This window comes from Calothrix sp. NIES-2098, assembly GCF_963875125.1.
In the GTDB taxonomy this organism is placed as follows: Bacteria; Cyanobacteriota; Cyanobacteriia; order Cyanobacteriales; family Nostocaceae; genus Aulosira.
In genome coordinates this window covers 2,777,819-2,893,161 of sequence record NZ_CAWNKJ010000001.1, presented here as the reverse complement: position 1 = coordinate 2,893,161, position 115,343 = coordinate 2,777,819, and the positions used below count along the sequence as shown (strand labels likewise).

The following is a 115,343-nucleotide window of genomic DNA, read 5'->3' as shown; positions in this document are numbered from 1 at the left end:
CTCAGCCGCCAATTGCGAGGAATGCTGGTGCGCCTGTTTGCTAGCTATCAAGCCAGCATTCGCATAGTTTACCTAGAAGCATCTTGGCCAGAACTGCTGCGAAGAAATTGTGATCGCACTGCCAAAGTTCCAGAGAAAGTACTTTTACGGATGAGACAGCGCCTTGAAGTGCCTGATATTACCGAAGCTCAGACAGTGGATTGGGTAGTGCATTGAAGAAGGCAGAAGGGGAACACTGTACGTATATAAGGAATAAGGGAAGATGTCAAAATCAGAAAAGAAAAAAATGGCAACAAGCAGCGAGGTTTACCATCGCATTATCTGGGATGTGCGTCTTGATAGCAGCGCTTTTGTTGTCGGTTATCAAGAACGTCTTTCATCTACAGGAATGCGAGAAAAACCTTTAGCACAATGGGCGACAGATGGGGATATTCCTTGGCATCGCATCCGCTATATCCGTTGTGGAGACGTGGTTGTTTGGGATCGGGAACAGCATTTAGATTTAATTTCCACTGGAGAGTTACCGACTGCGGCGTGGAAAACCCAAACTACAGAGAATGTTGAGGAGAAAGTTGTCAAGATATTAGATAGCACAGCGATATTCAATCCGCGACCCGTTTATAAATACGATAGCCAAGGTTGGCAACCAGATTTACAACCAATCGCAGCCTTTAACGTAGAAAGTTTGACAATAGTTAGTTTTAACGTACTTTGTGACCTCTACGAACAGGATAAAATCGAAACAGAGAAAAGATTACCAGTAATTGTTGAGCAGCTACGTCAATGTAACGCCGATATTATCGCTATCCAAGAAGCGACACCAGCTTTAGTAGAGTTGCTTTTATCGCAAACTTGGGTACGCAATTATTACATATCCGAATCCAACACAGCCGAAACAGTGCGACCTTACGGTAATTTATTATTGTCTCGCTTGCCTTTTACACTCGTTGAGCATCAGTTTTCTGGACACAAGCGGGTATTGGTAGGGAGTTGTGAAATTAACGCTCAACTATTGCACATTGCAGTCGTGCATTTAACAAGCGATTACGCTCAAAATGCCTTAGAAAAACGCCAGCATCAGCTAGCTACCATAATTGCATATCTCCAACAGCTACCAGGAAATAGCTTGATAGCTGGGGACTTTAATACACGAGGTAACGAACAAGAAGAGATATTAACGGATGCTGAGTTTGTTGATATTTGGCAACAACTACATCCTGATGCAGCAGGTTATACATTTGACCCCCAACATAACTCCTTAGCAGCGTTGATGAGTTTAAAGGGAATACCAGTTAGGCTCGATCGCATTTTACTACGAAGTCCAAACCATGATTGGCAAGCGCAGTCAATTAACTTATTTGCGTGTGAACCCATAGCAGGTACAGAGGGGAAAATTTATCCATCCGATCATTTTGGTCTTCGTGCAGTTCTTAAATTTGCGAGGTCTTTTCAGGCTTCCACATTAAGTACAGTGCGACCAGTTTATCAAAGTGCTGTAGTTGTGATTCCGCCAGACAATGTTTTACCTGCTATCCAAACCATCCGTCAGCGTTATGATGCCAGAGTTGAGCGTTGGATGGCTCACATTAATTTACTCTACGGCTTTCTCCCAGAATCCTATTTTGCTGAAGCAGTGGAAATTATTGCGCCTGCACTTGCTCAACTACAACCATTTCTAATTACCTTAACTGACTTCCAAACATTTACCCACCGCAAAAGTTCTACAGCTTGGTTGCGTCCTGTCGCCCAGCCAGAAAACGCATTGCATGAGTTACAGGCGGTACTGCAAAATCTGTTTCCGCAATGTGACGAACAAAGCAGCAAAACAACAGCAGGTTTTACACCCCACCTCAGCGTCGGACAATTCCCCAGTCCGGAAGCAGCCATTGCTGAGTTACCGCAATGGCATCCAATTAGTTTTACAGTTGACTCTATCGCCTTAATTAGCCGTCGAGGCGATGAGCCGTTTGAAGTGAGACATATTGTGTATTTGGGAGAAAGCGGAGTCACGCATTCTTCCAAATTGGAAAAGTTAATTAACAACTTGGAACCTGCATTAACTCCAGCACAACAATTACAGCGTGAAACTGTGTTAGAAGTTGTGAATCAAGCTTGTGCGGAATGTTTGGGTTTTCAACCATCATTACAGTTATTAGGTTCGGCGCGTCTTGGGGTACAAAGTCCCAACAGCGATTTGGATGTTGTGTGTGTGATTCCAACTTATCTATCAGGGGAAGCGTTTCTGGTTAGCGTCCAACAACGCTTGCAAGGATTGTGCCACACTCAACTAGTATTAGATGCACGAGTACCAATATTGCGCCTGCAACTAGAAGGAATATCCCTAGATCTACTTTACGCAAGGGTAGAAAACGAGCAATTAGCGAGGAAAACTCCGCAAAACCTTGACCCCATTAGCTTAAAAGCTATTGTCGGTTGTTGGGAAGCAGATGTAATTACAGAGGTAGTTGGCGATTATGTATCGCTTGACACCTTTCGGCAGCTATTGCGAGCAGTACGCGCCTGGGCTAAAGCCAGAGATATTTACAGCAATGCTTGGGGTTTCCTTGGAGGTTTCTCTTGGGCGTTACTTTGCGCTTGGAGTTGCAAACATTACAAAAAATCAGACGCGAGGGTAGAGGAATTACTGGCTAATTTTTTCCAGCTTTTGCACCAACATGATTGGCAGCAGGCGATCGCTCTTACAGATGCAGGTAGACAATATAAGGTACGATCGCTACGAGACTGGCTACCTATAGTCACATCAATAGAACCATGTCAGAATACTGCTCGTAATGTCACCCGTTCTACCGCACAGATACTCCGTCATGAATTTGCTAGAGGTGCAAGACTAACTAAGCAAATTTTAGCTGGCGAGGAGAAGTGGACAGCTTTATTTGAGCCAATCGACTTACATCAAGAATCAGAAATTTTCTTGATATTAAAGGTGAGTAACCAAGATAATCGTGAACTAGAAAAATGCTGCGGTATTTTAGAAGGTTACATCATTGGCTTAATTATTCAGCTTGAACAAATCGGTATCTTTGTGCAAGGTCGCACAAAGATTCAAAAGATGGAAAATACGGTGCGTTTGGTACTAGGTTTAAATCTTCCTGTTGATCATAACAGTAATACAGTAGAGGAGTTATCGAGAGATTTTCTATCGCAGTTGAATTGTCAAAATAGCAGTTTTGAGGTGACAATCTCCCATGATGGATTTGGCATTAATTAAACTGGGTGGTTCTTTAATTACTGATAAGGACAAACCTTATACTACTCGACCTGAAATAATGCAACAACTGGTTGAGGAAGTAAGCCAGATTATCAATCAACATCCCCATATAAAATTGATTATTGGTAACGGTGCTGGTTCGTTTGGGCATCAGTCAGCTAAAAAATACAATACCATTGAAGGCATGAGTTCTGATGCCGAAAAGCTAGGATTTTGTTTCGTCCACCAAGATTCTATCGATTTAAATCGGCTGCTGACGAAAATTTTTCTCCAAGCAGGTTTACCAGTAATTAGCTTACCACCTGTAACTATGGCAGTTACTCAAAATAAACAACTCATCAAAGTGGACTTTTCAGTTATCGAAAATAGTCTAGAAGCAGGTTTAATTCCTTTAGTATTTGGTGACGTAGTTTTAGATAAAGCAATTGGTAGCACCATTCTTTCTACCGATAGTTTATTAACAGAATTAGCCAAATATTTTTACACACAAGACAAGTTTAAAATTCAACTCATAAATGCAGGCGACTATCCAGGTGTATACGATTGCCAAGGCAAAGTAATATCTCAGATTACCCCATCTAATTATCATCAAATCAAAGATTTTTTAGGTGAAAGTAAATCTATAGATGTTACTGGCGGTATGTTCAAGAAAGTAGAAGAATTTTTATCTATCTCTCATTTAGGAATTGATTGCTGGATAATTGATGGAACTATCCCAGGTAATTTGACTAATGCTGTTATGGGTAAAACTGTTCAAGGTACGGTGATTCGAGCATTATGAACAGATAAAATTATCTGCCTTTATCTGCGTACCCTGCGGGAAATAGAAATTAGGTCAAAACAATTATGCAGAAAGTGAATTGGTATTACTTACTGTTTCCGGGTTGCTTCCTGATTCTACTATCCCCATAGTAACAAAAGAGGGATGAAAAGCATGTGTAGGTTGGGTTTCACTGCATTCTATCCAACCTACACATCTGTGGCATTCTTTTTTAAAATTGGTCTAACTCTACCAATTTTTTCCGAGCGAACTCCCTAACTTTTTCATCTGCATCATTATCTGCGCGATCGCACAGCAATGCTAAAGTTTGGGGATGACGCGGATATTGCTTGAGTATTATCTCCAGTGCAACACGTCGGGGATTGGTTTGCCAACTGTTCTGGCGCTGAAATGGATCTTTGACAGCACAGTTGGAGAAGAATTCCCACATCCCAGCTTGATTTTTGAAGTTGCGTGCTAATGCTTGCACTGCAATTTGTCGCACTTGCCAACTCTCATCATTAGTAGCACGGCTTTTGAGAAAACCGATAATATCGGTGTCATGTTTAAACTCTGCTAATTCTTCTACAGTCACATATCGCACATTCCAATGAGTGTCGGTAGTCGCACGAATTTTGAGGAAGCTGATAATATCAGCGTTATCTTTAAAGTTACGCGCCAGCGCTTGCACGGCTTTTCGTCGCACATAGTGATTAGTGTCAGTAGTAGCGCAATTTTTCAGGAAATAGATGAGATTGGCATCATCAGGGAAATTGCGCGCTAATTCTTCCACTGCAATATGTCGGACATTCCAACTGCGATCGCTTGTGGCGCACTCTTGGAGAAAGCTGATACTATGGCCATCATCAGGGAAATTGCGTGCTAATTCTGCCACGGCTGCACCGCGCACATCTGCATCTTCATCAACGGTGGCGCGGTATTTGAGAAAATATCTGGTGTCAGAATTATCTTGAAAGTTACGTGCTAATACTTGAACTGCGGCTTGTCTAACATCGGAATCTTCGTCAGCAGTGGCGCTATCTTTAAGAAAGCCGATGATATCAGCATTATTTTGAATGTGTACTAATTCTTCCACTGCTGTACGTCGCACTTGCCAACTTTCATCAGTAGTCGCAAGGTATTTCAAAAAGCGATCTTCTGGGAAGTTGTGCGCTAATACTTGAATTGCAGCTTGTCGCACCTGCCAACTTTCATCAGCTGTAGCGCTGTGTTTGAGTAGTCTGATGGTGTCGGGATGACTTTTAAAAGCTGCTAATTCTTCTATGGCAGTACGGCGCACATCTGTATTATCGTCAGCAGTGGCACGTTCTTTAAGGATGTTGAAGGTGCTAGCATCATCAGGAAAGTTATGCGCTAAAGCTTGGATTGCACTACGCCGGACATCTGCATCTTCATCAACAGTAGCGTGGTCTTGGAGAATGCCGATAGTGTCGCTATCATCTCTAAAGTGATGTGCTAATTCTGCGACAACAGCACAGCGTACAGTTGCATCTTCATCTGCGATCGCTAAATCTTGCAATATGCTGATAGTATCCGCATCATCTCTAAAGTGATGCGCCAATGCTTTGACAGCAGCACACCTGACATCTGCATCTTCATCTGCGATCGCGCAATTTTGTAAAATCCCCACAATAGCAATATTATCTCTGAAATTCTGCGCTAATTCTTCTATAGTCACACGTCGCACATCTGCATCCGCATCAACAGTAGCACGAACTTTCAATAAGCTCGCGATTTCAGCATCATCTTGAAAGTTGCGCGCTAATTCTTGCACAGCCGCAAGTCGTACATTCCAACTTTCATCAAAAGTGGCGCAGTCTTTGAGAAAGCGAATGGTATCAGTGTCATCTGGAAAGTTGCGCGCTAATTCTTGCACAGCAGCACGTCGCAGATACCAATTTTCATCCACAGTAGCGCAATCTTTCAGCCAAGATTTAATTTTGAGGTCATCTTTCCAACTGGTAGCAATGGCTGCAACTGCTTGAGTACGAATTTCCTCAACTAGTTTACTGTCTTGCTCATCAAATAAGCGATCGTAATAGTACCAAAGGTCATATTTGGTTAAAGCTTTTAACTGCTCAAATAATATGTTAGCAGTTGCAGCAATTACTGCACGATTTCTCACTTCTGCAAGACACTTAGCGGCTAAAAATAGATTAGTAAATTTTTCCTCTTCACCCTGTTGAGCAATTAAATACTCAATAACTTTACCGACAAATCTTGGCTCAATCATCCCCGCAATTAATCTTAATACTTCATGCCAAGTTTCATCGTGCCAATATTTACCAAAAACCTCACTCTTGAGTTGCTCAATAGAAAGTGTTTGCGTTTCTTTAAATTGCCAAACAAACTCCCAAGCACAAAAATATTCTAAAAAAGTGCGATGTACAAAAGCATAATAATCTGCACCCAAAAAACATAACATAAAATTACGAGTCCGCAATTGATTAATCAACCGCCTAGCTTTATCTCTAGCATCACTAACTTCAATACTTTTCAAATAGTCAGTAAAAATTTTCTCTAAGTTTCTAGCACTAATCAAATTACCAGCCAAACCTTTTTGACTGGTTTGCATATCATAAGCAACTTGACGCAGTATTGCTTGTTTATCTTGATAATCAATCGTTGTCAGTAAATGCCGTTCAGTTTCTAAAGCACGTTCTACATCCCATTTATACAGTAAAACTTCTGAAGCTTTTTTATATAGTTCTGCTCTTTCTCTAGGTAATTCTTGATTACGATTAAGAATTGCCATCATCGTCAGCAGTAGCGGATTAATTGCCAATTCTGCAATAGCTGTTGATGTATTAATTGCTTTTTGCAATCGTTCTTTTTTTCGCAGTTTATCAACCTCATCCTTAAAAGCCAAATCATACCAACTGTTGATAAAATCTTGCACTTGTTCGTGATTTAAATCTTGTAAAATAAAGTGACGAAATTGCGCATCGCGTAAACGTTGTGGCTTATAGCCAATCGCACGAGAAGTTAAAATTACCTGTACGTTAGGATACTCATTAGTAAAACGATGAATAGCGGTAATTATATCTTCACGTTTACCAGAGTCAAACACCTCATCTAAACCATCAAACATCACTAAAGCATTACCAGTCTTTAGCAGTGCGTGTAAGTGATGTTGATTGAGGTGAGAAATTGCACCTGGACTTTGATGGAAAAACTCTAAAAAATCCTTGCAATGTCCATCATCATAATTTCTGATATAAGCGCGTAACTCAATTAGTAAGGGAATTGGTGGTAAATAAAATTCTGGTTTACCAAGTCGATCGAGAGTTTTTTCTACCCAATCTAATGCGAGATATTGCAATAAGGTAGACTTACCAGAACCAGGATCGCCTAAAATTACGATATATTTATAAGTTTGCGGCTGATTGATAATATCCAATACCGAACGTACTGGTTGTTCTAGATAAATTTGTTTGTATTGTTCTACCTCTTCTAGAGTAATTTCTGCTGCTTCGATTTGGTTACTTTCTTGCAGTCGTCGCAGATGTTCTTTAGGTAATTCATAAACATGGGGTAATACTTGGTGAACTTCCCGTACATTGGGAGTAATAAATATCTTCCATAACCTAAGTTCGTTATAAGCATAACCGCTAGTATCCAAACTATCTAATTTGAGATTCACATAGCGTTCGCGAATTCCTTCTTGGTATTTCTGTAAGTCAAAATCGGGGATGATTCCCGCTAATGCTTGAGTATTTTTCTGAATTGCAATAGAATTACGTGTATTGAGTAGTTCGCGTAAATCTTGTGACTCCGAGAGAATTTGCTGACATTTACGCAAATAGCGATCGCTTACTAATTGCCAATTAAACTTAGCTGGTAAATTAGGTAAATTCAGACTCTTCCAAATACTAACTAAATTTTGGTAATCTAACTCATCACAATCTAAATCGAAAGCCTGAGCCAAGATTTCCTTAACAGATTTATCCTGAATAAATTGCTTCAAGGGTTGATTAAATTGTTTAATTTCCTCATCAGCAAGCTTAAGAAACTTTAACTCATCTTCTACCAGTTGCAGAAATTCTTTAAGCGCTATAGCAACAGCTTGCTGAATTGGTGCTTGCTGAAATATTGTTGCTACATTTTTCAAGCGCCCTTTAAAGAAGTCTTTAGCATAATCCTTGACTATCTCTTTAGCAAAATCTTCATTGAAAATAGCCTTGACAAGAAATCCTACAGCATTTTTTGCTACCAAGCTAACTATCCATTCCACCATAACATTCGCGCCAGCCACAGCTATTGATCGAGAGTATAGATACTAGTATTAGTAGTTTTATCAAATATATAAGTTACTGAATAAAACTTATATACTGAAAAACATATATCTTTAGTAAATACTCTTTTCTATATTCTGAACGATGTTTATTGAAGAATGTAAGTTCCAATTTTTATAATTTTAAGTATATATATTTTTAGCGTTATAAAAAGAACCAAATCTTTTGAGACATTAGTAATTAAATCAAAACTCTCTTATGCTCTTCTTAACGGTTTGGTGTGTATGCCTACCTAAATATGAATATTACTGAAATAAACCACGGTATATCTGAGAAAAGTTTGATATACAAAAGTAGGGTGGGCAATGCCAGCCTTTTCAACGCGAACAGTATCCATCAACCATTTCCCCGCAAGGGGGGTGAAAAATGGGTTCAACCTTGCGCTTTTACCCAGCCTTATACCAATTCACGAAAAATTTGATTCAAATAAAGCATCAAGAATAAAGTCCCAACCTGTAATAGAAGCAATGGTTGATGTGTTTAATTTCTCCAAACGCTTCCAGATAAATTGTCTTAATTCATCCAACGCTCCAAAACTTTCCCACGCCAAATATCTTTTAACTTCCTCCCACAATCGCTCAATTGGATTAACTTGCGGTGTATGTGGGGGTTGAAATAACAAAATTATATTTTCTGGTATCTGAAGATGTTGACTAAAATGAAAAGCACCATTGTCTAACTGAATAATATGTATATCTTGGGCATAATTAGCCGAGAATTTTTCTAGAAAAATCTGAAAACAAGCTGCATTTAAATGAGAGAATTCCCAAATAAAATTCTCACCAGTTAATGGTTCTACCAATCCATATAAATAAAAATTTTCTCGCTTCCATTGCATGATGCCAATAGGCTTAGTACCTTTTGTAGTAATTAATCTTCCTGCTTCTGTTTTCAGTCCTACGCGGCTTTCATCCTCACACCAATACCTAATTTTTCTTTGTCTATCTATTGGTGATATGACATATTTCTGAATTACGTCTAGGTATTGTGGGAGTTTTTTTTAAACTCTTCTTCCGCTTCTGGTTGGTGTTTAATGCCTACTGCACGCGGCACCTTTAGCTTCGCTTTCATTTGATAACGCACTGTATCATGTACTACTTTGTATGAAGCTTCTACACCCTCTACCGCTTTTAACCATGTTCGGATTTCTTCATAACTTTTAAATCCCTGGGGGTCTTCCAGTTCCTTTGAAAGCTGCTCTCGAACATCTGTGTTAATAATTGGTGGTCGCCCTGAACCTTTTTTTCTTGATACGAGACTAGTGATTCCTGACTCTGCATAAACTTTTAACCACCTTTGTACCGTCGCGCTTCCTCTGCCCAATACCACTGCTAAATCTTGTATTGTCTTTACCTGCTTTATCTTCAGTAAATACAACGCTTGAATCCGTTCTTTACCTAATGCTGTTTTTTGTTTTCTTAGCAGCTCATGTAATTCCTCGGCTGACTCCTTTATTTTTACTTTGGTGACTCCTGCCATAAACTTCTGCTCATATTTCTTCCTTAATTATCTTTATCATTTTTTTAGTGAAATGGTATTACCCCAGGAATTTTCCAAAAAGTGCGATCGCATTTTCGCTTTTCTCAAAAATCGAGAAGCGATCGTACTTCCTTGTATCAATATTATTTAACTCCTGTTGGCAATATTCTTAGAGAAATTTTTGACTATAGCAATCCTATTTGATTTGCAAACATCGATAGGCTCCGATCCCCGACTTCTACCCTTCGGGAAGCCATTCTAAGGGTGTTTACAAGAAGTTGGGGGTCTTTTTGTTCTTAACTCATTTATGACTGCTATATCTTGGCCACAATTGGTCTTTGTTTAAAATGATAAATTTATAAAAATTGATAATAGAAAAGGGTGCTTTTGGTTGCACCCTCCGAAGGAGCTAATCTTAAGTGTAAGGATTGTTCTAACTACGGCATTTATTTCTCATGCTTCCATAATATTAATCTAATTAAACTTATTAATACTCACGCTTGAGATAGATATATTAATACTTTGATAAAGTTTGGTTGTAGTTTTTATTACTAAAGATAGTTATATTTAATAATACATACTCATAAATTATTTATATACTTCAAGTGAAAATATATTCCTGTATAGCAATACCTCTGCTAATTTACAAATGAATTGAGCGATCGCCTGCCCACTTTATCATTTAAACACCCTTGTTGAGAATAAACGTAAAAATATGAGTTTCAGATTATTTTCTGCCGAAGGTAACAAAAGCGGGCTAATACCAAAAAGAAGAACTCAGGGTTCGACTTGGCATGAAATTTACCCAAAACATACACTACCTAATTGAGAGGGAAATATATAATTTTTTTGAGAAAAGGTATCTTAAATATAGTGAACATGAAGAAGGCGACATCAGGGGATTTGGTATAGATTTACCAGAACCAATGGAGTTTGGTTGTGAGTTGGACTTTTGTATTTCTGTACTCAACTGTAATTGTTCACCTATAGGGTGGCAGATTTTTGAGTCTCTAACCAACAATAGTTTCTGGCTTTTTCCTTATGACAGGCTAGCAGTAGTATGCGATCGCCCAACCACAATCTCCTTTGACGAACAACAACGCCCCCATGCTGTTATGCAACCTGCCATCCAATTTGCAGATGGATACAGTATTTATGCTCATCATGGTGTAGTAATCCCTGAAAAATACGCCAATCTGCATCCTCAACAGTGGCAAACTCAATGGCTGTTAGAAAATAATACCCAGATGCGAAAACCTTTGATTCAAGAAATTACGGATATTCAAAGAATTGAAAGAGCAGTTGTGACTCAATTAGATTCTGAGCAAGAATATACTTTATTAAAAATTGATGACAATGTGAATGCAAAGACAATTTATTTCTTAAAGATGACTTGTCCCATTACTAGAGAAGTTCATGCTTTAATCCATGTACCTGCTGATATTAAATCTGCACACCAGGCAATCCTGTGGGTAAATTGGGGAATTGAGCCTGAAAAATTTGTCAGCTAAAAGCTCGAAATGCTAAATTATGTGAAAGTTTTGTACCATCTTCTATCTGATTTCCGCCCCTCTCAATCCCGGCTCTGGCATTATTGATCTTAAGGCTTACTATCGTGGTTTTCGATATGTTTGTGAAATGTTAAAAATGCTTCCCGAAATCCCTGAGCCTATTTTATTAACCCAGATTTTTGCCAAACTTACTGCCCGTTGCTATCGGCGTTGAACCCTCGTAAATAGGAATCAGACTTTATTTTTGATAAATTCCCGTACACTGGTGTTGAGACTAACATAAGGAGAAAAACTTATGGGACTTTTCGATCAAATTCTCGGTGCTGTTGCTAATCCCAATCAGCAAGGTAATCTGGGTCAATTGGGAAATATTATTAGCACTGTGGATCAATTGAGTAATAGCACTGGTGCAGACCCTTCTACTATCCAATCGGTGTTATCAGTTGTGGGTAGTCAAGTGCGATCGGCTTTACAACAAAAGCAAGCCACAGAGGGTAATGAAGCAGTACAATCTACAGTCAATGAATTTGCGGGTACGTCTCCTAACTCTCAAGCGGTTTACTCGGTATTTGGTGGTGGTATTCAACAAGTAGCTGAGATTGTTGCTCAACGCACTGGCTTGGATGCTGGGATGATTCAACAATTACTGCCTTATGTAGTACCTGTAGTGCTGAATTTTTTACAGTCTGGTGCGAACGCTCAAAATCCCCAAGCAGGCGGAAATCCGGTGCTGAATTCGTTCCTAGACGCAGATAATGATGGTGATGTTGATATTGCTGATGCTATGCAGTTAGCTAGCCGTCATCTCGGACGCTAATTAATTCAATTTGCTACTTCGTTGGCGAAATAGATTTTTCTTGTCAGGATCGGAAAAAGAGGAATAAGGAAGAACCGTTAAACAAACTTCTTCCTTATCTTCCCGATCTCCTCTCATCGTGAGACGACAGGAATAGCAGACATGACCAGAAATCCGCGATTTACATCTAACGATCGTTTCGCTTCTCATCCTGATGAACAGTTACTTGATGCTTATTCTCAAGCCGTAATTAGTGTAGTAGAAAAAGTTAGTCCGGCGGTTGTCAATATTGATGTGCAAAAAAGTCCCAGAGGACGCAGCCGCTATTTTCAGAGTTTTTCGCCAGAAGTGCGCGGTAATGGTTCTGGCTTTATTTTTACACCCGATGGCTACATTTTAACTAACGCTCATGTTGTGGAAGATGCTAGCAACATTGAGGTGACACTTGCAGATGGTCGCAGCTATGCAGCAGAATTAATTGGTGATGACCCAGATAGAGATTTAGCGGTAATTAGAATTCATGCGGCAAACTTAGTAGCAGCGCGTTTGGGTGATTCGCAAGCTTTAAAAGTCGGTCAATTAGCGATCGCAATTGGTCATCCCTACGGTTTTCAAACCACTGTCACCACTGGTGTAATTAGCGCTTTGGGACGTTCGTTTAGATCTAGTTCTGGTAAATTAATTGAAAATATTATCCAAACAGACGCCGCACTTAACCCAGGTAACTCAGGCGGGCCGCTAGTCACCTCTCACGGTGAAGTTATCGGTATTAATACAGCGATCGCAATCTCTGCGCAAGGTATTTGTTTTGCTGTCCCGATTAACACTGCAAAGATGGTCATCCCAGCATTGATGAAAGGTGGTAAAGTCCGGCGTGGCTATATTGGAATTGGGGGACAGAATGTGCAGATATCCCGACGGATAATGTTATTTCATGAATTATCTGGGGATACGGGTATTTTTGTTATGTACGTTGAGCCGCATAGTCCCGCTAGGAAAGCAGGTTTGCAAGAAGGTGATGTAATTGTTGGTTTTAATGGTCAACAACTAACTAGCATTGAAGACTTGCAAAAACTTTTAACACCCGAACGAGTGGGAGTGCGTAGACGCGTAGCGGCTTGTCGTGAGACATCGCAACTGACAATTCTGCGCCGCAACCAAAAGCTATTCCTCAGCATTGTACCAGAAGAATCACCGTAGTAGAGGATGGACGTTAGGGGGATGAGGCGGCTATAACCCCTTGTTGGGACTATCTCTCAGCCATTAAACATCTCAATTCTTTATAAAATCGCTCCCTTCTGCGTTTAATGAAGCGATATCGCTTGTATCTGTGAATGCAGCTTTGAGCTATCGGCTTAATTAGAACTGCGATCGCACTTATTAGGATGATAAAAGATACCATAATAATAATTATAGGAAAGGCGGTGTTTGTACTCATTTTGCTTGAAAATACGAGAATTCTTGAGGAGTGGCATCCGTATTTATATGTATTTATTACATCAATATAGCAAAATAACCTGAGTATATATACTCGGATAGCTTTACATCGTAAGGGTTACAGGGATTAGGCGGTGAAAAGATTTTTGGCTTGTTTTTAGTTACAAGACTTCTTGCAAAAGTCCCATCCATCTAGGACTTTTGCAAAGCGGGTTTAATGAGCAATAACAATTCAACCATTCTCATCCAAGATTGTGCCTTCCAAATTAGCTTGATCTAAATTTGCGCCGCTTAAATTGGCTTCGTGTAAGTCGGCTTGAGCAAGATTCGCCTGAGTGAGGTCGGCTACAGTTAAATCTGCGCCAGTTAAGTCGGCTTTATCTAAATTTGCAGCTACCAATGTTGCTTCATGCAACTCCGCCTCGCTCAGATTTGCTTCAATTAGTTTGGCAACAGTTAAATCAGCTTGACTCAAATTTGCTCCATCTAAAACAGCGCCATCTAATATGGCTCCATCTAAGATGGCTCCTGTGAGATTACTACCACTGAGATTAGCATCACTTAAATCTGCGCCGTTTAAGTCTGCCTCAATCAAGCTAGTTTGGCTTAAATTAGCATGACTGAGATTAGCACCATCTAAAATGGCTCTATCTAAAATTGCTCCGCTGAGATTGGCTTCTCGCAAATTTGCTTCGCTGAGGTTCACACCAGTAAAGTCTCTTGTGCCTGCGGCATAGTTTTTCAGGAGTTCATCTGCATTCATAGATTATGCTCCGCTAGTCTTTAGTGCTTTTCGAGTCACAGCAATCTATTACCCAGCATTGGCAACAGAGGGTCTCAAAAGTGTATTCAATTTATGTTAGCTATTTTAAATTTTTTCTATAACTAGCTAAAGTTGTTAATTAATTTCATACCTAAGATAGTGGGTGTTGGGTGCATTCCAGTTTTTATAAATGCCAACAGGCTATAAATATATAGCCTGCCTCCGCAGGCTAGGTATTGACTAAAAAATAAACATACTCCTGTGGCTGTTGCGGAAATAAGCAATTAATGTCGACATTATGTAGTATTATTTTTCAAATGGTATTATACTACTAATTCCACAATTATTTGCTCAAAGTTCCTTGTGTATAGTGTTTTGTTATATTCTTGCCATGCTTGGTTTGACGAGTTAGGAAATTGTGTTAATGTTGCCTGTTGAATATATTCCATAAACGGGCGACGAAGTTGCTCATATTTCTTAAAGGCTGAGGCTATAGCTTGCTTGTTATCCCAATGATTTGCTTGAGCAATATTAGTAATTAATGTTGTAATTACCATTGCATCTTCAAATCCTTGATTAGCTCCTTGAGCCATAAAAGGAGGCATACCATGTGCAGCATCACCAACTAATACAACTCGTCCTGCACTCCAGGCTGGTGCAATATTCTCAGATATAGCAGCACAATGAATGTAATACGGACGTTGAAAAATATTTTCTGGCGGAGATAATCGCACTAATTGTTTTAGTTCATCAGGATAACCAGCTTTTTCTAACTCTTGCAAAGTCAAGTCAAGCAAATCGCTACCAGATTTTCCTTGCACAGAATCCAATGGTACAGCTATATGTACTAAATAGCCTATCCCTTGTCTGTTAATTAACATCATTCTCGGAGATTCACTAAAAGTAAGATCGCCCAAATCGTAGTTAGCTACTGTTAAAATTGGCGAGCCTGCAAAAAATTTCTCTTCAAGATGCGATCGCAGTTCGTTGGGTATATGAGGTATTTCTCTACAATATATGGCAGCAAACCCAGAATATTCTGGTTTGGCAAATGCTTGGGTAGCGCTATCAGCATAAAGTATCCTGCGGACTGTAGAGTTAATACCGTCTGCTGCGACAATTAGCTTGGCTCGAAATGATATTGTGATTGATGCTTGAGAGATGTTGTCTAAATTCTGGGATTGTGGATCGCGATCGTTTTGTGCGTCTGACCAATATGCATAAGGATTAGCCTCGACACTAGCACTACTTACACAATCAAGCCGAACACATCCATTTTCAGGTTCATCCACAATATTGATACAACGATGATTAGGTTTAACTCGGTCTTCAGGAAGCAGTTGCCTTAGACTAGTCTGCAAATCATACCAAGAAATTGAAACTCGACCTTCACCATAATTACTCAACCAAACATCAAATAATAGAGAAATTGACCGAACTTTTTCTCCCTGAAAGTTTTTAGATACCCATTCTAGTGAAGCTTTTGGAGGGTTTGATTCGTCAGACTGCTGATAATTAGTGAAAGTCAGACTCGCTGTTTTAACTGCTTGATATGCGTTAGGATCTACACATTTGAGAGCTTTTAACCCGTTCGGCAGAAGATCCACAACCTGACCAACCTGACGAAAAGCACGAGTTTGGTCTATTACCAAAATATTGTCAATACCACGTTTGCGTAAACCAACAGCAGTTGCTAAACCAACAGGCCCAGCACCAACTATAACAACATCGTAGATTTTGTTGATAGGTGTATCTGTTTGGGGGATATTCATAACGCAACAAACTTAAGTTTGGAGTTTTACAGCAGTCGTAAACATCCCTAATGATAGACAAGAAGGTAGAGAAAATTCTCTACCTTCTTTTTATCTCAACTATTGGTTATTAGCTTGTCTGTAACAGGCAAATTCCATTGTGAAAGTCGCCATCCCCGCAGTTTGCGATCGCAAGTCTGTAGAATAACCAAACATCTGCGATAGGGGTACTTCTGCCCGAATTATCGAGTATGTTTGCATTGTTTCCGAACCCAATAGCAAACCGCGACGGGAAGATAAATCGCCCTGCACTCTACCCAAATACTCGTTCGGTGTTTCCACCTCTACCAGCATAATTGGTTCGAGCATATAGGGCTTGGCTTTGGCGATCGCATCCTCAAGTGCTTGATGGGAGGCTGACCGGAATGCCAATTCGGAAGAGTCTACTGGGTGATAGGAACCCCCGTCCAGCACGACTTTTACCCCGGTGACAGGATAACCTTCCAAGGGGCCTGATTGCATCGCCTCGCGGAAACCTTTCTCGCAAGCCGGAATATATTCTTTGGGAATTGCACCTCCAACTACTCGGCTTTCAAAGACAAAGGGCGCGTCTGTCGGTTCAATCCATCCACTGACGTGGGCGTATTGACCAGATCCCCCGGTTTGTTTCTTGAGTCGATAGTCGAAGTTAGTTTTTTGCCCAATTGTTTCTCGGTATGCGACTGCGGGTTTACCAACGTATACCTCAGTGTTATATTCCCGTTGAATGCGCTCCAAGTAGATTTCTAGATGGAGTTCACCCATACCAGAAATCAGAGTTGCTCCTGATTCTGGGTCGATGCTCAATTTGAAGGTGGGATCTTCTTTTTGAAAGCGGTTGAGTGCTTTGGAAAGGCGATCGCTATCTTCTTGTTTTTTGGGTGTGACAGCCAGTGTAATTACTGGGTCGGGTACATACATTTTTTCTAAAGATACCAGTGGTTCCCCACTACAAAAGGTATCGCCAGAGGCACAATCCACACCCAACAGAGCGATAATATCCCCTGCTTCGGCAAATTTTACCTCTTCTCGCTTGTTAGCGTGCATTCTCACCAACCGACCAATTTGCACTCGTTGTCCGGTACGGGAATTGTAGACAGTATCGCCCTGTTTCACTGTCCCTGAATAAATCCGGGTGTAAGTTAACTGTCCAAAGGACTCGACAGTGAGTTTGAACGCCAACGCTACTAAAGGATCGTCAGGATTGGGGTAAAGACTGACAGATTCTACAGTTTTGACCACTTCCCGATCGATAGGCGATGGCAGATAAAGCGCGATCGCATCTAACAAGTTCTGCACTCCTTTGTTTTTGAATGCCGAACCCAGCAATACTGGTGTTAGTTGCAAGCTCAAAGTGGCTTGGCGGATCGTTTGCCAAATCAGTTCTTTTGGAACTTCTTCACCTGCTAGTAGTATCTCAGTCATCGGTTCTGAGAAAAATGACAAAGCATCGAGCAATTTTTCTCTTGCTTGTTGTGCTTCCTCCACAAGTGCGTCAGGAATTGGCTTTTTCATCCAATGTTCGCCGTTCTCACCCTCATAGTAGGAGGCTTCCATTTCAATGAGGTCAATTACCCCTTGAAATTGGTCTTCGCTACCGATGGGATACTGAAGCAACATGGCATTTAACTGCAAGCGATCGCGCATAGCTTGTACAACCCGAAACGGATTTGCACCTAAGCGATCCATTTTGTTGATAAATGCTATACGCGGTACGCGATATCGCTTCATCTGCCGATCCACCGTAATCGACTGGGACTGCACGCCCGCTACAGCACACAGCACCATGACTGCTCCATCCAATACCCGCAAGGCACGCTCAACTTCTATCGTAAAATCCACGTGTCCAGGTGTATCAATTAAGTTAATTTGCGTATCGTGCCACTGACAGGTGGTAGCAGCTGAAGTGATGGTGATACCGTGTAATTTTTCTTCTGGCATAAAGTCCATTGTTGCACCCTTGCCGCCTCCCCGTACTTCTTCAATTGCATGGATTCTGCCTGTGTAGAAGAGAATTCGCTCTGATAGCGTAGTTTTACCAGAGTCAATGTGAGCAGAAATACCAATATTCCGGATGCGTTCTCGGGGAATCATAATGACTTCCTTGATTATTGAAGCAACAAACTGTTACTGCCTGAGCAGTAACATCATTTATATTACAATTGTAATACAAATTAATTCATTATCCAAGAGATATATTTGACCGATCGCTAAAAGATCGGTGACGACAAAGTTACGACTGATGCGATCGCAATATCCCCACGCAAATTTTATGCATAATGAATAAATAGTTCGCAGAAACACGGCATAACAGTGGCTAGAGAGGAAGAGAAAATGAGAAAATAAGGCCAGATGCCAAAATAATATTCATGCCCAGGAAGATTCGAGAGTTAAAAGCTCAGATTGCGCGTGAAGGATTTGTTTACTTACCTAAGCGCGGTAAGGGTAGCCATGAACGTTGGCGGCATCCTCTTCTTAGAAAAACACTGACAATCCCAGGCAAAGATGGAGATGATGTGCCACTCTACCTAGAGAAACAACTAGAAAAGTTACTGGTTGAACTAAAAGAGTTGAAGGAGGAAGACGAAGATTCATGAATCGGTATAGCATGATTATTCAATGGTCTGATGAAGATCGGCTTTTCCTGGTGACAATCCCAGAGTTTGCCGACCTAGTAGTGATGCCTTGTACTCATGGCAAAACTCGTGAGGAAGCAATTCATAACGGTGAAGAAGTTATTGAAATGTATTTAGAAGCTTGGCAAGCAGAAGGTGAACTTATCCCTGAACCCAAGACGCTTCAAGTTGCTTGATAATCTGAGCGATCGCTCACGCATATATACTCAGTCCTGCACAAAGAGTAAACAGAGAAAACTGTCTATTTGCGATCGCTCAAAATCATACTTCTAACTTATCAGCAGAGTAAGAGGCTATTTATAAAGTAAATCAGTTTATGTTACGTCGTCTTGTTGTCTAAAGATTTACTTTATAAATGGTCTCTAACCAAAATACATAATTTAATAAAATAAAGAGATACTAAATTGCTATCGAGTATCTCTTATCGAAGATTTTTATTTACCTGTTACCTTTTGAATAAGTTCTGACGCTTTCTCACCAAAACCTCCTTGAGAATTTTGTGCTCGTTCATCTTTTAAATTTTTTTCATAAGCTTTTTCTAGAGTATTTAGGTTTTTTGAATCTTTTACTGCTTGCTCGTAAGCTTTTTGCCGTTCTTCTTCTTGAATACCAACCCCTGGATCGTACTCATTGGCACGGTTAATTTTTTCCTCAGCATTAGGTTTATACTCTGGAGGTACTAGCTTTAGTTCTTCGAGGGTAGTTGCATAACTAGGCTGCTGAATGCCTATGAATACACCCGATATACTGAGAAAAATTATAGAACAAACAATTAAAACGGTTGTACTAAATATCTGCTTTAAAGATAAGAAAAGCTTTGGCATTTGTTACTCCTTATATTTTCTCGATCTGCATTTTTTATTTGTCAAATAAATGTCTTTATTAAGACTCACAGCATCCTAGATCTTCTAGTATATTTTTTACTTCTATCTATAGGTACATTAATTTTTAGATTTTTACCCATCATGCTTGCATTCGTTAATTAAAATCAGCAGATAGTAGTCGGAAATTCAAAGTAAAAAATATCAGGATAGATCTAGGCGAAGAATTTTACTAGCTCCTATTCTTACTTTAGGGATACGCATCTAAGTAAAAGATTTCATACCCTAAAAGGGGAAAATTTCGGCTAAAACAATGGCAAAGTTTACTGTTAGCGACTATCTATTGCTTCGTCTAGAGCAAATTGGCATCAACCATATTTTCGGTGTCGCTGGAGACTACAATATGGAGTTTCTCGACTATATTGTTCACCACAATAATATTGAGTTGATTCCTGCTTGCAACGAACTTAACGCCTCTTATGCTGCCGATGGCTATGGTCGAATAAATGGTGTAGCGGCATTGGTAACTACATTTGGGGTTGGCGAACTCAGCGCTATTAATGGTATCGCTGGTGCCTATGCTGAACGCGTTCCTGTTGTAGCGATTACTGGTTCTCCAGCCACTACAATTCAAGCACGCGGTTCGCTTGTCCATCATACGCTTGGTACTGGTGATTTCTCGATATTTGCCAGAATGTATGAACAGGTAACGGTGGCTCAAGCATATTTAACAGCAGAAAATGCCACAACCGAAATTGACAGAGTTTTGGGTATCTGTCTTTTGAAAAAGTTACCCGTTTACATTTCCATACCTATGGATGTTGCTCAACATGAAGTAGCAGCACCATCTGATTCTTTAAAACCCCCTGTATTTGAGAGCGAACGCCCTACCTTAGCTGAAGCAGTTGATAATTGTGTAAGCATACTAGAACAAGCTTCCCAACCCGTAATTCTGGCTGATATTGGTGTGGCTCGTTATCAGTTGCACGAGCAATTGCGGAAACTGCTAACAGCTACTGGATATCCTTATGCCACGATGAACATGGGAAAAGGATTGCTAGAAGAAACCCATCCCCAATTCATTGGCATATATAATGGTGCTGCCAGTGAGGAATCTGTGAAAAAACGTATTGAACAGGCAGATTGTGTTTTAAGTATCGGTGCTTTGATGACTGATTTCAACACAGGTAAATTTTCTGCCAAACTCGATCCGAGCCGAACTATTGAGGTGCATGGGGAGTATGTAAAAGTTAAACATGCTGTATACAACAATGTAGCTATGGCAGATATGCTGTCTGCTTTGAGTCAAAGGTTACAGCACCGCGATCCTCAAACACTCAACTTCAAGTCAGCAACAGAGAATTTGGATACTGGTTTTACAACTCCTTTCGATGCGAAATCTTCAGCAGCAATTACACAACAGCGTTTTTGGCATAGATTCGCTCATTTTCTCCAAGAAAATGACATTATCGTTGCCGAGACTGGAACTTGTTTGTTTGGGGCCGCGATCGCTCCTTTACCAAAAGGAGCTACCTTTATTGGTCAAGTACTTTGGGGTTCGATTGGTTACTCTGTTGGCGCATTACTTGGCTGTTGCGTCGCCGCACCACAACGCAGGTCTATCTTACTGGTTGGTGATGGGTCTTTCCAGATGACTGGACAAGAACTTTCAACCATCTTACGCTACAATCTCAAACCAATTATTTTTCTCATCAACAATGATGGATATACCATAGAGCGTGATATCCACGGTGAAAGAATGCCGTATAACGACATTCAACCTTGGAAGTATCATCAGCTCGTTGAAGTTTTCGCTGGTAACGGCTGGGGAATTAAAGTTAGTACCGAATTCGAGTTAGAGACAGCATTACAACGAGCCGAACAAAACCATGACCAACTTGCTTTTATTGAGGTTGTGATGGATAAAATGGACAGTCCAGAGATTCTATTAAAGATGTTGCAGCAATAAAGCAATTTATTCACATTTCTGGCATGAAACTTTGCTTTTACCAGCCATCTTCATGTATCCCAATGACTCTACACCAACAACCTCAAAATAAAGTATGTGTACCCAATTAATCATTTAAAAATCATCAAATCTCACATCCCTCCAAATGTCAGAAACTTGCCATCCTGAGTTTCCAACTCCTTCATTTAGAGAATTATCTTCGACCGAAAATTGATAAGATTTTTTCGTGAGTACAACTAGTTCTGGTTTTTTCTCAACCCCTAGATGTTGATTATTGAAAGCTTGGACTTGAAGAGGCTGCTGTTTTAATTGTCTTTTTGCTCGGGCATTTTTAAGAATGGGCTTTTCAATTTTGTTGATTAGTTGCATATTCATTGAAAGTTTGCGCCTCAGTAGTAAATTCTTCACTAAAATCAAAACCGCATTAACCTACAGCACGCTTAATCAACTCAAATCATTAATGATTGATTGAAATTCTTGGCTGAAACTCGAAATCAAGGGAAAACATAAAATTTTCTGTTTGATTATGCTCTATTACATCCCTTGCCTACTTAATTCCTCAGCCTTTTGTACTGTTCAGGCTTTTCACTTACAAAAGCCTGTCATTGCATCAATGCTGTTGATATACTTATCATGCTTGACTGGCAATAATTAAGACAAGTAGTTAAAACCCGCTTTTAAGAGTTCGGTTTTCGTCACTGAAAAAGCAAATACAACGATTGTGAAGATAGAACTCACGCAACCATTAGCAAATAGGTGATGATCGCTATGTTGCCGCCAAAATTGCTCCGCCAACTTCCAAGTGGCGAAGGAAAAGTAAGAACCTTTCACCCTTTCCCTTTCGCCCTTATCCCAAACCCAATCTCAAATTCCAAATGCTATCCCTTGTAGCATTGTCATCCTATAGATTGAAGGAGTTCTTCGAGACGGTTCAAAGTTTCGCTCAGTCCCTCTTCCATGCCAGATTGGAGATGCCCATCCCGTTGCTCTCTAGATTGGTGTTGAATGTGAATGTTTAGCGTTGTTTTGCCATCAACTTCATTCAGAGTCAGGGTATTGAGATGGTCGCTATTGGGGACTGGTTCATAGATTTCGGTAGTTACCAATCGTTCTGGTGGCACAATTTCACGATACTCTCCTGAAAATGCGTGTTCAGTGCTGTTTTTGGGGTCATGTAAGACATAGCGCCAAGCACCACCCACGCGCAGGTCAATTTCGCAAACTGCCATTGTCATACTGCTACAAACCCCAAACCAGCGTTTCACATGTTCGGGCTGAGTCCATGCCTCAAACAGAAGTCTGCGTGGGGCATTAAAGATGCGAGTAATGAGGATTTCCGTATCTGATGGTAAAGTGACAGCAAAACCATTCTGTTGCTGTTTGGCTTGCTTGGCGAGGAATTCGTCGAGACAATCGAAACTAGACTTCCACCCAGCAACCACACCCATCTCTTCATGCTTGCGGCGATCGCTTTCGGTTGCATGAAGAATTTGGATGGTGAGTTTAGTCTTGCCGTCCAACTCCTCAAACATTGCTGTCAAGATCATTCCCTGCGGTAAATCTGCGTTGATAACTTGTTCAAAGCCTTCATCAAATTCATCGCTGCTCACAATCCGTTCTGGAGGCACGATTTCGTGGAAAACACCTTTAGCAGGGTACTCTGTGCCATCTGGGCCCACCATGACATATCGCCATTGACCGCCTGGACGCAAATCTAATTCAGTTACACGAGTTGTAAAGCCTTTTGGCCCCCACCATTGGACAATGTGTTTTGGGTCTGTCCATGCCTGAAATACAAGTTCTCGCGGTGCGTTGAAGATACGGGTAATGATAATCTCGCGTTCGGACTGAGTGGATGTGGAGTCATTTTGTTTCAACATCTTGTTTCTCCTGAATAAGGGAACGCAGTTTATGATTCGCGATCGCGTTTGTTGTCCTCTGCTTGCAATTGTTGTAAATACTCGTCCAGACGATCCAAATTCTGTTCCCAGAATTGGCGATATTGCTCAATCCAATCTGCTGCTTCCTTGAGCGCTTGTGCTTCTAATCGGCAGGGTCGCCACTGAGCCTCTCGACCCCGTGCGATTAATCCCGCACGCTCCAGCACTTTGAGATGTTTAGAAATGGCAGGTAGGCTCATCTCAAAGGGTTGGGCTAACTCAGTTACCGATGCTTCGCCCAAAGCAAGATGAGCCAGGATTGCTCGCCGAGTCGGATCGGCAAGGGCGGCAAAGGTGACGCTCAATTGATCGGTGGACATTGAGATGGGATGTATTTAACCGCGCAGTTAATTAACTACTAGGTTAAATGTACTAGTCTAGAATGTCAACCCCTCCGAGGAATTTATCCCGATTCTCCAAAATAAGGCTACACATAGGCAGCAGGGGGGCAGGGTGCAGGGTGCAGGGGGAGAATTATCTGTAGTCAGAATTTAGAGAAATGGTATTAAAATTCAAAATACCCTGCGGGTTTACCCGTATAACTACGCTTAAGCAGTTTAGGAGACTTAATTATGGCTCACCAGCGGTAATTTTATCTGGAACGTCGAGCCTTTACCCTCATTGCTCATCGCATAGATTTCACCGCCGTGAGCCTGGACAATTTGTTGCACAATCGCCAATCCTAACCCAAATCCGCCGCTTTCTCTTGCCCGTTCTGTGTCAACTCTGTAGAAGCGATCGAAAATGTAAGGTAAATCTGCCTCTGGAATGCCAATTCCCGTATCGATAACCTGAATGACTGCTCGATCTGGGTAAGGTTCTAAGCGTAACCAGACAGTTCCACCAGACAGGGTGTAATTGCAGGCGTTGTTGAGTAAGTTTTCTACAGCTTGCTTGAGCAAATCGGGATCGGCACACAAGTTAATCGGTTGTTTTGGTAAATCACCGAGCAACTCAATCGAGGTCTTTGCCGCAACAGCAGTATATTGAACGATTAAATCCTCCAGCAATTTATTTAGATTTACTTGTTTGAGAGATTCTGGAGTTAATTTTCCCTGATGGCGAGCCAACAGCAGTAGATTATTCACCAAGGTACTCATCGACTTCGCGCTATCAATAATGTTCTGTAGTGTAGGATGAAGCTGAGGACGGTCTGTTGCCATTAATAGCCCGACTTGAGCATTGGTTAAAATTGCAGACAGAGGCGATCGCAATTCATGAGAAGCATCTGATGTAAAGCGTTGCAGCTGGTTATAGGCTTGCTGAACGGGTTGCATAGCTATACCACCGAGTACCCAACCTGTCAGGCCAATTAATCCCAGCGCTACAGGTACAGCCACCGTCAAAATTAACTGAAGTTGTCTGAGATCGTTTTGAGTTTCTCTCAGTGGAATAGCAACTTGAAGATAGCCGATGACCGAATTTCCGCCTTGAACCGGTAAGGTGACTTGACGCAGCCAAAACGCCTTACCTGTGAATTGGTCAACAGACTTAATGGTGAGAAACCCCGATGATGTTTGTAATTTCTCCAGAGGTGGAGTACCAAAAAAACGCTTGAGTTTGCCATTCGGGTCATACCAGCGAACATATAACAGTTCAATATCAGTCGGGTGAGAACCACTACCCAATAGCGGTATATTGCTCAGATCGACTTGTTTTTGTCCTTGATACAGTCGATACTGCGAACTAGCTGCCATTAGCTGCGCTCTTTTATAAAGTAGCTGATCTAATGCTTTGAGCTTATCTTTTACTTCAAGATAATAAATTACTCCAGCAAATAGAATCAGGATGCAACCCATTGACAGGGTGAACCAAAGAGCTAAGTTACGACGACTGCGGTTAAACACAACATATATTAAGTAAGTTGGTGCAGATTATCATCGCGCTAAAGCGCAACTACGAACCAAGGTAAATCAAATCTTCCGATGCTTCTGAAGGGTTAAGGCGATAGCCCATACCATAGACAGTTTCAATCCAATCGGCTGCTGCTAATGTTTGCAACCTGTGGCGCAGTTTCCGAACTAAAACAGTGATAGCATTGCTTTCTGGCTCGCTACCCCACTCCCATACAGCTTGCTCAATTTGGTTGCGAGTCAGTACTTGCTTGGGATGACGCATAAAATACTCTAGTAACTGAAATTCCTGGCTAGACAGAGATACAATCGCTCCTTGTCGCTCTAAAGTCAGCGAATCGAGATGAAGTTTCAAGTCTGCCAAGCAGAGAGTGTCTCCTTGCCACAGAGGCGATCGCCTCCGCAATGCCCGCACTCGTGCCATGAACTCTATAATATCAATGGGTTTAACTAAGTAGTCATCTGCTCCCGCATCTAATCCTATGACTTTATCGGGTGTGGTGTCTTTTGCTGTAATCATTAATATGGGTGCTGTTTTTCCCGCCGCCCGATATTGTTGACACAAACTCACCCCATTCACCAGGGGTAACATCCAATCTAAAATTAGCAGGTCATATTCTTTTTGGAACAACAGCCATTGAGCAGTTTCACCATCCTTGACACCATCAACATTGTGTCCAGCCTGTGAAAGAACTGTTTGCAGTGGCATTAATTGCTTAGGATCGTCCTCCGCCAATAAGATTTTCATTACTTTAGAGACTTCAAATTATTAAGTAGAATAAGGCATTGACACCATTTCAACTTCTTTCATAAGTCAGAATCAATGGCAAAATCACAGGTAGGTGTAATGTGTGGCGGATTAACAAACGTTGGCTGCAAGGATTGGGATTAGAATTTTTGTTACCTCTACCATTAGTAGCGGTGGTATTTTGGTTTGGTTGTAGTTTTCTGGCAGCACAGCAGTTAAGTCAATCCTACTCTACAGAGAAAAAACTTCAGTCAGATACGCAAATAGAAGCACGGCTATCAGTTAATGTTTTGCTAATTAACGCCACTGTCCGCCGAAATCAGAAAATTACCCAGGTAGAAGTTGAAACCGCAGACCCCATCCTGAAGCGATTGGAATTAGAGTTGCCAACAACAGAATTTAACCAGATAGAAGTGATAATTGCCCAAGAACTAGGGCTACCGCGTCAGGATGTGAGGAAGTTGGTACGCTACGAGATTGTGGATTGACAAGGTTTTTTGCCGCAGTTGAATGAAGCGATATCGATCAACAATTTATGTGGTTACGCAGAATTATTTATGTCATTGCGAGCGAAATGAAATTTAGCGTTCGCTGAAAGCGTTCCCGCAGGGTAGCAATCGCAAGGATTCGGAGATTGCTACCCTGCGGGAAGCCGCTGCGCGTCTACATTCCGCTTCGCTCCATTCGCAATGACAAATGTATATTTAATTTTGCATTAGTACTTATTCACTTTTCGTTCACATTTATCGGTCATCCTAAAAGAGAAGTATCTCAATCAACCAACTAATACCAAATTTAGAAAAGAATAAAACAGATGCGTAGCGACTGCGATCGCGGTGCGACAAAGTTAGAAGTACCTTAACACGATTTGGAAGTACCTTAACACGATTTGGGAGTACCTCAACACGATTTGGAAGTACCTTAACACGATTTGGGAGTACCTCAACACGATTTGGGAGTACCTCAACACGATGTGGAAGTACCTCAACACGACTTGGAAGTACTTCAACACGATGTGGGAGTACCTCAACACGACTTGGAAGTACTTCAACACGATGTGGAAGTACCCCAACACGATTTGGGAGTACCTCAACACGATGTGGAAGTACCCCAACACGACTTGGAAGTATTTGTAAGCATTGCCCACCAAAACCCGCATCTACGTATATTTCTACCTACTTATTTTTATAGGAGAAGTTGTGATGAATGTCTGTCCATTAAAAAATGCAGTGGGCATAATTTCTACCCGTCAGGCTGTAACACAGGTGCTTGATGAACTGAGAGTACTTGACTTCCCTATGGAGAAAATTTCTGTATTTACTTTAGACTCAGAACGCGAAAAATTGCCAGACGATCGTGCGAATCAACAAATCATTACTCCGATCGCAGGTGCTAAAGCAGGCGCAATTACAGGCGGAACATCTGCGGGATTCTTAGCACTCACAGCCGGACTGTTTATATTAGTTATTCCCGGTGTTGGGCCCGTGTTAGCGGTGGAATCTGTGCTGGTTACGCTGCTGGCGGGTGGTGCGAGTGCGATTTTGGGTAGTGTTTATGGTGCATTTCAAGGTTGGTTTACTCCCGAAAGGCAAGTTAAACTTTGCAATCCAACCTCTCAAGCAGAATTTTTGGTGAAGGTAGAGGCAACAGACGATGAGATCCAGCAAGCAGAATCGATTCTGCGTTACTGGGGCGTGCGCGAGTGGCAGGTTTATGAATCTAGCCAAAAATTCTCATGAAAGTGGAGAAAAAAATGACAGCAAATACGATCGCTACAAATAATTTTACCCAGACAACAAAAGATTTACTCAACTATGAATGGCACACGCTATCGACACAAGAAGTTGTACAAACTTTAACCAGCCATTCCCAAGCAGGCTTGAGCGATGAAGAAGCGATCGCTCGCCACGAACGGATGGGTGCAAATCAACTAACTAGTAAAGCTGGAAAAAGTCCTTGGCTGAGATTTATCGAGCAATTTAATCAACCATTATTATATATTTTGCTGGCGGCGGGAGTAGTAACGCTACTGCTGCAAGATTGGATCGATGCAGGCGTAATTTTTGGCGTCACCTTAATTAATGTCATAATTGGCTACATTCAAGAATCGAAAGCAGAAGGTGCGATCGCGGCTCTATCTCAGGCTGTGACTACTGAAGCAACTGTGATTCGCGATGGTCAAAAAACTCGTCTGGCTTCGACTGAGTTAGTTGTCGGTGATTTGGTAGTGCTAGCTTCTGGGGATAAAGTACCTGCGGATCTGCGGTTATTGAGCGTGCGCGGGTTACAAGTTGACGAGTCGGCTTTAACAGGCGAATCTGTTCCGGTCGAGAAAGCAACTGCATCGCTAGCTGGGGACACACCATTAGCCGAACGCAGCAATATGGCTTATGCAGGAAGTTTCATCACCTTTGGACAGGCGCAAGGAATTGTTGTGGCGATTGCAGATGCTACTGAAACTGGCCGCATCTCGGAGTTAATCGCCAGCAGTTCCGATCTCAAAACGCCGCTAACACGAAATATTGACAAGTTTAGCAAAACTTTGTTGTATGTCATCTTAGGTTTGGCTGCCCTGACATTTGCCGTGGGATTAGGACAGGGTGAATCTTGGATTGATGTTTTCAAAGCAACTGTGGCTCTGGTTGTCAGCGCAATTCCCGAAGGATTACCTGTAATTGTGACAGTTACGTTGGCGATCGGGGTTTCCCGAATGGCGCGACGTAACGCGATTATTCGCAAGTTACCTGCTGTGGAAACATTGGGAAGTACTACTGTTATTTGCTCTGACAAGACTGGTACGTTGACTGAAAATCAGATGACGGTGCAGCAGATTTATGCGGGTGGACAACACTACACCGTTAGCGGTATTGGTTATGCCCCAGATGGTGAAATCCTGATAAATCAGCAGCCTGTTGATTTCAATACAGATGAACATATTGCTGTTTGGGAATCCTTGGCAGCTGGATTGCTGTGCAATGATTCTCACATCGAATGGCGCGACGGACAGTGGAATTTAGTCGGAACTCCCACGGAAGGAGCATTAATTACAACTGCTTATAAAGCGGGATTGACACCAGAGAATTTAGAACAAGAATTACCCAGAATAGATACCATTCCCTTTGAGTCTGAATTTCAGTATATGGCGACTTTGCATCAATTAAATGCAAAGCGAAGATTGAATACGATCTATCTCAAAGGTTCTGTGGAGGCGATTCTGCAACGCTGCGACTCTATGCTTGATGCCCAAGGACAACAAATAGCGCTCAATCCTACCGCCATAGAACAGGAAGTTGCTGATATGGCAAAGCAAGGTTTGCGAGTCCTAGCTTTGGCGAAAAAAGAAGTTAGTTCTCACAAACATTCCTTAGACCACGACGATCTCAATCAAGGACTGGTATTTTTAGGACTTCAAGGCATCATCGATCCACCGCGTGCAGAAGCGATCGCCGCAGTCCAAGCCTGCCAATCTGCGGGAATTCAGGTGAAAACGATCACTGGCGATCATGCACTAACCGCAGCTGCGATCGCTCGCCAAATGGGAATTTGCTCGGCTGAAGAAGGAGTCTTCACCGGGAAGCAATTAGCGCAGATGGATGAACAAGAATTTGCCCAAGCGGCTGAACAAGGTACGGTATTTGCGCGAGTTGCACCGGAACAAAAGTTGCGTCTAGTCAAAGCATTGCAACTCAAAGGCGAAATTGTCGCCATGACTGGAGATGGGGTCAACGATGCGCCTGCTCTCAAGCAAGCAGATATTGGTGTAGCGATGGGTCTAGCTGGGGCAGAGGTTGCTAAAGAATCTGCGGATATGCTGCTAACTGACGATAACTTCGCTGCAATTGAAGCGGCTGTGGAGGAAGGACGCGGAGTTTACCGCAACTTACGAAAAGCGATCGCCTTTTTGCTCCCAATCAATGTTGGCGAATCTATGACGATTTTAATTGCCATTTTTCTCGCCACTGCGCTTCCCATCTTACCAATCCAAATTCTCTGGCTAAACATGGTTAGTTCCGTAGGGTTGATTGCTCCCCTCGCTTTTGAGCCAAAATCTGGACAAGTGATGCAGCAACCACCACGCAATCCCAGAGAAAAGCTATTATCTGGTAGTTTACTCCAGCGCATCTTCGCAATTTCTGTCTTCAATTGGCTGGTAATTTTTGGGGTGTTTCAATGGATACTTCAAACTACAGGCAATGAAGCCTTAGCTCGCACGATGGCAATAAATGGGTTGGTAGCAGCAGAAGTGTTTTACCTGTTAAGTATTAGCCAGTTTTTACCATCTTTAGTTGCCAGAATCCAAGGTAAACGCCAATCTATAGCCTATGCACCGGCGATCGGAATTGTAGTAGTAGGTTTCTTACAATGTCTGTTCAGTCAGTGGAGCATTATGAATCAAGTATTTAACACTACACCTTTGACATTGATTCAAGCTTTAATTTGTATTGGTATAGGTTTGCCAGTAGTGTTGGTAGCTCTTATCTTGCAGCGTTTCGATCCGCTTAACTAAGAATAGTGCTTTCATGTAGTTAAAAAAACATTGGTGTTTCTCGGATTAATTTTGTATTATAGATGTAATACAAAATTACATCTATCTAATACATGAATTATGATTTTTCCCTGCGGAGTTGTGACTTAAACAAACTCAACTCGATGACCAAATATCCTAGTATCCCTACCTATCATGCACTGGGGGAAAAAGGAGCCTTACTAGAACAGACAGTTAATTTTGATGGTGAGGTAATCCTTACTGAAAAAGTAGATGGTACTAACTCGCGGATTTTGCTTTTACCCGATGGCAATTTTGTTTTGGGTAGTAGAGAAGAGTTACTATTTGCAAAAGGCGATTTAATTGGTAATCCCGCACTTGGAATTGTGGATGCTTTGAAAAATATTGCCGATTCATTACCCCAGTCGCAAAGCGGGATTATAGTTACATACCTGGAACTGTATGGCGGTAAAATTACATCGGCTAGCAAACAATACACTGCACAAAAAAATGTAGGCTGGCGACTGTTTGATGTTGCAGTCCTTACCGATATTGAAACGCTGTTTTTTAAAAATGTGCAGCAGCTAGCAGCGTGGCGAGATAATGGCGGTCAAAGCTTTCTTGACGAACAGCAACTTACTCAAGCTGCAAAGGATTATGGATTTGCACTGACACCGCGAATCGCCACAGTCGCAGCTTTACCAGTGAAGATTTCCGAAACCCATGAATTTCTCAAAGCAACCCTACCACAAACCAACGTTGCACTAGATCCTGGTGCGGGTGGTCGAGCCGAGGGTATTGTAGCGCGAACTATTTCCCGAAGTGCGATCGCCAAGTTGCGTTTTGAAGATTACGAGCGTCATGCTCATCGACGGGGAAAGTAGCTATAACAATTCAAAATTCAAAATTAAGAATTCAGACAGAACAAAGCTTAAAGTATGTTTATCTGTCGCGTTCTTTTTTCAAATTGGTATTAGGGTGATTCGTTCGGGGAGCATATATTAAAGTTAAGTTAACCATTCATAGCTTGCTTTTGCACCAAATTCTATAGTGGAGTTGATTTTTTCACAAAAATATTATGAATATCAATAGGCTATAAATGCTAAGTAACACGATTGAAAAATATCTAAAATTATTCAAGGATTCTCCTAATTATAGAGAAACTGACAGAATTTTTGATGAAATGAAAAAGGAATTTAAGACATCACCTCCTTCGGTTAGCGAAGTGATTCAGGAGTTGGAAAAATATGCTTCAAATCCAGATTATCCTGGGGCTTGGTTTATCATGATGGCAGCATGGAGTAACCTATCAAATGATTACACACCTATACTTTGTCAAATCCTCAATGATGAGAGCAATAATGGTCTTCATGAATCAGTCATTGAACTTTTGGATGTATTGCGCGATGAAAGAGCAATTCCTGCATTATCCAAGGCATTGACATACCGATGGTCTTATGATGAATGGTTCAATGTGCCGAGAAAGTCTCTCCTAGCATTAGCAGAAATCGGAACTCCTGAAGCAAAGATGATTATAGAGGAGGCCGCGCAATCTCCTGAAGAGCTAATTAGCGAAGATGCAAATTTGATATTAGACAATTGGTAAATTGATGAATCCACCAAGCATAAAATGCAAACAATACATTCATCACAGTTAAGTTAACCATTCACAAATTCGTAATCTTCTAAAGCTGCTTTGGCACCAAATTCTACAATCAAACTTAAGTCGCATCCATATTCTCCACTACAGCTAAAGGAGCCAAGTTCTAGTACGTAAAGCTCACCTGCTGATTCGCAAATGTCTACGGTGTAGAGAGATTCTGGATACCAATTTACTGTTTTTAGTACGTTATTTAAGTAATCTTCTAAATAGCCTCCCTTGATAATTTCATCTCTTCTCTCTTCCCCTACTAAATATAGCGAGCCAGTAATCGCTTGATTTTTATAAACGAAAAATCTCCACTCTCTAGCGATTGGTTGCTTACCACTGACTAAGACTAAAGTTGTCTCATCTCTTTGCAGTTCGCTACCTAAAGATTGCATAGTGTTTAACACATTCAGATTAAACACTCCAGCACGAAACGATTTCATATTACTATCAGGTCTAATAAATAAATTGCCATCAGACTCAAAATAATCAATAATTTCTCTTCTTCTACGGATGAGTTCGCCTAAAGAAAGAATGAAGTATTTATTATTCAGCAAATATTGACCAAAGTAAGTATAGTAAGTAGAACAGCGTAGATTCTTTTCATCCATATAAGCACCCGGAATCCAAGAAGTTCTTAAAATATTTCGACCTAAATTGAGAGTGCCTCGAAATAAAACACACTCATGGTCGGAAAAATATTCGCGTGCATCTTTAGGATGAAATCTGAGATAGTTTGTCTCTTGCCAAAAGTATCCTTGTCTTCTCAATTCCTCTATAAATGCTGCATCAGCATCAAATATATTTCTTTCAATTAGCCAATTTACTTTTTGCATAATTTTTATGTTTTGACCTTTAATTTCTTTAGCTACAAAAATCTATCTAAAAGTCATCTTATTTAAATATTTATTTAATTTAGCAAAAGTTTCATATATTTTTTACAATTCGTTCAAAAATTGTTCATCAAAAATCCAGATAATATTCATACTCTTAAAAATCATCTACGTCTTTAATTATGCTTCAAAGCAAATAGGATTACCTTCATCACTACTTAAACTGAATATGCTGATTTATATCATTGTATGAACTGTCTAAGTGATTGATATTTGAAGAGTAGTTTCCAACTATTGCTTGTCTAAACTATGAATAAGAAATGGGCTGTTAAACGCATCACAATTAATCTCACATCCAACGAAGCCGAGAAACTTGAAACATACTGCTCCATAACGGGTAGACCAGCTACTGATGTGATTCGGGAATTAATTCGCTCTTTAAAAGCCAAAGACACAGAGAATAGTGATTGAGCAATTTAGCAAATACTGCCTAGGCTGTGATAATTTATGTTTTCTTTGTATTGAGGAGGACTAGACCCAACCCGCTTAGTAAATTTGGAATACTTGCCTGCTGAGGCTTTGTCTATTATGTTTGGGAAATAAGTCTGGGCCACCAACTATCTTTTTTGCAGTCGAATGCCTTGAAGATAATTTGATGAAAGACCTAGTCAGAGTAAAAAATTTGGGATTAATTAAGTCTCAAATTTAAGATTAAAAAACGGTAGATAGCTAATTGCTCTACCGTTATATATATTGAGTACGATACTCAAAAGTAAGGTAATTTTGAGAATTTATTTCTCCACAGTTGTTATTTTCAAAGGATATAATGGCTCAGAGCCATTTAATTGCCAAATTCTAAATACCAATACAGCAGCTACAGTTAGCCATACACAAGAAAATGAGAAAATTATTCCTGCTACTGGATTAGTTTGCCAATAAATTGCCGTCACCACGACAGCAGATAGCCAAGGGCCTAAAATAACTACAGGAACAGCAGCACCTAATCTCCGTTCTACAGTAAAAATCGTATTCCAAGTATCCCCTAAAGCCAGATGTACCACAAACAAAATTAAAGGCAGCACTAAAAATTGGTGATTCATTTGCTGCCAAACTAATACAGAAGAAATTACCCGCAAAACCGCAATTATCATCCAAACTATGGGAAATACTAAAGGTGGAGGTGCCCATCTAGGTCTGATTACCCGATCATAGGTCTGACGAGAACGGGTATTGTCTAAAAGAGAAAAAACTCGCGAACGGATACTGAATAGAGCAAAAAATATTCCAGTCAATAAAGTGCTAAACCAACTAGGAAAGGCAGAATTTTTATCAATTAATATTATTGATTTCTCCATGCCTAGCAACACGACAATCATGACTATTATTTGTAGAATAGTCCCTAGTGTATAAACTAAAACTGCTTTAATATCTAGTTCTTGTGTAGTAACTATTGCTGTATCTGGATACTTTGGTTGTTTAGGCGTTTTGATCCCCATAACTGTATTGATAAACTTTTCAAGTATGCCAATATTACTATTTGAATTATTCATCATTGAAAGTTGGGCTGAGTTTGTAATGAGTAATAACCAAATTATTATATGTTCCTCTGATACTAAAAGAATGATGTTATTTATAAATTATTGCTAACAAATAAAATTTTAAATAATGGTAATGGAATCGCTTCAGCTTGTTTCTTCATATCCAGATTAGACACTGAAATTTCTCACAACCCAATACTACGGTTGCCCAAGCCAATCGCATCCAATAATGCTTGTGTAGATTCTGGTGACAAAAGAGTCTTACTGTATGTGATTTGTTGGTAATCAGAGAACTAAATTTTTAGAGTCAGGGTGCATTACTGTGTTTGGTGCTGCTTGTTATCTATTCACAGCATCTACTGAGAGAACTTTTTTACAACCTTACTGGCTCAATGAGTATCAGTAACGCTGCGGACGCTGTGCGCCTGTAAGCTTGAGGCCCATGGTTGAAATATTCCTTAATAAAGTTATGAAACTTTGACATAAGTTCTTGATAAGAAAATATACTCATTGAGTTTTGGAAATTAATGACCTGCTTAATCAGAGATATAGCTGAAAGCCTTACTGGCTAGAAATTTCACAGTTAATAGATGAGATAAATAAAGTCGTGCTATCTCTTAAAGATTTTTTTATATAGAGATGGAGACATCAAGCTCATAAATAGTTGAATTTTTACGATTACAACATCAAACTTATGGCAAATGGAGAATCTGCTATAACCAACTGAAGAGTCATAACTCCGAATTGATAAGGATTTTAGGCAAATTAGATTATTATCAAATATGCAAAATAACTTTAATTCACACACATATAGATGGGCTTACTGTGATTACAATTGCTAAACATCTAGAAACTATTGCTTTCCCAAAAATAAAGTTTTACGTTAATAGTTAAGCCACCTACATCATCAATCAACAAAAACCAGGAGACTATTTCTATGATGACCACTGAATCTATACTCATCGAAATGGAAGCTTGTAAGCAAGTCTGCATCGAATGCCAAACCACTTGCATTGATACTCTTAAGTACAGCAAGAATCAGGGTGGTAGATACCTAGATATGGCGATGATGTCGATGATGCGGGACTGTGCAGAAATGTGCATGATGTGCGTCAACATGATTAATGATGGCTCTGAGTTTATGGGAAACACCTGTAGCTTATGCGCTCAAATTTGCGATCGCACCGCCTTAGCTTGCGAACAAATGAGCAATGATGCCACAATGATGCTGTGTGCTGCTATTTGCCGCAAGTGCGCTCAACATTGCAACGCGATCGGGCTAAATTCTGCTTCTTATTTCCGCAGATCGAGCCAACTGACAGCAGATGCACTACTGTCTAGCTAATTTAAGCCCAAAATTGAGTTGCTTAATTCATCACAGATAAGTCTTTCTAGTTAAATCCATATCTTGCCCTACTATTTTTAGTTGTTCGCCACCCAGAAAGTTTTTTTGGGTGGCGATAAATTTTGAGTATAGTGAAACCAAACTGAGGAAACTTTTGTTGTAACACAGTACTCAAGGCTGTGATAGATTCAAATTCTTTAGCTTGTTTCTGTATTTGGTCGCCAATGCGATCGCTTATTTGTCAACATGCGAGCAATATTTAATAATAAGCAGTTTCTATTAATATTTAACGCCTAAAAATTATATTTTAGGCTTTTTTATCTAAACCATTCGAGAAAATCAACATCTTTTATAATGAATTTGTTCAAATTATTCTCTTAAATTAAGGAATTGTATTTCTGAAACTAGGCTCACTCCCCGTTCGAGATTGCTGAAGTAGCAATCTCTACCACATGACTTTATTATTTTCACTCTTTAGCTAGAGGTTTATTACTATCATTGCCATATTTAATTTTGAGAGGCTATATTAAAGTCTTTTTCCATGACTAATTCTATTTCAATAATTAAATAACAGTAATAATTCAGGAGTCCAAATGCTTAAAAAATGAGGAAAAATATTTGATAAATCAAGTTACTAATCTACTAGATTACCTCTAAATTATGACTTCTGACTCCTGGACACTAAATTATTACAAAAATATTTGCTGGATTTGAATGATTTGATTTAAAAATAAGCGATTTTCAAAAATGGAAAATTCTAGGGATACAGACAATGGATACTCTCGGTTAACTCGTGGCGCACCTTTGGCAGTAATACTGGCAGCGGCACTCTACATCCTATACCAACTTTTACCAGTATTAGAACTAGTAGCGATTGCGGCATTAATTGCGTTAGTTTTGCGAACCCTGCTGCGATTTTTGCATAAGCTGGTTAAATCACAGGATGCTGCGGTTGTACTATTAATTGGATTGATCCTTGGCTTTGGCCTATTGCTGGCTACAGTAGTTATACCTAACGCTATCTTTGAAGTTCAAAATTTACTCAGCACATTGCCAACTTATCTCAATACATTAACGGGAGATGTTGAGCAACTGCGGCACAAATTTACCTTTATTCCTGACATTTCCCAATCATTAATACAATTGCGGAACTTTATCAATCAGTTACTAGTTGGAGTACCAGTTTTTTTGGGTCAAGCCTTCAACTTTACACTGGAGTTGGTAGCAACAGTAATTCTAGCGCTGTACATGGCTTACGATCCTAATTCTTTAGTGAATGGTACTTTAAGGTTAATACCCCGCAGACATCACCAGCAATTTACAAGAGTCCTTAAAGCTTGTCGAACCAGACTACGCGGTTGGATTTTTGGTACAGGAATTGCCATGATATTTCTTGGTGCAGGAGCCGCCCTTGGATTGTGGATTTTGGGAATTCCATCAGCGTTTGCTTTTGGCATTATTGCAGGTTTATTCGAGATAATTCCCTACTTTGGTTCGATTGTCGGAACTTTTTTACCAGCATTAGTCGCACTGAGTATTTCACCGATCAAGTTAGTATTAGTTCTCATATTATTTTTAATTCTAAATCAGGTAGATGCTCATCTTGTTCAACCATTGGTAATGGGACAGCAAGTTAATATACATCCGGTGATGGTAATCGTGACGTTTCTTGTCATGGGTAAACTCTTTGGATTGATTGGGGTGCTGCTTGCAGTTCCAGCGGCGGCTGTTATTGTCACCCTCATTGATGAGTTTGCGCTGAAGGAAGCACAAACAGAATTGCCTTCAGTAGAGGAATAATTAGATAGTAGTTTTTTTCCCTCAAATTCGGGCGTTAACCCGAAACTGACGATTACGGCCAATGCCTTGCGAGTTGGCGATTGTATACCTGAATGATTGAAGTAAAAAGGTATGAGGAGACAGGCTTCACGGGATTCATTGATTAATTTGCTATTGCCTCTAGCGCTGATCTTTGGGCTAGTGATGCTGTTGAGTTTGAATGTAGGAGGTGGGGCAGAGGGCAGAGAAACTACTCCTTTAGAGACATGGCTGAAAGTTATTGTCGGGTATTTGGCAGCTGCCACAGAAATTGCCGCCGCCGTTGTGATTGGCGGAGCAGTGATTCGAGGGATTGTTGCCTATTTGCGATTGTTATTCTCTCGTTCCAAACAACATTTTGATGCTACAGAAGGAGTGCGGCTGCAATTAGGGCGAGTCCTAGCATTGGGCTTGGAATTCACTGTTGCTAGCGATATTTTACGGACGGCAGTAGCACCCACTCGCCAGGATATTTTAAATTTAGGAGCGATCGTTTTGCTGCGAACCTTGCTGAATTATTTCTTGGAACGCGAGATCCAGCAGGGAGAACAACGCCGTTTACCAGAGCCGGAACTGGATAGGAGTGGACGATGAAACCCCATCGTTCCAGCTTAGAGCCTTTGGAAGGTGCGAAGCGATCGCTCCGTAGCCGCCTCAACAGTTATTGTGCAACGCCTGAAATTTTAAAGCTCACGCTGGAATTTCAATAATAAATTCTGTACCTTGTCCCAAAACAGAGTTACAACTCAACTTGCCACTATGAGTTTCTTCTACAATTTGTCGAGCGATCGCCAATCCCAATCCAGTTCCTTTTCCCACAGCTTTAGTAGTAAATAAATGATCGAAGATTTTTTGTTGAATTTCTTCATTCATACCTTTACCATTATCAGCGATCGCAATTCTGACAATTTTATTTGATTGTGAAGTTGTAATTGTGATGCAGTTAGGCTGGGCTTGAATTTCTGTAAAACTCTTACCAATATTTGATTCTTCTAAGGCATCAATCGCATTAGCAATAATATTCATGAATACTTGATTTAATTGTCCGGGAAAACATTCTATCTGGGATAAATCTCCATACTGAGTTATAACTTCAATAGCTGGGCGTTGTTCGTTAGCTTTGAGACGATGTTTGAGAATGAGAATGGTACTGTCGATACCTTGATGAATATTAAATGGCACTTTGTAATCTTTATCTGCACGGGAAAAGGTACGAAGACTGGTACTAATATTTTTCAGTCTGTCGCAGGCCATAACCATTGCATCTATTGTTTTAGGTAAGTCTTCTAAAAGATAATCTAAGTCAATTTCTTCGGCGTGTTCTTGAATTTCATCTGTGGGATTTTCTAGAGTTTGCTGATAGAGTTTTAAGTGTTCAGCGATATCGGCAAAATTTGGTTTAGTCTGTTTGAGAGTAGCAGAAATAAAGCCCAAAGGATTATTCATTTCGTGAGCTACTCCTGCAACTAAGTTGCCCAATGCAGACATTTTTTCACTTTGAACGATTTGTAAATGAGCGTTTCGCAGATCTGTTAGGGCTTGCTCTAAGTCAAGTGATTGTTGTTGTAATGCCAGTTCTGCTTTCTTGCGGTCGCTAATATCAATTACCACCCCATCCCATAAAATTGCGCCATCAGCTTGTCGCTCTGGCCTAGCAGCAGAACGCACCCATTTTACAGTTCCCGAAGGCAGAATAATACGCCATTCTTGCTCAAATTGTGTTAAATTTTGGGCAGAGTCGATGATTGCTTGTCTAATAGTAAGCTCATCATCAGGATGATGCATAGCACTCAGGCTATGTACGCCAGCCATCACCAACTCTGGCTCTAACTCATACAAGTCAAAACAGCCAGAGCTAACATAAGGTGTTGAAGTTGAACCGTCAACCGCCAGACGGAATTGATACACCATACCAGGAATATTATTTGCCAAATTTTGGAAACGGAGTTCGCTAGCCTGCAATTTTGCTAGAGATTGTGCTAACTGTTGGGTATATTGTTGAGAATTTTGATAAAGTTGGGCATTTTCTAAAGAAATTGCGGCTTGAGTGCAAAGTAAGTTCAGGAGTTCAACGCGATCGCTAGTAAAGGCTCCTGTTGTTAATTTATTCTCCAGATACAAAATACCTAGCAACTTTCCTTGATGTAAAATTGGGCTGCACAAGATACTTTTTGGCTGTTGACGCATGATATAGGGGTCATTTGCTAAAGTCAAATCGGCACTGGCATCAAACAGCACCACAGTTTGCCGATTGTGCTTGACTTTGTAGATCGGCTTCAGGGGAATGTCCTGGCTCTCCTCAATCGGAATACGCTGCAACATCACAGGCTCAGTCCCCACAGTAACTAACCCTTTAATTAATAGGCGTTCATCTCGCAACATCATGAACGCACATTTATCAGCCCCCACATTTTCAATAATGATAGAAAGCAGCAATGAAAGCAGTTTTTCCAGTTCAATTTCGCCAGAGATAGCATGAGTAGCTTTCAGAATGGCAGCTAAGTCAAGAGAATTAGATATCCGGTGAGAAGAAGAACTAGTGGAGGTAAGGGTTTCCCTGGCGAACAGGGTTTCCTTGACCGAGAGGTGAGGGCGAGTTGGTTGCAAGATAGCAGTCAAAAGTTGCGGGTAACGTCTTTCCAGGTCGGCAACTTTGGCTTTCGCACCCCAACGAGCATAGTTATAGTAGGCTTTGATCGCGTACTCTTCGGCAATGCGCTGTTTATCCCATTCGAGATAAAACTTGGCTGCTAGTTCGTTGGCGAGGGCTTCTTCGTTAATAAATTGATGTTCTTTAGCCAAATTTATCGCTTGGTCGTAACATTCGCTGGCTGCAAATTTTTCACCCAAAACTCGATAACGTTCAGCCTCCACTAAATACCATTTATGTAGGTGGTTCATCGGCGCATATTGCGCCCACCGGTGCAAAATCTTTTGATGGGTAGCAGCAACAGCCAACAGTTCGGTTTGCTCCGGTTCTGCCTGGGTAGGGACAAGTCCTAGATAAGTTAGCGCCGCATAAAAATGGAAAATGGGCACAAAAATCGACCCTGATACTGCCATTAAACACAGCTGGGCTTGGGCGATATATTCGCGTGCATCTGTATAATTAGCAAAATAGCAAGCAAGCAGCAGTTTGTAGATATAAGCTTGGGCGATCGCAATAAAGTCATTATCCTGCTGGTGCTTAGTTAGCATCAACGTTTCATTGTAGGCATTACCAATTAAGTAATGTGGTTCGCTGACTGGTTCTAGCAAGTTTTCTGCCGCTTGTTTGCCCAGATTCACATATACTTGCGCAGAATATTGTTTCACCTGAGCCAATGCCAGACTATAATCAGCGGTGACTTGAATAAAACTATTCAGTTCTTCACCGCTAAAAAACTTGCCATTACTGTGACCGCCCAGAGCAAAACCAGCGTGTAAAAAATCTCCAGTTTCGATGCCAGATTGGTAGGCTGTTAACAGCAGCGGAATTGTAGCATCCAACCGCTCTTGGTAATGTTGAATAAAGCAACCAAACAAAGAAAGTACAACAGATTTATTCTTTTGGATATGAAATTTTTCTAGTAAATTTAGAGCCAATTTACCAAAAGCATAGCCTGTGGCGGCATCTTCTAAGAAAGCACACAATACCATAGCGTGAATACCATAGGCAGTTGTTGATGCCACAGTATTGCCCGATCGCAAAGATAAATTTACCATCATCGAACTCAACCAAGGCAACAAACCTGGCATTCCTTGGATAATAGGTGAAAACAACATTCCCAACACTTCCATTGCTGCTTCTGTGGTGGGATCGGTCATTAATGGTAGATCGATTAAGTCTGCAATTTGTCTACCTGCAAGTTGTTTGTTCAGGTTTTGTAGCATTTTGCCAATCAAGGCTTGATCGGGTTCTTTTGGCAGTTCAATTCCCAATTGTGCTAATGCTTTTCTGCCAACTGCGATCGCTTCCAGCACATTACTTTGTAAAACTTGCGCGGCAATTTGAGTTTCATAAATTTTCACTTTATCTAAAATTGTTCGCGCCGATAACAATACTATTGTTGCTATCTGTTCCATGCTTTCAAAGTCACTATTTAAATAACTCGCTTCAGCTGCTGCAATATGAATATTTAAAGCCAATTCATACTGATGACTCCAACAATTTTCTTGTAATAGTTCTAGTCCAGTTTGGAAATATATTCTTGCTGCCGCATAGGCGGTAGAATTTCTCGCCTTACCTCCTGCTTTTAAGTTAAGTTGAGCTAATTTTTCTTGTTCGCTCGGTTCAACGATTAACTTAATTCCTTTATTCAAATGCTCGACAATATCAAACAGTTTTTCTTCTTGTTCTATTGCGGATAGATTTTTCTGGAGTAATTGACCTATTTGCAGATGAGTTGCTTGTTTTCTATCTTCAGGAATCAGCGAATAGGCGGCTTGTTGTACTCTGTCATGTAAAAATTTATATTTTGCTAATTGTTTCGTAGTATTTCCTTGTTCTATTGTCAAGCGATCGCGCTCGTTGCCTTGATAAAATTTATAAATTTCACTAATTGGTAAAACTAATCCTTCTTGCAATGCTTTCCACAAATCAGCAGCAGTTTCTATCTCTGACTGCTGAGAAACAATTGCCAAAGTTGTTAAATCAAAAGAGTTCCCAATACAAGCAGCCAATTGTAATAAATTTTGAGTTGATTGTGGCATTTTTTGTAATTGCCATGCCATAAAAGCAACAACATCATCTGTAAGTGCCAGTTGATTTACTTGGGTAATATCGCATTGCCAACAACCTAATGCGAAATCAAATTGAATGAGATTTTCTTGATGTAGTGACTTAAGAAACTGTGTAGCAAAAAACGGATTACCTTGAGTTTTTTGATAAATTGATACAGAAAGATTCCATGCCAGATTTTCTGAGCATTTAAGTGTGTCAGCCACTAACTGATTTACTTCTACTTGATTAAGTGGTGCTAAGGTAATGGTATTAATAGTAGCTGACGTTTTTTCAATTTCACTTAAAGTCAACATTAAAGGATGGGTAGAATTGACTTCGCGATCGCGATATGCACCAATTAACAACAGATGCCCTGTATCAGACATTAAAAGCTGTATTAACTTTAATGATGCTGAATCTGCCCATTGTAAATCATCTAAAAATATAACTAATGGATGTTCGGCAGTAGTAAATACTTGAGTAAATTTTTTAAATAATAAATTAAATCTATTTTGTGCTGCGGTTCCTGATAATTCTATAGCAGGTGGCTGTTTGCCAATAATTATTTCTAATTCGGGAATAAATTCAATAATTACCCCGCCATTTTCTCCAACAGCCTCTAATATTTTATTTTTCCATTGTTGAATTTGTATATCACTTTCAGTTAATATCTGACCTATTAAGTCACGGAATGCTTGTACAAAAGCACCCAATGGAATATTACGTTGAAATTGGTCGTATTTACCTTTGATAAAATAACCGCGTTGTCTCACAATTGGTTTATGAATTTCATTGACAACTGCTGTTTTGCCAATTCCAGATAACCCAGCGACGAGCATCATTTCTGTTGCACCAAGGCTGACTCGCTCAAATGCTTGCAGTAGAGTTGATACTTCGTCTTCTCTACCATAAAGTTTATCGGGAATAATGAAGCGATCGCATAAATCCCGTTGCCCAATTTCAAAATTTTCAATTCTACTAGTTTCTTGTAGCTGAGATAAACATTTATCTAAATCATATTTTAGTCCCAAGGCACTTTGATATCTGTCTTCAGCATTTTTTGCCATCAATTTCATGACAATATCGGAAATTACTTGGGGTATTTCTGAAAAATTATTAAATGCAGGTGGTTTTTTGGCAATATGACAATGTAATAATTCCATTGCATCATTTGCTTGAAATGGTAATTCTCCTGTGAGTAATTCGTAGAAAGTTACGCCTAAAGAATAAAAATCAGTCCGATAATCAATCCCGCGATTCATTCTGCCTGTCTGTTCTGGAGAAATGTAAGAAAGTGTCCCTTCTAACACATTAGGATTAACTATCGCTGGCGTTTCTCGCGGTAATAAAGATGCAATACTAAAATCTATTAATTTAACTTGTTTGGTTTCGGGATTAATTAATATATTGTTGGGTTTAATATCTTTATGAATGATGCGCTCGTGGTATAATATATCTAAAGTTTTGCACAGAGCGATCGCAATTTCTAAAAACTCTTGGAGAAAATTTCCCTTACTCTTAGCTTGCCATTCTGCAAGAGAAATGCCACCAAAGTCTTCCATTATTAGCACATAACCATTTTGGTATGGTTCGAGACTATAAGTTTGAATAATTAGAGGTGAGTTGAGATTTTTCGCAATGTTGTACTGATTGCAAAAAGATAAGAGTTCGCTAAAACTAGGATAAGGATTTTTCAGCAGTTTAATGACTACAGGTAATGAGTCAGTTTCTCGAATAGCTCGATAAACTAATGTTCTAGAGCCATTGTAGAGTTCTTCGCTTATCTTGTAGCCGTGAATATTGAGCATAATGCCAAGCCCTAAGTACCGGGCTTAGTATTCCCATACATACACTTTATTTCACTAAAACAGCAAAAATAGATACACTAATTTTGTAATCTTGCTTTTGATCGAATTCCTGCTAATAGCCCTGTTGGCGAAGTAAACCAGACATCATCGCGATCGCACCTGCATATCGAAGCGAAAACCGAGAAAGATCGACTCAAACCTGGTTTAAAGATCCGAGAAGCGGTAGTCTGGCACTGTTACGGAATCTACATGATTGAGGATTGCTGTTTAGTCTGTATCCGTACATCTTGTCGCCCTAAAGGTGAAAATCCGTAGATTGATCGGTTTTTATGAAGCGATTTTAAAGAATCAGCGATCGCCCTTAGCATTGACGTTCATAGTTGCTACTATGGGGCACATATACAGAACTCCTTATACCGAACCTGAATTATCCTCTTCTATCCTCGGAAGAAATCAAAGCCCCCTTCATATTAAAGGGGGTTATTTTTATGATGGTAGGGAGGGCGATGCAAGTTATTTGTTCTCCCCGTTCTCATCAGAGTAGCCGCCGATGCGTCTGTGTCATATTTCTACTGATACAAATCACTCCCTCTACTTGCCTATGTGTATCACTGTTAAAGCGAAAAACCTCATCTAAAATCAATTAATGTCTGGCGATAGGTATCTGGTAAACCTGTATCAAAACATTTACCTTTGATTACATAACCTGTCATTCCTTCTGCCTGACATAATCGATCCAAACAAGTTGTTAACTGAAATTCACCACGGTAGCGGAAATTTTCCTGAATGCTTTCTGCCAAATAATCAAAAATTTTTGGTGTCAATACATATAAGCCAAATATGCATAAAAATTCATCTTCAGCCATACCTTCTACTCGTAAATTCTGGCGTGCATAATCAATACTGGGCTTTTCTGCTAGTTGTGTTATTGCCAAAACTGAATTGAACTCTTGCCACATTCCTGTGACACATCCCGCTTTGTCAATGATTGCAGCTGGCATTGTAGTTAAGCTAACTACACTTTGATTAACTTGTGCATAAAGTTCAACAATTTGTCGCGCACAAGATTTATCAATATCGGATTTATAAACATGATCGCCCAACATTAACAGAAATGGCTCATTTTGTACCCAGTCTTTAGCACAAAATACTGCATGACCATAGCCTTCTTGTTGTTGCTGGGTTAATAGCACAACTTTCTTACCCAATTCTTGCAGATATTCACTGTATTCTTGATTGGATGGTGAGAGTTTTTGCCAAAGTTCTGGTGTGGGTGGATTTTTAAATAAATCTGCAAAAATTTCTAGATCGTCAGGTTGTACAACAATGCCTACTTCTGTAATGCCCGCGCTAATTGCTTCTTCTACAATTGCTAAAATTACAGGTTTAGCTCTGCCATTTTGGTCAATAATTGGAAAAAGTTCTTTTTTGACAACTTTAGTAGCAGGAAATAATCTAGTACCAAAACCAGCAGCAGGAATTACTGCTTTTCTGACTTGATTTATTTGCATAAATAAATTTTAATTTTGGCAATATTTTATCGAAAAAATATATGCCTCAGACGCCAGAATTCACAATTTATGGGTTCCCTCTGAGGTTGAATATTTTTAAACTACAGGAAGTCGGCAGAAAAGCCCACTTCGGAGTGTGAGATGAACTGTAGTCTGCCGACTTGGGGCATTGACATTCTTTCTCATGCCCAATAAGTATATCTTAAGATATATTGTCAAAAATCTACAAGTAAGGTATATGGGCGATAGTATCGAAAAGAATTCAGAACTCAGGAGCCAGAGTAAGTTCTGAATTCTGCTTTCTGTTTCCTAGATTCTTCTTGAGAGTTTGCATCCTTTACTAATCGATTCTGAATTCTGCATTCTTTGGCAATCAATAACTTCATTTTATCCTTTTAAGAAAAAAGAGTATTTGCTCTTATTTGAACCCAAGCATAATATTAAGTTCATAAGCTACTAAGCTTACAAGTTGAAGAACACAATTACATCTGTAATTAATAGCGATCGCTTCAATCATCTTCTGAAAGAATTTTGCTAAATCCTCGCGGAGAAAGACTATGAGTTGGCTAATTGGTACGCTACTTATTGGAGTATCTGTAGCTTTTGCAACGACATTTGATGACAATTTATATTTGACAGCTTTTTTTGGCAAAGTAAATCATGTCTTTCGCCCCAAACATATTATTATTGGCGAATTTGTGGGATTCACTACATTAGTAATGGCTAGCCTTCCTGGCTTTTTAGGTGGCTTAGTTCTTCCAGAAGCATGGGTTGGATTGTTAGGCATACTCCCCATCATAATTGGTATCAGCCATTTAATGAGTCGAGAAGCAGAAGAAGATACTATACAAGCTGTATCAGTTAACTTTGGCAATTCAGCTAAACCTCAGCGCCGTAAAAAATCATTAATAGCAATCCTCAGAGATCCGCAAACTTATCGTGTTTCTGCGGTAACTATTGCTAATGGTGGAAACAATATTGGCATCTATATACCTTTATTTGCTAGCAGTAACTTTCCCAGCTTGGCAGTAATTGTGTGCGTTTGCTATTTAGCGATTGGACTGTGGTGTTTTGTCTCTTACAACCTGACTCGGAATCCTCTCATGGCTTCTGTGATGACTCGCTATGGACGCAAGGTTTTTCCCTTTGTATTAATATACTTGGGCTTATCTATCATGTTTAAAAGCGGAACTTATCAACTTTTACCAAACGTTGCAATGCTTTTAAAATAGAGTATTTTTCATCTACTAGAAAGCTCCGATCGCATACTCAAATCACACCTATGAAAATTCTCAAAATCGCTTTAATGCTTTTAATACTTTTAATCAATTTAGGAATTGCTTGCCCCTCTTGGGCAGATCAAACACCGCACTTAAGTCCAAATTCTGACTATTTCGTAGGGCAAAAAGTTGTTTGGTTGTATAAAGCTCGTGCTGACTCTGAGAATATCCAGAGAATTCCTGCCGAAGTTGTCAAGTTAGGCTCTAAGCAAGTACAAGTTAAAGTTCAGAACAATAAAAATGAGTTTGTTAATCGTTGGGTCAATCGGGATAGATTAGAGGTTGTCAATAATAATAATTATCGAAAAAAACTCTAAATATATTTTAAACGTAATAGATGAATCACTAGAGAGTTTCGATCTGATATGAATAGCTAATAAACCATTAGTTTTATTTATGGTTAGGCAAAATAATAGTATTTGATTTAGGAGATTGATTGGCATTAAGGTAAAACCAACGTTAATTAAAAGCAAACAATATCAAATTGTAGAGGAATAAACTAATGAACAAACCAAACTCAAAAAAAGTAACATCTTGGCTTTTAACTGCTGTATTTCTGGGATTTCTGGCAATATTTTCTCTTTTCGATCAGCCCTATGCTTTAGCTCTATCAGAGACACAACCCGTACCGACAGAATCTACACCAACTCCAATAGTAAATCCGGCTCCTGTTGTACCTCCAACAGCATGGCCAGTAGATAGCGTAGCTGCAAATGTTCAACGTCTATTAACAACTAATGAATGTGCTGGCTGCAACTTATATGAAGCGCAGCTGGAAAGAGCAAATCTACAAGCAGCTAATTTAGCGGGTGCAAACCTGCAAAAAGCAGAGTTAGAAAAGGCTAATCTACAAGGAACAAACCTAGCATCAGCTAATTTACGAGGAGTAGATTTAAGTAAAGCAAATATAGCCGGAGCAAATCTGCAAGGGGCAAATTTATATGATGCAGATTTAGAAGGCGCAAACCTGCTAGGGGCTGATTTGCAAGGTGCAAACTTACAAAAGGCAGATTTACAAAAAACAAATCTCTTAAATGCCAATATCCAAGGTGCAAACTTGATGGGGGCTGATTTAGAAGGTGCAATGGTACCTCCAGGAATCATGAATCCTTATCAAATGAATCCGTATCAATAATTTCCAGCCTATAGATACGTGAATAGATATCTCAGCTAGGGAGCCATTCCTAGCTTATTTTTATGAAATTTCTTAAGGCTAAAAGTAATATAAATTTGTAATTAAACCGTTAATCGATACAATAAATGCGGTAAATTCGCGCGAACAATATCACGCTCGTATTTAAATCCTAACTTTTCCATAACCCTTTGTGAAGCTCGATTCATTGTCAGAGTAAAACAAACAACCTCCGAAATATTTAATAAATCAAAACCAATTGTTAGGATTTTATCTCCCATCTCAGTTGCTAATCCTTTACCCCAAAATTCAGCCATTAAAGCGTAAGCTAATTCCACCTCTTCTTTACCATCTACATGAGTATTCCGCAAACCAGCACGACCAACAAACTGACGATTAACTCGATCTCGAAATACCCATAAACCGAATCCATACTGTTCCCAATGATGCAAGTTATTGAAAATAAACAGCCTGGTTTCTTCATCAGAACGAATACCGCCTAAAGTTGCCATAACTTTTAAATTCTGGTGCATACGGTAAAGTTCATGCAAATGTTGAAAACGCAATCTTTCAGCAAGCAATCGGCGTGTAGAAAAGGTTTCTATTAATTGCATTTTTTTACTATATCAATTGTTTATATGTTATAAATTCAAATTAAAATCGTGGTTTAACTATCCAGTCTTGCGCAGATAAAACGATAGCCTAAATCAATTTCTGCCAAATTGCGAATATCTCCATACTTTTTTATCCATTCTCCACTACTTAAATCTGCTGCCAATAACTGTAATCCTTGTGCTACTAAATCTTGATTTGCTAATGCAAAAGATGAGATTCCAGCACGTACTTCTGGTTGCAGATATAACTCTGGTTTTCTCCAGGCTGCTGCTGCGAATAAATCAGATAAATCATGTGGTAATAAAAGGGGTATAGCTTCAACACGCCTTTGAGTATTAGTCTGAATTAAATTAATCTGTTCGTGAAGTGGTAAAAATCGCAAAGCATCTTCCCACAAAAAGGGAAAATAATCATAAAGCCATATCTTCTGAGCAAACCTAATATCAAAAGTTAGTAAAACTATTGTCCCATCTCTAATAACTCTGTACATTTCATGAAAAGCTTTTTCGAGATGAGTAAAGTGATGAATTGCCAGGATACTGATAACAGCATCAACAGACTTATCTGGTAGAGGTAAATTTTCTGCATAGCCAGTGAACCACTTCACTTGTGGATGTTCTACTGCTTGTTTTTGCATCACTAAAGAAGGTTCAACAGCACGAACAAAAAATCCTTGGTTAGCTAAAGCTAGGCTGTAACCGCCTGTACCAGCACCAATATCAGCGATAGTGCTACCTTGAGGTAAATTGAGTAAGTCAATTAGTTGATTAACAATGCGGATATCAGGGATGCGAGTTTTTGAATATTGTTGACCAATGGAATTATAAATAGGCATTTTTAGCAACTTCGCTTTTATTTTTTGCCAAAGAGTTCAACGGCAAGCTATCTCAAGGCGATCGCATATACTTGAGTTTGAGCTAGCGTTAGGGTAATTCGTAATTAAGAGGCGTTGGGTTTGATTCGTTGTAGAAAAGCAATATTCAGTTCTAGTTTCTCCCCTAGCCACAAGGCATGGGCTGTATGATCTGTGACATCATCGCCTGTTTCCGGGTGGACGAGAATATCCAACCCTTCACGGTTGAGCATTAACCAGGGGACGACTTGCGTAAATTGGTTTGGTGAGAATGCAACTTGATACATCGATTTGGGATGGGGGCCAATAGGCTGATCGTGCCAGCGTCCCAACCGTACTTCAAATCTAGCTCCTAATCCATCTCGGATACGGGCAGCAATGTCACGAGTTTCTGTATCGTAGTAGACATGAGCATGAAAACCAGTGATGATGCTATTTTCTTTCATTACCTTTATTGCTGAGTTTTTAATATGGGATGACTGAGTTCTCTGGGAATATCTTCAGTTTGCAGTAGTGCGATCGCTTTTCTTCATTCTTCAACATTTTTGGCTACAGGATTGCTGACACGATGCGATCCTTGTCAAGTCTGCTCGCGTAATTTTACACAATTATTACCAACTAAATTGGTGTTGTTTGGGTTGGTAATCATATTACTAAGAATTCAAAGCTGTGGTGTTGTAGCGATCGCCTATCGTTTAGAGATTGAGATTCAGCCACTAGGATAGCATAAAGGTTTGGTAAAGTCATGATTTAACTACGTAGTTCGATTGATCTTATCCAACAATGTTGGTAGTATGACTTTATCCGAGAAAGCAAGCATATATCAGCGTACGTCTATAAAGCTGATGGGGAAGTGAAGATCTTTTTTTCACTACCCAGATTTTTCTGACTCAAGTAATACTTTCTGAAAATCCGCCGAGTCGTCATAGCAACAATATTAGATCAAAACTATGAAAAAGCATTTTTTTGCCTTTTCATTGATAGCTCGTGCTGTCAGTGTCACATTTTCCGATCGGTTTTTTACTTAAAAAAACAAGCATTTGTTGAAAAGTAAATTAGTTAATTTAGCTGATGAATAGCAAATTTTATATCTCCAAATCTGCTTTCATGAGTAATCTAATTACAATTTCAGCAAAACATCCAAAAAACCATGATTCAACAAACTATGTTATCTGCATTTTCACAAAAAATTGCCAAGTTAAGTTTAAGCTTAATAGCAGGATTTAGCGCTACTCTTCTACTTTCCAACCCAATTTATGCAGCTACTCTAGGCACTAACTTAATTGTTAATGGAGATGCAGAACAGGGACTAGGAGATGGCATTAGTAATGCCGTGGGTACTGACATACCTGCTATCCCTGGTTGGACTAAAACTGGTGATTTTAGTGTGTTGAAATATGGTGCCACAGGATTTGATTTTGTTAACCCTTTTGGTAATACAGTGAGTGTTAGTGGATTAGCTGATGCAAGTAGTCCAGGGCCAACTAATCGCGGACTCAATTTATTTTATGGTGGAGGTAGTAGAGCTTCATCTAGTGCTTCGCAATTAATTGATGTGAGTAATTTAGCCTCTATTATTGATGCAGGTAAAGGTACGTATGATTTGAGTGCTTGGTTAGGTGGTTATCAAAAATAGAATTCAGGAGTCAGAATTCAGTATGAATTTTTTCCGAGTGACGAATAAATAAATAGTGTTTTTGCAACCCCACCAAATCATAGGTTTGGGGTTTTTCGCTTGTTTTTCTTACCTAAAAAAAGAGCGATCGCACTTTAGTTTCATTCCTATCTAAAACCAGCTATCTATAATTGTTTGCAGATATTCCATAGAAGAATTCTCTGCTGAAGAATGCAAAACCAAATCGGGTTTATTTAATGCTGAGCGAAACTGACGATATAGGTAAATACTATGTTGCAAAGCTTTGGCAATCTCAAGGCGATCGTGTTTTATGGGAATAGTCTGACGAAAATCAGCTAATAAATGAGGCAGTTCTTTTTCTAAATTTCTCACACCGCGAGGGAGTAATCCTGCTTGCATTTTGGCTAATGGAGCCAGAACTTGTCCGCGAATAAAAGAAATAAAATCAATAGCTTCAAAAAGTTCGCCTCTACCTAATTTGGTTGCACCGTAGTGTACCCAAACCCAAAAGCGGTCTTCAATCCACTGTAAATCTAAAGGTGGATAAGTTCGTGGATTATCTTGTATAGCTAAGGTTAATAAATTGTCTTGCTCCCATAAAACAATAGGATTTTCTATTCGATGTATTTTAAAATCTTCTAAGACCAAAAATTTAAAGTCAACGTGTAAAAGCGGATTTTCATATAAACAAATTAACAGTCTGGGTTCTCCGACGTGTTCGCCTGTGAAAGCCGCTAGTAATGAACCCAACCTATTAGCGAAAAGCTTGCGCTCATGCAATATATCTTGATAATGAACATCAGCCACAACAATAATTAAGTCGAGGTCGGAATATTCATCCATTTCCCCACTCAAATATGAACCACCAATGGCTACACCTAACAAGCGATCATCTCTTTTTAATTGAGAAATAATCTGCTCTAAAAAGCGTTTTTGTGGTTCAGGAATGGGCATAGTAATTCCATCAAATGCTTGCTGAATTTTGTTAACATAGCCTGTGCTGAGTTAAGCTAGAACTACTTACCTTCTGTAGATAAGCTTTTACCTCAGCACTCTTCATAATAATTGAAGACGGCTCAAATTACAGCAATCTTTTGATTAAGAAACTATATATCAAACTGCGATTGCGGGATTTTTGAAATAGACAGGTTCATTTCCTGGCTTCCATTTAATGTTACAACCAATGCTAGGTTTTTGTTGCCAAGTCACAGGCTGGCCTATCAAAACAGTATTAATTGCAGCGCGCAAATCTTTCCCGGTTACAGGTATTCCGCTTTGAGGACGGCTATCATCTAATTGTCCGCGATAAACAAGTCTTCGGCTAGCATCAAATAGAAAAAAGTCAGGAGTACAAGCAGCAAAAAAGTTCTTTGCAGTTGCTTGAGTTTCGTCAAACAGAAGTGGATAAGCTAAATCTAACTCTTGTGCAAATTCTTTTAAAGATTCCGGTGCATCATCAGGATGAGTATTGGCATCATTAGCACTAATTGCCACAATTCCTAAACTACTATCTGCACTTTGTATATAGTCCTGTCCCAGTTTTGCTAATTCAAATTTAATGTGCTGCACGTAGGGACAATGACGACTCAAAAATATCACCAACAATGCTTTTTTGTTAGCAAAGTCTGAGAGCAAAATGATTTTACCTGAAACCACATCTGGTAAATCAAAATTAGGCGCTAAAGTACCAAGAGGCAGCATTGTTGAAGAAGTTTTTACCATGAAATAAAAATCCTGAATTTTTGCAAAAAATGTCCAAGTTCAAAGTCTCTAGTTTTAATTTTAAAAACTATTGACATAACTCCTGTTATTTTTGACTAATTGTAGTAGGAGTAATAGCTGCATATTGCTCAGGTGTCAGTACAGCTTCTTTAATATTTACCTGTTTCGGAATCACACCATTTTTATAGAAATAATCGGCAATTCTTTGTTGTTCGGCGATCAACTCAGGAGAAATTGCTCTTAATCCATAGCTACGGCGGCTAAGTACCAAATCCATCACTTTTGGATCTAGTTTCTGATGAGGTAATATTAATTTTGCCGTTTCTTTAGGATGAGCCTCAGCCCAGCGCTGAATGTTATCAATTTCTTCAATGACAATCCGTAGCAATTCTGGGTTGTCAATTGCAAACTGTTTTCTACCGACATAATAACCACCAGGAGTATCAAGTCCTTCAGCTGTTTTAATAATTCTTGCTTTACCTAAAAGTTCAGCCCTTGCTAAGTGCGGATCGCCACTTACCCAAACAGGAATTTTACCTTCTAAAAATGCGCTACTAGCTTCTACATTAGGTATACTCAAAACTTGAATATCTCCTGGTTTCAAACCTACCTTTTCTAACTCTCTGAGAATGAAATAGTGAGAAGCAGAAGCTTTTTGGAAAACAACTTTTTGTCCTTTAATGTCTTTAACGCTTTTAATTGGAGAATTTGGCGGAACTGCGATCGCACTACCTCTACCCGTTTTCTCTGTACGTTTTGAACCTACTACATAAACAATATCAGCACCAGCCGCTTGAGCAAAGATAGGGGGAGTTTCGCCAACAGAACCCAAGTCAATTTTACCCACATTCATGGCTTCCATTAGCTGCGGGCCTTGAGCAAATTGCGCCCACTCTACCTTGACTCCCAAGGGTTCTAGACGCTTTTCTAATACTTGCGTCACCCTCACCAAATCGCCAGCTTGTTGATATCCCATGCGGAGTGTTTTAGTTTTAACTCCAGAGGGTTTAGTATCAGATACATTGCTAGCAGAAGATTGATTTTGGGTGTTTTGATTTCCTTGCGTACAACTAACCAAACTTAAGGAAGTCGCTAAGGTTAATAATCCCGGAACTATGAGTAATGTAAATCTCCGAAAGATTGACAAACGCTGAGGTTGACTGGATAGCATATTTAACGTTCTGAAGTGCGTAATGGGTGAAAAAATTCTATATCTTCAACTGAGCATTTAATTAGTATTTTCAAAATACTCACTAATTTAGATTTCAGATATATTAGTCCTTCTTTATTTAAATTCAAGGCTCATGAAATTTTAATTAGCTCTTAGGTTGAATTCTAAAGGTGAAAAGTGCAAAACAAATGTGTTTTAGATAAGAAGGTGGACATTGCCCACCTTCAGCTTGATCGCATCAAAACACAAATTTGTTATTAGTTAGGTCGGCATACAAACCAAAATATTTACTAACCCTAACTAGTTCTTTTTAATTACGCCGACCTACTTAATTAAGCGCGAGTATTGGTTGCTAAATACTCTTCTGCTTCTTTTTCAATGGCGGTACCTTTAAAGAAGTCACGATTCAGACTTGTATACAATTCCAAAGGATGAATTGAGAGGAAATATCGCAAGTCTTCTTCGCTGAGGATACCGCGTTCTACCATGCTGTAAGCGTTGGAGGTAACAGCTGTAATGTCAGGTACATCCCAATGACCGGAATCAGAACCCAAGAAGGCTTTTACTCTGTCTCCATAAGGATTGGCTTTTTGATGGAAAGCGTAAGCCACACGGATATCGTCTGATTCTGTACCAAAGTAGAAATGGTTCAGGAAGCGATCGCGCACATCTTCCGCTTTGGTAATTCCCGCCGCAGCAAATTCATTCAATTCGCCAGGATCTTCCGGTGCAAAGTATTTGCCGTGGAAACCTAAACCACTACCAATTTCATCAAAGCGATCGCGGAATTCTTTGCCACCGTAACGTACAAACAATTCCCGCAATTCTTCCCGATTCACATTATTAGGATGATTGTTTTGTAAAATCTCTGGGTTGCGAGTTTCCCAATGCCAAATCAGATCTGTATAGAGGCTAGCACCCCAAGCCGAACCACCCTCTAGAAAAGCAAATCTCAGAGTCGGGAAACGATAAGTAACACCACCAAAGAACAGTGCTTTACAAAAAGCTTCCGCAGCCGATGCAAAGTGTCCGATGTGATTGTATTGGTAGTTGGAAATCGAACGCCGCGATGTCCAACCCATACCAGAAGCGTGGGTGGTGGGGACAACTTTGAGTTCTACGCACTTCGCCCAGAAAGGATCGTAATCGTAGGCACTATCTAAAGCAAAGTTATCAATCCAAGTTGCTTCTCGTTGGACTTCTTCGGGATATTTCTCGAAGCCAGGAATCACGCGAGTCACATAACCGGGAATCTGAATTGCTTTCAATCCTAATTCTTTGACCGCATATTCCAATTCTTCTATCCCTTCCTCTGGCGTGTGCAGAGGAATGGTAGCAATCGGAGTTAGGCGATCGGAGTAGGGGCGGAAGATATCTGCATGGTAGAGGTTGGCTGCACGACACACCGCCCGACGCATTTCTGCGTTTTTAATTTGCGGTGCTAGGGTTGCTAAGTTGGGATACAGTACAGCAAAATCTGTCCCAGCTTCTTGCAAACGTTCGTGCAGTAGCTTTGGTAAGCTAACAGTTGCCAGGTTTAACGTATCCTTTGTAGGACGACCCCAAAACGGAGGACGGGCTGTGCGGTAAGTATGACGTTCTTCTGGTGTTTGCTGGAACCAACGATAGCGGCCAGCGCCAGGTAAATGATCTCGGAAACTATCCGCAAGTTTAGCGCCACCTACTTGGGCTAAATAGTCCAGAAAAGCTGGTTCAAATTCCTGGGTATGCACATCGGTATCAATGATGGGATAACCTAGTTGCTCCCGAATCTGTGCAGAACGAGACTTTTTCGTAGGACGTTCAATTGCAATTGTCATGATTACGTCTCCATAGCTAATATGACTCGTTGATTTTCACAAGTCGTCAACCACGACCAAGCAAAAATCAAGACTCAAAACCCGACATCAACCAGAGTTGTATTACTGTATTGGCATTGAATATCTAAACTGTTTGCTCTATTTGTGCAGTACTTGAGAATAAAATACGTTTTGTCTACCAAGTTATCGTAGATTAATTTAATATTATTACACAGCCCTAGTTACAGCACAAGTACTTAGCAAACAAAATATATGTATTTGCAAGTTTAAGTTTTTCTAAAACTTAGACCAGCTAATTATGTATAACTAAGTGTCTTGCCTAGAGATGGAATACTTCATAGGGCACGGCATCCACAATCTTTTGGTGTATACAGTAATCCGATCGATGCCGTGCCCCTACTCGCCCCTACTTTCTTCTTGCCCCAAGACGATCGAAAGCTCTTGGCTCCTAGCTTCTTGCCAGCGACTCTAAAAAATTATGGCATGAGGAAGCTAAGGTGCGCTCCATCCTGGGCGCGTAACTCATTCACTGTTCCCTGAAGTTTGAGTTCTCCTTTGTCTAGCAAAATCACCCAATCTGCTCGTTCAATAACTCTAGGACGATGGCTGATCGTAATCGTCATTTTGCCCCGACGGTAAAATAGCAATTTATCTAACACTTCTGCCTCAGTTTGAGGGTCTAGGGCACTGGTAGACTCATCCAGAATTAAAATTGGCGGCTGAGTAACAATACCTCTAGCTAGGGCTAATCTTTGCCGTTGTCCTCCAGACAAATTTGCTCCAAATTCGCCGAGTACGGTTTGATATTTGTCAGGTAATTCACTAATAAACTCATCAGCACCTGCAATCTGGCAAGCTTGAACAATTTGTTCAAAGGTCGCCTGAGGATAACTGAAAGAGAAATTTTCCAGAATCGATCGCTTCCAAAAATGCGCTTCTTGAGGCACTAATACTATTTGTTGTCGTAGGCTATCTAGCGACAGGTCAGAGTGATTATACATACCGATGCGAATATTACCCGATTGCAAGCTGTACAATCCAGCAAGCAGTTTCACCAGCGTACTTTTACCACAACCAGACTTGCCAATCAGTGCGATCGCTTTTCCGCCGGGAAGGGTGACAGAAAAATCTTTGAGTAAGTCGGTGCGTCCGGGATGGTGAAAGTTGAGTTGGGTACAAACAATATCGGCATCATCAGAGATTGAAGCCCAAGGTTTCTTCTCATCATTAGGGCTTTCTGGCGTAGCATCCAAAACTTCTGTCAAGCGTTGGATGACCAGTTGCGCAGTAATCAAATCGTCCCCCAATCCGACCGTAAAATTGAGAAAGCCGATAAAATTGCTGCTCATGGCGCTGAATGCCAGCAACTGTCCGATCGTCATGGTGCGATCGATTACTAAATAGCTTCCCATCCACAACAAGGTAACGCTGGTTAATTTCGAGAGAAAATTGGTCAATGTCTTGCTGTAGACCGACAGTTTCATTGTGCTCCAGTTAAGATGCGCTAACCGCCCAAAATTCTGCTGATATTCCTCCTGTGCCTGCGGAGTTGCTTGCGTCGTTTTTAATACCTGAATACCACGAAATGTTTCTACTAAAAAACCCTGACTTTCACTTCTGAGTGCGATCGCCTCACGAGTTCTGCGCCGTTGGCTTGGCATAAACGAAACATCAATAATGGTAATTACCAAAAAGCTAAGAAAAGACACACCAGTTAGCCACCAACTGTAGGAAAGCATAAAGCTGAGTGAAATCAGGGAGGTAAAAAACTGGCTGGGGAGTTGCAAAATTACCGTCTGTACCAACGTATTCACCGTTCTGACATCGGCAAGGCGACTAGTTACTTCTCCACTGCGATGAGATTCAAAATAACTGAGGGGTAAGTGTAATAACTTATAGCCATACTCCATCAGCAGTCCGAGTTGCATTCGTTGCCCGAAGTAGCCCAACAAAAAAGACTGCACAACGCCTATGAGATTACTAAACAGATTTAGAGCAATTACCCCAATAGCAACAACTGTTAATAGTTGGGTATCACCTCGCACCAACACATCATCAGTCAAGATTTGTGTGAGCAAGGGGGCTGTTAAAGATAGCAAACCGATCGTGACATTCAGGGCGATCGCTTGTAGCAAAATCCAGCGATAAGGAAACGCCCTTCTGAGAAATCGCCCAAATCCCCTAACCTTATCAGATTCCTGAGCATAAAACCGGAGTTCATCAGGTTGTAGCAGCAGAATGACTCTATTACGCCAACCTTCAAGCAATTCTTCTTGAGTCAGATAACGTAAGCCAATTGCGGGATCGCCGACAATATATTTTTTACCCCGCTTGCCATACAGCACTACCCAGTGATAGCCCTTCCAATGAATGATGGCGGGCAAAGGAAATTGCTGCATCTGCTGCAAAAAATCATTGCTAACCTTCACACCTCTTGCATGAAATCCTAACGCTTCTGAGCCACGCTTCAGTCCCAATAACGTTGTGCCTGTCTGTATGGTGCCAACAGTTTCACGGATGCGGTTAATTGTAAAGATACGTCCGTAAAACCGACAGATCATTGCAAGGCAGGCAGCACCGCAGTCTTCCTGCCCATGCTGGCGCACATGGGGATATTTCATCGGGAGAGTAAGGAATAAGTTCCAATCTCAGGATTCCCAAGAATCTTTGATGTGAATCGCGAACCTGTATGGTATGCCTTACCTCATACAGCAAGATATACTTGCAGTTTTAGTTATTATCCCCAGCGATCCACTGGATTAACAGTAAGCAGTAGGTTTTGACCTTAATTTGGGAATTCTACTAAAGAGGATTAACTAGCTGCTTATGTGGAGTAACACCAGCCCAGACAATGCTTTACACTCTAAACCTAAAGATAAAGGTGAGGAACTGCAAACCGCTACAATCGATGAATTCTTACCCCCGCTAGGAATCTGGACAAAATTAAGCGGATTGTTCATGCTAGCTGGATTTGGGTCTGCTGTGGCATTGGCATCGATCGCTCAGTATAAAGTTGTTGTCAAAGCACCTGCCATTGTGCGTCCGGCTGGAGAACTGCGTTTAGTACAGGCAGCAATGGAAGGAACAGTCAAGCAGATTGCCGTACAGGAGAATCAGTTTGTCCGCCAAGGCGATGCGATCGCAATACTCGAAGATTCTCAATTGCAAACCAAAGCAAGTCAACTGCGAGGTAACATTCAACACAACCAGTTACAACTATCTCAAATTGCTGCCGGGTTAGGGGCATTGGATGCCAAAATTAATGCTGAAACAACGGCAATGCAGCGCTCGATTACCTCTGCGCAAGCAGAATTAAGCCGCAATCAGCGGGACTATCAAGATCTTCAAATCGGCACAGAAACGGAAGTGAAAGAAGCAAAAGCTGCTTTATCTCTAGCCCAAGATGAGTTAAACCGCTATTTGAGCTTAGGTCAAACTGGTGCTGTCACCAAGTTGCAAATTAAAGAAAAAGAATCGGCAGCACAGACGGCTCAAGCTCGGTTAGAACGAGCTATGTCTAAACTCAATCCCAGCCATGCTACGGTTACACTTGCCCAAGAAAGAATTGCTTTGGCAAAGGCACAAGGTAAGTCGATACTGGCTAGCTTAAGCAAAGAACGCGAAGCCTCGATCCAGGAACAATTAAATATTAAAAGCCAAATCGATCGAGACCAAAAAGACCTGAAACAGGTGGAGATTGAGCAACAAAAGGCGATCGTGCGATCGCCAAAAACCGGAACTATCCTCAAGCTAGAACTGAGAAACCCCGGTCAAGTTGTCCGTCCAGGAGATACTATCGCCCAAATTGCTCCTAACGAGAACTCGTTGCTGATCAAGGCACGGGTTGCGGCTAGTGATGTTGCCAATGTCAAAGTCTGCACGGCTAGCCAAATCCAGAACTGTCGAGAAGGTAAGGTTTTTTTGCGTGTCTCTGCTTATCCTTACACAGACTATGGCACATTAACCGGAGCCGTTCGTGCTATTGCTCCGGATGCTACTACTTCCCAAGGAACTAATGCTGCTCCCTATTATGAAGTCACGATCTCTCCTGAAAAACTATATTTAGAGCGCAATCACCAACAATACCCCATCCAAGCTGGAATGGAGGTTTCAGCAGAGATCGTTGCTCATGAGGAAACGATACTGAGATTCATTTTAAGAAAAGCTAGATTGCTGACTAACTTTTAAATGGGGTGGCATTGCCCACCCTTGTATATTGAAGGCGCTGAATGATTGAAGGCAGCATACTTAAATCATCAATAATTGCATCAACCTCTACTGGTTCAGGCCAATAGCGATCGCATTTCCAGATTGCTTTCATACCAATATTCTTGGCTCCTAACACATCAGCTGTAGGATGATCGCCAATAAATACACTCTCCTGTGCTTGGACTCCTAGCTTTTGCAGCGCCCTTAAGAAAATTTCTGCTTCTGGTTTCCTGACTCCCTCTGTTTCAGAAATCAAGATAGCGTCAAAATAATTTTCAATATGTAACCCTTGAATTGTGCGCTGCTGAAAGGTTTCACGACCATTGGTAACGATCCCTAACAAATAGCCTGCGGCCTTCAGGGCTTCCAGAGTGCTTTGCAGGTGAGGAAAGGGAACACAGGAATGTATAAATTGATTTTCATAATCTTGGAGTAAATCTTGCCAACTCAGCTTGTCGCAGGAAAATTCAGACAGCAAGCTTTGGTAGACTTTATCCTTCCAGACATAACCTCGACAATCCAATTCAATGAATCGGGAAATATAGTCTTGTTTAGGGATGCTTTCTAGTGCTGGAGTAAAGCGATCGTATTGAGCCGCAATAAATTGTTGGAGTGAAGTCTCTCGATCGAGGAGAGTACCATCTAAATCAAACAGAACTGCTTCGATCGTCATAATTATTCGTGAACTCTTGGAGTGCGATCGCATTTTCCCAAACTCTCATTTGTAGGGTGCGTTAGTATCCTTGTCAGATCATGTTAAGTATGCTAACTTTATGATTACCTAAATTTAAGTACTTCTAATACTGTCTCAATAATTTGCTGGGAAAGTAGCATAATCAGCGAACTTTTCATCCAAAAGTTAGCTTAGGCATCATGTAAAAATATTTATGCAACCAAGTCATAAAAAAAGCTCTGAAGCAAGCAACCTTTTATTTGCTTCTTTGCAGATTCCACCTGCTCTAAAATCTCCAAATGTTTGTTGTTTTGTGATTGGAGAGAGCGTATCTTTTTTTGGTTCTTGGATGACTCAAATCGCCCTAGTATGGATGGTTTATCAAATCACTAATTCGGCCATGTTAGTTGGCGTAGTCGGATTTACCAATCAATTTATGGGGTTGATAATCACACCAATAGTAGGTGTATTGCTCGATCGTTGGAATATACGTTATGTATTACTAACTACTCAGTTAGTATCTATTTTATTATCTGGTACTCTTACCTTTCTCACTATTAAAGGTGACATCACCGTTACTTGGATTATTATCATCGGTATCATGCAAGGAACTGTCAAAGCTTTCGATTTACCAGCACGTCTAGTAAGCATTCCTAGACTTGTGGAGAATAAAGCAGATACTTATAGTGCCATTGCAATTCATTCTTTCTTAATTAATACAGCTAAGTTTGTCAGTCCCATGATTGGCGGCTTACTGCTTGCTAGATTCGGAGCAGCTTCATGCTTTTTGGTAGATAGCATCAGTTATATACCCTTTATTTCAGCTATCTTAACGACTCAAATTAGAACGGCTCCAAATAAGGCTTCAGCACAAAAAACAAAGATTTTGCAAAATTTAAAAGAGGGTTTTATTTTTGCATATGATTTTATCCCAATTAGATATGTTTTATATTTACAAATTATGATTTGTTTTATGGTCATGACCCATGTTAACCTCATACCTATTTTTGTAGGAGAAATCCTAAATGGTAATGCAGAAACTCTGGGATTGTTAATGACAGCTTCCGCCCTGGGTTCTATAATTGCCGGGTTTTATCTGATGTTGAGGAAGCAAGTTACAGGATTAGTAAAAATCATAGCGAATTCTACGATAATTCTCGGTTTAGGTTTAATACTTTTTTCTCGCTCTCATAATCTAGAGATTTGCTTACTATTAATTTGTATTGTCGGTATGACCAATACTCTCACTTTGGCTGCTATTAGTAACTTTGTCCAATTAATTCTTGCCGATGAAAACAAACGTGGTAGAGTTACTAGTATATTTACAACAGGATTTTTAGGAATCTTACCATTTGGGAATTTATTTTTTGGCGGATTAGCTAATCAAATAGGCGTAAATAATGCTTTATTGTTTGGTGGTATCTTTTGCTTGATTGGAGCATTCATTTTTATTAAGAAATTGCCAGAAATGAGAAAAATAGTGTCTCCAATTTATGTAGAAATGGGTTTGATTCCTCAAGCAAATAATAACTAAAGATATGATTTTTGACCAAGCAGAATTTAATCTACGCTGTGAGTGGGGCATAAAAGGTGTTTCTCAACTTGCACCGATTAGTGATGTTGTTGTGATAGTTGATGTTTTATCTTTCTCGACTGCAACAGAAATTGCGACAAACAACGGAGCAATTATTTACCCATATCAATGGCGAGATGATTCTGCACTTAATTATGCCAAGTCTGTACAAGCAGAATTATGTAAAAGTCGTTTTTCTCAAGATGGTTATTCCCTTTCCCCTGTATCTCTGGCTAAAATTCCTGCGGGAACTAAGCTAGTTGTACCATCTCCAAATGGTTCTTCACTAACATTGTTGACAGGTAAAACCCCTACCATAGCCGGGTGCTTGCGAAACTGTGAAGCAGTTGCAAAATTCGCCCAAAAATATGGATCTAGAATTGCAGTAATTCCTGCTGGTGAAAAGTGGGAAGATGGCACACTACGACCAGCTTTTGAAGATTTAATTGGTGCTGGAGCCATCTTGAGTTACTTGAATGGTAATTTATCTCCAGAAGCAGAAATTGCTGTAGCAGCGTTTCAAACTTGTCAGAAAAGTTTGTTAAGAAATTTAAAAAAATGCAGTTCCGGCAAAGAATTGATTGCCAAAGGTTTTGAATCTGACGTTGAATTAGCAGCTGATTTTAATATTAGTAATTGTGTACCTTTATTAATTGACAATGCTTACATTAAGCAGATTGCAACTGAGGGCAAAAACCCCAACCATCACCTTTAGTAGTTGGGGTTTGCGTAGAGAATTAATGGCTGAGTTGAAATAATTCATGACTGGAGTGAGCCGCTTCTCGATGCATAACGCGCTCAAGAACAGTTTCACGTATATTAACAAAAACTTCAGTACTGCGATCGCGTGGTCGAGGAAGGTCTACGCGTATATCTAGAGTAATCCTACCCTCTTCAATCAAAATGACTCTGTCTGCTAACGCTACAGCCTCTTCCACATCATGAGTTACCAACAGAGAAGTAAAACCCTGTTCTTGCCATAATCTTTCAATTAACCCCTGCATATCAATGCGAGTTAGAGCATCCAAAGCACCCAAAGGTTCATCTAGCAATAATAAACGCGGTTGGCTGACTAATGCTCTGGCTAGAGATACTCGTTGTCTTTGTCCGCCAGACAGTATAGATGGCCACTCATCGGCTCTATCCTTCAATCCCACTTGTTCCAGCGCCCACTGCGCTCTTTCACGCCAATTATTTTGTAAGCCCAAGCCCACATTCTGAATCACTCGCTTCCATGCAAGCAGTCGGGGATCTTGAAACATCACTCTCACAGAACGGCTTAGTTTACGTAGTGGTTCTCCATTTAGTAATATTCCTCCCGCAGTTGGTTTATCCAACCCAGAAATCAGACGCAGCAAAGTACTTTTACCGCAACCACTACGTCCGACAATAGCGATAAATTCGCCTGGAGCCACTTCTAAATTGACTGACTTCAAAACATTGTTACCATTAAAAGCTTTAGTCAGATCCAAAATATTGAGATGTGTACCTTTTTCTGTAGCAATCATTAAGATGTTCTCCTAGTTTCAAAAGATTCTTGTTTTGGCATTTATGCACTTTGATAATTAGGATGCCAAGCCAGACATTTGGCTTCTAAAGTTCTAGCTATAGCATCTGCTAATTTACCCAACAAAGCATAGATAAAAATGCTCAAAACTACCACATCAGTTTGCATAAACTCACGGGCATTCATAGCCATGTAACCTATTCCTGAATCCGCAGCAATTGTTTCTGCCACAATTAAGGTTAACCACATGATTCCCAAAGAAAAACGTACCCCAACTAAAATTGAAGATAATGCGCCAGGGAAAATGATTTGCCACAAAAGCTCTCTAGTTTTCAATCCATAAACTCTGCCCATTTCAATTAAGCCAGGATCTACGCTGCGAATTCCATGAAATGTATTGAGATATATGGGAAAAAATACCCCCATTGATACTAGAAATAATCTAGCTTGATCGCCAATCCCAAACCACAAAATTACTAGAGGAATCAATGCCAAATTGGGAATGGTACGGAGCATTTGTAAGGAACTATCTAATAATTTTTCGGCAACCGGGAAAAAACCATTCAGTAATCCCAAGGTAAAACCAATACTACCACCAACTATAAAACCGGATATTGCACGTCCAGCGCTAATACCTATATGTTTAAACAGTTCTCCTGTAGAGGCCAATTTAAACGCCGTCAAAACCACACTACTCGGTGCAGGTAAAATTCTGGTTGAAAGTAAACCTGTTCTAGAAGCGATTTCCCATAGGATCACCACTGTAAAAGGTACAATCCAAGGAACTATCTTCTGGAATAGTTGGCTTTGCAGTAACGCTTTTGGAAAGATGTTGCTGTTGATTTTATTGAGGGTAATAGTCATGAGCTACTCGTTAGTTGATTTATAAAGTTCTCATTGACGGTAATTTCGCCAATACAACTCAATATGTGGTGTTTATTTATCTTGGTTCTACGCAGGTATACATAGGAATAATGCAAATAAGTTACAGTATTTTTGGAATATTCTTCTCAAAAATACTGTAAATCGACCAAATTACCGTAGTTTACGATCAAAATTTTACACGAAATTAGGTAAAAATCAACCCCAAGATATAGGGACTTATACCATTTCAAAATTCAGAATTCGTCTTGGAAAGTTTGCTCAAGTCGGGAGACCCCTTCGGGTTCGGCAGTCCACTCGGCGGCATAGCCGCACGTGTGGCTGCACTCACCGCCCACGCAACGCCAGTTGCTTTAAGCCGGGAAACCCTTTCGGCAGTTGCTTCAAGTCGGCGAACCCGCCCAACGCACTGCCTCACCAACGCACTGGCTCAACTTTCCGCAAAATTCAAAATTAAGAAATTCAGACTGTATCTGGGTTTCGGGCTTTGAATGAATATGTTGCTGGATTTTAGAGAATTGGTATTAGTGGGTGAATGTTGCGAACCGTGAAGCAGCACTATTTAGTCCACCTACTGTAGGGTTTAAGGTTGGTGTGAAAATGGCTGGTTGCAGTGCCCGTAGCGCTCCCGAGTTGATATCTACCAGTAAAGCTCGTTTGAAAGTGGTAGGCAAGAAAAGTATTAGGATCGCTATACCAACTTGCTAGTTGTAAAAAACTGAGTGGCTTTTACTTTAGCTATCAGCTATTAACTCCCAAAAGTTTATCGTTTTTTAGGTGTATAACTCTTATTTCTGGATATTTGCATAATTTAGTCAAAAAAACAAGCCTCTTAAAATAGAGTTATAGAAAAAATTCCTAGACAAACTTGTGTTAAGCAGTACTTGCATTTTTTTTATAAGTGTGAAAAGCTTTGGGTAGAATAAAATACGGTAAATCAATCAAGTTATAGTATTTGAGAATAAATACACTTACACTACAGCATTGAACTTGCTCGCTGACCAGAGAGGACGCAAAGAGAAACCTGTGTCAAGAAATTTTTTCTGATATTCTGCGATATTACTAACTGGGTTGTTAATAATCAGCGATCGCTAGTGATTTGTAGAGACTAGACAATATCAACTCATGACCCAACTAAAAACACTCCCAACCTACGACCCAACATTATTTGAGGGTGCAGCTGAAGTCTACGCTCAATATAGAACTAAATATCCACCTGCCGTATTTGACAAACTCACTGAAATATTTCATCTCAATGGTCAGGGACGACTGCTGGATTTGGGTACTGGGCCAGGTTTAATTGCGATTCCCCTCAGCACTAAATTTCAGGAAGTAGTGGCGCTCGATCCCGATCCCCAGATGCTCAAAGAAGCACAACGCCAAGCCGCCGCCATAGGCGCAAATAATATTACTTGGCTAGAACAAGGAGCAGAACTGATTAACCCTAGTTTAGGGGTATTTAAACTAGCTACCATTGGCAGAGCTTTCCATTGGATGGAACGCGAACTCGTACTCGAACGCCTTTACGAATTGCTGACAGATGATGGATCTGTAGCACTACTTAACACAGGCGACAACCCTTGGGAAAGTTCTCTACCTTGGAAACAAGCTGCTGTTGGAGTAGTGAAAAAATGGTTAGGTGAAGAACGACGGACTGGACAACGAGGACAAGGGATTCGTAAACCAGTCGATCCTCCTCATGAAGTCGTAATTGCCAATTCAAAATTTGCTCGCCAAGAAGTATATGAAGTGCCATTTGAAAAATCTTGGACAGTCTCTAGCTATCTTGGCTACTTATACACTACAGCCTTCTCTCTGAAAATTTTCTATGGCGACAAAGCCGAAGAATTTGAAGCAGATATCAAGCAAGCATTACTAGCAGTTGAGCCTTCTGGAGAGTTTAAAGAAGAACTCAAAGCCACAATTTTAGTAGCTTGGAAGCATTAAATTGAATGAAATTTTAACGCAGAGGGGAGCAGCACGTTGCGGAGGACAGTTGCGTGATGAGGCAGTGCGGTCTTGGGTTTCCCCCGTTGTAGCGACTGCCGTCGCGCAAAGTTCACGCAGAGGGTAAAAGAGAGTTATTTAGTTGTTCTTTCTCTGGTGTGATATTTCCACAGTCAACTAATTGAGCTAAAGAAAAGAGAAAAAATTAGATGAGCAAAAAACGCCAGTTTCGTTTAGGTGCATTTATTCAAGCCACTGGACATCACGTTTCTGCTTGGCGACATCCCGACGCACAAATAGATGCTGGGTTCAATTTTGAGCATTACAAAGAAATTACCCAAACTGCCGAACGTGGTTTATTTGATGCAGTATTTCTAGCTGACAGCCCAGGGGTTTGGGGTGGCGCACCAGAGACACAAAAACGCAATGGAAAAATTGTTCATTTTGAGCCAGTTACTCTCTTCTCGGCTTTGTCTTCTGTTACCAAAAACATAGGCTTTATTGCTACTGCCTCGACCACATACGAAGAACCCTATACCTTAGCTCGTAAGTTTGCCTCTTTGGATCACTTAAGTAAAGGCCGCGCAGGGTGGAATGTAGTCACCACAGGTAATGAAAACGCCGCAGCTAATTTTGGTCTGGAATATCATCCAGAACACAGTCAGCGTTATGAACGTGCGGAAGAATTTGTGGAAGTCGTAAAAGGACTGTGGGATAGTTGGGAAGACGATGCCTTCATCCGTGACAGAGAATCTGGTGTCTATTTCGATCCGGAAAAACTGCATATACTCAACCACAAAGGCAAGCATTTTTCTGTCAAAGGCCCCTTAAACGTTGGTCGTCCGCCTCAAGGCTACCCGGTGATTGTGCAAGCGGGAGCATCCGAAGCTGGACGGGACTTAGCCGCGCGTACTGCTGAGGTAATCTTTACCGCCAATCAAACCCTAGCCGACGCTCAGGAATTTTATGCTGACGTCAAAGGGAGACTGGCAAAATATGGACGCTCTCCAGACGACCTAAAAATCATGCCTGGGGCTTTCCCAGTCATTGGCCGTACTGAAGAAGAAGCGCGAGAAAAGTACGAATTCATCCAATCGTTGATCCATCCCGATGTCGCTTGGGGTATTTTGCGAAACTATTACAAAGATTTGGATCTGTCGAATTATTCTCTAGACGATCTGGCTCCCGAATTACCTAGCGATACCAACACCAACAAGAGTCGTCTGAAATTAGTTAAAGATTTGGCTACTCGTGGGACTTTGACGCTACGCCAGTTATATCTGGCTCTGGCTACTGCACGCGGTCATCGCACCATCATTGGTACTCCCAAAAGTATTGCCGACCAACTAGAGGAATGGTTCAACAATGGCGCAGCAGATGGTTTCAATATCATGCCACCCATCTTGCCTACAGGATTGGATGACTTCGTAAATCTAGTCGTTCCCATCCTCCAGAAACGCGGACTGTTCCGTACTGAATACGAAGGCAGTACTTTGCGGGAAAACCTGGGGCTGCGTCGTCCGGGTAATCAATTCGCTGTCAAACAAGTGGATGAGACATTGGTGTTGGCTTAAGGGGGCAGAGGAGTGTGGGGAGACAAGGAGGCAGCCCTGCGTTGTGGTGAGTCCAGCACTGCGGGAGGGTTTCCCTCCGCAGGTGACTGGCGAACCCGAAGGGAGGTTCCTTCCTTTGTAGCAAGTGGCATTGACAAGGAAGCAGAGGAAGAAATGACAAATGCCCCATACTCCATACCCATTTCCATGACAGTGAAACTAGGTTGTAACTTTTTTGAAGGAGAAAAACATGACTGAATATAGCAGATTGAAAACTTCTCGTTCGGCTGCAATCAAAGCAACTCTGGATTATCCAATCATTGATACTGATGTTCATACCAATGATTTCACTCCAGCGATTGAGGATTACATCGCTAATTACGGCGGCTCGAAACTTGTAGATGAATTGCGCAAGGCGGAATCTTCTCGTCTTAACTCCAAGAGTAACGGTAAAGACTGGTATCAACAAACCCCAGAGGAGCGCCAATACAACCGGACAATTCGCTCTCCTTGGTGGGCTAGAGTTACCCGTAATACATTGGATCTCGCTACTTATACGTTGCCGGAATTGTTCTATGAACGTCAGGCGGAGCAAGGTTCAGATTATTCGGTGCTGTTTCCTAACAATGTCCTCGCACCGGCGGGAGCAGGCCCAGAACATCGCCAAGCACTACAACGGGCGGTAAATCACTATCATGCTGACTTGTATCGCAAATATAGCGATCGCCTAACGGTAGTAGCTGGTATCCCGATGGGTAATCCGCAAGAAGCGATTGAGGAGCTAGAGTTTGCCGTAAATACACTAGGGCTGAAAGTTGCAAATATTCCTGGTGGTGTGAAACGGCCAATTAAGGCGATCGCAGATAAATATCCAGCAGACCAATTCCCCGAAGTTGCCAAGTATGCTTCCTACATTGACTTTTACGGATTGGATAGTGAATACGACTACGATCCATTCTGGGCGAAAGCCGTTGAATTAGGCGTACCCATTACTACCCATTACGGTAGCCAAGGTTGGACTGGACGCTCCTCGATCAGTAACTACATGAACAACCACATCGGTCACTTTGCCGATGGTTCCCAAGCATTTGCTAAAGCACTATTCTTTGGTGGTGTTACCAAGCGTTTCCCACAATTGCGCGTAGCCATGCTTGAAGGTGGTGCAGATTGGGGCGCTCACGTCTACATTCATTTGGTAGACAGATTCTCCAAGCGCAATCTCAAGGGGCTGCAAAACTACAACCCAGATCTGACAAATGCTGATGAGTTGTTTGTGTTGTTTGAGCGCTTCGGTAGTGAATTCCTCAAAGCGCATCCACTGACTAAAGAAGAACTCACAAAGTCTGTACTCGGTTCTTCCTTTAACCGTCATAGTCGCTCGCCTGTTGGTAGCGAACTGGAAGACTTTGCTGCTGCTGGGATTGAAACCATTGAAGACATCCGCGATCGCTGGGTGAATAGTTTCTTCTTTGGTTCTGAGTCTGACGATCGCACCATCGGCACAGCATTCAACGACAAAGCCAATCCCTTGGGTGTGAAAATCAACGCCATCTATTCCTCAGATGTGGGTCACTGGGATGTACCCGACCTCACAGATCCGCTAGCAGAAAGCTGGGATCTGGTGCAAGAAGGTGTGATTTCCGAAGCTGACTTTAAAGCTTACGTCTTTGGTAATCCCTACAAGTTCTACACCCAAGCTCACCCCGACTTCTTCAAGGGTACGGCGATTGAATCTAAAGTACCTACTCCACAAGTAGATAAGAACCTCGTAGTGGCTTAAATCACCAAAGAGGGTTGAAGGAATCGGGTCAAAATCTAGGGACGTTTGCCATACAAGGGGATTAGATAATTTCTAGTCCCCAATTCCTAAATCAAATACACACTTCAGTAATTACAGGAATTAAAACTATGCCTATCGAAAAGCGCTCCGGTTTATTGCCTTATCTGTTCTCGGCTGTTTGGGAAGATGCTAACAAACCTGCACCGCTGGTGTTGTTTTTGCATGGAGCACGCGATCGCGGAAATGATTTAAATGTGCTGCTAAAATGGGGTCTACCACGTTTTGTGAATGAATCAAGCGCTTTACCTTACTTCTTTTTAGCGCCTCAACTTCCGGAAGGGCAAACTTGGGTAGAGCGAGAATCAGATGTAATTGCTTTGTTGGATAACTTTATCGCCTCCCGGTCTATCGATCCGTCCCGTGTCATTATATCTGGGTTCAGCTTAGGTACGGCAGGGGCTTGGCACATCGCAGCTTCTCATCGCGATCGCTTTGCTGGTTTGGTAGCAGTTTCAGGTCGCGTTCCCAAAACGTTAGAAGAAAGCCAACTAGCTGCACTCAAGGAAATTCCCATTCAAATATTCCAAGGTGCTAAGGACGAAAAGCTTTCTGTTGAAGATACACAGCAGATTGTTGATACCTTGCGCGGATTGGGAGGAACAGTAGATTTTACTGTATTGCCCGAAGGCGATCATTTTATTGCTGATGAAGTATACAGCGACCTGAAATTGCAACAATGGCTGATTTCACAAAGTCGTCGTGAAACTTCTGTCGTTGCCTCGGTCTGATTCAGTAATAACTGATGCTTTTGCTGGTATTATGCAGATGGCTTGTGATTTGCTAACTTAAAAGCCGATAAAAATAAAATCACACCCAAGATTACATACAACGAAGAACTTGCTACATACCTCAAAAGATTGCTGCCAATAAATGCTCCTAGTATCGAACCAGATGCCATTGAAACCACAAACTTTTGCTCTGATTTCACTTCTTGGAGTCGTTGCTGACTTCTATATTTGAATAAACCCATCATGATTGTGGGAATGCTGATTGCAAGACTCAAACTTCCTGCTAATTTGATATCAATTGCAAACACCAAAATGATTGTAGGGATAATCAACTCACCACCTGCGACACCAAGCATACTGCTAAATATCCCAATCACAATTCCTGCAACAAAACCGATGGCAATTCTTAGTAAATCTGGAAGTTGCCAACTCTGAAAACTGAAAATGAAATTATGTCCAATCAATACAAAACTTAGGAAAAATAGAAAAACAACAACAACCCGATTTAATGTTCGTTCGTTGATTCGGGTTGCATAGTTAACTCCAATATAAGAGCCAATCAGAGAGCCCGCGAGAATGTTAATAACAACTGTCAGGTTTGCCAAAACATTCTCAAGACCAATAATGCCGCTGCGAAAAATGAATGAAAAAATTACACTAACGAGGCTCACAATGAGATTGATAATAATTGCCTGTAGAGTTCGATAGTTAAAAATACTAACTAAAACTGGTAAGCGAAACTCAGCACCACCTAAACCGATTAGTCCACCAAGAATTGCGACCAAAGCACCCCAAACAAAAGCCCAAAGATTTCGCATTTAAATCTCACACGTACAATCAGGACATTAAGAACAATTCTATGAGCTTACCAACCACTAAACTCGGTCAAACCGGATTGACTGTTTCGCGCCTTGCTCTTGGTACAATGACTTTCGGATTGCAGACAGACGAAGAAATTTCTAGGCAAATTCTCGATACTGCTGCCGATGCTGGTATCAATTTTCTCGATACAGCCGATGTTTATCCCCTCGGCGGTGGATTGCCAACAGTTGGACGTACTGAGGAAATTGTAGGACGCTGGCTCAAAGGTAAACGCGAACATTTTATTTTAGCTACCAAGGCTGTAGGCAAGGTTGGCCCTGCACCTTGGGATCAAGGCGCTTCACGCAAACATATTCTTGATGCGATCGATGCTTCCCTCAGACGACTGGGAACTGATTACGTTGACCTATACCAATTGCATTCTGACGATGCCTCTACTCCTCTGGATGAAACTTTAGAAGCATTAGATACAGTAGTGCGTACAGGTAAAGCACGTTATATCGGGGTTTCTAACTTTTTAGCATACCGACTCGCACGGGCTTTGGGTCGTGCAGATGTGCGAAATTTGACTCGCTTTGTTTCGATTCAACCACGGTATAATTTGTTGTTCCGCGAAATTGAACGAGAACTTTTACCCCTGGCGCAAGAAGAAGGATTGGGTGTAATTCCTTACAATCCCTTGGCGGGTGGTTTACTTACTGGCAAACACAATCTAGCTCAAGGGCCCACCGCAGGCACTCGTTTTACCTTGGGTACGGCGGCGGAACGCTATCAAGAAAGATATTGGCGCGATCGCGAGTTCAATACTGTTGAAGAATTACGCACAGTGGCAGATTTAGCTGGAGTATCCTTGACTACCTTAGCGCTGGCTTGGGTGTTGGCTAATCCGGTGATTACTGCCCCGATTATTGGTGCTAGCCGTCCAGAACAATTGGCAGACACCCTTAAGGCTGTAGAACTAAAACTTGATGAGAGTTTGAAACAAAAACTAGACGACATTACTGTTGAATATCGTCGGGGAGATGCTGTGCGCTAAGAGCGATATGCTAAAAATTAGCCAAGCAGAATTGCATGATTCTGAAAATATTAAAGCTTTTTACAAACAGTGTGGTTACGGAGGCGATCTGAGTGAGGAAGCCTTAACATTCATTGCTCAATTCGAGGAGAGAATTATTGGTGCAGTACGTTTGTGTCCCAACACTGAATTCTTTGTACTGCGGGGAATGCAGGTTTTAGCTCCGTTTCAGCATCAAGGTTTTGGTACGCAGCTACTTCAAGCTAGTATCGCACAACTTGCCGATCTCGTTTGTTACTGCATTCCGTGGCAGCATTTGAAATTGTTCTATCAACAAGTAGGGTTTCAAGAAGTTTCATCGATCGAGGCTCCAGACTTATTGCGCGAGCGATTTAATAACTACATTTCTAGAGGAATGAAAGTGATTCTCATGCGTCGGTTGCCAACTGTAATAATGTTAGGGAGAAGCTGAAGTGATACGCCGCAATCGCCGTTCTTCAATCAAAATTCCTCGTTCATCTCAATCTTTTCAACGTGCTGCTGATGCACCATCCTTGCCAAATACGACCTTTAGGTTCATTTGCTATTTCGTTAACCAGTTTCGCTGGTGGTATATAGCAATAGTAATTCTGGAAGCGATCAACGCAACTTGTGGCATTATGTTACCCTATGCCATTGGCGAAATCATCCGGAGTGTGACGCAATCAACGGGTAACAGCAAGCTCACTCTTGATGCCATGAGCCAACCTCTGATGCTGTTTATCGCCTTGAGTGTGGGTGAAGTGGTATGTGGGCGATCTTCGGGACTGTTGCTAACTATCCTCCATCCCATTCACCGACAGCACATCATTCGCTCGCTATATGCCTACTTACAGCAACATTCTCATCGCTACCTGAGCAGTAGTTTTGCTGGGGCTTTAGCACAGCGCATCAGCGAAACTGCTTTGGGTGTCACCCAGACGATGCAAATGCTGATTTCTGAATTTTTATCACTAATCATTGCCTATATTGTCGCTGTAGTTTTACTCTATCGCGCCTATCCACCTCTGGCTTTACTTGTGGGAGTGTGGGCAGTTCTGTTCATCAGTATTTCGTTTTGGCTGGCTACTCGTTGCCGAATTTATTCCCGCAGAGCCGCAGCTGCCAGAAGTGAAACCGCGGGTATTATTGTAGATGCTGTAGCAAATCTCACCAGTAGCCGACTGTTTGCGCGTCTGGGTTTTGAACGACGTTATTTGAATGAGCGCTTAAAAAAAGAACTCATCTTCGTGAGAGAGTCGAACTGGTACTCGGAGCGCATTCGCTGGTTTCAATTTATTGCCGCAGCTATCTTGAAGATTGGCACTTTGTTTTACTCACTTCTACTTTGGAATCAGGGAAAAATTGCACCTGCCGATTTTGTAGTAGCAACTAGTTTATCGCTATTGATTATCAGTGACGCTCGCAATTTAAGTAGACGCTTTCTAGATATATTTGAACATATCGGTAATATTGCCAATGGAGTCTACACCATTATTCAGCCTCACGAGCTGATTGATAAAGATAATGCGATCGCTCACTCCATCACTCAAGGAAAAATTGAGTTTCGGCAAATCAATTTCAGTTACTCGGCTGAGAAAAAAGTATTCGATAACCTCTCCATTACCATCGAACCAGGTCAGCGTGTCGGATTGGTTGGCTTTTCCGGCTCTGGAAAATCTACTTTCGTCAATCTAATTTTGCGTCTATTCGACCCTCAATCAGGACAGATTCTCATTGATGGGGTAGATATTCAAGACATCACGCAAGATGCTTTACACGCTCAAATCAGCTTGATTCCGCAAGATCCGTCTCTGTTCCATCGAACATTGATAGAAAATATTCGTTATGGGCGAATAGATGCCAGCGATGAGGAAGTGATTAAAGCAGCGCGTCAAGCTTATGCTCATGATTTTATTACCCAGATCAAAGAGGGTTACGATTCTTTGGTGGGTGAACGTGGTGTCAAACTTTCTGGAGGACAAAGACAGCGGATTGCGATCGCGCGCGTGATTCTCAAAGATGCGCCAATTTTGATCCTCGATGAAGCCACATCCAGCCTCGATTCCATTACCGAAAAAGCGATCCAAGAAACTCTAGATTTAACGATGAATGGGAAAACTGCGATCGTAGTGGCGCATCGACTATCTACTATTGCCCATCTAGACCGCATATTAGTATTCGATCGAGGTCGCATAGTTGAAGATGGCTCCCACGCCACATTACTAGCACGCCGTGGTGCTTACTACAGATTATGGAAAATGCAAGCAGGTGGATTCTTACCTGTAGAAGCCAACGATCGAGATGTATCCGAACTCCACACAGGTTAACAATTTAAAATTCCAGAGATTTCCATCCCGTGACTATTAACCCGACTATCTATAAGTAACCACGCAAAATTAATTACAGTCATTGCGAGCAAAGTGTTCGCTACATTCGCTGCGGACATTATGTAATTAATTATGTTTAACTACTTAACTTGCTTCCTACAGGTTAATCAGCTTGGCTCTTCAACCAAATACAGAGCAAAATCGCCTTTTTGCTTGGAATCAACCTATAAAACTTCTAATTTTTGAAAACAACACTTTTTCTTGCCATCTCATTATTAAAAATAATGTTTGAGCTAGTAATATAAAAGAAAAATTTATCTTTCAGCTTTGCTTGAGTAATTAATTGTTCTGGCTTTTGATCGCTTTTTCAGTAAGCCCCAATTAGCGATCGACTGGCAAAATTTATGATTGAATTGCTGACTGAATGCCTGAAAAATTATGAAGCTGAATGGTTAAGTTTACTTAAAAATGGCATCAATTCCTCTTCCTGACTAGAACGATTGTAAAATTTAAGTTTTAATAAGCGATGTATTTCCTCACAACTTCCTCAAATTCTTGTTTTAACTTCAACATAGAGATGCTCAAATATTGCCTTTAGCCGTGTATAACGGTGTATACTCGGTAATTTCTGTTCGCTTATATATTGGGAATGGAAATTTCTCTAGCGTGGCTGGAGACATCTTTTAGTGTAAACAGATGCTTTCACTTTGATAAATGGCAGCTTCATTTTCTTATAAATAACGTAATTTTTGAGAAGTAAAAGATCGGCATCTGCCAAAAGTATTATAAGAATTTTGAACTGGGAATTGCTTAGGAGCTACAAACCATGAGTACCATTATTCCACGTCAAATAACATTTAATTTTGTTGATTTATGGGATAGTTTCAGTTTTACTAGTTTATCCCATTGGTTAAAGTAGTTTTTCTTAATCAATACTAGTAATTTGATTGATCGACAAAGCTAACCAGGGATGACTCCCTAGGCTTGTATAAACTTAGGGAGAGAAATCCCGGCTTAGTTGCACGTCAAAGTTAAGTATTTAATTAGTCTTGCAGGACTCATTAAATATGCAATTGTGAAACCTTGGATATGGTGATTCAATCACAATTGCAGCGGACTGTTTTGCCCACATTTCTAACAGTTGAATGCAACTGAAGAATGATTATGTCATACTATTCCAGTCAAGACAAGAGTTGTGATAGTGTTTCTACACAAGAAAACAAGTTTTTGACTCCTTTTCAACGAAAGCTTTTACTTAATAATTTGCAAACAGATTTACAGCCAGAATATCGCCGTCGCATTGAAATTATGTTGCTTGCAGATAGAGGTATATCTCAAAGCCATATCTGCGAAATAGTCAGTTGTTCTCAAGAAATGGCACGATACTGGACTGCTGTAGCAGAAGCAGGTCTAGCGCACAAATGGAATGAGCGATCGATTGGGAGACCAAAGACTGTTAATCATCAATATCTTGAAAGATTAAAAGAGTTAGTAAGTCGTAGTCCGCGTGATTATGGTTATGCATTTAGTAGCTGGACAGCGCAATGGTTGAGCAAACATTTGGCTGAAGAATTTAGGATTGAAATTAGCGATCGCCATATTAATCGGCTTCTAAAAAAAATGGGGCTGTCTACCAAGAAAAAATCCTCAAATCAACAATCAACTGACTGTTTAAAGAACGCTGGTATTAGAATTTGCGATCTGCAATCTAACAAGACCCAGCCTAATTTTCCTTGGTCATTCAATTTGCAACAGACCGATCGCTAATTCAGTCTTGGAGATGAGGAAATGACATCAGTATTTTCACAAGCGCAGCTTGGCGAACAGCTCGGCGTTGTCTTGGGTGAGAATCTAGAAGAGAGAGAACTGCAAAGCTGCTTGGCGGCGATGGAAATTGTGGAACCGCCGATCGCAAAACAGTTTTGGCAAGCAGTACAAGCAAAGCCAGGAATTTATTTAGTCTTAGCAGGTAAAGTCCGACTGCTGGATAGTGGGGAGAACTTAATTACTACCCTTTCCCCTGGCGCATCATTTGGTGAAATAACTTTATTTCCCGAAGCAAGTTTGCAACCTTATTCAGCCAGATCTTCTTTGAACTTAAAACTTGGTTATCTTCAACAACAAACATTACAAGCTTTGATGGGCAAATATCCCAGCATCCGCGATCGCCTCTTCGATCGTGCAGAACTTTGGGATTTACTGATGTTTTGTCGGCAGCATTCAATCGCTAAAGGCTCCATATCTGTTGAAGATATGTTCAAAGCTTTAGTTTATTTCTCGCGACAAAATCTAGAGATTGGTTCAGTACCAGCCAAACTAGTTGCAGAAACTCAGCTATTGATAGTGCGTCGGGGAGAATTACAGCATTCTGACGGTAGCAGATTAATACCTGGCAATATCTCTGCAATGAAACCGGGGAGTTGGCAAGCTATACAACCAACGCTCGCTTATAGTCTGAAAAATGCTGATTGGCAAAAAGCATTGCAACATTGGGGACAATTAGCGGAATTGATTAATTTACAAGCACCCCCAACCGCCATTGCAGAACAGCCTAGCAGCAACGTGATTTCTTTTCCCTCTCAGACTCAGGATCAAAAACAGCAAAAGCAGCGCCGCGCTTACTTTCCCAGCCCTAAAGTCAGATTACGGCATTGGTGGGGACACCTCAGCAAGCGTTATCCTTTTTACCAACAACAAAGTGCGTCTGACTGTGGAGCTGCTTGTTTAGTAATGATTAGTCGCTTTTGGGGTAAGCGATTAAGTCTCAATCGCCTGCGAGAGTTAGCTAACGTCACCCGCGACGGTTCATCACTACGAGGTTTAACAGCAGCAGCAGAAAGCATTGGTTTTACTAGCCGTCCGGTGAGAGCCAGTCTCGATAAATTAGCACAACAACCCTTACCTGCGATCGCTCACTGGGAAGGAAATCATTACATCGTCATCTACGAAATTACAAAAAAACACGTGATTGTAGGCGATCCCGCCATCGGTCAACGCCACCTTAGCATTGCTGCATTTAAAGCTGGGTGGACTGGTTATGCCTTATTGTTGCAGCCTACAACCTTACTTAGAGAAACCGAGGAAGCTAGTTCAGAATTCTGGCAGTTTTTTGATTTAGTTAAACCTCATTGGCAAGTGCTGCTAGAAGTCTTTATTGCTTCCGTGTTAATACAGCTGTTGGGATTGGTAACGCCGTTATTTACTCAACTTCTTTTAGACCGAGTTATTGTTCAAGGTAGTACCCTCACTTTAAATACAGTGGGTTTGGGGTTGCTGATTTTTGGGTTGTTTCGCATTATCATCAACGGTGCCAGACAATATTGGTTAGATCACACTGCTAATCGCGTCGGAGTAGCACTTTTAGTAGGGTTTATTCAACATACCTTCCGCTTACCCTTGGCATTTTTTGAATCGCGTTATGTGGGTGACATTGTTTCTCGCGTTCAAGAAAATCAGAAAATACAGAGATTTCTCACGGGAGAGGCATTATCAATCTGTTTGGATTTGCTAACAGTAGTCATCTATATAGGGTTAATGTTTTGGTATAACTGGCAGTTGGCGCTGCTGACTTTAGCAATTGTGCCACCATTTTTTTTACTGGCACTGATAGCAACTCCCTTATTTCGTCGCATTTCCCAAGAGATTTTTACTGCCTTAGCGAAAGAAAACAGTTATTTAATTCAAGCTTTAACAGGTATTCGCTCAATTCGTTCAATGGCAATTGAGCAGACAGTGCGCTGGCATTGGGAAGAATTGTTAAATCAATTAATTAAAAAAGCCTTTGCCGGACAAGTAGTTAGCAACCAACTACAAATTTGTAGCGCCACTATTGAAACATTCGCCACTACAGGTTTATTGTGGTTTGGTGCGTGGCAAGTAATTAATAGCCAACTGACTATCGGACAATTAGTTGCTTTTAATATGTTATTAGGCAACGTCATTCGTCCCTTTCAAAGACTTTCGGTGTTATGGAACCAATTGCAAGAAGTTATCATTTCTGCTGAACGGATTAATGATGTTTTAGGGGCAGAACCAGAAGAAGATTTAATTTTATCACCTCGTCAATCTTTACCTAGATTACGCGCTCATATTCGCTTTGAAAATGTGACTTTCCGCTATCATCAAGACAGCGAAATTAATGTCCTAGAAAATCTCAGTTTTGAAATTCAACCAGAACAAAATGTAGCTGTCGTGGGGCGTAGTGGTTCTGGCAAAACTACCCTGTCAAAATTGATTTTAGGTTTATACCCGCCAACGAATGGCAAAATCTTGATAGATGGTCAAGATGTGACTAATATATCCTTGCGATCGCTTCGTTCGCAAATCGGGATTGTAGATCAAGATACATTTTTATTTGGCGGTACAATTAGGGAAAATCTCAGTATTGCTCACCCAGAAGCTAGTCTAGAAGAGATTAGAGAGGCTGCACATTTGGCGGGAGCAGATGAATTTATTCAACAATTACCAATGGGGTATGAAACCCAAATTGGTGAAGGCGGCGGATTGTTATCTGGGGGACAACGCCAACGTTTAGCGATCGCGCGTGCGTTGTTAGGAAATCCCCATTTATTGTTATTAGATGAAGCCACCAGTCACCTTGATGCTGAATCTGAGCGAATTATTCAGAATAATCTCAACACAATTCTCAAAGGACGTACCAGTTTAATCATTGCACATCGCCTTTCGACAGTGCGAAATGCTGACTTAATTTTGGTTTTAGATCGTGGTGTATTGATCGAAAGCGGTACTCACGACGAATTAATTGCCAAAAAGGGGCATTACTTTTATCTCAACCAACAACAACTAGGTCAAAGAGAGTTAGGAGTTAGAAGTTAAGTTGCTCCGCTAAGAAGTTTGTAGTTAAAAGTCAAATATTCAAGAATTAAGGGTGATTTGCTGAGAGATTTATGAAATTTTAAGTTTGAATTATTTGTCCCTATCTTCCCTAAACAACTATGCCAAACCTATCTCATAATTCATCATCTATGCTTGCTCAAACAATGCAGGATGGCAGCGTTAGTAACGAAGCAGCAGATGAGGTAAATAATTGGTATTACGGTACTGAAGAGTTACTAGAGACTTTACCACAGCTTTGGACACGCTCAATATTGTATTTGATTTTAGGATTTCTTGCGATCGCTTTACCTTGGGCTATGCTCTCAAAAGTTGATGAGACAGGAAGCGCCAGAGGACGGCTAGAACCCAAAGGTGCAACCCAAAGATTAGACAGTTCAGTTAACGCTAGCGTCACCGCCGTCAAAGTTAAAGAAGGAGACAAAGTTAGAGCAGGACAGTTGCTAGTTCAGCTAGAGTCTGATGTTTTGCAAACTGAACTTCAGCAGATAAATACCAAACTCGAAGGGCTAAAAAATCGGTTGGCGCAATTAGAACTAGTAAAAAATCAATTGATGCTATCGATTAGCGTCCAAGAACAGCAAAACAAATCTCAAGAATTAGAAAAAGCTGCCCAAGTTAACCAGGCGCAGGAGAACCTGGAAACAAAACAGAATACTTATAACCTACAAAAGCTAGAAAAGCAGGCATTAGTAGAGGAGGCACAACAAGAAATTGCCACCACTCAAAATGACCAAAAATCAACTCATGAACTTGTGGCTATAGATGCTAGACAAGTTGAACGGTTTAACAAACTTGTGACTGATGGTGCAGTTTCTGCGACCCAAATCGATCAACTCAGAAAGGAAGCACAACAAAGCAAACGATTATATGAAAAAGCACAATCTGATGTTAAACAAGCAAAATTACACTTGACTGGAGAGATGAGCCGTTATCAGTCAACAATGAATCAGTTGACTTCAGAGATTAAGCAAGCAACATTGCATTTACAAGAGCAGAAAAGTAGCTATCAAAGCCTTTTGCAAACAGGTAAACTAGCTGTACTAAAAAATCAACAGCAACTTAAAGATTTGCAAATCCAAATCACAGCTTTGCAATCAGAAATCGCTCAAACCGTCAGTCAGATAGTATCACTAAAGCTTCAATTACAGCAACGCATTGTGCGATCGCCTATTAACGGCACAATTTTTGCTTTGCCCATCTCTAAGCCTGGAAGTGTCGTACAACCCGGCCAAATGATTGCTCAAATTGCACCTCAAAATACTTCCTTCGTACTCAAAGCCCAAATGTCTAGTCAACAAAGCGGCTTCTTGCAAGTGGGAATGCCAGTAAAAATTAAATTTGATGCTTATCCCTTCCAAGATTATGGAGTGCTACAAGGAAAATTAAATTGGATTTCACCAGACTCAAAAATTCAGCCAACAAACTCAGGAAACTTAGAAACCTATGAATTGGAAATTGCGTTAGCAAATCCCTATATACAAACTGCTAACAAACGCATACTGCTAACTCCTGGTCAGACCGCAACTGCCGAAGTAATTATCCGGCAGCGTCGGGTTATTGACTTTATTTTAGATCCATTTAAAAAGTTGCAAAGTAGCGGTTTAAAACTTTAACGACTGCATTAACTGTCAATAATTAATTTTTCCAATTCACTACTTAATGCCAGGAAATCAATATGCCTCATACTTTGACTGCTAATAGTACCAACCTTTTACCTATTTCTAGCGAAGAAATTATTCGACACCTGAAATTATCCTGCCAGATGCCCAGTATATTACAGGCGATCGCTACTGAGAAAATAATTAGCACAGCCGCTGCACAAGCAGGCATTAAAGTAGAATTTGACGAGATACAACAAGCAGCAGATGGTTTGCGTTTAGCTAACCACCTGCACAAAGCCACTGAAACCTGGGAATGGCTAAAAAAACATCATCTGACTCTAGATGAGTTTGAAGAATTAGCGCACAGCAATATACTTTCAGCAAAGTTGGCACATTATTTATTTGCCGATCGAGTAGAGTCTTTCTTTTATGCAAACCAAATCGATTATATTGCTGCCGCTACCTATGAGGTAATATTGGATGATGAAGATTTAGCTTTAGAACTATTTTTTACGCTGCAAGAAGGCGAAATTAGTTTTCCAGAAATTGCACGTCAATATATCCAAGATCCCGATCTGCGTCGCGCTGGAGGTTATCAAGGAACTCGATACAAAGCAAATTTTCGACCAGAAATTGCCGCAGCAGTATTTGCAGCGACTCCACCGCAAATTATCAAACCAATTACAGCTTCAAAAGGAGTTTATTTAATTTGGGTTGAAGAAATCATTCAACCACAATTAAACGAGCGACTACGTACTAAAATTTTGGGAGATTTATTTAGTAATTGGTTAAAACAAGAAATGGCTAAATTAGAAATAGCGATATCCAAATAAATTAGACAAGCTATTGATTAGAACCAATAAATAATTAAGGTTCTGCTCAATAGCTGTAAATACAACTCAATTAAGCTGTAGCTGTGGCATAAGCTGAGGAATATTTAGTACCATCACCCAAAGCGCCAGATATTGCGCCAGCTACAGCCCCGTTCACTCCAGCTGCAATTTGAACGCTGTAATCACCAGTATTTTTGTCAAAAAAGTAGTTTACATTATAACCAGCAGAATGATCGGAGGCAGCGTAGGTAGACCAGCTACCTACAGGTGAAGATACACTAATTCCACCTCGCACAAGATTGGTGGCAACTTCAATTTCACAAAATGTAAGGTCAAAAATTTTCAATCTGCTCATAATTCACCCTTGGGAATGCTGTATCGCTGAAAGCTTTTCCAGGGCTTTCAGCGATGAGTGTATATTGCTGACATTTAAGAATTAAATAAAGTTTTTGAACTTTATAAATCAATCATGCCAGCATATTTGAAAATTTTCCTAATACGCTGCTGAGTGAGAAGAGGCACCAGAAGAAGCACTGCTATAGGGGTACCAGTAAGAGTAAGAGGAATAAGCATTGGTGTAAGTGCTAGTATAGGTACTAGCAAAGTTGTTTCCCGATGCATATGCATCAGCATATGAATCTGCAAATGCATAACCACCTATAATTTTGTTGTCATCAGCAATAACTTCGATATATTCAACAGCAGAAAGTTCGGAAATTTTGATGGAAGCCATGTTTTTAATCCTTGTAAAATCAGTTGAAATATTTTAATTAGGATTAAACTGTTTGTTTAATCCTGCTTTTATTTTTGATTAAATACTTGAATATATCAATACTTTTTCTAGAAGAATAAAGACATAATTATAGGTATTCAGTCTCTGATTTTTAGATAAAACAAGGCATGAATATCGTATAACTGTGTTCTCTAATATATGTAAATCATGTCTGTTCAAATAACCGTCATTGCGACCAAAGGGAAGCAATCCCAAAAATCATGCGATTGCGTTGTTTCACTCGCAATGACATATTCAGGGTGATTTGCTGGACTTCATAACCTGTTTGAAATTTAGCGATCGCCAAATCATCTTAGTGTATAGCTTGAGGTTGATAATTTTTCTAGAAATTGCGAAGACATAACTACAGTAGTTATGTGTTTTCAATTTTAGAATTTAACTAAATATAGCTATTTGACTCTTACCGAAAAATCAGAATTTAGTAGGCTGAACTCGCCAATCAAATTAGCGATTATTCAGTCTACTGTAAAAGCCGATCGCACCACCGTATTATTGGCAAAACTACAGATTGAAAAGCTGATTATTTCTTGATAGTCGAGATATCAAGTAGTTCTTTCAACCTTTCAAGATATAGATATCGGCTTTACTCCTGTGCGTGCTGCATCATCAATAAATAATTCTAGAAAACGCTGTTAAAATGCCTTTATCTTCTTACATCAAGGAACACGAGTGAGTTCTTTTGAGAGTTAGACTTACTTACCCTCATACTCCTGTAATGCTCCCAGTTTGGCAATACCCGGCCAGATTGCGGCTACAGCAATCACCACTGCAATTGTGCCAATCCCACCACCAACTACGGAGACAACAGGGCCAAATAAAGCCGCTGTCAAGCCTGATTCAAAGCCTCCTAACTCGTTGGAGGCACTAATAAATACACTATTAATAGCTGCAACACGACCGCGTAAATTATCTGGCGTTCTAATCTGCACCAAGGTATGGCGAATCACCACGCTAATTGTATCTAGTGCGCCACTTAGCACCAGCATCAATAATGACAGCCAAAACCAACGCGATAACCCAAAGATAATTGTGACAACGCCAAAGCCAACTACTGACCACAGTAAGGCTGGCCCAGCTTTGCGTAAAGGTGGTAAATATGCCAGTACAACCGCCATAAATAAAGCACCAATGGAGGGTGCTGCTTGCAAGTAGCCTAACTCTAACGGCCCTACTTTTAAAATATCTCTGGCGAAAATAGGTAGTAGCGCGATCGCACCTCCTAACAACACTGCAAACATATCTAAGGTAATGGCTGCTAAAATCAGCTGATTTTCCCAGACAAACTTAGCGCCTGCGGAGAGTGCTTTGAGTGAGATTGGTTCTTTGGAATAAGTAGTTTTTGGTCTTGAAATCGCCGCCGTTAAGATAAAACACAGCAATCCCGCGATCGCAGCTAATACGTATACCCCTGTTGCACCTCCCAACAAGGCGATGCCAAATCCTCCCAAAGCCGGGCCGATAACTGAGGCTAGCTGAAAGCTACTACTATTCCAAGTGGCTGCATTGGTAAAAGCACTAACGGGTATTAATTGCCACATCAAGGCATCGCTGGCAGGTTTCAAGAACGCTCTCGCAATTCCTGTAAAAACTAAGCAGGCATAAAATAAAATTACTGCGCCTTTAGTCCAAGAAAGTACAGCCAAAGCTAGGGAACATAAGACTAATAAAAATACTGATAGCAACATCGTGAGTTTGCGATCGCGCCTATCAGCCACATCCCCAGCAATCAAGGTGAGGGCAATCATCGGTAAGACTTGAGCTAACCCAACACCACCTAATGCTAAAGCTGAATTTGTGCGATCGTAGAGTTCCCAGCCAATGGCCACAGTCTGCATTTGTGAGCCAGTGAACAAGAGTACACGCCCAGTAGTAAATAGTTGATAATCTCGAAACCTCAATGCTGCAAAAGGATCGTGTTTTGCAGACTTAGCGTTGGGGAGGTTTGCTTTCTGTTTGCTCGAAGACATTTTTTAGTAGCGCTAACCCTTCTTCAATATTGGAAACTTGCTCTGGTGTAAGGCCTGCCAAAAGGTCGGCAATATGTGCGCGAGTTTGGTCTTGGGATTGTTTTAAATGGTGCTTTCCCTCTTCAGTAAGATTCAGGATAACTCGCCGTCTTTCTTGCGGATCGTTGATGCGTTGCACCAAGTGGCGTTTTACTAGCCGTTCTGTGGTTGCTGATGCTGTCGCACAGGTGACACCTAAATGCTCTGCTAAATCAGATAGTGAAGTACCTGGACTGCGGTTGAGAAATGCTAGCGATCGCAACTGCGGTATAGATAAAGAAGTGGCACTGTAAGCTCGCATATCCGCCCGGATAAATCGCATCACTAACGGAATTGTATCCATTACTCTGGCAGCACATTCTTGGGAAGTTGCGCCTTGCAAAGGTTTACCGAGGGCCATATGCTATGCTCCTAACTACATTGCTACTCGTGGATAAAGTCTTCCACACATTAAGGTCAAGGCGATTAATATTAACAAGAGAATTGCACAGTCTAAACCAAAGCCATAAATACTCGTTCCATTTGCTAACATTGTGCCGCGTAGAGCATCCACTGCATAAGTTAAAGGATTAACGTGAGAGATAAACTTTAGCCAGTCGGGCATTAGGGAAATAGGATAGATGGCATTACTAGCAAAAAATAACGGCATCGTTAACAACTGTCCAATTCCCGTCATCCGTTCTCTGGTTTTTACCAAACAACCAATTATCAGAGAAAATGTGCAAAAACAACCTGCTCCCAGCATGACAATCAATAGCACTTGTAAAAAAGCTACAGGATGAAAATTAAGTTTCACCCCTAATAGTAGTGCTATTACGTAAATAACAAATACTTGTGATAAACAACGAACTCCACAAGCCAGCGATTTACCTAACACCATCGCCACTCTAGGCGTTGGACTGGCAAGGAATTTGTGGACAACTCCTAAATCTCGCTCCCAGATCAGCGTCATACCGCCTGTAAAAATTGCGACAAATAACACGCTCTGCGCCAATATACCCGCCGCCATGAAGTCTAGATAAGGTAAGTCGCCTGTGGGAATTGCTCGAATCCGGGTAAATACTTGCCCAAAAATCAACAGCCATAGTGATGGTTGCACGGCTCGGACTACTAAATCGGTAGGATCGTGCCGGAGTTTCCGCACTTCCATCTCGGCAATCACCAGGGTTTTTGTAAATATCTGAATAATTGTAGAAATCAAATTGGCGCGGCGAGTAGCTTTTGGCTTAACCCAACCGTTGAGCTGTACGTCTGGTTCTGGCTGTATCACGGTAGTTGACTCCTGATGTTAATTGATCCCCTGTGTAATGAATAAAGACATCGTCTAAGGTTGCATTCGGCTTACCCAAAGCAGCTTTTAAATCGCTAGGTGCGCCTGTAATCACAGCTTCGCCTTGCTGCATAATCGTCACGCGGTTACACAGGTTATCGGCTTCTTCTAAAAAGTGAGTAGTTAAAAATATGGTTGTGCCGTAATCTACACGCAGTTGTTGTACGAGTTGCCATACTTGAGTCCGGGCGATCGGATCTAGTCCTACAGTCGGTTCATCTAGAAACAAAATCTTGGGTTGGTGCATGATCGATTGAGCAATTTCTAACTTGCGAATCATGCCACCAGAATAGTTACGTACTAAGCGATGGGCTGCGTCTTGTAAACCCATGAAATCTAGTACTTCCCGAATACGCCTTTGCCTATGCTTCACAGGAATATCGTATAGCTTGGCAAAGATTAACAGGTTTTCGTAACCTGTCAGACTACCATCAGCAGACAACGCTTGCGGTACATAGCCAAATAGCCGCCTCACAGCAGCCGCCTGATGAGTCACATCATAGCCAGCTATGGTTGCGCTCCCTGCACTTAGGGGCAATAGGGTAGTCAACATCTTAATTGCTGTACTTTTACCCGCGCCATTGGGGCCGAGTAAGCCAAATACCTCACCTTGTTTTACCGTGATACTCAAATCATTGACAGCAACAGCTTTACCAAAGTAACGCGTCAGTCCTTGCGTTTCTAAAATCACCGCTTGAGGGCTACTAGCAGAAGATTCCGATAAACCAGTGTTTCCCGTAAGTCTAGTCACGAGTTTGATGCACTCTCAATATTTAGACAAGCTAAATATTAGCTTCGCATATTTTATGTAAAAGTCAAGAGTCAACTTCAGCACCATGTATGAAAATGGGTATAGGGTATTTGTCTTCGATCGCTGGTATCGCAATGTCTTGCTTTTTCACCTGCCTCGACCTGGAGATAGTTTAAAGAAAATACCGTTTAAGCGAATTTTAGCGGCAATAGATCGCGCTGTTGCGGCTCAAAATTTATTTAATCTAGCGATCGCACAGATAAAGCAAAACTGCAAGCAATTTGATGCTTACCCATTGCCTCAGCCTCAAGACTTTCGAGCAAATGGGTACACTTATTGATGCTGGGTTTGGGCGATCTACACATCCCTAGTGCATAGATATTATCAACAGTATTAAATGTAATCAATAATTAAGGTTAACCCTCTGTATTAAAGACCCTAATTTGATTTGCTAGCGTTCGTCTTCTGTGAGATAGCTATCTTGTTGCTAACTGAAATTAGAACTATGCGGAAGATTTTTTATATATCTAATGGTAGTGTTACTGTTGTGTCAGCTAACCTATTATTAGGATTGATAAAGATAAGTCATAAACAAATAAATGCGGCACTTATCATAATTTCTCTGGTCATTAACTTGACATTGCTAACAGATGAAAGTTAAAATTGCTAAAAATTAAATCAGTCTGCCTAATCCATTGTTTTTTCCATAGACATTTATTTATGGAAGTAAACAAGGAACGGAGGAACCAAGTTTGGGGCGTATCTCTGAGACAGTTCAAAGCTAAAGTGTGAAGCATAAACTTCAAACACAAAGCCAGAATTATCTAGAGAAGAACATCTCTCAGTTCTAGCCCGTCAGCTAACTTCGTCGGCATTGAGAGGAGATTGAACGAGCAGCATAATTAAAATCAATGCTTTGTCTCGTCAGTATCCTTGGCTGGTAACTTTGCGCTTCGTTGTACCTGCCCTCGATCCTGAGGCAAGGAAAATATAACCTATGTTTCTGGCATCTGAGGCAGACTAGTTGCCTTGAGGTAAAAGTTTACTATGTTCACAAATAAAGACCGTCGTATCGCCTTAATATCTGTTGATGGCGACCCTGCTGCTGAAATTGGTCAAGAAGAAGCTGGTGGACAAAACGTATATGTGCGTCAAGTAGGTCTTGCCCTAGCAAAGCTTGGCTGGCAAGTAGATATGTTCGCACGTCGTAGCGATCCTGAACAAGCAGGAATCGTGCAACATAGCAGCAACTGTCGGACTATTAGGTTAAAAACTGGGCCAGCCCAGTTTATTGGGCGAGACGATTTGTTTGAGTATTTACCTGAATTTATTGACCAGTTTCAACAATTTCAGCAGCGCCAAGGATACAACTACTCTCTAATTCATACCAACTATTGGTTGTCTTCGTGGGTAGGTATGGAATTGAAAAAGCAGCAACCATTGATCCAGGTGCATACATACCATTCTTTAGGAGCAGTAAAATATAGAAGTATTAGAAATGTGCCTCTGATTGCTACTCAAAGATTAGCTGTAGAACAAGCTTGTTTAGAAACAGTAGATTGCGTAGTTGCTACCAGTCCTCAAGAGAAGAAACATATGCAGCTACTTGTTTCTAGAAACGGACGGATTGAAATCATTCCTTGTGGAACGGATATCGATCAATTTGGAGGAATTCAACGGTCTGTTGCACGTCAACATTTAGGAATTGCTCCTGATGTCAAGATGGTTCTTTATGTTGGTCGTTTCGATCGGCGTAAAGGAATTGAAACTTTAGTCAGAGCAATTGCAGAATCAAGTTTAAGGGGTAAAGCTAACCTGCAATTAGTAATTGGTGGTGGTAGCCGTCCTGGTCAAAGTGATGGCATCGAACGCGATCGCATTGCGAACATCGTAGCTCAACTGGGGCTAAAAGATTGCACAACCTTTCCTGGTCGCCTAGATGAAACTATTCTGCCTTACTATTATGCTGCTGCTGATGTTTGCGTAGTACCCAGCCATTATGAACCCTTCGGTTTAGTAGCAATTGAGGCAATGGCGAGTAGAACTCCAGTAGTAGCCAGTAATGTTGGTGGATTAAAGTTCACAGTCATACCAGAAGTTACAGGGCTATTAGCGCCACCCGAACATGAATCTAGTTTTGCCTCTGCGATAGACCGGATTCTGACAAACCCGGCTTGGCGAGACAGATTAGGTGAAGCTGGTCGAAAAAGGGTTGAAGTTGCCTTTAGCTGGAATAGTGTCGCCTCTGGATTAAATCGGTTGTACACTCATTTGCTGACTCAAACATCAGCTAAATCTTCAATAAAATCTCAAATTGCAGCATAACTTTGATTGCTTAAGACTAAATTGTTGCATTCACAAATAGTCAAGTATTCAACACTTAACCAGATAATTCAGGAATTACAGCCATGTTACAGATTGGAGATAATGCCTTGCATCAAACAACAGGGCAAATTGGTCAAGTTTGTGGTTACGGACATCAACTCATAAATGGTGCTTATCTTACTACTTTGAAAGTAATGCTGAAAAAATCTCAGGAAGATGGTAGTTACAGCAGATTTATTGAAGATTTGTACTCCAGTTGGATAAAAGTAAAAAATTCATAAGTTTTTGATAGGTGGTGTTTCATTTCATCTATAACAAAAACTTGAATGGTAAGACGTCTTGAAGTCAGTAGGAGTAGAAATGCCCGTTCAAAACCGGAGTTTTTTAACTGATGTAAGTTTTTTTCCTGAAAGTGATTTCAAGTTAATTGGAGAGTACGCAGGTCAAAAGCTTTTACTCATTGGGAAAACCAATGGTTATGGCGATCCAATAGTAGCAACAAGCTTAAGTAGTGAGCCAAATCATGAAGAATTATATGCCTACGATCTCTATGAATTGATGAAGTGTAGTCAAGAGCAAATCAAAATTACTCAGGAGATAGGAGATACACTCAATTAAATTTTCGGTGTTGCTGAATCAGAGTATACAATTTCAAATGCATACGGCTAATTCATACATTCATTCAGCAACGCCAAATTTTTTACTCTTTAATTGAGTAATTAATGTCTATCGCAATCCGATTTGATTTTTGAACCTACTTGCACTAATTCTTCAAAATTTGTGCTTGATGTAGGTTGATTGACAGTTATAAAGCTTTTTTTTCTCCTATTTTTAGTGGAACTTAAACAAATTTCAGTCCTACTAGGTAATACCAATTAAAAAAAAGAATGCGACAGATTGTAGGGTCACGGCACTGCCGTGCCCTCTAGAATATTATTGATGTGTCACAAATGTTATTTGATTTGGTATAACAGCTGGATGGAAAGTTCAGTTGCAGGCTTTAGGATTACTAACATCCACTACCAGCTGGCTATGCAAAGTGATGCGATCGCCTTTCTTGCTACCTGCGGTACTATAGGAATCAGTAATTGGAGGTAAAGCTATCTGTTTCGATTGAGGATAAAAATGACAGGGGCTGACTCATATTAGCAGCAAAGCCCAGAATTCCCGGATCTCGATGTGAGTAAAGTAACTGGCCTTTGCTATCAAACAGAAAAGTTCCACCACGCTGAGTTAAGTAGGCAGAATTAGGTACATAAGTCTGCCAATTACTCAGAACTTCCACCATATTCCGTAGCCGGAGAGTAGCTAATTCAAAGGGACGTTGAAACCCACTACCGCCAGCTAATTTGAAAAACGAGCCTTTAAAAGTAGGTAGAGGAGTACCTTGAATAATTTCATCATCTTCAATTAGTTGAGGTGTTTGACGATCTCCTTTGTATCCCCGAAAAACTTCTCTTAGCGTTCCCGGACTTCCAAACCCTGCACACATTAACAATAGATTTAGCCAAGCTTTCACAGAAACAGAAATTCCAGGTACAGAAAGATTCAGCCCTGAATAAAGTTGGAGTTGCTGATGTAGTTCTGCATTCGGTTCAATAAATAAATTTTGGGGTGGAAATCCTGTATATTGACAGAATCTTGTTCCAGAAGTGCGATCGCCAATTCCCACTGCACGAATAGCGAGTTTTTCAGGAGGGAATTTTTTAGCTTCGCGCTGTAACCACCACGCATATTCCAAACTATCAAAATCCCCAAGTTGTGGCCAGACTAAAACAAGAATGTGTGAGGCTGTCTCGCAATTTTCTAGCAGAGGTCGGGTCATACCATCACTAACACGCTGAAGTTCGCTCTGACTTAGGATAGTGTAGGGATTCATTACAATAGATTAACTACTATTTAGCTATGTAAATTTTAGTCCAGTTTGGGAGAATTAACGCCGATTTTCAAATTGGTATTAGTTAGCTCTCGCTCTCAATGCTGCTGTTCTGATGTTTATACAGCTTATGCCTGAGAGCTTTTTTACTCAAATTGGAACTTTTCAAACATCTTCTTAAGTTGATGAATTGTAGCTTTAAATACGTTAAGTCGATAAATTTAGCGTATTTTTTATAGCAGATCTATGTATATTAATTTACTTATTTTTAATCTTTTGTTAAACTTGCGTTAATATCAATTAAACCTATTGACTTACAGTAGTTAAATTTTTACTGATAAATTTTTATATCTCAAAGAAGGAATCTAATAATGGGAGATATGCTTCTTACCCCCGACGATTGGCCGCACATAGCATTCAGATTAGTTCTAGCCCTTGTGGTTGGTTGCATGATTGGATTCAATCGTCAGCAGGGGGGTAGACCAGCAGGAATGAGAACATTCATGTTGGTAAGTATGGGAGCAGCATTATTTGTGATGATTCCTTTGCAGGCTGAGGGTGATAGTCCTTATGCAGCTACCAACGCCTTGAGCCGGACAATTCAGGGTGTAGCTACTGGGGTGGGATTTCTCGGAGCCGGATTGATTTTACAAGAGTCTCCCAGAAAGTCTGAGAGGCCAAAAGTGCGGGGATTAACGACAGCCGCCTGTGTATGGACTGCGGCTGGGTTAGGAGCAGCAATCGGCTGTGGTTTGTGGCAAATGGGTTTAATTGGGGGATTACTGACTTTAATTATTCTCAGTGGGGTAAAACGGCTGAATCATTTATTTGAGCTTCTAATGGGACAAGGCAAAGAAGGAAGTAGTGAGGATTTCATCGATACCTCGGATGATGATTGAGAGATAATTTTTGCCTTAGGCAGAGGAAGACATTTACTGCTGTCAAACTGTCCGTAGTTCAGAGCGTAGCAGTTTTAATTACTTGACTGCTTGGGATTTTGGTTAAAGTACTTGCCTTTCTGATGGGGTTGTGAAATGATGCTGTTATAAAATACGGTAAATCGATAGATTTACAGCAGTATTAGTATAATAGCAATCCACCTTCAACGAGATTGTAGGCTAAATTCTCAAATGACAAGCACAGGAATTCGCACAACTCAAGTTAAAGTCCCAAACGGCGATTTGCAAATTGATGCTTACCTAGCTGAACCTGCAAAAGAGGGAAAATTCCCCGCCGCGATCGTGATTCAGGAAATCTTTGGAGTAAATATTCATATTCGGGAAGTTGCAGAGAAGTTGGCTCAAGAAGGATATGTAGCGATCGCTCCCGCACTTTATCAACGCACTGCTCCTGGTTTCGAGGCTCAATATACCCCAGAAGATATCCAACGTGGTAGAGGCTATAAAGAACAAACCACAGCAGAAGAAATCTTGAGTGATATTCAAGCTGCAATTACTTACTTGAGAACTCTGCCAAATGTCCAAAAAGATGCAATTGGATCTATTGGTTTCTGCTTTGGTGGTCATGTTGTGTACTTAGCAGCTACTCTGCCAGATATTAAAGTTACAGCTTCCTTCTACGGTGGCGGAATTACCAACTCTATACCTGGTGGTGGTGAACCTACTATCACTCATACTTCAGAGATTAAAGGCCCCATTTACGCCTTCTTTGGTACTGAAGATCGAGGAATCCCTCTAGAACACACAGAACAAATTGAAGCCGAACTCAAGAAACATCAAATTCCTCATAAAATCTTCCGCTATGAAGGTGCAGAGCATGGCTTTTTCTGCAACCATCGCGCCAGCTACAATCCCGAAGCCGCCGCCGACGCTTGGCAAAAGGTTTTAGAACTATTCCAAAAAACCCTGCAACTGCAAACAGTCTAAATCTCAAACACTCTCTGCGCTGTAGCAATTGGCGTGGGAAACCCGCATTCCGCAAGTGTCCTCCTCTAATTAATAGAGATTGGGTGCTGGGTACTGATTCTCTGGTTCAGTACCCAGCATTTGTTCATCGCAACTCAAACCCCAAATTATTCAAAACTTCCCGCAACTTATCGCGTCCTGATAAAGATTCAATAAACGCTATCCGTTTAGCTGAGTGTTCTGACCAATCCCCAGGAACATTCATCTGTTGGGAATTATAGAATGCTTTCATGATTTGGTTGTAATCTGCGATCGCTTCATCTTGTTTCTCTAATTGATAAGTCTCTTGATGCAATACCGCTACTTGGGGTAAACGCGGTTTAATTTCCACATTTACAGATGAATCTGCATAGCCAACACATAACCCAAATACAGCAACAACATGAGGCGGTAAGTTTAAAACCTCAGCCACTGCTTCTGGACGATTGCGCAACGCGCCAATATAAACTGTTCCCAAACCTAGAGATTCCGCGGCGACAACCGCATTTTGTGCGGCTAATGCTGCATCTATAGCCGCTACCAAAAACATTTCCAGATAATTTAAGCCTTCATGAGGTAATCCTTGACTTTCGGCGATGTATGCCAATCTTGCCAAATCTGCTAACCACACCAAAAATAAAGGACATTGGCGAATATGTGCTTGATTATTCGCTAACTGCGATAACTTCTCCTTACGTTGGGGATCTTGGACAGCAACTACACTCCACGTCTGGAGATTTGAGGAAGTTGATGCAGATTGTGCCGCTGCTATCAATGTTTCTAAGGTGTTTGCTGGGAGGGGATCGTTCAGGTAAGCACGAATCGAACGGTGAGACAGCAAATTAGATATTGTCTCATTCCAAGGAATATCTGCATTAAATGCATCTACACCATAACGACGATGGAATAACTCAGTTGGATTGGTCATAATTACGAATTATTAGCTTTTGAGTGACGAAGCTGCATATTGCTCAGGTGGCAGAATAGCTTCTTTAACATTAATTTGTTTGTGAATCAATTTTAGTTCGGAGAATTTATGAGCAACTTCTTACTGGAGAGTCATTAATTCTTCAGCGATCGGTGTGATGCTAATTATTTTATAAATCGTAAGAAGTTACTTGAGTTGTGATTTACTATTAATCTACTATAAGTCGGTCGATTTAAAGCAATTTATATTTTACAAAATAGTAGCATCCAATAAAAGCTTGAGCAAATATGTATTGATGGATACAAAAACATTAAGATTAAGTTTATATTTTGCAGATTTTTAGATTGAAGAAAGAGAAGTTACTAAAAATAGCTGTATTGATATACAACTATTTGCTGACCTGTAAGTTCTTGTTAGTAATTACAACCCTGTTTGATAATTTTTAACTTTTATTAAGACAGCCCTTGATTTTAGGAGAAAAGTGTGCAAAGCTTTTTTATGTAACAAACTACGGTAAATTGACCAACAAACAGTAGTAAATTATTAAATGCGATCGCCTTCGGTGGGTGAAGCCGATCGTATATAGTCAGTTATCATTGCAAATCAAGGCCTTGCTTGCTGGTTGCAATGTGTTAGGTGGGGATGGATACCTACTTTATGGCAGTAAAAGCGAGTGCGAGAATGTCGGAGATAGAATTTTCTAAGCTTAGGCGATCGCACTTGCTTTTTTACTCATCAACAAAACCCTGATTTGGATGTTAATTTGCTCCTCGATAATTTTACCCGCTATCACCAAGGTTAAAGCTCTGCGTCAAGTTCTAGATCGAACAGTAGGTTATGAATTCAGATGAGTAATTAGCCCGCAAACGATACAAATAAAATTCTATGGCTTATACAACTACTCTCAAACCTCTAGAAGCAGATCAATGGTTTGTTGATAGTCCGGAACTATCTAAGTTTGTGGCTACTGCTAAAGAAATTATTGCTAGTACAACAGGCGATCGCGCACAAACTCTCAATATTTTAGAACCTTATTTTGCTGCATTTTTAAAAAAACGGCAATGGCTACCACAGCATTTTGCTCAACCCAATTATAGTAGTAGTTTCGGTGGTGGTATTGGACAATGGTTGCTGTATCGCTCTCAAGAGCGTTCTTTAACTATTTTTAGTTTAGTAATTCCTCCTAATTCCATCACTCCTATTCACGACCATTTATCTTGGGGATTGGTTGGATTATATCAAGGCAAACAAGAAGAAACAGTCTACCGTCGCTTAGATAACGGCGAATTAGAAGGATTTGCTCAGTTAGAAATTCTTGGTAATTATCAAGTAAAAACTGGTGATATTTATCGTTTATTACCTCCTCACGGAGATATTCATTCAGTGAAAGCTACTACAGTATTTACTCCATCTATCTCAATTCATGTGATGGGGAATGACACTGGTAGCATTTTGAGAAATCAGTATTATCCAGAACAAAAAAGTGTTCGGTCTTTTCGCTCTGGATATTCCAATGCACCTTATGGAGATTGACAAAAAATAGACCCCAACATTAGCCTTTGAAGGAGTCGAAGCTTATGTTTAATGGAAAAGTTGAAAACGAGATACTAGATGGTGAGCCTGGATTTTTTGGACACAAATCTCAACTACCAGTTCACCTTCAATTATTACTCGATAGCCAACAGCAAATACGAGATATTTGGGAGTTACCAAAAGAAAATAGTCCGAAAAAGAAGCTAATAAAACTAGTTTTTCATAATTCAAAATCTTCTTAATCATTCATTCCCAGCAACAAAATTCAGGCGATCGCTGCCAAAGGTATCAGCTTTGCACAAAACCCCGCAAGGGGACTGAAACATTTTAGCTTTGCACGGGCTTTTGGGATTAAAAAACTTATATTAGCTAACATTTTCCTGTTGCAACTGACCAACAACTCGTTCTAGTTCCTCTGTCATCCAATCAGAGCCTGTCTGACGATACACTTGCACTAATGATTGATAAAACCATAAAGTACCCTCTCTACCAGTTTTAAAATGAGTCCAAATGCTGTCACCATATTGTCGCCAGTCTGCTAGTAGCGATCTGGCATTATGTAGTTTATCTGCCAAAGATACTCTGCGGACTGAGACAGAAGAATGACGCAGGTTTTCTAAATATCGATTCTTACGTTCTTGCCAAGGTGGTTTAGGTAGAGTATCCGACTCTGTGCAACCATCGATAATTGCGACAACTGCATCACCAAAAGATTGGCGGATTTCTTCACGAATAGCTTTGCCGCCTTGGTCTTCTATGCTATCGTGCAACAAAGCTGCGATCGCTTCTTCTTCAGTCCCGCCAGCTTCTAATACCAATGCGGCTACACTCAACAAGTGAGCAATATAAGGAATATCGCTAATCTTACGTGTTTGATTGGCATGAAGACGAGTTGCGTAGACTAATGCTTGTTCAAATTTGCCTGTCAACTTTAATGTATTCATATGGGCATTGCTTCTAGTAATGCCAGACTAACTCAATTTGATATTTTACCTGTTGGGATTTTAGAGCGATCGCTATTTGTGTTGTTAGAGAAAGAGCGATCGCTCAAAATCATAGTTATAGTTCCACAGCAAAATTGCGGAATGCTTGTTTAAATTTGGGGATTAAAAGCAGCGGACTCATGCTTCTGCTTCGTGCAAAGACTCGCGCAATGCTGCAATAACATCCTCGGCTGACTGCTGTTGAAATTTGCCTGCACGGAAATCAGCTAAGGTTTGCTGGGCATCTGCGGCTATTTGTGTACGGCGACTTTCATGGTGGCGGTTTTGCAGAATTTTAATCAGCATTTCCTGCTGTTCATAGGGTAATTGCAAAGCAGTTTCTAGCACTTGGTCGAGGGTACTCATGAAATTAGGCTATCAACTCTGAAAGTTGATTAAATTTTAACGTTCCCAACTTTTGAAACAACAGCTGCCTCTGCGTTTGTCGAAGACATTACCTAAGGCATCGCTTAACCTTTTCGTTTCTCTTCCAACTTCTTAACTTGTTCCTGAATCGCTGCTTCCATGATGGCAATGTTTTCAGGTGTGTCTGGAATTGGGTATACATCAGTATCGTCAGAATTCGCTTCCAGGCGATCGGCAAGTTTGTAAAATGCCTCGTCGTCATTTCTATGTAATAGCAGGTAAGCTCGCAGTTCAGCAATACTCATAGTGTCAAAGTCTGGTTTCATCTAAACCTCCACTTGCCATCACGATAAATTAACTTGCAAATCTTCACCCGCGAAGATGTACACAATACCTGTACGCTTATCACAACTTACAAGCTCTATCGGACGATAGAAGTTCGTCAGATATTGACAAACTTTTATGCAAGATTTTCCTTGTTCACCTGTTGGTAAAATTACCTCCTCACAACATCACAATTCAATTTTAGGGAAATTAAGGTTATGGGGCGATCGCACTCCAAAATAGGCTTAATCTTACTCTAACAACCAAGCAAACAAATCCTTGACTGTAAGCTGTAGTTCACTCACAAACGATGGCATAGGTAAGAGTGCATCTAGTCGATCAAACACTTCAGTTTCTTGCTTAGGGCGATAAACAAAAACCGTTTGCTCATCTGGATCGATTAACCAACCCATTTGAGTTCCATGCTTGAGACAATGGAGAATATTTTTGGTTACTTTTGTCTGGCTTTGATCGGGAGACAAGATTTCAATTGTCCAATCGGGAGCAAGGGGAAATATATTTGCAACTTCCCCATTCTCATCACGGGGAATCCTGCTCCAAACAAAAACTGCGATGTCAGGTACAATTGAACGTCCGCCAAATGTACAACGCAACTCAGGAAATGCACGAGCCAGACGCTTAGGCTTGACTACAAAATTGATCGCAGGTACAAGTTCTCCTTGCAGCGTACTGTGTTTTCCTTGTGGCATCGGTTTTTGGATAATTCGACCATCAATGTACTCACTGGCGGGTTTGGTTTCTGGTAGTTGCAAAAACTCCTCAAGTGTCAGAGTTTTGGATGCTGCTTGTAGCATTTGGGCATTGCCTCTAGAACCACCGGGCTAACTCTATCTCTATTTATTTTACGTAGAAAGGTTGATATGAGCGTTACTGGCATCAAATTGTTTTACTCAAAAATCTTAAACTGAACTTCCTACATGCCAATCTTCTAGAAAGGTTAGCCTTAACTACAGCAAAGTAATAGCATTTTAGATTATGGTATTTGTGGCTTTTGCAACCGTGGATAAAGATTTGTCTATAGCGATAACAATGTTTTGATAGTAACATTAATAAACATTGTAAATCTTAGGACAATTAGCAATGAAACAGCACTCTGATTATTTAACTTCACTAATTTTTTCAACAAACACTCCTAAAAGTCTGTCTGTTGCTATTATAGTAGGCATTTTCTCTCTCATGCTTCCTTGTTCATCATGGGCAGAAACCCCTAAACAACTGATACTAGAAACTAATGATTTAGCTATGAGAGTGTACACGCAAGATAACAATGATCAGCTTTACATAAATATTTGGGATAAAAAATCTCAATCTTTCTTAGCAAATATTAATCAAATTCCTGTCACTGTTAAAACGGATAAAATCATATCAACTGAAATTATTAACTGGAACATAATAATTAGCTCACTATTTGGAACAGCGACTATTGTTGCCGCAATAACTTGGCTGGTTAAAAGTATTTTTACTCATCTTCTATCTAAAGACTTAGATAAATTCAAAGCTGATAAAAATGCTGAGGTCGAAATTTTAAAAAATGTCTTAGCTAAAGAGAGTAATACCCAGATAGAAATTTTAAAAAACAATCTAAATGTTCAGAATAACAATGCACTTGAAACTCTTAAAAAAGAGTATGTAAAGGAGATAGAAGAGTATCGACAAAATATTGCTAAACAATTATCTACTGAAGAGCGAATTAAAAATGAAATTATCCGATGGTCAAATCCTATTTTAGGATCTGTTCAAGATTTAGAACAAAGATTAAAAAATATTTTGGAAGATCAAGGATTTCTTACTTTAAGTAAAAATACTCAGTCTAATTCTACTTATCAGTTAGATCCTAATTGGTCTATAACTTATGATTATTTTATGCCTAGTACACTGTACCTGTTTGCACAGTATTTTTGTTGGGTTCGTTTATTGTTGGAAGAACTCAACTTTGAGATGTTTAAATCTCAAAAGGAAAAAAATGAATTGTTTAACTTAATTTTTGAATTTGCGCAATCTCTATCAAAATTCCCTTCTGGTTATTCTGGTACTGGTGAAGATAGGCAAGTTTTTTCTCTTCAACAGCGTGGTATCGGTGAGTTACTTATCATTAGTAACGAGAAGGGAATAGGATGTATGCAATATTCACATTTTGTTGAAAAATATGAGCAAGAACCATTTTCATTGATGCTTTTACCATTAAGAGCGCTTCTAGAAGATGTCCAACCAAATGAACGTCGTTGGCAAAGATTAAAAGCAGCAAAACAAGCAATCACAAAATTGAAACAATATTGTGAGCAGTTACTTGAAGTTCATCAAATTCCATCAAATTAGACTTTAGCCTCTCATTTCTTGATTACCTCGTTGTCTGAGAAATGAATTTGCAACTTGTAGTGAAATACTGGCGAGTGGTGGAATTTCTTGTTGAATTGTATAAGATAATTCTTCCCAAAGAGCTGGGCTTAAAGCTCCAGCAAAAATTGTTACAAGACCTACGGAATCGAAGTCAATAATTTCTACAGGTGACTGCATTTGTTGCCAAAGATAGCGGTTTCTCATAGCCATCTCAATAGATTCTTGATATCTAAATCCTAGATCGAGCAATGGGCTAATTTCTTGGCGAACCCGCCCATAAAAAATGTTCTCTGGACTGCTATGTAAAGACCAGACCAGGTGAGCAATTTTCATATAACGAGCCAGTGGGACACTGTGAGGTCCCATAGGTAGAGCACCATGAACATTGAGAGACTCTAGCGCACTTTCGATTAGGTAACGAAACTCATTAGCTATTTCTCTATGACTAAGAAATGCTAAGAGAAGATAGACTTGCTGGTTGGGATAGTGTAAAGAGTTCAATTCATACTCTCCCAAATGTTCTCGAACTGGGTGTTCATTGCTGACAATTGCCTCTAGCATGGATACTGCTGGTCCATCTAAAAGTGCAGCCATCGTGTCCCTAAAATTACTAATGAGAGAGAACAGGAAATAGCCGTAGGGTAAGCCAGCACCATGCTTGTAATGTGAAGCAGCACGTTCAATAATGTCCACAGATCGATTTTCGTCAAGTAGCCAAGCAGATTGCGCAGCTTGAGTTAAGGCTGTTGCGGCAGCTACTTCAGCCATCCAAGGTTCTGTAAATAATTCTAATTCTTCAAGTACTTCATCAGCATAGGACTCCAGAAATCTCGTCCGTGACTCGATAAGTTCAATGTTTTGAAGTCTCAGTATTTCGATGGCGCGCTCTTGCATGACTAAAAAAGCTCCCGCATATTTAAAATAGCCGCTGGTCTGATAAAGCTACGATTTTGATGTGTCCAGACTCTTGGGCATTGACCTTTGCCGTTAGGCTCATACTTCTCGCATTTCAGGATTTGATTTGAGGGAATGTGAATTTTTGCTGTAATCTCGCCTTCAAGTTGATAGTGTGAGTAACTAGTATAAGTATTCAATTCTCGAATTTCCTCTGCAATCTGCGAAATTTCTACTGCTGGCTTGAGTCCGACAATTACCCAACAGTAGAAGAGATAACCTGGGCTTGTGCCCCAGCGCGTTGCAAATCTGCGTGCTACTTTGGAAGCAGGGTGAATTTGGTTAGTTTGAATTGCTGCGTCTCGCTCAACGCAACCTGCTGTCAGGGAGATGAATGGTGTCCGATCCTTGACAATATCATATTGATTAACGTGCAATCCTAGATTAGCTTTGGTTAGTTTGTCCCGCACTTCTGGTGGCGAAATTTGGATCTGGTTTCGCCACCAGTTACACAATATTCCGCGTCCATCATCTATTATGCTTTTGGCAGTGTTATCATCAATGCCACTTAAGTCACCATTGATACCCTTAATTGCCCATTGTATCAACATATGTAAACTATTTATTTTAAAGATTCTGAGCCGTTCTCATAATTGTAATGCTCCCAATTACTTAAACCATAGCGGCTTCAGGAATCGCCCCCTGCATTCGCCCTAAAGCATCAATTAAACTTTGCAATTGTTGATCTGCTTTAAGAACAGCTAAACCTCGCACCGTCACCTTACCAGGAGAGTAGACAAATCGCGTTTTCAGATGATCTGGTAAGTTCGCCGCCAGTAAATTCCAAGCTGGTTCTTCCATTGGGGTTTCTAAAATGATGTGCTGTTTGTTTTCTGGTTTAATGCGGCTAAATCCTAATTTCTTTGCTAGTTGTTTGAGTTCCATAACGCGCAATAATTGATTAGCGCTTACGGGAATTCCACCATAGCGATCGCTCCATTCTCCTGCAATCTGTGTCAATTCTTCTTTGGATTTCGCCGCCGCTACTGCACGGTAAGCGCTCATCTTTTGATCTAAGTCGGGGATGTAATCGGCGGGAATAAAGGCTGTGAGGTTGAGGTCGATTTGGGTATCGTCAACTTTGGGAATTTCCTGGCCGCGGATTTCGCGAATCGATTCTTCCAACATTTCCATATACAAATCAAAGCCGATCGCATCCATTTGACCGGATTGTTCTGCACCTAGTAAGTTACCTACACCGCGAATTTCCATATCGCGCATTGCTAGCTGATATCCCGAACCTAGTTGGGTAAATTCCTGAATTGCCCGCAATCTCTGCCTTGCAGCATCAGATAATGCTCGTTGCTGGGGATAAAATAACCAGGCATGAGCTTGAATTCCCGCACGTCCGACACGACCGCGTAATTGGTACAGCTGTGATAAACCAAAGCGGTGAGCATCTTCAATTAAGATGGTGTTAACTCTGGGAATATCTAAACCAGATTCAATAATTGTCGTACAAACTAAAATTTCTGCTTCACCATTGTTGAAGGTGAGCATGGTTGATTCTAACTGCCCTTCATCCATTTGACCGTGAGCCACAGCAAATCTCGCTGAGGGGATGATTTCTCGCAATTTGGCTGTTGTCTCTTCAATTCCCTCGACCCGCGGCACTACGTAAAATACCTGACCGCCTCTGTCTAGTTCTTGACGGATGGCTGTACGGATAGTTTCGTAATTCATCTGGGCGAGATGAGTTTTAATCGGTCGCCGGGATGGGGGTGGTGTGGTAATTAAACTCATTTCCCGAATACCGGACAAAGACATATACAAAGTACGGGGAATGGGAGTAGCGGAGAGTGTCAGCACATCCACTTGAGTTTTTAGGCTTTTAATTTTCTCTTTTTGGTTAACGCCAAAGCGTTGTTCTTCATCGACTACCAACAGCCCTAAATCGCGGAAGCTGACACCTTTGCCTAAAAGTTGGTGTGTACCAACGACTACATCTAACTCTCCCGTTGATAACCGCTTTTGAATTTCTCGCCGTTCTTCAGCAGTGCGGAAGCGGTTGAGTAAGCCAACATTCACCGGGTAGGGGGCAAAGCGTTCTTTGAGGGTATGGTAATGTTGCTGGGTGAGAATGGTAGTAGGTGCAAGTAAGGCGACTTGTTTACCTGCGGTGACAGCTTTAAAAATGGCGCGAATTGCTACTTCTGTTTTCCCGAAACCGACATCGCCACAAACTAAGCGATCCATTGGGCGATCGCTTTCCATATCTCTTTTGACATCTTGTACAGCTTTTAACTGATCGGTTGTCGGTTGGTAAGGGAAAGAATCTTCCATTTCCTCTTGCCAAGGCATATCCGCTGGGTAGTTAAAGCCTTGTTGTTGCGATCGCGCTGCATACAATTTCAGCAAGTCCACTGCCAATTTCTTGATGGCTTTGCGGACTTTGTTCTTGGTATTCTCCCAAGCTTTACCCGTCATTTTGTGCAGTTCGGGTGCTTTATCGGCGGTAGTGCGGAAGCGCGATAAAGAACCTACTTGATCGGCTGCAACTCTCAGCAAGCCGTCAGCATACTGCACCACGATATAATCACGGGTTTCGTCATTAATTGTCAGACTTTCTAGCTTGACAAATTTACCAATCCCGTGACTGCGGTGAACTACATAATCCCCCTGACGCAGTTTGTTCGGATCGACTTGCTTAGACGCAGCTTGGCGACGCTTGCGGATATAGCTAGGTGTAGCTAGGGAATGCTGTCCATAAAATTCCCTGTCAGTGACTACTACTAAGCGGAATGTCGGCAAAATAAAACCTTCGAGTTCCGCCAAGCCAGAATATTTCAGGGCTACAGGTATATGGTTGATTTGTAGCTTTTCAATTGCTTGGTAGTCGCGGGGATTAGGGATAAACTGCGCCGGACAATCGTGTTCTTGCAGAAGGGATACAGAACGGGAAGGTTGAGCCGAAATTAGCCAAGTCGAAAAATTGCGATCGCGTTCTTGGCGCAATGTATCGGCAAGTTTAGCAAACTGGTGTGGTGTAACCGGAACAGGTCTACTAGCTAGATTAATTCCAGTGTTTTCTTCTGCCAGTTCCGATAAATATACTTGTTTAAAATTCGCCGCTGCTGCTAAACAGTCTTCAAAAGACCGATGGATTTTCGGTAATTGTACAGAACCTAGGTCGATTTCCCCAGTTCCCAGCGACCATTGTTCCTCAGCATTTTCTACCCAGCGATCGCTATGAGCATGACACTGTTCTGGCTCATCAATGGCAACTAGAGTATTTTCGCTTAAATAGTCTAAAAGTGATGCAGGTTGCTCAAAAGCTAACCCCAAAAAGCGACGGCTACCTTCAAATTCTTCTGTATCAAGTTCTGAGCCAGAATTCATCTTCGCACTCAGCCCTTGGTACTCCGCACTGTTTTGCAGTGCTTCTAAAATAATTGGCGCAAAACTAGTAGGCGTAAGAATGATTTGGTCAATTTTGTCAAGAGCAGAACGTTGAGTTGCGGGATCGAATTCTCGGATTTGCTCGATTTCATCACCAAACCATTCCAACCTTACAGGTAACTCAGAAGCTACAGGAAAGATATCAACAATATCACCACGCCGACTCCATTGCCCTTCCGTTTCCACTAAAGGTACTCGCTCATAGCCTAAAGTAGCGAGTTTAGTACTAAAGGTATTTAAGTCAAATTCCATACCCTTTTTTAAAGTCAGAGAAAAAGGGATGAAAGCATTTGGTGGTGGTAAGTGAGGTTGTAACGCCCCCGTAGTAGCCACAATCGCGATTTTTGAATGACTCCCGTTGACCTTTGACTCTTGAATCTTGACCAAATCAGCCAACACCTGCATTTGTCCCCAGGTCATTTCCGTTTCGGGGTCAAATGGCTCGTAAGGTGACGCTTCAGAAGTGGGATAAAAATACACATTCTTCCATCCCATCGCTTCTAATTGTGCATAAGCGCGTCCAGCTTCCTCTAAAGTGGCACATACTACAAATAAATTCTTTTCAGAATTTTGTGCTAATGCGGAAGCGACTAAACCCTTAGGAAAGCGGGGAACACCATTTAGCCGCAAATCCTGTTGACGATTGAGTTTGGAAACTAGCTCTGTGGTTAGAGGCGATCGCGCCAAAGCACGCACAATAGAAGAAAAAGCCATAGATTTTAGTATAAATGCAAGTCGTTGTGAGGCAGCTTATGTCAACTATTTTAAAGATAGTTAACAGCCCCCTGATTCTCTTGTCCGAAGAATTTCCGGAATGGGGATGAGGTAGAGGTGCAGGGAGAGTAAGAAAAAATGACCAATGACCAATGACAAATACCCCATGTCCCTATATAGAATGAAGAACGATCTCTAGGAGTTTATGTACAATTAAAGCGTTTATGGATGCACCTTTAATACTAGATACTAAGAATTAAGCTAAGTTCGCTCTTGACAGCGGCAATACTAAAACATGTCCTCCATGACTTTTGAAATTTTTATCATTCTGGTGCTAATTATTGCCAATGGTGTGTTTGCTATGTCCGAGATGGCGATTGTCTCGGCGCGGAAAGTAAGATTACAACAGATGGCTAATCAAGGAGACGTTAAAGCACGGGCAGCATTGAAACTTGCCGAGTCTCCCAATCAATTTTTCTCTACTATTCAGATTGGCATTACCCTGATTGGGATTTTAACTGGTGCTTTTGGTGGAGCGACTATTGCTGAAAAATTCGCAGTGTACGTCAGGTTAATCCCATTTTTAGCACCTTACAGTCAACCGCTTTCCTTTGGGTTAGTGGTTTTGATTATCACTTATTTTTCGCTGGTTGTGGGTGAATTAGTACCAAAGCGGTTAGCATTAAACAATCCAGAAGCCATTGCGGCATTTGTTGCGATCCCGATGCGAGCTTTAGCTGCGATCGCTTCTCCAGCAGTTTATCTTTTAAGTGCTTCTACAGAATTAGTATTGCGGGTATTGGGGATTAGAGCCTCTACCGAGCCGCAAGTCACAGAAGAAGAAATTAAAATTTTAATTGAGCAAGGCACTGAGGCGGGAACCTTTGAGGAAGCCGAACAGGATATGGTAGAGCGAGTATTTCGCCTAGGCGATCGCCCTGTCAGCGCTTTTATGACACCGCGCCCCGATATTGTCTGGCTGGACTTGGACGATACCCCAGAAGAAAATCGCCAGAAAATGGTTGAAAGTGCCTATTCCCGGTATCCAGTTTGTCAAGAAGGACTAGATAATGTGCTGGGTGTGATCCCGGTGACAGACTTATTAGCTAGAAGTTTTAAATGTGAACCCTTAGATTTAACCGTGGGCTTGCGACAACCTGTATTTGTCCCAGAAAGTACCCGTGGCTTAAAAGTTTTAGAGTTATTTAAGCAAACCGTTACCCACATGGCGTTGGTGGTTGATGAATACGGTGTAATTCAAGGATTAGTAACTCTCAACGATATTATGAGTGAAATTGTTGGTGATGTTCCGGCTGGCCCCGGACAAGACGAACCGCAAGCCGTGCAACGAGAAGATGGTTCTTGGCTGCTAGATGGAATGTTACCTGTAGACGAATTTTTAGAAATCTTTGGTATGGAAGAGTGGGAATCTGAAGAGCGAGGTAGCTATCAAACCTTAGGCGGGTTTGTCATCACTCATTTAGGCCGCATCCCCGCCGCAGCCGATCACTTTGAATGGCAGGGTATGCGTTTTGAGGTGATGGATATGGATGGCAACCGGGTTGATAAAGTACTAGTAGTACCGAAAGGCAATAAATCTACAGATACCGAGGAGTCTTAGGTATTGGACATTGGGCATGGGGCATGGGGCATTGGTTATTTCTCCCTTGTCTCCCCACACTCCCCACCCTCCCCACACTCCCTTGTCTCCCCACCCTCTCTTCCATCTAACTCTGAGATAACCGTTTAACCTCCTCACCCCCCAACAGCTGATGTGCTTGTGTCAGAATTTGGGGGATTTTATTTGCATGAGGACTGTGCGCAAGACAGGGGCGCAAGTCTAGTTCGTTGATACGGTCGGCTTTGTTGCCAGGAAACCAATGATCGGCATTACCTAGGAGGTTGTAGCGCATTTTGGCGTAGTCTATCATGTCGTAGGCGATCGCTAAATTCCACAGCCACAAAATCACCCGCATATTCACTTCGCCTGGTGTTTGTTCAAAGCTAGGTAAATTAACTTGCCAGGTTTTCACCCAGTCTTCTCCCAAAGTAGCGATCGCTTCTGCTTCTAACCGTGCCAAAATTGGCGGTAAAATCTCGTCTGCGCGATCTAGCAAGTCTAAAGTTTTGATGTGTTCGTCAAAATCTTGCGGTTTAGCTGCTCCCAAACTTAAGGTATGCACCTGGGGATGACTGAGGCAAAATAAATCGTTAAACACCATTGGACTCAATGGCGCACACAAATCGACTAATTTTTGTGGTGGTTCGTACAGCATCCCGCCTTTATTCGATGGGCTAATGATAAATACTCCCATATCGTGGCGTGTGGCGGCTTCAATCGCAGCCCAATTCCATTGATTAATGTAGTACCAATGCAAGTTAACATAATCAAATTGGTTGGTATTAATTGCTTGCACAATTAGATCGGTAGCTCCGTGGGTGGAGAAACCGATAAATCTGACTTTACCCTCAGCTTGTAACTGCTGTGCTACTTCTAAACAGCCACCAGGACGGATACTGTAATCTAAAGACTCAGTATGGTTGATACCATGCAACCCCAGTAAATCAACATAATCTAGCTGGAGATATTTGAGCGATCGCTCAAATGTCTGGCGAAATTCTTTAGCATCTGCTACCGGGCCAACTTTAGTCTGAACAATCAACTTTTCACGGGGAAATTTGGGTAAGATTTGGCCCAATTGCATTTCCGATGTTCCGTAACCACGAGCCGTCTCAATATGATTAATACCTAATTCAATTGCTCGTCGAATAGTTGCTTCAAGATTTTTCTGGTTATCTTTGGGAATCTCCCCCAGAGAAACATCCTGCCATTTGAACTGGTATCTCATACCGCCGCAGGAAAACACCGGCATTTGTAATTCTGTACGTCCAAATCTTCTGTATAGCATTAATAGATTTTAGATTAGTTGCCAAGTTCAAATCTCAATTTTTTAATGTACCGCATTCCACTCAGAAAGGCAGAACACAGTAGAGACACAATCAGATTGTGGACTTACGAATAATTTATGTATAGCAAACAATAATTTGCGTCAACCTTCAAAGAAGTAAAAAAGGGTTGCAAGCCAACAGGAGCAAGGTTTTGGGGTGCAAAAATTGACTCTTGTTTTTAAACACCTACCGGTTGACGCTAGACTCAGGCAAAAAACATGATGGTAGCGATCGCCCTGGCTATACTATATATGGATATTATTCCGAAAAGATAGAATTAGCATAAATTGCCAGTTGCGATCGGTTTTTCAGATTCAACCGATTAAATAGGTGGGTGACGTGGGTTTTAACTGTACCTTCAGAAATATAAAGTTTCTCAGCAATTTCCCGATTAGTTGCACCCATACCAATTAAGCGCAAAACATCTTGTTCTCGATTAGTCAGACTACTCAAATTCTGCTGTGGTGTTTTCTCTTTGTTAGCTGATGTTGGAGTTGGTACGTTCGCAAGTATCTTTTCTAATAGTCCGGGCCCCATGTGGGTATAACCTTTATATACAAACCGAATCGCCTGTGCCAATTCCTCAGATGGCATATCTTTTAGTAGATAACCCTTAGCTCCTGCTTTCATTGCTTCGGCAATATTTTGGTCGTCATCAAACGTCGTTAAGACTAATACCTTAATATTGGGAAACTGTTCACAGATAATGCGTGTAGCAGCTTTGCCATCCATTACAGGCATCTGAATATCCATTAAAATCAGATCGGGTTGCAAAACAGTAGCTTGCTCAATAGCTGTAGCACCATTATCAGCAGTACCGACTACTTGCAAGTCTGACTCCAAATTGAGCATTACTTTAATTCCGTCTCGGATGAGAGCCTGGTCTTCTACGAGTAATACGCGAATCATCATTGACACCTCAGAAACACTAAAGAGTTAGATAAAAGAGCGTTTTAAAGGCAGTTGTCACCCTTTGCGGTTTTTAATGCACCTTAAAGTATTATCTTCAACGGCAACATCAATAATTTCTGAAGTGGCACTCATTTGCTTCTATGCCTCTACTGTGGATGATTTCAGCGTCTAAGCAGCAGGCGCACTGTCAGAGTCTGGATGACGAAAGTCTTAGAGAGATATACCTAGAGTATCAACGAAAGTCTGAGATCGGTTAGCTAGATTGCAGAGGTAAGAGTCAAGACGTTTTTCAGATGTTTATTCCTGGGAGTCATCCTACTATGAATACAGTTGAAACAAACAAAACAGCGGCGACCAACAATCAATCAGGTAAAAAACCTCTGCTGTTATTCAACTAGTAAATCACACAAAAAATCATACATAAAAGAGGTAAAAATCATGTCTGCTGAAATCAACAAAGCTATTGAACTTTCTGAAGATGAATTGGATGTAGTCGCTGGTGGTAACGGTTTAGTGATTGATGGCGTGAATACAATTTTCCAAACCAACGCCAACAGTTTTGACCAAGACCAAAAGGTACTTCAGCAAGTGAGTTCTGCTGGTCCTGGTGGTGCTAATAGTGCTTCAAATGTTGCCACTCTTCACACCAGTTCTTTTTCTTTTCAACAAACATTCATCGGCTAAATTAATTAATTGCAGAGGCGACCAAAAATCAATCAGGTAAAAAACCTCTGCTGTTATTCAACTAGTAAAACACAAAGAAAATCATACAAAAAGAGGTAAAAATCATGTCTGCTGAAATCAACAAAGCTATTGAACTTTCTGAAGATGAATTAGATGTAGTCGCTGGGGGTTTAGTTGTGGATGGTGTAAATTCAATTTTCCAAACCAACTTAAACACTTTCGACCAAAATCAAAAGGTACTTCAACAAGCGAGTTCTGCGGGTCCTGGTGGTGCTAATAGTGCTTCTAATATTGCCCTTTCCAACAAACATTCATCGGCTAAATAAATTAATTGCAGAGGCGACCAAAAATCAATCAGGTAAAAAACCTCTGCTGTTATTCAACTAGTAAAACACAAAGAAAATCATACAAAAAGAGGTAAAAATCATGTCTGCTGAAATCAACAAAGCTATTGAACTTTCTGAAGATGAATTAGATGTAGTCGCTGGGGGTTTAGTTGTGGATGGTGTAAATTCAATTTTCCAAACCAACTTAAACACTTTCGACCAAAATCAAAAGGTACTTCAACAAGTGAGTTCTGCGGGTCCTGGTGGTGCTAATAGTGCTTCCAATATTGCCTTTCCAACAAACATTCATCGGCTAAATAAATTAATTGCAGAGGCGACCAAAAATCAATCAGGTAAAAAACCTCTGCTGTTATTCAACTAGTAAATCACAAAGAAAAATCATACATAAAAGAGGTAAAAATCATGTCTGCTGAAATCAAAAAAGCTATTGAACTGTCCGAAGATGAATTAGATGTAGTCGCTGGGGGTTTAGTTGTGGATGGTGTAAATTCAATTTTCCAAACCAACTTAAACACTTTCGACCAAAACCAAAAGGTGCTTCAGCAAGTGAGTTCCGCTGGTCCTGGTGGTGCTAACAGCGCTTCCAATATTGCCACTCTCGATACCAAATCTCTTTCTTTCCAACAAACATTCATTGGCTAAATAAATTAATTGCAGAGGTGAGCATCAATTCAATTACATGAGCGACCAACCTCTGCTGTTATTCAACTAGTAAACCACACAAAAAATCATACATAAAGAGGTAAAAATCATGTCTCCTGAAATCAACAAAGCTATTGAACTTTCCGAAGATGAATTGGATGTAGTCGCTGGGGGTTTAGTTGTGGATGGTGTAAATTCAATTTTCCAAACCAACGCCAACAGTTTCGACCAAGACCAAAAGGTGCTTCAGCAAGTGAGTTCTGCGGGTCCTGGTGGTGCTAATAGTGCTTCCAATGTTGCCACTCTCCACACCAGTTCTTTTTCTTTCCAACAAACATTCATCGGCTAAATTAATTGCAGAGGTCATTCTTAAAAATTTAAGTAATGGATCATAATTAATTACACAAAGTCATTGCGGAAGTTGGATTCGCAATGACTTTAATATTTTTGTGCATCTAGTTATATGATGTCCGGTAAATTACCCTTAATATGTCATTGCGAGTGCAACGAAGTGGAACGAAGCAATCACAAAGATTCTGCGATTGCTTCACTTCGTACCCTACTCTACGAGAACGCCTGACGGCGAACGGGAACGCCAAGGGCGATTTCTCCGGTCTGGTCTGCTGGTGTACTTATGATTTCACTGCACAAAGCAGATGAGCTAATTCAGTCAAAATCTAAGTTAATCATAATATTGCTAATTGACTATAGCACCAGCCTAGAGGATTGCTATGTGATGCCAGTAATTCCTGGTCAAGCAGAAATGGGATCTACAATTGGCGATCGCCACTTGAAGCCAATCATCAAAATGCAATGAGTTGGCGTTATTCAAGTGTTTGCTAGCTGCATCTGTAATACGGGAATGCTTGTGCAGACTAACCTTGGAGTCTGGTATTTGGTCGATAATCAGCGAGCCGACTGTCAGAGTCTGGATGACGAAAGTCTTAGAGAGATATACCTAGAGTATCAACGAAAGTCTGAGAGCAGTTAGCTAGATTGCAGAGGTAAGAGTCAAGACGTTTTTCAGATGTTTATTCCTGGGAGTCATCCTACTATGAATACAGTTGAAACAAACAAAACAGCGGCGACCAACAATCAATCAGGTAAAAAACCTCTGCTGTTATTCAACTAGTAAATCACACAAAAAATCATACATAAAAGAGGTAAAAATCATGTCTGCTGAAATCAACAAAGCTATTGAACTTTCCGAAGATGAATTGGATGTAGTCGCTGGTGGTTTAGTTGTGGATGGCGTGAATAAAATTTTCCAAACCAACGCCAACAGTTTCGACCAAGACCAAAAGGTACTTCAGCAAGTGAGTTCTGCTGGTCCTGGTGGTGCTAATAGTGCTTCCAATGCTGCAACTCTCCACACCAGTTCTTTTTCTTTCCAACAAACATTCATCGGCTAAATAAATTAATTGCAGAGGCGACCAAAAATCAATCAGGTAAAAAACCTCTGCTGTTATTCAACTAGCAAATCACACAAAAAATCATACATAAAAGAGGTAAAAATCATGTCTGACGAAATCAACAAAGCTATTGAACTTTCCGAAGATGAATTAGATGTAGTCGCTGGGGGTTTAGTTGTGGATGGTGTAAATTCAATTTTCCAAACCAACTTAAACACTTTCGACCAAAACCAAAAGGTGCTTCAGCAAGTGAGTTCTGCGGGTCCTGGTGGTGCGAATAGCGCTTCTAATATTGCCGACTCTCGACACCAAATCTCTTTCTTTCCAACAAACATTCATCGGCTAAATAAATTAATTGCAGAGGCGACCAAAAATCAATCAGGTAAAAAACCTCTGCTGTTATTCAACTAGCAAATCACACAAAAAATCATACATAAAAGAGGTAAAAATCATGTCTGACGAAATCAACAAAGCTATTGAACTTTCCGAAGATGAATTAGATGTAGTCGCTGGGGGTTTAGTTGTGGATGGTGTAAATTCAATTTTCCAAACCAACTTAAACACTTTCGACCAAAACCAAAAGGTGCTTCAGCAAGTGAGTTCTGCGGGTCCTGGTGGTGCGAATAGCGCTTCTAATATTGCCACTCTCGACACCAAATCTCTTTCTTTCCAACAAACATTCATCGGCTAAATAAATTAATTGCAGAGGTGAGCATCAATTCAATTACACTAAGTGACTAACCTCTGCTGTTATTCAACTAGTAAACCACACATAAAAGAGGTAAAAATCATGTCTGCTGAAATCAACAAAGCTATTGAACTTTCCGAAGATGAATTGGATGTAGTCGCTGGTGGTTTAGTTGTGGATGGTGTAAATTCAATTTTCCAAACCAACTTAAACACTTTTGACCAAAACCAAAAGGTGCTTCAGCAAGTGAGTTCTGCGGGTCCCGGTGGTGCTAATAGTGCTTCCAATATTGCGACTCTCGACACCAAATCTCTTTCTTTCCAACAAACATTCATCGGCTAAATAAATTAATTGCAGAGGTGAGCATTAATTCAATTACACTAAGTGACTAACCTCTGCTGTTATTCAACTAGTAAATCACACAAAAAATCATACATAAAGAGGTAAAAATCATGTCTGCTGAAATCAACAAAGCTATTGAACTTTCCGAAGATGAATTGGATGTAGTCGCTGGTGGTAACGGTTTAGTGATTGATGGCGTGAATACAATTTTCCAAACCAACGCCAACAGTTTCGACCAAGACCAAAAGGTGCTTCAGCAAGTGAGTTCTGCGGGTCCTGGTGGTGCTAATAGTGCTTCCAATGTTGCCACTCTTCACACCAGTTCTTTTTCTTTCCAACAAACATTCATCGGCTAAATTAATTGCAGAGGTTATTCTTGCAACTAAATTTGATGGATTTATAGATACCTACTGTTATCTCATAGATAATCTTACATATACTGGAGAAAATGATGTCAGAAGAAACGAAGAAAATTAATCAGCCTCTAGAGTTAGCTGAGAATGAATTAGATGCGATCGCAGGTGGTCAAGATTTTAGTACGCTACTTCTTCAAGAACTAGAGAAACCTTTTAATCTACCTAACACGTCGGACGGGCCGCAAAACTTGTTAGTTCAACGGACAGGTCTCAAAGTAACATTTGATGATTCTCCTGGAAGTGACAATTCTGTGAAATATACACTGAAATAAACGGCTAAATAATGCCAGGTCGCTTCAAGTTTTTGGCAGGGGCCATTCTTAAAAATTTAAGTAATGGATCGTAATTAATTACACAAAGTCATTGTGGAAGTTTGATTCGCAATGACTTTATTTGTGTGCGTCTAGTACAGCACGTATTCTAAACCAATGAAACGCTCACCTTACACTGTATTTATTTTTACTTTTGACTTCCGTGCAGCGGTACTAAGTTAATCATAATATTGCTAATTGATATCATGTCCGTTCAAACGGCCGTCATTGCGACCGGAGGGTAGACGCGGAGCGGCTTCTCGCAGAGTAGCAATCTCAAAAACCCTGCGATTGCGTCGTTCCACTGCGTTTCACTCGCAATGACGTATCATAAGTAATTTGCCGGACATCATATGACTAGAGCACCAGCCTAGAGGATTGCTATGTGATGCAAGTAATTCCTGGTCAAGCAGAAATGGGATCTACAATTTGCGATCGCCACTTGAAGTCAATCATCAAAATGCACTGAGTTGGTGTGATTCAACTGTTTGCTAGCTGCATCTGTAATACGGGAATGCTTGTGCAGACTAACCTTGGAGTCTGGTATTTGGTCGATAATCAGCGAGCCGACTGTCAGCGTCTGAATGACGAAAGTATTAGAGAGATATACCTAGAGTATCAACGAAAGTCTGAGATCGGTTAGCTAGATTGCAGAGGTAAGAGTCAAGACGTTTTTCAGATGTTTATTCCTGGGAGTCATCCTACTATGAATACAGTTGAAGCAAACAAAACAGAGGCGACCAACAATCAATCAGGTAAAAAACCTCTGCTGTTATTCAACTAGTAAATCACACAAAGAAAATCATACATAAAAGAGGTAAAAATCATGTCTGCTGAAATCAACAAAGCTATTGAACTTTCCGAAGATGAATTGGATGTAGTTGCTGGTGGTTTAGTTGTGGATGGTGTAAATTCAATTTTCCAAACCAACTTAAACACGTTCGACCAAAACCAAAAGGTGCTACAGCAAGCGAGTTCTGCTGGTCCTGGTGGTGCTAATAGCGCTTCTAATATTGCGACTCTCGACACCAAATCTCTTTCTTTCCAACAAACATTCATCGGCTAAATTAATTGCAGAGGTGAGCATCAATTCAATTACATGAGCGACCAACCTCTGCTGTTATTCAACTAGTAAATCACAAAGAAAATCATACATAAAGAGGTAAAAATCATGTCTGCTGAAATCAACAAAGCTATTGAACTTTCCGAAGATGAATTGGATGTAGTCGCTGGGGGTTTAGTTGTGGATGGTGTAAATTCAATTTTCCAAACCAACTTAAACACTTTCGACCAAAACCAAAAGGTGCTTCAGCAAGTGAGTTCCGCTGGTCCTGGTGGTGCTAATAGTGCTTCCAATATTGCCACTCTCGACACCAAATCTCTTTCTTTCCAACAAACATTCATCGGCTAAATAAATTAATTGCAGAGGTGAGCATCAATTCAATTACATGAGCGACCAACCTCTGCTGTTATTCAACTAGTAAACCACAAAGAAAATCATACATAAAAGAGGTAAAAATCATGTCTAACGAAATCAATAAATCTATTGAACTTTCCGAAGATGAATTGGATGTAATTGCTGGGGGTTTAAGCGTAATAGCTCAAGACAATTTGAACCAATTTACTCAAAAACAAAATCTTTTTCAGCAAGTAAGCCATGCTGGACCTGATGGTGCCTTTAGTGCTTCAAATATTGCAATTCTGAATATCAGCAGTCTTTCCAATCAAAAAACAGTTACTGC

General features: G+C 40.7%; 111 protein-coding genes, 1 pseudogene and 1 riboswitch (2 of these 113 running past the window's edge). Of the genes and pseudogenes, 66 read left to right on the top strand and 46 right to left on the bottom strand.

Translation table 11 applies throughout. The features are described 5' to 3' along the window. From AACU33_RS12170 to AACU33_RS12160, 3 genes are all read left to right on the top strand, one after another. Positions 1-216 carry the 3' end of an AAA family ATPase gene (locus AACU33_RS12170; RefSeq protein WP_096588750.1) on the top strand. 921 nt of this gene lie to the left of the window's left edge, so only the last 216 of its 1,137 coding nucleotides appear in the window; its start codon lies off the left edge, out of view; the stop codon is at positions 214-216. 70 nt (positions 217-286) lie between these two features. After that, entirely contained in the window at positions 287-3,229 is a 2,943-nt protein-coding gene (locus tag AACU33_RS12165) for a poly(A) polymerase (protein ID WP_339375947.1), read from the top strand. Next, entirely contained in the window at positions 3,207-4,010 is an 804-nt protein-coding gene (locus AACU33_RS12160) for an isopentenyl phosphate kinase (protein WP_339375946.1), read from the top strand. Before AACU33_RS12165 ends, AACU33_RS12160 begins: the two co-directional genes overlap by 23 nt. A gap of 211 nt (positions 4,011-4,221) precedes the next feature. Here AACU33_RS12160 and AACU33_RS12155 read toward each other — a convergent pair whose 3' ends face one another. From AACU33_RS12155 to AACU33_RS12145, 3 genes are all read right to left on the bottom strand, one after another. Beyond that, complete coding sequence (locus tag AACU33_RS12155) at positions 4,222-8,265, bottom strand: HEAT repeat domain-containing protein (RefSeq protein ID WP_339375945.1); 4,044 nt, start codon at positions 8,263-8,265, stop codon at positions 4,222-4,224. A 446-nt stretch (positions 8,266-8,711) separates the two neighbouring features. Further along, a complete protein-coding gene (locus AACU33_RS12150; protein ID WP_339376496.1) occupies positions 8,712-9,236 on the bottom strand; it encodes an IS630 family transposase in 525 nt (174 codons plus the stop codon). A gap of 47 nt (positions 9,237-9,283) precedes the next feature. Continuing rightward, the gene (locus AACU33_RS12145; RefSeq protein WP_096588144.1) at positions 9,284-9,784 is read right to left on the bottom strand and encodes a helix-turn-helix domain-containing protein; all 501 of its coding nucleotides are present in this window, start codon (positions 9,782-9,784) and stop codon (positions 9,284-9,286) included. Between the two features lie 794 nt (positions 9,785-10,578). Between AACU33_RS12145 and AACU33_RS12140 the strand changes: the two genes are divergently transcribed. From AACU33_RS12140 to AACU33_RS12125, 4 genes and pseudogenes are all read left to right on the top strand, one after another. Beyond that, on the top strand, positions 10,579-11,295 hold the full coding sequence (locus AACU33_RS12140; protein WP_096588747.1) for a DUF6745 domain-containing protein: 717 nt from the start codon (positions 10,579-10,581) through the stop codon (positions 11,293-11,295). A gap of 39 nt (positions 11,296-11,334) precedes the next feature. Next, positions 11,335-11,509, top strand: a pseudogene (locus AACU33_RS12135) (IS4 family transposase); the annotation flags it as partial. Positions 11,510-11,590: 81 nt separating this feature from the next. Continuing rightward, a complete protein-coding gene (locus tag AACU33_RS12130; RefSeq protein WP_096588746.1) occupies positions 11,591-12,112 on the top strand; it encodes a DUF937 domain-containing protein in 522 nt (173 codons plus the stop codon). Positions 12,113-12,253: 141 nt separating this feature from the next. After that, the gene (locus AACU33_RS12125) at positions 12,254-13,291 is read left to right on the top strand and encodes a S1C family serine protease (RefSeq protein WP_096588745.1); all 1,038 of its coding nucleotides are present in this window, start codon (positions 12,254-12,256) and stop codon (positions 13,289-13,291) included. A 469-nt stretch (positions 13,292-13,760) separates the two neighbouring features. Here the strand turns inward: AACU33_RS12125 and AACU33_RS12120 are convergent, their stop codons facing one another. The 3 genes from AACU33_RS12120 to fusA all read right to left on the bottom strand — a co-directional run bounded on the left by AACU33_RS12120 (position 13,761) and on the right by fusA (position 18,175). Then, positions 13,761-14,291 (bottom strand): pentapeptide repeat-containing protein, encoded by a 531-nt coding sequence (locus AACU33_RS12120; RefSeq protein ID WP_096588744.1) that lies wholly within the window; start codon positions 14,289-14,291, stop codon positions 13,761-13,763. Between the two features lie 323 nt (positions 14,292-14,614). Then, positions 14,615-16,063, bottom strand: coding sequence for an FAD-dependent oxidoreductase (locus AACU33_RS12115; protein WP_096588743.1), 1,449 nt, complete (start codon positions 16,061-16,063; stop codon positions 14,615-14,617). Positions 16,064-16,162: 99 nt separating this feature from the next. After that, positions 16,163-18,175 (bottom strand): elongation factor G, encoded by a 2,013-nt coding sequence (gene fusA / locus AACU33_RS12110; RefSeq protein ID WP_096588742.1) that lies wholly within the window; start codon positions 18,173-18,175, stop codon positions 16,163-16,165. A gap of 275 nt (positions 18,176-18,450) precedes the next feature. On the opposite strand from fusA, the gene AACU33_RS12105 reads away from it, so the two are divergent. Together AACU33_RS12105 and AACU33_RS12100 are read left to right on the top strand one after the other, a co-directional pair. After that, positions 18,451-18,678 carry a type II toxin-antitoxin system HicA family toxin gene (locus AACU33_RS12105; protein WP_096588741.1) on the top strand — a complete coding sequence of 76 codons (228 nt, stop codon included), beginning with the start codon at positions 18,451-18,453 and terminating at the stop codon, positions 18,676-18,678. After that, positions 18,675-18,893, top strand: coding sequence for a type II toxin-antitoxin system HicB family antitoxin (locus tag AACU33_RS12100; RefSeq protein ID WP_096588740.1), 219 nt, complete (start codon positions 18,675-18,677; stop codon positions 18,891-18,893). The genes AACU33_RS12105 and AACU33_RS12100 overlap by 4 nt, the downstream gene beginning before the upstream one ends. A gap of 258 nt (positions 18,894-19,151) precedes the next feature. Here the strand turns inward: AACU33_RS12100 and AACU33_RS12095 are convergent, their stop codons facing one another. Beyond that, a complete protein-coding gene (locus AACU33_RS12095) occupies positions 19,152-19,541 on the bottom strand; it encodes a hypothetical protein (RefSeq protein WP_096588739.1) in 390 nt (129 codons plus the stop codon). A 310-nt stretch (positions 19,542-19,851) separates the two neighbouring features. On the opposite strand from AACU33_RS12095, the gene AACU33_RS12090 reads away from it, so the two are divergent. Next, a complete protein-coding gene (locus AACU33_RS12090) occupies positions 19,852-21,507 on the top strand; it encodes an alpha-keto acid decarboxylase family protein (protein WP_096588738.1) in 1,656 nt (551 codons plus the stop codon). 114 nt (positions 21,508-21,621) lie between these two features. Here the strand turns inward: AACU33_RS12090 and AACU33_RS12085 are convergent, their stop codons facing one another. From AACU33_RS12085 to AACU33_RS12065, 5 genes are all read right to left on the bottom strand, one after another. Then, positions 21,622-21,882 carry a hypothetical protein gene (locus AACU33_RS12085; RefSeq protein ID WP_096588737.1) on the bottom strand — a complete coding sequence of 87 codons (261 nt, stop codon included), beginning with the start codon at positions 21,880-21,882 and terminating at the stop codon, positions 21,622-21,624. Between the two features lie 521 nt (positions 21,883-22,403). Beyond that, positions 22,404-23,387: an SRPBCC family protein gene (locus tag AACU33_RS12080; protein ID WP_096588736.1), complete on the bottom strand. Its 984-nt coding sequence runs from the start codon at positions 23,385-23,387 to the stop codon at positions 22,404-22,406. A gap of 29 nt (positions 23,388-23,416) precedes the next feature. Further along, positions 23,417-23,767, bottom strand: a complete 351-nt coding sequence (locus AACU33_RS12075) for an ArsR/SmtB family transcription factor (protein ID WP_096578135.1) — start codon at positions 23,765-23,767, stop codon at positions 23,417-23,419. Between the two features lie 246 nt (positions 23,768-24,013). Further along, on the bottom strand, positions 24,014-25,294 hold the full coding sequence (locus AACU33_RS12070; RefSeq protein ID WP_096588735.1) for an ATP-binding protein: 1,281 nt from the start codon (positions 25,292-25,294) through the stop codon (positions 24,014-24,016). Positions 25,295-25,343: 49 nt separating this feature from the next. Continuing rightward, the gene (locus tag AACU33_RS12065; RefSeq protein ID WP_096588734.1) at positions 25,344-26,048 is read right to left on the bottom strand and encodes a response regulator transcription factor; all 705 of its coding nucleotides are present in this window, start codon (positions 26,046-26,048) and stop codon (positions 25,344-25,346) included. Positions 26,049-26,149: 101 nt separating this feature from the next. Here AACU33_RS12065 and AACU33_RS12060 point away from each other — a divergent pair, with 101 nt between their 5' ends. The 6 genes from AACU33_RS12060 to AACU33_RS12035 all read left to right on the top strand — a co-directional run bounded on the left by AACU33_RS12060 (position 26,150) and on the right by AACU33_RS12035 (position 32,140). Further along, positions 26,150-26,536 (top strand): hypothetical protein, encoded by a 387-nt coding sequence (locus AACU33_RS12060; protein ID WP_096588733.1) that lies wholly within the window; start codon positions 26,150-26,152, stop codon positions 26,534-26,536. Positions 26,537-26,979: 443 nt separating this feature from the next. After that, positions 26,980-27,321 (top strand): hypothetical protein, encoded by a 342-nt coding sequence (locus tag AACU33_RS12055; protein ID WP_339375944.1) that lies wholly within the window; start codon positions 26,980-26,982, stop codon positions 27,319-27,321. Next, complete coding sequence (locus tag AACU33_RS12050) at positions 27,251-27,787, top strand: hypothetical protein (RefSeq protein ID WP_096588732.1); 537 nt, start codon at positions 27,251-27,253, stop codon at positions 27,785-27,787. Before AACU33_RS12055 ends, AACU33_RS12050 begins: the two co-directional genes overlap by 71 nt. Further along, positions 27,784-30,555: a cation-translocating P-type ATPase gene (locus AACU33_RS12045; RefSeq protein WP_339375943.1), complete on the top strand. Its 2,772-nt coding sequence runs from the start codon at positions 27,784-27,786 to the stop codon at positions 30,553-30,555. Before AACU33_RS12050 ends, AACU33_RS12045 begins: the two co-directional genes overlap by 4 nt. Positions 30,556-30,698: 143 nt before the next feature. Continuing rightward, a complete protein-coding gene (locus AACU33_RS12040; RefSeq protein ID WP_339375942.1) occupies positions 30,699-31,418 on the top strand; it encodes an RNA ligase family protein in 720 nt (239 codons plus the stop codon). Positions 31,419-31,633: 215 nt separating this feature from the next. Further along, positions 31,634-32,140 carry a HEAT repeat domain-containing protein gene (locus AACU33_RS12035; protein WP_096588730.1) on the top strand — a complete coding sequence of 169 codons (507 nt, stop codon included), beginning with the start codon at positions 31,634-31,636 and terminating at the stop codon, positions 32,138-32,140. A 53-nt stretch (positions 32,141-32,193) separates the two neighbouring features. Here the strand turns inward: AACU33_RS12035 and AACU33_RS12030 are convergent, their stop codons facing one another. Beyond that, positions 32,194-33,018, bottom strand: coding sequence for an ATP-grasp domain-containing protein (locus tag AACU33_RS12030; RefSeq protein ID WP_096588729.1), 825 nt, complete (start codon positions 33,016-33,018; stop codon positions 32,194-32,196). A gap of 306 nt (positions 33,019-33,324) precedes the next feature. Here AACU33_RS12030 and AACU33_RS12025 point away from each other — a divergent pair, with 306 nt between their 5' ends. Beyond that, positions 33,325-33,486, top strand: coding sequence for a CopG family transcriptional regulator (locus AACU33_RS12025; RefSeq protein ID WP_096588728.1), 162 nt, complete (start codon positions 33,325-33,327; stop codon positions 33,484-33,486). 320 nt (positions 33,487-33,806) lie between these two features. Here AACU33_RS12025 and AACU33_RS12020 read toward each other — a convergent pair whose 3' ends face one another. Further along, on the bottom strand, positions 33,807-34,565 hold the full coding sequence (locus tag AACU33_RS12020; RefSeq protein ID WP_096588727.1) for a tryptophan-rich sensory protein: 759 nt from the start codon (positions 34,563-34,565) through the stop codon (positions 33,807-33,809). A gap of 928 nt (positions 34,566-35,493) precedes the next feature. Here AACU33_RS12020 and AACU33_RS12015 point away from each other — a divergent pair. The 3 genes from AACU33_RS12015 (at position 35,494) to AACU33_RS12005 (ending at position 38,310) form a co-directional block, all read left to right on the top strand. Continuing rightward, positions 35,494-35,898: a four-helix bundle copper-binding protein gene (locus tag AACU33_RS12015; protein WP_339376495.1), complete on the top strand. Its 405-nt coding sequence runs from the start codon at positions 35,494-35,496 to the stop codon at positions 35,896-35,898. A gap of 747 nt (positions 35,899-36,645) precedes the next feature. After that, positions 36,646-37,698, top strand: a complete 1,053-nt coding sequence (locus AACU33_RS12010; protein ID WP_096588725.1) for an AI-2E family transporter — start codon at positions 36,646-36,648, stop codon at positions 37,696-37,698. A gap of 111 nt (positions 37,699-37,809) precedes the next feature. Further along, entirely contained in the window at positions 37,810-38,310 is a 501-nt protein-coding gene (locus tag AACU33_RS12005; RefSeq protein WP_096588724.1) for a DUF1622 domain-containing protein, read from the top strand. A gap of 96 nt (positions 38,311-38,406) precedes the next feature. Here the strand turns inward: AACU33_RS12005 and AACU33_RS12000 are convergent, their stop codons facing one another. Together AACU33_RS12000 and AACU33_RS11995 are read right to left on the bottom strand one after the other, a co-directional pair. Beyond that, entirely contained in the window at positions 38,407-44,226 is a 5,820-nt protein-coding gene (locus AACU33_RS12000; protein WP_096588723.1) for a trifunctional serine/threonine-protein kinase/ATP-binding protein/sensor histidine kinase, read from the bottom strand. A gap of 629 nt (positions 44,227-44,855) precedes the next feature. Then, positions 44,856-45,737, bottom strand: a complete 882-nt coding sequence (locus AACU33_RS11995) for a sugar phosphate nucleotidyltransferase (protein WP_096588722.1) — start codon at positions 45,735-45,737, stop codon at positions 44,856-44,858. Positions 45,738-46,294: 557 nt separating this feature from the next. Here AACU33_RS11995 and AACU33_RS11990 point away from each other — a divergent pair. From AACU33_RS11990 to AACU33_RS11980, 3 genes are all read left to right on the top strand, one after another. Further along, complete coding sequence (locus AACU33_RS11990) at positions 46,295-46,969, top strand: cadmium resistance transporter (protein WP_096588721.1); 675 nt, start codon at positions 46,295-46,297, stop codon at positions 46,967-46,969. Between the two features lie 50 nt (positions 46,970-47,019). After that, entirely contained in the window at positions 47,020-47,334 is a 315-nt protein-coding gene (locus AACU33_RS11985; RefSeq protein ID WP_096588720.1) for a hypothetical protein, read from the top strand. Between the two features lie 185 nt (positions 47,335-47,519). Then, positions 47,520-48,152 (top strand): pentapeptide repeat-containing protein, encoded by a 633-nt coding sequence (locus AACU33_RS11980; RefSeq protein ID WP_096588719.1) that lies wholly within the window; start codon positions 47,520-47,522, stop codon positions 48,150-48,152. 101 nt (positions 48,153-48,253) lie between these two features. Here AACU33_RS11980 and AACU33_RS11975 read toward each other — a convergent pair whose 3' ends face one another. The 3 genes from AACU33_RS11975 to AACU33_RS11965 all read right to left on the bottom strand — a co-directional run bounded on the left by AACU33_RS11975 (position 48,254) and on the right by AACU33_RS11965 (position 50,063). After that, on the bottom strand, positions 48,254-48,763 hold the full coding sequence (locus tag AACU33_RS11975) for a GNAT family N-acetyltransferase (RefSeq protein ID WP_096588718.1): 510 nt from the start codon (positions 48,761-48,763) through the stop codon (positions 48,254-48,256). A gap of 53 nt (positions 48,764-48,816) precedes the next feature. Further along, positions 48,817-49,599: a class I SAM-dependent methyltransferase gene (locus tag AACU33_RS11970; RefSeq protein WP_096588717.1), complete on the bottom strand. Its 783-nt coding sequence runs from the start codon at positions 49,597-49,599 to the stop codon at positions 48,817-48,819. A 104-nt stretch (positions 49,600-49,703) separates the two neighbouring features. Beyond that, a complete protein-coding gene (locus AACU33_RS11965; RefSeq protein WP_096588716.1) occupies positions 49,704-50,063 on the bottom strand; it encodes a DOPA 4,5-dioxygenase family protein in 360 nt (119 codons plus the stop codon). A gap of 99 nt (positions 50,064-50,162) precedes the next feature. Between AACU33_RS11965 and AACU33_RS11960 the strand changes: the two genes are divergently transcribed. Continuing rightward, complete coding sequence (locus AACU33_RS11960; RefSeq protein WP_339375941.1) at positions 50,163-50,342, top strand: hypothetical protein; 180 nt, start codon at positions 50,163-50,165, stop codon at positions 50,340-50,342. A gap of 425 nt (positions 50,343-50,767) precedes the next feature. Continuing rightward, positions 50,768-51,253: a hypothetical protein gene (locus tag AACU33_RS11955; RefSeq protein WP_339375940.1), complete on the top strand. Its 486-nt coding sequence runs from the start codon at positions 50,768-50,770 to the stop codon at positions 51,251-51,253. 150 nt (positions 51,254-51,403) lie between these two features. On the opposite strand, the gene AACU33_RS11950 is transcribed toward AACU33_RS11955, so the two are convergent. The 5 genes from AACU33_RS11950 to AACU33_RS11930 form a co-directional block, all read right to left on the bottom strand. Beyond that, a complete protein-coding gene (locus tag AACU33_RS11950; RefSeq protein ID WP_339375939.1) occupies positions 51,404-52,207 on the bottom strand; it encodes a nucleotidyltransferase domain-containing protein in 804 nt (267 codons plus the stop codon). Positions 52,208-52,366: 159 nt separating this feature from the next. Next, the gene (locus AACU33_RS11945) at positions 52,367-52,975 is read right to left on the bottom strand and encodes a thioredoxin family protein (protein WP_096588714.1); all 609 of its coding nucleotides are present in this window, start codon (positions 52,973-52,975) and stop codon (positions 52,367-52,369) included. Positions 52,976-53,060: 85 nt separating this feature from the next. Next, positions 53,061-54,146, bottom strand: coding sequence for an aliphatic sulfonate ABC transporter substrate-binding protein (locus tag AACU33_RS11940; RefSeq protein ID WP_096588713.1), 1,086 nt, complete (start codon positions 54,144-54,146; stop codon positions 53,061-53,063). Between the two features lie 332 nt (positions 54,147-54,478). After that, entirely contained in the window at positions 54,479-55,966 is a 1,488-nt protein-coding gene (locus AACU33_RS11935) for an amidohydrolase family protein (protein ID WP_096588712.1), read from the bottom strand. Between the two features lie 476 nt (positions 55,967-56,442). Continuing rightward, entirely contained in the window at positions 56,443-58,587 is a 2,145-nt protein-coding gene (locus tag AACU33_RS11930) for a peptidase domain-containing ABC transporter (protein WP_096588711.1), read from the bottom strand. 205 nt (positions 58,588-58,792) lie between these two features. Here AACU33_RS11930 and AACU33_RS11925 point away from each other — a divergent pair, with 205 nt between their 5' ends. After that, a complete protein-coding gene (locus AACU33_RS11925) occupies positions 58,793-60,154 on the top strand; it encodes an HlyD family secretion protein (protein ID WP_096588710.1) in 1,362 nt (453 codons plus the stop codon). On the opposite strand, the gene AACU33_RS11920 is transcribed toward AACU33_RS11925, so the two are convergent. Beyond that, positions 60,144-60,848 (bottom strand): HAD family hydrolase, encoded by a 705-nt coding sequence (locus AACU33_RS11920; RefSeq protein ID WP_096588709.1) that lies wholly within the window; start codon positions 60,846-60,848, stop codon positions 60,144-60,146. The two genes, AACU33_RS11925 and AACU33_RS11920, sit on opposite strands and share 11 nt — an antisense overlap. Before the next feature lie 214 nt (positions 60,849-61,062). Between AACU33_RS11920 and AACU33_RS11915 the strand changes: the two genes are divergently transcribed. Continuing rightward, positions 61,063-62,382: an MFS transporter gene (locus AACU33_RS11915; protein ID WP_096588708.1), complete on the top strand. Its 1,320-nt coding sequence runs from the start codon at positions 61,063-61,065 to the stop codon at positions 62,380-62,382. 4 nt (positions 62,383-62,386) lie between these two features. Next, positions 62,387-63,136: a 2-phosphosulfolactate phosphatase gene (locus AACU33_RS11910; RefSeq protein ID WP_096588707.1), complete on the top strand. Its 750-nt coding sequence runs from the start codon at positions 62,387-62,389 to the stop codon at positions 63,134-63,136. 22 nt (positions 63,137-63,158) lie between these two features. Here AACU33_RS11910 and AACU33_RS11905 read toward each other — a convergent pair whose 3' ends face one another. Together AACU33_RS11905 and ssuC are read right to left on the bottom strand one after the other, a co-directional pair. Further along, entirely contained in the window at positions 63,159-63,929 is a 771-nt protein-coding gene (locus AACU33_RS11905; RefSeq protein WP_096588706.1) for an ATP-binding cassette domain-containing protein, read from the bottom strand. A gap of 41 nt (positions 63,930-63,970) precedes the next feature. Further along, positions 63,971-64,792 (bottom strand): aliphatic sulfonate ABC transporter permease SsuC, encoded by an 822-nt coding sequence (ssuC, locus tag AACU33_RS11900; RefSeq protein ID WP_096588705.1) that lies wholly within the window; start codon positions 64,790-64,792, stop codon positions 63,971-63,973. Between the two features lie 1,143 nt (positions 64,793-65,935). On the opposite strand from ssuC, the gene AACU33_RS11895 reads away from it, so the two are divergent. The 5 genes from AACU33_RS11895 to AACU33_RS11875 all read left to right on the top strand — a co-directional run bounded on the left by AACU33_RS11895 (position 65,936) and on the right by AACU33_RS11875 (position 70,878). Beyond that, positions 65,936-66,757 (top strand): class I SAM-dependent methyltransferase, encoded by an 822-nt coding sequence (locus AACU33_RS11895; protein ID WP_096588704.1) that lies wholly within the window; start codon positions 65,936-65,938, stop codon positions 66,755-66,757. 209 nt (positions 66,758-66,966) lie between these two features. Further along, entirely contained in the window at positions 66,967-68,331 is a 1,365-nt protein-coding gene (locus AACU33_RS11890) for an LLM class flavin-dependent oxidoreductase (protein ID WP_096588703.1), read from the top strand. Between the two features lie 12 nt (positions 68,332-68,343). Beyond that, positions 68,344-68,568 carry a hypothetical protein gene (locus tag AACU33_RS11885; RefSeq protein ID WP_096588702.1) on the top strand — a complete coding sequence of 75 codons (225 nt, stop codon included), beginning with the start codon at positions 68,344-68,346 and terminating at the stop codon, positions 68,566-68,568. After that, positions 68,561-70,090, top strand: coding sequence for an amidohydrolase family protein (locus tag AACU33_RS11880; protein ID WP_096588701.1), 1,530 nt, complete (start codon positions 68,561-68,563; stop codon positions 70,088-70,090). Before AACU33_RS11885 ends, AACU33_RS11880 begins: the two co-directional genes overlap by 8 nt. 128 nt (positions 70,091-70,218) lie before the next feature. Further along, positions 70,219-70,878: a carboxylesterase family protein gene (locus AACU33_RS11875; protein WP_096588700.1), complete on the top strand. Its 660-nt coding sequence runs from the start codon at positions 70,219-70,221 to the stop codon at positions 70,876-70,878. Positions 70,879-70,907: 29 nt separating this feature from the next. Here the strand turns inward: AACU33_RS11875 and AACU33_RS11870 are convergent, their stop codons facing one another. Next, entirely contained in the window at positions 70,908-71,696 is a 789-nt protein-coding gene (locus AACU33_RS11870; protein WP_096588699.1) for a sulfite exporter TauE/SafE family protein, read from the bottom strand. Between the two features lie 41 nt (positions 71,697-71,737). Between AACU33_RS11870 and AACU33_RS11865 the strand changes: the two genes are divergently transcribed. From AACU33_RS11865 to AACU33_RS11835, 7 genes are all read left to right on the top strand, one after another. After that, a complete protein-coding gene (locus tag AACU33_RS11865) occupies positions 71,738-72,736 on the top strand; it encodes an aldo/keto reductase (RefSeq protein ID WP_096588698.1) in 999 nt (332 codons plus the stop codon). Beyond that, positions 72,723-73,187 carry a GNAT family N-acetyltransferase gene (locus tag AACU33_RS11860; RefSeq protein ID WP_339375938.1) on the top strand — a complete coding sequence of 155 codons (465 nt, stop codon included), beginning with the start codon at positions 72,723-72,725 and terminating at the stop codon, positions 73,185-73,187. Before AACU33_RS11865 ends, AACU33_RS11860 begins: the two co-directional genes overlap by 14 nt. A gap of 1 nt (position 73,188) precedes the next feature. Then, the gene (locus AACU33_RS11855; protein ID WP_339375937.1) at positions 73,189-75,063 is read left to right on the top strand and encodes an ABC transporter ATP-binding protein; all 1,875 of its coding nucleotides are present in this window, start codon (positions 73,189-73,191) and stop codon (positions 75,061-75,063) included. Positions 75,064-76,227: 1,164 nt separating this feature from the next. Then, positions 76,228-76,830, top strand: a complete 603-nt coding sequence (locus tag AACU33_RS11850) for a helix-turn-helix domain-containing protein (RefSeq protein ID WP_096588696.1) — start codon at positions 76,228-76,230, stop codon at positions 76,828-76,830. Between the two features lie 21 nt (positions 76,831-76,851). Then, the gene (locus tag AACU33_RS11845; RefSeq protein ID WP_096588695.1) at positions 76,852-79,899 is read left to right on the top strand and encodes a peptidase domain-containing ABC transporter; all 3,048 of its coding nucleotides are present in this window, start codon (positions 76,852-76,854) and stop codon (positions 79,897-79,899) included. A gap of 119 nt (positions 79,900-80,018) precedes the next feature. Beyond that, positions 80,019-81,533: an HlyD family efflux transporter periplasmic adaptor subunit gene (locus AACU33_RS11840; protein ID WP_096588694.1), complete on the top strand. Its 1,515-nt coding sequence runs from the start codon at positions 80,019-80,021 to the stop codon at positions 81,531-81,533. 62 nt (positions 81,534-81,595) lie between these two features. Next, entirely contained in the window at positions 81,596-82,354 is a 759-nt protein-coding gene (locus AACU33_RS11835; RefSeq protein WP_096588693.1) for a peptidylprolyl isomerase, read from the top strand. 70 nt (positions 82,355-82,424) lie between these two features. Here the strand turns inward: AACU33_RS11835 and AACU33_RS11830 are convergent, their stop codons facing one another. The 6 genes from AACU33_RS11830 to AACU33_RS11805 all read right to left on the bottom strand — a co-directional run bounded on the left by AACU33_RS11830 (position 82,425) and on the right by AACU33_RS11805 (position 87,234). Next, positions 82,425-82,709, bottom strand: coding sequence for a hypothetical protein (locus tag AACU33_RS11830; protein WP_096588692.1), 285 nt, complete (start codon positions 82,707-82,709; stop codon positions 82,425-82,427). Between the two features lie 138 nt (positions 82,710-82,847). Beyond that, positions 82,848-83,087 carry a hypothetical protein gene (locus AACU33_RS11825; protein ID WP_096588691.1) on the bottom strand — a complete coding sequence of 80 codons (240 nt, stop codon included), beginning with the start codon at positions 83,085-83,087 and terminating at the stop codon, positions 82,848-82,850. 752 nt (positions 83,088-83,839) lie between these two features. Beyond that, positions 83,840-85,114, bottom strand: coding sequence for an MFS transporter (locus AACU33_RS11820; protein WP_096588690.1), 1,275 nt, complete (start codon positions 85,112-85,114; stop codon positions 83,840-83,842). Beyond that, positions 85,074-85,553 carry a MarR family winged helix-turn-helix transcriptional regulator gene (locus AACU33_RS11815; RefSeq protein WP_096588689.1) on the bottom strand — a complete coding sequence of 160 codons (480 nt, stop codon included), beginning with the start codon at positions 85,551-85,553 and terminating at the stop codon, positions 85,074-85,076. Before AACU33_RS11815 ends, AACU33_RS11820 begins: the two co-directional genes overlap by 41 nt. 15 nt (positions 85,554-85,568) lie before the next feature. Next, positions 85,569-86,423, bottom strand: a complete 855-nt coding sequence (locus AACU33_RS11810; RefSeq protein WP_096588688.1) for an ABC transporter permease — start codon at positions 86,421-86,423, stop codon at positions 85,569-85,571. Beyond that, positions 86,380-87,234: an ABC transporter ATP-binding protein gene (locus tag AACU33_RS11805; protein ID WP_096588687.1), complete on the bottom strand. Its 855-nt coding sequence runs from the start codon at positions 87,232-87,234 to the stop codon at positions 86,380-86,382. Before AACU33_RS11805 ends, AACU33_RS11810 begins: the two co-directional genes overlap by 44 nt. 85 nt (positions 87,235-87,319) lie before the next feature. Here AACU33_RS11805 and AACU33_RS11800 point away from each other — a divergent pair, with 85 nt between their 5' ends. The 4 genes from AACU33_RS11800 to AACU33_RS11785 all read left to right on the top strand — a co-directional run bounded on the left by AACU33_RS11800 (position 87,320) and on the right by AACU33_RS11785 (position 90,177). Continuing rightward, on the top strand, positions 87,320-87,574 hold the full coding sequence (locus tag AACU33_RS11800) for a hypothetical protein (protein ID WP_096588686.1): 255 nt from the start codon (positions 87,320-87,322) through the stop codon (positions 87,572-87,574). A gap of 371 nt (positions 87,575-87,945) precedes the next feature. Continuing rightward, a riboswitch (cyclic di-AMP (ydaO/yuaA leader) is annotated at positions 87,946-88,123 on the top strand. 158 nt (positions 88,124-88,281) lie between these two features. Then, positions 88,282-89,559, top strand: coding sequence for a glycosyltransferase (locus AACU33_RS11795; protein ID WP_096588685.1), 1,278 nt, complete (start codon positions 88,282-88,284; stop codon positions 89,557-89,559). 83 nt (positions 89,560-89,642) lie between these two features. Next, positions 89,643-89,840, top strand: a complete 198-nt coding sequence (locus AACU33_RS11790) for a hypothetical protein (protein WP_096588684.1) — start codon at positions 89,643-89,645, stop codon at positions 89,838-89,840. 79 nt (positions 89,841-89,919) lie between these two features. Further along, a complete protein-coding gene (locus AACU33_RS11785; RefSeq protein WP_096588683.1) occupies positions 89,920-90,177 on the top strand; it encodes a hypothetical protein in 258 nt (85 codons plus the stop codon). Between the two features lie 463 nt (positions 90,178-90,640). Here the strand turns inward: AACU33_RS11785 and AACU33_RS11780 are convergent, their stop codons facing one another. Next, a complete protein-coding gene (locus AACU33_RS11780) occupies positions 90,641-91,438 on the bottom strand; it encodes a peroxiredoxin-like family protein (protein ID WP_096588682.1) in 798 nt (265 codons plus the stop codon). A gap of 368 nt (positions 91,439-91,806) precedes the next feature. On the opposite strand from AACU33_RS11780, the gene AACU33_RS11775 reads away from it, so the two are divergent. Both AACU33_RS11775 and AACU33_RS11770 read left to right on the top strand, forming a co-directional pair. Then, positions 91,807-92,334 carry an MgtC/SapB family protein gene (locus tag AACU33_RS11775; RefSeq protein ID WP_339375936.1) on the top strand — a complete coding sequence of 176 codons (528 nt, stop codon included), beginning with the start codon at positions 91,807-91,809 and terminating at the stop codon, positions 92,332-92,334. 231 nt (positions 92,335-92,565) lie between these two features. Then, positions 92,566-93,321, top strand: coding sequence for a dienelactone hydrolase family protein (locus AACU33_RS11770; protein WP_096588680.1), 756 nt, complete (start codon positions 92,566-92,568; stop codon positions 93,319-93,321). 124 nt (positions 93,322-93,445) lie between these two features. On the opposite strand, the gene AACU33_RS11765 is transcribed toward AACU33_RS11770, so the two are convergent. Continuing rightward, positions 93,446-94,267, bottom strand: coding sequence for an NADPH-dependent oxidoreductase (locus tag AACU33_RS11765; protein WP_096588679.1), 822 nt, complete (start codon positions 94,265-94,267; stop codon positions 93,446-93,448). A gap of 885 nt (positions 94,268-95,152) precedes the next feature. On the opposite strand from AACU33_RS11765, the gene AACU33_RS11760 reads away from it, so the two are divergent. Beyond that, positions 95,153-95,800: a cysteine dioxygenase family protein gene (locus AACU33_RS11760; RefSeq protein WP_096588678.1), complete on the top strand. Its 648-nt coding sequence runs from the start codon at positions 95,153-95,155 to the stop codon at positions 95,798-95,800. A gap of 44 nt (positions 95,801-95,844) precedes the next feature. Next, positions 95,845-96,042 carry a hypothetical protein gene (locus AACU33_RS11755; protein WP_096588677.1) on the top strand — a complete coding sequence of 66 codons (198 nt, stop codon included), beginning with the start codon at positions 95,845-95,847 and terminating at the stop codon, positions 96,040-96,042. Between the two features lie 123 nt (positions 96,043-96,165). Here the strand turns inward: AACU33_RS11755 and AACU33_RS11750 are convergent, their stop codons facing one another. Beyond that, positions 96,166-96,744: an HD domain-containing protein gene (locus AACU33_RS11750; protein WP_096588676.1), complete on the bottom strand. Its 579-nt coding sequence runs from the start codon at positions 96,742-96,744 to the stop codon at positions 96,166-96,168. Here AACU33_RS11750 and AACU33_RS11745 point away from each other — a divergent pair, their 5' ends adjacent. Beyond that, entirely contained in the window at positions 96,745-96,897 is a 153-nt protein-coding gene (locus AACU33_RS11745; protein ID WP_339375935.1) for a hypothetical protein, read from the top strand. Between the two features lie 24 nt (positions 96,898-96,921). Here the strand turns inward: AACU33_RS11745 and AACU33_RS11740 are convergent, their stop codons facing one another. From AACU33_RS11740 to AACU33_RS11730, 4 genes are all read right to left on the bottom strand, one after another. After that, a complete protein-coding gene (locus AACU33_RS11740; RefSeq protein WP_096588675.1) occupies positions 96,922-97,149 on the bottom strand; it encodes a hypothetical protein in 228 nt (75 codons plus the stop codon). Between the two features lie 104 nt (positions 97,150-97,253). Next, positions 97,254-97,475 (bottom strand): DUF6887 family protein, encoded by a 222-nt coding sequence (locus AACU33_RS11735; protein ID WP_096588674.1) that lies wholly within the window; start codon positions 97,473-97,475, stop codon positions 97,254-97,256. 18 nt (positions 97,476-97,493) lie between these two features. Then, complete coding sequence (locus AACU33_RS37575) at positions 97,494-97,595, bottom strand: DUF6888 family protein (RefSeq protein WP_445291786.1); 102 nt, start codon at positions 97,593-97,595, stop codon at positions 97,494-97,496. Between the two features lie 129 nt (positions 97,596-97,724). Continuing rightward, positions 97,725-98,288, bottom strand: coding sequence for a Uma2 family endonuclease (locus tag AACU33_RS11730; RefSeq protein WP_096588673.1), 564 nt, complete (start codon positions 98,286-98,288; stop codon positions 97,725-97,727). A gap of 286 nt (positions 98,289-98,574) precedes the next feature. Between AACU33_RS11730 and AACU33_RS11725 the strand changes: the two genes are divergently transcribed. Continuing rightward, positions 98,575-99,810, top strand: a complete 1,236-nt coding sequence (locus tag AACU33_RS11725; RefSeq protein ID WP_096588672.1) for a hypothetical protein — start codon at positions 98,575-98,577, stop codon at positions 99,808-99,810. Positions 99,811-99,813: 3 nt separating this feature from the next. Here the strand turns inward: AACU33_RS11725 and AACU33_RS11720 are convergent, their stop codons facing one another. The 3 genes from AACU33_RS11720 to mfd form a co-directional block, all read right to left on the bottom strand. Next, positions 99,814-100,725, bottom strand: coding sequence for a hypothetical protein (locus AACU33_RS11720; RefSeq protein WP_096588671.1), 912 nt, complete (start codon positions 100,723-100,725; stop codon positions 99,814-99,816). Between the two features lie 2 nt (positions 100,726-100,727). Beyond that, a complete protein-coding gene (locus tag AACU33_RS11715; protein WP_096588670.1) occupies positions 100,728-101,336 on the bottom strand; it encodes a hypothetical protein in 609 nt (202 codons plus the stop codon). 61 nt (positions 101,337-101,397) lie between these two features. Beyond that, positions 101,398-104,898: a transcription-repair coupling factor gene (mfd, locus tag AACU33_RS11710; RefSeq protein WP_096588669.1), complete on the bottom strand. Its 3,501-nt coding sequence runs from the start codon at positions 104,896-104,898 to the stop codon at positions 101,398-101,400. Positions 104,899-105,193: 295 nt separating this feature from the next. Between mfd and AACU33_RS11705 the strand changes: the two genes are divergently transcribed. Next, positions 105,194-106,519: a CNNM domain-containing protein gene (locus AACU33_RS11705; protein ID WP_096588668.1), complete on the top strand. Its 1,326-nt coding sequence runs from the start codon at positions 105,194-105,196 to the stop codon at positions 106,517-106,519. A 106-nt stretch (positions 106,520-106,625) separates the two neighbouring features. On the opposite strand, the gene AACU33_RS11700 is transcribed toward AACU33_RS11705, so the two are convergent. Together AACU33_RS11700 and AACU33_RS11695 are read right to left on the bottom strand one after the other, a co-directional pair. Next, complete coding sequence (locus AACU33_RS11700) at positions 106,626-107,807, bottom strand: aldo/keto reductase (RefSeq protein ID WP_096588667.1); 1,182 nt, start codon at positions 107,805-107,807, stop codon at positions 106,626-106,628. Positions 107,808-108,105: 298 nt separating this feature from the next. Next, on the bottom strand, positions 108,106-108,756 hold the full coding sequence (locus tag AACU33_RS11695) for a response regulator (protein ID WP_096588666.1): 651 nt from the start codon (positions 108,754-108,756) through the stop codon (positions 108,106-108,108). A gap of 441 nt (positions 108,757-109,197) precedes the next feature. Here AACU33_RS11695 and AACU33_RS11690 point away from each other — a divergent pair, with 441 nt between their 5' ends. From AACU33_RS11690 to AACU33_RS11620, 15 genes are all read left to right on the top strand, one after another. Then, positions 109,198-109,443 carry a CTB family bacteriocin gene (locus tag AACU33_RS11690; RefSeq protein ID WP_096588657.1) on the top strand — a complete coding sequence of 82 codons (246 nt, stop codon included), beginning with the start codon at positions 109,198-109,200 and terminating at the stop codon, positions 109,441-109,443. Between the two features lie 104 nt (positions 109,444-109,547). Further along, positions 109,548-109,769 (top strand): CTB family bacteriocin, encoded by a 222-nt coding sequence (locus AACU33_RS11685; RefSeq protein WP_096588665.1) that lies wholly within the window; start codon positions 109,548-109,550, stop codon positions 109,767-109,769. A gap of 100 nt (positions 109,770-109,869) precedes the next feature. Next, positions 109,870-110,151: a CTB family bacteriocin gene (locus AACU33_RS11680; protein ID WP_096588664.1), complete on the top strand. Its 282-nt coding sequence runs from the start codon at positions 109,870-109,872 to the stop codon at positions 110,149-110,151. A 41-nt stretch (positions 110,152-110,192) separates the two neighbouring features. Further along, positions 110,193-110,432: a CTB family bacteriocin gene (locus tag AACU33_RS11675; RefSeq protein WP_096588663.1), complete on the top strand. Its 240-nt coding sequence runs from the start codon at positions 110,193-110,195 to the stop codon at positions 110,430-110,432. Between the two features lie 109 nt (positions 110,433-110,541). Continuing rightward, positions 110,542-110,781 carry a CTB family bacteriocin gene (locus AACU33_RS11670; RefSeq protein ID WP_096588662.1) on the top strand — a complete coding sequence of 80 codons (240 nt, stop codon included), beginning with the start codon at positions 110,542-110,544 and terminating at the stop codon, positions 110,779-110,781. Positions 110,782-111,066: 285 nt separating this feature from the next. Next, the gene (locus tag AACU33_RS11665; RefSeq protein ID WP_096588661.1) at positions 111,067-111,249 is read left to right on the top strand and encodes a hypothetical protein; all 183 of its coding nucleotides are present in this window, start codon (positions 111,067-111,069) and stop codon (positions 111,247-111,249) included. Between the two features lie 355 nt (positions 111,250-111,604). After that, positions 111,605-111,844: a CTB family bacteriocin gene (locus tag AACU33_RS11660; protein WP_096588660.1), complete on the top strand. Its 240-nt coding sequence runs from the start codon at positions 111,605-111,607 to the stop codon at positions 111,842-111,844. A gap of 105 nt (positions 111,845-111,949) precedes the next feature. Next, positions 111,950-112,255, top strand: coding sequence for a CTB family bacteriocin (locus AACU33_RS11655; protein ID WP_096588659.1), 306 nt, complete (start codon positions 111,950-111,952; stop codon positions 112,253-112,255). Between the two features lie 40 nt (positions 112,256-112,295). Further along, positions 112,296-112,535: a CTB family bacteriocin gene (locus AACU33_RS11650; RefSeq protein WP_096588658.1), complete on the top strand. Its 240-nt coding sequence runs from the start codon at positions 112,296-112,298 to the stop codon at positions 112,533-112,535. A 99-nt stretch (positions 112,536-112,634) separates the two neighbouring features. Next, positions 112,635-112,874: a CTB family bacteriocin gene (locus AACU33_RS11645; RefSeq protein ID WP_096588654.1), complete on the top strand. Its 240-nt coding sequence runs from the start codon at positions 112,635-112,637 to the stop codon at positions 112,872-112,874. A 110-nt stretch (positions 112,875-112,984) separates the two neighbouring features. Continuing rightward, positions 112,985-113,230 carry a CTB family bacteriocin gene (locus AACU33_RS11640; RefSeq protein WP_096588657.1) on the top strand — a complete coding sequence of 82 codons (246 nt, stop codon included), beginning with the start codon at positions 112,985-112,987 and terminating at the stop codon, positions 113,228-113,230. Between the two features lie 92 nt (positions 113,231-113,322). Beyond that, positions 113,323-113,562 carry a hypothetical protein gene (locus AACU33_RS11635; RefSeq protein ID WP_339375934.1) on the top strand — a complete coding sequence of 80 codons (240 nt, stop codon included), beginning with the start codon at positions 113,323-113,325 and terminating at the stop codon, positions 113,560-113,562. Positions 113,563-114,427: 865 nt separating this feature from the next. Next, positions 114,428-114,667, top strand: coding sequence for a CTB family bacteriocin (locus AACU33_RS11630; RefSeq protein ID WP_096588655.1), 240 nt, complete (start codon positions 114,428-114,430; stop codon positions 114,665-114,667). A gap of 105 nt (positions 114,668-114,772) precedes the next feature. Beyond that, complete coding sequence (locus tag AACU33_RS11625) at positions 114,773-115,012, top strand: CTB family bacteriocin (protein WP_096588654.1); 240 nt, start codon at positions 114,773-114,775, stop codon at positions 115,010-115,012. A gap of 110 nt (positions 115,013-115,122) precedes the next feature. Further along, on the top strand, positions 115,123-115,343 hold the 5' portion of the coding sequence (locus AACU33_RS11620; RefSeq protein WP_096588653.1) for a CTB family bacteriocin. The gene runs 4 nt beyond the window's last position; only the first 221 of its 225 coding nucleotides appear in the window; it begins with the start codon at positions 115,123-115,125; its stop codon lies off the right edge, out of view.

Bases quoted from the DNA above. Each gene is read 5' to 3' on its own strand.
- AACU33_RS12165 (WP_339375947.1), top strand. From the start codon at position 287: ATGGCAACAAGCAGCGAGGTTTACCATCGCATTATCTGGGATGTGCGT.
- AACU33_RS12160 (WP_339375946.1), top strand. From the start codon at position 3,207: ATGATGGATTTGGCATTAATTAAACTGGGTGGTTCTTTAATTACTGAT.
- AACU33_RS12145 (WP_096588144.1), bottom strand. From the start codon at position 9,784: ATGGCAGGAGTCACCAAAGTAAAAATAAAGGAGTCAGCCGAGGAATTA.
- AACU33_RS12140 (WP_096588747.1), top strand. From the start codon at position 10,579: ATGAAATTTACCCAAAACATACACTACCTAATTGAGAGGGAAATATAT.
- AACU33_RS12130 (WP_096588746.1), top strand. From the start codon at position 11,591: ATGGGACTTTTCGATCAAATTCTCGGTGCTGTTGCTAATCCCAATCAG.
- AACU33_RS12125 (WP_096588745.1), top strand. From the start codon at position 12,254: ATGACCAGAAATCCGCGATTTACATCTAACGATCGTTTCGCTTCTCAT.
- AACU33_RS12120 (WP_096588744.1), bottom strand. From the start codon at position 14,291: ATGAATGCAGATGAACTCCTGAAAAACTATGCCGCAGGCACAAGAGAC.
- AACU33_RS12115 (WP_096588743.1), bottom strand. From the start codon at position 16,063: ATGAATATCCCCCAAACAGATACACCTATCAACAAAATCTACGATGTT.
- fusA (WP_096588742.1), bottom strand. From the start codon at position 18,175: ATGATTCCCCGAGAACGCATCCGGAATATTGGTATTTCTGCTCACATT.
- AACU33_RS12105 (WP_096588741.1), top strand. From the start codon at position 18,451: ATGCCCAGGAAGATTCGAGAGTTAAAAGCTCAGATTGCGCGTGAAGGA.
- AACU33_RS12100 (WP_096588740.1), top strand. From the start codon at position 18,675: ATGAATCGGTATAGCATGATTATTCAATGGTCTGATGAAGATCGGCTT.
- AACU33_RS12095 (WP_096588739.1), bottom strand. From the start codon at position 19,541: ATGCCAAAGCTTTTCTTATCTTTAAAGCAGATATTTAGTACAACCGTT.
- AACU33_RS12090 (WP_096588738.1), top strand. From the start codon at position 19,852: ATGGCAAAGTTTACTGTTAGCGACTATCTATTGCTTCGTCTAGAGCAA.
- AACU33_RS12085 (WP_096588737.1), bottom strand. From the start codon at position 21,882: ATGAATATGCAACTAATCAACAAAATTGAAAAGCCCATTCTTAAAAAT.
- AACU33_RS12080 (WP_096588736.1), bottom strand. From the start codon at position 23,387: ATGTTGAAACAAAATGACTCCACATCCACTCAGTCCGAACGCGAGATT.
- AACU33_RS12075 (WP_096578135.1), bottom strand. From the start codon at position 23,767: ATGTCCACCGATCAATTGAGCGTCACCTTTGCCGCCCTTGCCGATCCG.
- AACU33_RS12065 (WP_096588734.1), bottom strand. From the start codon at position 26,048: ATGAAAATCTTATTGGCGGAGGACGATCCTAAGCAATTAATGCCACTG.
- AACU33_RS12050 (WP_096588732.1), top strand. From the start codon at position 27,251: ATGAATGTCTGTCCATTAAAAAATGCAGTGGGCATAATTTCTACCCGT.
- AACU33_RS12045 (WP_339375943.1), top strand. From the start codon at position 27,784: ATGAAAGTGGAGAAAAAAATGACAGCAAATACGATCGCTACAAATAAT.
- AACU33_RS12040 (WP_339375942.1), top strand. From the start codon at position 30,699: ATGACCAAATATCCTAGTATCCCTACCTATCATGCACTGGGGGAAAAA.
- AACU33_RS12035 (WP_096588730.1), top strand. From the start codon at position 31,634: ATGCTAAGTAACACGATTGAAAAATATCTAAAATTATTCAAGGATTCT.
- AACU33_RS12030 (WP_096588729.1), bottom strand. From the start codon at position 33,018: ATGCAAAAAGTAAATTGGCTAATTGAAAGAAATATATTTGATGCTGAT.
- AACU33_RS12025 (WP_096588728.1), top strand. From the start codon at position 33,325: ATGAATAAGAAATGGGCTGTTAAACGCATCACAATTAATCTCACATCC.
- AACU33_RS12020 (WP_096588727.1), bottom strand. From the start codon at position 34,565: ATGAATAATTCAAATAGTAATATTGGCATACTTGAAAAGTTTATCAAT.
- AACU33_RS12015 (WP_339376495.1), top strand. From the start codon at position 35,494: ATGACCACTGAATCTATACTCATCGAAATGGAAGCTTGTAAGCAAGTC.
- AACU33_RS12010 (WP_096588725.1), top strand. From the start codon at position 36,646: ATGGAAAATTCTAGGGATACAGACAATGGATACTCTCGGTTAACTCGT.
- AACU33_RS12005 (WP_096588724.1), top strand. From the start codon at position 37,810: ATGAGGAGACAGGCTTCACGGGATTCATTGATTAATTTGCTATTGCCT.
- AACU33_RS12000 (WP_096588723.1), bottom strand. From the start codon at position 44,226: ATGCTCAATATTCACGGCTACAAGATAAGCGAAGAACTCTACAATGGC.
- AACU33_RS11995 (WP_096588722.1), bottom strand. From the start codon at position 45,737: ATGCAAATAAATCAAGTCAGAAAAGCAGTAATTCCTGCTGCTGGTTTT.
- AACU33_RS11990 (WP_096588721.1), top strand. From the start codon at position 46,295: ATGAGTTGGCTAATTGGTACGCTACTTATTGGAGTATCTGTAGCTTTT.
- AACU33_RS11985 (WP_096588720.1), top strand. From the start codon at position 47,020: ATGAAAATTCTCAAAATCGCTTTAATGCTTTTAATACTTTTAATCAAT.
- AACU33_RS11980 (WP_096588719.1), top strand. From the start codon at position 47,520: ATGAACAAACCAAACTCAAAAAAAGTAACATCTTGGCTTTTAACTGCT.
- AACU33_RS11975 (WP_096588718.1), bottom strand. From the start codon at position 48,763: ATGCAATTAATAGAAACCTTTTCTACACGCCGATTGCTTGCTGAAAGA.
- AACU33_RS11970 (WP_096588717.1), bottom strand. From the start codon at position 49,599: ATGCCTATTTATAATTCCATTGGTCAACAATATTCAAAAACTCGCATC.
- AACU33_RS11965 (WP_096588716.1), bottom strand. From the start codon at position 50,063: ATGAAAGAAAATAGCATCATCACTGGTTTTCATGCTCATGTCTACTAC.
- AACU33_RS11955 (WP_339375940.1), top strand. From the start codon at position 50,768: ATGATTCAACAAACTATGTTATCTGCATTTTCACAAAAAATTGCCAAG.
- AACU33_RS11950 (WP_339375939.1), bottom strand. From the start codon at position 52,207: ATGCCCATTCCTGAACCACAAAAACGCTTTTTAGAGCAGATTATTTCT.
- AACU33_RS11945 (WP_096588714.1), bottom strand. From the start codon at position 52,975: ATGGTAAAAACTTCTTCAACAATGCTGCCTCTTGGTACTTTAGCGCCT.
- AACU33_RS11940 (WP_096588713.1), bottom strand. From the start codon at position 54,146: ATGCTATCCAGTCAACCTCAGCGTTTGTCAATCTTTCGGAGATTTACA.
- AACU33_RS11935 (WP_096588712.1), bottom strand. From the start codon at position 55,966: ATGACAATTGCAATTGAACGTCCTACGAAAAAGTCTCGTTCTGCACAG.
- AACU33_RS11930 (WP_096588711.1), bottom strand. From the start codon at position 58,587: ATGAAATATCCCCATGTGCGCCAGCATGGGCAGGAAGACTGCGGTGCT.
- AACU33_RS11925 (WP_096588710.1), top strand. From the start codon at position 58,793: ATGTGGAGTAACACCAGCCCAGACAATGCTTTACACTCTAAACCTAAA.
- AACU33_RS11920 (WP_096588709.1), bottom strand. From the start codon at position 60,848: ATGACGATCGAAGCAGTTCTGTTTGATTTAGATGGTACTCTCCTCGAT.
- AACU33_RS11915 (WP_096588708.1), top strand. From the start codon at position 61,063: ATGCAACCAAGTCATAAAAAAAGCTCTGAAGCAAGCAACCTTTTATTT.
- AACU33_RS11910 (WP_096588707.1), top strand. From the start codon at position 62,387: ATGATTTTTGACCAAGCAGAATTTAATCTACGCTGTGAGTGGGGCATA.
- AACU33_RS11905 (WP_096588706.1), bottom strand. From the start codon at position 63,929: ATGATTGCTACAGAAAAAGGTACACATCTCAATATTTTGGATCTGACT.
- ssuC (WP_096588705.1), bottom strand. From the start codon at position 64,792: ATGACTATTACCCTCAATAAAATCAACAGCAACATCTTTCCAAAAGCG.
- AACU33_RS11895 (WP_096588704.1), top strand. From the start codon at position 65,936: ATGACCCAACTAAAAACACTCCCAACCTACGACCCAACATTATTTGAG.
- AACU33_RS11890 (WP_096588703.1), top strand. From the start codon at position 66,967: ATGAGCAAAAAACGCCAGTTTCGTTTAGGTGCATTTATTCAAGCCACT.
- AACU33_RS11880 (WP_096588701.1), top strand. From the start codon at position 68,561: ATGACTGAATATAGCAGATTGAAAACTTCTCGTTCGGCTGCAATCAAA.
- AACU33_RS11875 (WP_096588700.1), top strand. From the start codon at position 70,219: ATGCCTATCGAAAAGCGCTCCGGTTTATTGCCTTATCTGTTCTCGGCT.
- AACU33_RS11870 (WP_096588699.1), bottom strand. From the start codon at position 71,696: ATGCGAAATCTTTGGGCTTTTGTTTGGGGTGCTTTGGTCGCAATTCTT.
- AACU33_RS11865 (WP_096588698.1), top strand. From the start codon at position 71,738: ATGAGCTTACCAACCACTAAACTCGGTCAAACCGGATTGACTGTTTCG.
- AACU33_RS11860 (WP_339375938.1), top strand. From the start codon at position 72,723: ATGCTGTGCGCTAAGAGCGATATGCTAAAAATTAGCCAAGCAGAATTG.
- AACU33_RS11850 (WP_096588696.1), top strand. From the start codon at position 76,228: ATGTCATACTATTCCAGTCAAGACAAGAGTTGTGATAGTGTTTCTACA.
- AACU33_RS11845 (WP_096588695.1), top strand. From the start codon at position 76,852: ATGACATCAGTATTTTCACAAGCGCAGCTTGGCGAACAGCTCGGCGTT.
- AACU33_RS11840 (WP_096588694.1), top strand. From the start codon at position 80,019: ATGCCAAACCTATCTCATAATTCATCATCTATGCTTGCTCAAACAATG.
- AACU33_RS11835 (WP_096588693.1), top strand. From the start codon at position 81,596: ATGCCTCATACTTTGACTGCTAATAGTACCAACCTTTTACCTATTTCT.
- AACU33_RS11830 (WP_096588692.1), bottom strand. From the start codon at position 82,709: ATGAGCAGATTGAAAATTTTTGACCTTACATTTTGTGAAATTGAAGTT.
- AACU33_RS11825 (WP_096588691.1), bottom strand. From the start codon at position 83,087: ATGGCTTCCATCAAAATTTCCGAACTTTCTGCTGTTGAATATATCGAA.
- AACU33_RS11820 (WP_096588690.1), bottom strand. From the start codon at position 85,114: ATGTCTTCGAGCAAACAGAAAGCAAACCTCCCCAACGCTAAGTCTGCA.
- AACU33_RS11815 (WP_096588689.1), bottom strand. From the start codon at position 85,553: ATGGCCCTCGGTAAACCTTTGCAAGGCGCAACTTCCCAAGAATGTGCT.
- AACU33_RS11800 (WP_096588686.1), top strand. From the start codon at position 87,320: ATGTATGAAAATGGGTATAGGGTATTTGTCTTCGATCGCTGGTATCGC.
- AACU33_RS11795 (WP_096588685.1), top strand. From the start codon at position 88,282: ATGTTCACAAATAAAGACCGTCGTATCGCCTTAATATCTGTTGATGGC.
- AACU33_RS11790 (WP_096588684.1), top strand. From the start codon at position 89,643: ATGTTACAGATTGGAGATAATGCCTTGCATCAAACAACAGGGCAAATT.
- AACU33_RS11785 (WP_096588683.1), top strand. From the start codon at position 89,920: ATGCCCGTTCAAAACCGGAGTTTTTTAACTGATGTAAGTTTTTTTCCT.
- AACU33_RS11780 (WP_096588682.1), bottom strand. From the start codon at position 91,438: ATGAATCCCTACACTATCCTAAGTCAGAGCGAACTTCAGCGTGTTAGT.
- AACU33_RS11775 (WP_339375936.1), top strand. From the start codon at position 91,807: ATGGGAGATATGCTTCTTACCCCCGACGATTGGCCGCACATAGCATTC.
- AACU33_RS11770 (WP_096588680.1), top strand. From the start codon at position 92,566: ATGACAAGCACAGGAATTCGCACAACTCAAGTTAAAGTCCCAAACGGC.
- AACU33_RS11765 (WP_096588679.1), bottom strand. From the start codon at position 94,267: ATGACCAATCCAACTGAGTTATTCCATCGTCGTTATGGTGTAGATGCA.
- AACU33_RS11760 (WP_096588678.1), top strand. From the start codon at position 95,153: ATGGCTTATACAACTACTCTCAAACCTCTAGAAGCAGATCAATGGTTT.
- AACU33_RS11755 (WP_096588677.1), top strand. From the start codon at position 95,845: ATGTTTAATGGAAAAGTTGAAAACGAGATACTAGATGGTGAGCCTGGA.
- AACU33_RS11750 (WP_096588676.1), bottom strand. From the start codon at position 96,744: ATGAATACATTAAAGTTGACAGGCAAATTTGAACAAGCATTAGTCTAC.
- AACU33_RS11745 (WP_339375935.1), top strand. From the start codon at position 96,745: ATGGGCATTGCTTCTAGTAATGCCAGACTAACTCAATTTGATATTTTA.
- AACU33_RS11740 (WP_096588675.1), bottom strand. From the start codon at position 97,149: ATGAGTACCCTCGACCAAGTGCTAGAAACTGCTTTGCAATTACCCTAT.
- AACU33_RS11735 (WP_096588674.1), bottom strand. From the start codon at position 97,475: ATGAAACCAGACTTTGACACTATGAGTATTGCTGAACTGCGAGCTTAC.
- AACU33_RS11730 (WP_096588673.1), bottom strand. From the start codon at position 98,288: ATGCTACAAGCAGCATCCAAAACTCTGACACTTGAGGAGTTTTTGCAA.
- AACU33_RS11725 (WP_096588672.1), top strand. From the start codon at position 98,575: ATGAAACAGCACTCTGATTATTTAACTTCACTAATTTTTTCAACAAAC.
- AACU33_RS11720 (WP_096588671.1), bottom strand. From the start codon at position 100,725: ATGCAAGAGCGCGCCATCGAAATACTGAGACTTCAAAACATTGAACTT.
- AACU33_RS11715 (WP_096588670.1), bottom strand. From the start codon at position 101,336: ATGTTGATACAATGGGCAATTAAGGGTATCAATGGTGACTTAAGTGGC.
- mfd (WP_096588669.1), bottom strand. From the start codon at position 104,898: ATGGCTTTTTCTTCTATTGTGCGTGCTTTGGCGCGATCGCCTCTAACC.
- AACU33_RS11705 (WP_096588668.1), top strand. From the start codon at position 105,194: ATGTCCTCCATGACTTTTGAAATTTTTATCATTCTGGTGCTAATTATT.
- AACU33_RS11700 (WP_096588667.1), bottom strand. From the start codon at position 107,807: ATGCTATACAGAAGATTTGGACGTACAGAATTACAAATGCCGGTGTTT.
- AACU33_RS11695 (WP_096588666.1), bottom strand. From the start codon at position 108,756: ATGATTCGCGTATTACTCGTAGAAGACCAGGCTCTCATCCGAGACGGA.
- AACU33_RS11690 (WP_096588657.1), top strand. From the start codon at position 109,198: ATGTCTGCTGAAATCAACAAAGCTATTGAACTTTCTGAAGATGAATTG.
- AACU33_RS11685 (WP_096588665.1), top strand. From the start codon at position 109,548: ATGTCTGCTGAAATCAACAAAGCTATTGAACTTTCTGAAGATGAATTA.
- AACU33_RS11680 (WP_096588664.1), top strand. From the start codon at position 109,870: ATGTCTGCTGAAATCAACAAAGCTATTGAACTTTCTGAAGATGAATTA.
- AACU33_RS11675 (WP_096588663.1), top strand. From the start codon at position 110,193: ATGTCTGCTGAAATCAAAAAAGCTATTGAACTGTCCGAAGATGAATTA.
- AACU33_RS11670 (WP_096588662.1), top strand. From the start codon at position 110,542: ATGTCTCCTGAAATCAACAAAGCTATTGAACTTTCCGAAGATGAATTG.
- AACU33_RS11665 (WP_096588661.1), top strand. From the start codon at position 111,067: ATGATTTCACTGCACAAAGCAGATGAGCTAATTCAGTCAAAATCTAAG.
- AACU33_RS11660 (WP_096588660.1), top strand. From the start codon at position 111,605: ATGTCTGCTGAAATCAACAAAGCTATTGAACTTTCCGAAGATGAATTG.
- AACU33_RS11655 (WP_096588659.1), top strand. From the start codon at position 111,950: ATGTCTGACGAAATCAACAAAGCTATTGAACTTTCCGAAGATGAATTA.
- AACU33_RS11650 (WP_096588658.1), top strand. From the start codon at position 112,296: ATGTCTGACGAAATCAACAAAGCTATTGAACTTTCCGAAGATGAATTA.
- AACU33_RS11645 (WP_096588654.1), top strand. From the start codon at position 112,635: ATGTCTGCTGAAATCAACAAAGCTATTGAACTTTCCGAAGATGAATTG.
- AACU33_RS11640 (WP_096588657.1), top strand. From the start codon at position 112,985: ATGTCTGCTGAAATCAACAAAGCTATTGAACTTTCCGAAGATGAATTG.
- AACU33_RS11635 (WP_339375934.1), top strand. From the start codon at position 113,323: ATGATGTCAGAAGAAACGAAGAAAATTAATCAGCCTCTAGAGTTAGCT.
- AACU33_RS11630 (WP_096588655.1), top strand. From the start codon at position 114,428: ATGTCTGCTGAAATCAACAAAGCTATTGAACTTTCCGAAGATGAATTG.
- AACU33_RS11625 (WP_096588654.1), top strand. From the start codon at position 114,773: ATGTCTGCTGAAATCAACAAAGCTATTGAACTTTCCGAAGATGAATTG.